The following is an 89,312-nucleotide window of genomic DNA, read 5'->3' on the forward strand; positions in this document are numbered from 1 at the left end:
TTTCTTTTGTAGTAGTTGACTACGTTGAAGCTACAGTTGATGGTGCTTCTGAAGTTGCTGATGAAGTTGAATCTACTGTTGATGGTGCTTCTGAAGTTGCTGATGAAGTTGAATCTACGGTTGATGGTGCTTCTGAGCTTGCTGATGAAGTTGAATCTACAGTTGAAGTTGTTGGAGCTTCAGAATCTGTGCTTGAAGCCTTAACAAGTACCCACTTACCATTTGAATAATAGTAATAATCGCCATTATCTTTCAAATAATAGTGAGTACCATTTTCATAACGGTAGTGAGGGTCATTTCTCAAAACCTCATAACCTGTCGTTGGTGTATTGTTAGAACCACTATTGTTGTTATTATAGTCACCACCACGAACCCAACGACCGTTATAGTTAACATAGTAGCTACCATCACTCAAGATGTAGTACAAATACCCATTGCTATAGCGGTAAGTACCTGATTCGTTGTAGTTGTTGTAACCAGGATTATAGTTGTTATAGTCATAATTATAGCCATAGTTATAGTTTGGATAGTAATTATTGTAACCGTAGTTATAGCCATAATTGTAATTATAGCCTGGATAATAACCATTGTATCCGTAGTTATAACCATAGTTTGGATAATAGTTGTTATACCATGGATTATAAGAATAGTTATTATAGTAACCTCGGCCATAATAACTATCGGCCTGTGCATGATCATTACCAACTATCGTTGGTGCTAATATTGCTGCCCCTAAAACAGCGCACGAAAATAGACGTAAACTTTTTCTCATTGTCTTCATCCCCTTTTTTAAAAACAAATATACCTTTTATAAGCAAGCGCTTACGCTTCTGTTTACACTTTAATTGTAGGAGATAATACTTCTATTGTCAAATTATTTTAATAATAGAAGTTTCTAAGAACAGACCAATAAAAAACTAACAATGAATGACTTTACTTTTACTTGTAAAAAATAATTGATCAGCTTTCTTTTACACTCTAAAGACAGGTGTTTAACAAAATAAAAAAGCCCTTAACATAAGGACTTTTAGCTTGACATTAACGATTATCAATATTTTCTGGGTAAAGATCGTGATTAAAGAGACGTTGCTCTGCCATCTTTTCATACTTAGTTTCTGGACGACCGTAATTATAATAAGGGTCAATCGAGATACCACCACGAGGTGTAAATTTACCCCAAACTTCCAAGTAACGAGGGTTCAAAAGCTCCACCAAATCTTTACCAATGGTATTAATACAGTTTTCATGGAAGTCTCCGTGATTACGGTAACTAAATAGGTAAAGCTTTAGAGATTTCGACTCAACGCAGAGCTGGTCTGGAATATAAGAAATATAAATATTTGCAAAATCAGGTTGCCCAGTAATAGGACAAAGTGATGTAAATTCTGGACAGTTGAATTTGATAAAGTAATCATTATCAGTATGACGATTATCAAAAGACTCCAAGACTTGTGGAGAGTATTCAAAAATATAAGGTGTCTCCTTATTACCAAGGAGAGTGAGGTTTTTCATTTCTTCTTGTTGTGACATTTTTCTTCCTTTATTGTTAATTTTTCTAGACCTTTATATGGTCAATTTTTAATCTAAATTTCTAATGTTAATCATTAAAAAAGTAAAAAAACTATCAATTCTAAGTTTATAGAATGTGAAGATTAGACTCCGCGCTCATTATCATAGAGTAGAGTATGAAGCTGAGGGAGAACACGCACATTGCCCCATGAGTCATCAGCAGCTACTGTCTCCCAAAGCTCTTTGAGGCGACCTAATTGATGTTGGACAATATTACCTTCTGCTTTCGGTTCAGGATTACCAGCCGAAAGAAACATGACATCTGGCTGATAACGTTCCTGAATCATTTTAGCAAAGGCTAAATCATCATCGTCAAAAACAGGAACTTTGAAGGTAACTTTATCAGGATCAAGTTGTGAAACAATAAAGTCAAGGGTTTCCATATTGACTTCCATCTTGGATGATGGTGGTTTAGGACTTAAGGTTACTTGATCAATATCCTTGAGCCACTCCTGCCAGCGAGAACCCTGAGTTTCAACGGCCAAAGTCACTCCTCTAGCCTTGAGTTTTGAAACGAGTTCAGCCATATTTGCCGCTAAAAGAGCTGGGTTTCCTCCAGACAGAGTAACATAGTCATAAGTTCCTAGCGCATCTAAAGCCTCAATAACTTCATCAGCTGTCATACGTGTTGGCTTCTCTGACCCATCCCAAGTAAAGGCAGAGTCACACCAATCACAATGGTAATCACATCCTGCTGTCCTTACAAACATGGTCTTTTGACCGATAGCTCGACCTTCCCCTTGAAAGGTCGGTCCAAAAACTTCAAGCACTGGTAGTTTGAGTACACGTTCTCTAGTCATCCAACCACTCCCGTCTAAACTCTGCAAAGGCTGTTGGTGTTTCATAAAGACGCACATATTCCAAACGAAGTCCTCTCTCCTCAGGCAGATGTTGACTCGTCGTCTGGAAAATCCAGAAAACCATATTTTCCGCAGTTGTATTCATATAAGGCAAAGTCTCATTGAGATAACGGTGATCTAACTGTGGTTCCAAATGGTCCTTATAAATGCTCTTTAGATCACCAAAATCGAAGGTCATGCCACGCTCATCCAAGTATCCACTTACTGCAATCTGAAGATGGTAGGTATGACCATGAAGTGATTTGCATTTGCCTTCATAATTAAAGAGATGGTGGGCAGCATCAAAAGTAAACTCTTTAGAAACCATTGTACGGTGAGGATTGTAAACCAAAGACTCACCTGTTTCTTTTTTGATTTCTTTCGGTGCAAAGAACATTAAGCTTCTCCTCTTTCTGCTAGATATTTTTCAAGGCCTTTTTGACGCAAGTGACAGGCTGGGCATTCTCCACAACCAGTTCCAATAATACCGTTATAGCAAGTTAGCGTTTTTTCACGAACATAGTCAAAAGCTCCTAGTTGGTCAGCCAAAGCCCAAGTCTCAGCCTTATCCAACCACATGAGTGGGGTTTGGATAACAAAATCATAGGCCATGGCAAGATTAAGTGTGACATTAAGCGATTTGACAAAAACATCACGACAGTCTGGATAACCAGAAAAGTCTGTCTCACATACACCCGTAACAATGTCAGTAATACCACGTTGCTTAGCTAGAACAGCTGCAAAAGAAAGGAAAAGATGATTACGCCCGTCCACAAAGGTATTAGGAACTTCACCTTCTTCTGCCTCAATCTCAATATCAGATGTTAAGGCATTTTCAGTGATTTGACCAAGCAAAGACATGTCCAAAACATGGTGTTTAAGCCTTTGTTCTTGCGCAATCTCTTTAGCTACTTCAATTTCCAGGCTATGACGTTGGCCATATGCAAAAGTAACTAATTCAACTGTTTCATAATGTTTTAGAGCCCAAAATAGGCAAGTAGTAGAATCTTGACCGCCACTAAAGACGACCAAAGCTGATTGACGTTTCATAATATTCCTCTTTATTCGTGATGTCTGAGACACATAAAAAGGCCCCTTGGGGGAGCCAAAAAAACGCCAGTAATGGTTTTTTTTAGCGATGGTGTCTCCCAAACATCGAAAATGATTTATCTTTAATAGTCTATCATAGTTGAGAAAAAAAGAAAAGAGCCAAGGCTCTCTTCATTAATCAATCTCAGCGATAACTTCGATTTCAATTTTAACATCTTTTGGCAAACGTGCCACTTCTACCGCAGAACGTGCTGGGAAATCAGATGTAAAGGCAGTTGCATACACTTCGTTAAATGGAACGAAATCGTTAATGTCACTTAGGAAGCAAGTTGTTTTGACAACGTGATCAAAGTCTGTACCTGCTTCCGCCAAAATAGCACCAACATTTTTAAGAACTTGTTCTGTTTGTTCTTGAATTGTTTCACCAATGATTTCACCTGTTTCTGGTGACAATGGTACTTGACCAGAAGCGAACAAAAGGTTGCCTACAATTTTACCTTGGACATAAGGTCCGATTGCTGCTGGTGCTTTATCAGTATGAATAGTTTTTGCCATGATAGTTCTCCTTTGACTAATATGTTGCTATTATAACAAAATATTCTGAAAATTGAAACATATAATTCCCAAAAGAAAAGAATCAGCGCTAGGCTAATCCTTCTCCTACTATTTCAGATACTTTTTAACATAGCTATAGTAGTCTGGTTTATCTTTTTTATTAAGTGCAAAGAGCATTTGACCCTTATGGGGCTCTTTCTCATCATTTGGTTCTAGAAAGAGAGCAACCTCTTTGGATTGAGTTGGGAAAAATACCGTATAAGTCGTCTCTTTCCCCTGATCTTTTACTTTAAGCGAATAATAGGTAAAGTCATCTTTAGACTTGGGACCATCCACTGTATAGTTATAATCCTGCTCACCAATCTTGACCTTATCTTTCTTGAAGACAATCGTATAATCCTTCTTTAAGGCATCTTGTGCATGCCATTCACCCTCTAGTGAGGGAGCAGACTTGCTGCAAGCTACTATTGAAACCATACAAAGTAAGGCCAAAAGACCAAGTAACCATCTTTTCATACTTTTGCACTCCTAAAGAATTTTACTTATGGTTTGATACGGTGCAACATACGTGGGAATGGAATAGCTTCACGGATGTGTTTTGTTCCAGCTACGAAAGTAACCATACGTTCAATACCGATACCAAAACCACCGTGTGGTACTGAACCATATTTACGTAGGTCAAGGTAGAATTCGTATTCTGAACGGTCCATTCCGAGTTCATCCATTTTAGCTACAAGAGCATCGTAGTCATCTTCACGCATTGAACCACCGATGATTTCACCATAACCTTCTGGAGCCAAAAGGTCTGCACAAAGAACGCGCTCAGGATTACCAGGAACTGGTTTCATGTAGAAGGCCTTGAAGCTTGCTGGATAATTAACAACGAATGTTGGAACACCAAAATAGTTAGAAATCCAAGTTTCGTGTGGTGAACCGAAGTCATCCCCATGTTCAAGGTGCTCGTAATCAGTATCTTCATCATTTTCATGTGCTTGAAGAAGATCGATAGCTTCATCATATGACACGCGCTTGAATGGCTCAGCAATGTATTTCTTAAGAAGATCTACATCACGTTCAAGGATTTCAAGAGCTTGTGGCGCACGATCAATAACACCTTGAATAAGAGCTTTAACATAAGCTTCTTGCAAATCAAGTGACTCATCATGTGACAAGAATGAATACTCAGCATCCATCATCCAGAACTCAGTCAAGTGACGACGTGTTTTTGATTTTTCGGCACGGAAAACAGGACCAAAGTCAAATACACGACCAAGAGCCATGGCACCAGCTTCAAGGTAAAGCTGACCAGATTGGCTTAGGTAAGCAGGTGTACCAAAGTAATCCGTTTCAAACAATTCCGTTGAATCTTCAGCTGCATTTCCTGACAAAATTGGACTATCAAATTTGATGAAACCATTTTTATCAAAGAATTCGTAAGTTGCGTAAATAATCGCATTACGAATTTGTTGGACAGCCATTTGTTTACGTGAACGCAACCAAAGGTGACGATTATCCATCAAGAAGTCAGTTCCGTGTTCTTTTGGTGTGATTGGGTAATCATGTGATTCACCGATGACTTCTACTGCTGTCACATCCAACTCGTAACCAAATTTTGAACGTTCGTCTTCTTTAACCACACCAGTCACATAAACTGATGTTTCTTGGCTAAGGCGTTTAACAGTATCAAATTTTTCAGTACCTTCTTCTTCACCGTATTTTTCGATGAAGTTAGGTTTGAAAGCTACCGCTTGGAAGAAGGCAGTTCCATCACGCAATTGAAGAAAGGCTAATTTTCCTTTACCTGATTTGTTAGCTACCCATGCACCGATAGTGATTTCTTCGCCCACGTATTTAGGCACATCAATAATTGAAACTAATTGTTTAGACATGTAATTACTTCTCTTTTCTTTTGATCTATATTAATTCTATTTTTCCATAAAGGCTTTGATTCGGCGGACTGCTTCTTTCAAAGTATCTAAGTCTGTTGCATAGCTAAGACGAATATTTTCAGGTGCGCCGAATCCTGCACCTGTTACCAAAGCGACTTCAGCCTCTTCAAGAATAGCGTTTGTAAAATCATTAACATTTGTGTAGCCCTTGACTTCCATCGCTTTTTTAACATTAGGGAAGAGGTAAAAGGCACCTTGAGGTTTGATGACTTCAAAACCAGGCACTTCAGCTAGGAGTGGATAAATCGTATTCAAACGTTCCTCAAAAGCTTGACGCATTTCTTCGATAGAAGACTGATCACCTGTTAAGGCTTCAATAGCAGCATATTGAGAAACTGCTGTAAGATTTGATGTCGTTTGACTGATAATCTTAGCCATACCTGAAATAATTTCTGGATCTCCGACAGCAAAACCAACACGCCAACCTGTCATAGCATAGGTCTTGGAAACACCATTAATCACGATTGTTTGCTTACGAATGGCATCTGAAAGACTTGAAATTGGAGTAAAGGTGTTGCCATTATAGACCAAACGGCCATAGATATCATCTGCTAAAATCAAGATATCGTGCTCAACCGCCCAGTCACCAATTGCTTGCAATTCTTCCTTACTATAAATCATTCCTGTTGGATTTGATGGAGAATTAAGCAAGACAACTTTAGTTTTTTCAGTACGGGCCGCTTCAAGTTGTTCAACCGTTGCTTTAAAGTGATTAGCTTCAGTCGTTTGGAAAGTGACCGGAACACCCTCAACCATTTTAACTTGGTCTACATAAGAAACCCAGCAAGGTGTTGGAATAATGACTTCATCACCAGGATTGATGACCGTAGCAAAGAAAGCATATAAGATAAACTTCGCACCAGTGCCGACAACAACCTCATTTGGTTTTACAGCATAGCCATAGAAGTTTTCCATGTAAGTGCTAATCGCATCCTTAAGTTCTGGAAGTCCAGAAGCTACGGTATAGAAACTTGCCTTACCATTTTCAATAGAGGCAATGGCAGCATCTTGAATATTCTTAGGTGTTACAAAATCTGGTTCACCAAGTGTCAAACTCAAGATATCACGTCCTTGAGCTTTAAGAGCTTTAGCACGCGCACTGGCAGCTAAAGTAACACTTTCTTCCATTTGTAATACACGATTTGATAATTTTGTCATTTCATTATAGTCCTTCCACTTTAATAACCTGACCTGAGATAAAATCAACCAGATAATACTGGGTTCCTGACTTCACTTCCCAAATAGGAGTTTTGCCATATTTTCCTAGGTGGACATAGGATATATCCTTAGCACCATAGGCCTTAGCAGCTTTCTTGGCCACTGACTTACTTATACCATCAGATTGCTTGTAAATATCAACCTCACCTGAATCATGACTCACGATAACAGCTAGTTTCTCACCTTGACCAGACTTTCCAAGAAGTCCGTAGTAGGTTGCCTCACCATGGTAGATATCAAATTCAGTAACAGTCTTAATATCTGCTTTGCTCTCTGCTATGGCAATAACCTTCTTTTCAGCGTCTACATAAGGCTTAGTCGCTACAATAAGAATAGCAGTCAAAGAGGCAATTAAGGTCACAACGATTACAATTATTCCAAAAATGAACTGTTGCTTTTTGGTCCAGGGTGAACGTTGTTTACGCATAATGCCTCCTAAAAAAGTTTCTGAATTTATTATATCAGAAAATGATAAATCTTTACATAGCAATATAGCTAGTATTGAGCAATTAAGTCTATCTTTTTTATAAGTCAGTAAAATTTATGAAACCTAAGTAATCTTAGAAAAGGTTGGTTTTAAAAAGTTAACTTTCTTGTTCTAAGAAATCCTGAATATCCTCTTTGACTTCCTCGAACTTAGCGTGCTTAAGCGCAACTTCTTGTGTCACTTCTTTTAGAAATAGTTTTCCATAACTCTTAACGAGCGGGCGATTATCCATAAGAAGAATAGCCGAGCGCTGTTCTGGACGTCTCTGAGCACGCCCAATAGCTTGTTTAAAACGTAAAACCGTCATGGGAAGACTGTAACTATCAAATGTGCTCTTTCCTTGCTTAGAAAACCAAGATTCAATCTTTTGATAGAATGGATCCTTAGGATTGTCAAACGGCAGACGTGCAATAACCTCAATTACCCTATCTTGTTGGGCAAAGTCCACACCTTCCCAGAACGCCCCCATACCCAGAAGGAGATTGGTCTCACCTCTATCAAAACGTTTTTTGACATTAAAAGCAGTCCCATTTTTCTCTTGAGTTAGGTGACGAACTTCCCTATGATCCAATAAATCTGAAACAGCCATCATACTCTTTCGAGACGTGAATAGTACTAAAATTGGATATTCCATTTCAGATAGCTTCTGGAGACGCTTTGCAAGAGCAACTTCATACTCTTCCTCAGAAGCAATACCAATCATAGGCATACTTTGATCAATCCAAATAGCTTGATTGGGTAAAGTGTCCATTGGGAGGCTAACCTTGCGTACCTGTTTTAAGCCCAACAAATCAGCCACATCAACATCAGGTCCTACATCAATAGTTGCTGAAACAATTATCACTTTTTGAGCACTTGGTAGATAAGCTGAAAGCTCTAAGAGCTCTTGACGTGACGCCTTTAAATAGGTCACCCGATGTTCCTGATAATAGTCTGTTTCAAGCCAGAAATGACTGTAAAGAGGTGTCTTAAGTGGAGACAACATCTCCATCAAATCACTTTCACCTTCCAGTTCAGAAATGGTTTGTAGCAAACGTTCTAATTGCTGGCGATTATACTGCTTCTGAGGAAATTGTTGATGTTCTTGGATTAGATGGCTAACTTCAAACTGCAAATTTTCGAGCAAGCGTTGTTGAAGCAGGGTTTGACTACCACTATCAAGAATTCGATGAATATGTTGCAAAAGGACCGTAAGATTGACTTGATGACGTGAAAATTGTTCCAAAGCCAGAACCATCTTTTGTCCCTCATCAATCACAAGAGTCTTTCCTCGAACAAAATCATGATCATCTTCCATACGTCTCAAAAGATAAGCATGATTGGTCACAACTACCCTTGCTTCTTGGGCTTTTTGATAGGACTGTTGCCAGAAATCATATTCAGTAAAAAGACTGTCAGCTTTTAGCTTACCATCGTGCTTAATCTCATCGAAATAAGCCATATAGCGCTGCTTTTGTCTGATTTCGTCAAGATCCCCTGTCTCTGTTTCAGTCAACCAAACCAAGAGTTGCATTTTGTAACGATTAATCAAACGGTTACTATCCTGACGAAGTAAGGTCTGGTAGAATGCATCTAATTTGATATAATTCTGAGGTCCTTTGAGACTATGAAAGTTAATATTAAAGACATCCGATAAGGCTTTAGCTTCCTGATTCATAATCTGATTTTGAAGGAGCTTGGTCGGAACAGCCACCACCACTTTATCTACATCAGACTGTGCCAACAAGGGAAGCAAATAGCCATAGGTTTTCCCGATTCCAGTCTGAGCCTGAATCATGGAAATATCAGTATTATCAAGCTCCCTTCTTACTGCCTCAGCAAACTCTCTTTGTTTAGGTCTTGATTCCAAATCCAAGAGAGCAATATTGGTAGCAAAATCTTGAGACAGTTTTCGTTCTGCCTTATTAGTCAAAGGTCTACGAAGAACAATTCCAGATTCTTCAAGCATGACATATTCTTTTGATAGACCTAAATTTTGACCTCTTATAGCATCACGAATAACCAACTCAGTTTCAAAAAGAAGATTATCTGAAAAGGTCAAAAGCATCTCAATGGTCTGTCTAGGTAAGCTAGCAATCTTATCCATCAAATGAAACAAAAGCTGTCCGGTCGCTCTCGCATCTTCAATAGCTGTATGGGCCTGAGCTAGGTCAAGATTAAGAACCTTGGATAAATGAGATAGCTTATATTGTTCTAACGTCGGATAAAAGACCTGAGCCAATTCGACAGTATCCACACGAGGAGTCCTTAGTTCGAAGCCCTCCATGAAAAGAGCCTCTGCAAGCAAATTGGCATCAAATTTAACATTATGGGCAACAAAAATACAGTCCTCAATCAGTTCAAAAATGGTTCTAGCAATTTCTGAGAAATCTGGGGCTTGAGCCAACTGCTGATCGGTAATCCCTGTTAAATGAATAATGTGATCATCTAGTTCTTGGTGTGGGTTAACATCACTCGCAAATTCGTCAATCACCTGACCATTTTGCATGACGACAATTCCCACCTGTATAATACTAGCCGTTGACGAAGCGGAGGTTGCTTCCAAGTCAACAATGGCATATTTATTCGTGTTTTTTTCACTCATAGTGACCTTATTATAGCATATCCAAAGCCCCAAAAAAAGACAAAGCCATCATTCTGATATTGGAAAAAGCCTGAAATTCGTGCTACACTAGAGCTATGAAAATAAGACGAATTTTAAATCCTGTTGCCCAGGAAAACACCTATATTTTAGAAAACGATACAGCTTGTCTAGTCATTGATCCGGGAAGTGATACTTCTGCTATCTTAGCTGAGCTTAAAGCAAGTGATAAACCTGTTGCTGCTATCCTCTTGACACATACACACTACGATCACATTATGAGTGTTGAGGCAGTCCGTCAAGCTTATAATTACCCTCCTGTTTATGTTGCAGAGGCTGAAAAAGACTGGTTGATGAATCCTATTGATAATTTATCGGGACTTCCACGTCATGACGATATGGAAGACGTTATTGTCAATCCAGCAGAATACTACTTCGATTTCACTCAGGACTATAAAATCGAGGATTTCCAGTTTAAAGTTGTTCCAACCCCAGGACATTCTATCGGAGGCATTTCTTTAATTTTCGATGAAGAAGAAATCGTCTTTTCTGGTGATGCCCTCTTTAAAGAAACAATTGGACGCTGGGACCTCCCAACAGGAAACCACGATCAGTTACTCACTAGTATTCGAGAGCAACTCTTCACCCTTCCTAACCACTACAAGGTATTCCCCGGACACGGTTGGGACACTACTATAGGCCACGAAAAAAACTTTAACCCACATTTTTCATAAGAATAAAAGCTCAGCAAACTATAAAGCTGGGCTTTTTACATGCATAAAAAAGAAGGTCTAAAGACCTTCTTACTTGAAATACTAGATTGTATTTATTTAGATTTGATATAGTTAACACCATCAGCTTTTGGTGCTACTGCTTTACCAAAGAATGCAGCCAAGACAATAATTGTCAAGACATATGGTGCAATTTGCAAGTAGACATTTGGTACATGTGAAATAAGCGGAAGTTGTTTCCCGATAATTGCCAATGATTGTGACAAACCGAAGAATAAACTTGAGAGCATAGCTCCAACTGGATTCCAACGACCAAAAATCATAGCAGCCAAGGCGATGAAACCAGGACCTGCAATTGTTGTAACAGCAAAGTTGTTAGAGATGGATTGAGCATAAACTGCACCACCAACACCACCAAGGAATCCTGAAATCATGACACCATAGTAGCGCATACGGTAAACATTAATACCAAGTGTATCCGCTGCCTGTGGGTGCTCACCTACTGAGCGAAGACGCAAACCAAAGCGAGTCTTGAAGATAACCCACCAAGACACAACTGAAACCAAAATCGCTACATATGCAATCAAGGAAACGTTCGTAAAGAAGACTTTACCCAAGACTGGAATGTGGCTCAAAATTGGAAATGATACAGTTTTAAAGTTATGGCTAATAGCTGGTGTTTGGCCGGCACCAAAGATAACACGTGTCAGAAAGACTGCTAAAGATGGAGCAATCAAGTTCAATACCGTACCAGAGACAACATGATCCGCACGGAAATTAATGGTCGCAACCGCGTGGAGCAATGAGTAAACAAGACCAATAAGACCTGCTACAATTGCGGCAATCCAAGGAGTTGCATCACCAAAACTATCTGCAAAATTCAAGTTAAAGAGAACACCTGCGAAGGCTCCAATAACCATGATTCCCTCAAGACCGACATTTACGATACCGCCTCGTTCAGAGAAAGTACCACCGATACTTGTGAAAATCAATGGTGCTGAGTATTTCAGCATAGAGGCAACAATCAAGGCTAAAATTGTAATGAAGTCCATATTAGTTTTGTCCTCCTTTAGCTTTCACTGACTTTTGACGAGGGCGAACCCAATATCTAATAATATAGTTAGCACCGACAAAGAAGATAATCAAAGCAGATACAACGTCGATAACTTCAGGAGGCACACCAATCATACCACTCTTACCTACAGACAAGACACCATAAAGAAGGGCAGCAAACGGAATACCAATAGGTGAATTAGTAGCCAAAAGAGCAACCGCCATACCGTTCCAACCAATTGCCAATGAAGAGTTTTGAACAAAGGCATTTTGGAAGGTACCAAGTCCTTCTACTGTTCCTCCAAGTCCACAAAGGGCACCTGAAATAATCATAGACATGATAATAACACGTTTTGATGACATCCCTGCATATTCAGATGCATGAGGGTTAAGACCTACAGATGTAATTTCAAAACCAGTTGTTGTTTTCTTGAGCATGAACCAAACAAGGAAAACTGCTGCAAGAGCAAGGAAGAAACCAATATTAAAACGTGAGCCACCGGTTAGAGAGGATAAGAATTCTGTTTGATAGCTTGCAGAGGCTGCGACCTTATTAGATGCTTCTGATGAACGTAACATGTCGGCTGTAAAACCAAATCGAACAATATTGTTTGCTACATACAAAATGATGTAGTTCATCATGATGGTAACAATGACCTCACTAGTTCCCAAGTAAGCACGAAGAATACCCGGAATTGCACCAGCGATACCACCAGCTACTAGACCGATGATTACTGTACAGAAAACTGAAACTACTTTTGGTAATTCTGGAAATGATAATGCAAACCATACAGCCGAAGTCCAACCTGCTAAAGCCTGACCAGGCAAACCAACGTTAAAGAAACCAGCTTTAGATGCTACAGAAAATCCGAGTGCGATAAGAATCAAGGGACTCATGGCACGAAGAATTTCACCAATATTTTTCAAAGAACCGAAGGCTGTACTGAAGAGATCATAGTAAGCCCAGAATGGATCGTAACCAAAGATTAACATCAATACGGCCCCGATCAACATTCCCAAGAGGACAGCAATCAAAGGAACTGCCCAATTTTGTGTTTTCTTAGACATTTGCTTCCTCCTTATTCAATTGTCCACCAGCCATTAGGATACCAAGATCTTGCTTATTCGTTTCAGCAGGATCTAAGATACCTTGAATTGCACCATCATAGATAACTGCAATTCTGTCTGACATATCAAGAATTTCATCCAATTCAAAGCTGACAACAATAACAGCCTTACCTTTATCACGTTCAGCGATAATACGTTTACGGATGTATTCAATGGCACCTACGTCAAGACCACGAGTTGGTTGACTGACAATAAGAAGCTCTGGGTCACGGTCAATTTCACGGGCGATAACAGCTTTTTGTTGGTTACCACCAGACAGGTCACCACCAGCAATCAACTCTCCAGCACCACGAACGTCAAATTCTTCCATCAATTCTCGAGCTTTAGCATTGATAACATTATAGTTCAAGATACCATTTTTCGAATTTGGCTCCTTGTAGTAGGTTTGAAGGGCAATATTTTCAGCTACTGTCATTTCAAGAACCATACCGTCACGGTGACGGTCTTCAGGAATATGACCAACACTCATCTCTGTAATCTGACGAGTTGTCTTATGAATAATAGATTCACCCTTGATGGTAATGTCACCAGACTTAACTTTACGTAGTCCAGTAATCGCTTGAACAAGCTCTGTTTGACCGTTACCATCAATACCGGCAATACCGATGATTTCACCCGCACGAACATCTAAAGATAAGTTCTTAACGGCAGGAACACCACGGTTCTCATTAACCACCAAATCTTTAATAGAAAGAACAACTTCTTTTGGATTTGAAGGAATTTTTTCTGTTTTAAAGGAGACATGACGACCAACCATCATTTCGGCCAAGTCAGCATTTGTTGATCCTTCAATTGTCACTGTATCAATTGATTTACCACGACGGATAACTGTGACACGGTCAGAAACCGCACGAATCTCATCCAATTTATGGGTGATAAGGATAATTGACTTGCCTTCTTTGACCAAGGTTTTCATGATGTTTAGAAGTTCAGTAATTTCAGACGGAGTCAATACCGCAGTCGGTTCATCGAAAATCAAAATATCAGCACCACGATACAGAGTCTTAAGGATTTCAACACGCTGTTGAGCACCAACAGAAATATCTGCCACCTTAGCTGTTGGATCTACCGCAAGACCATATCTTTCAGAGAGCTCAGTAATTTCCTTAATAGCCTTCTTCATATCAAGGACACCACCAGCTTTGGTTACCTCACTACCCAGGATGATATTCTCAGCAACTGTAAAAGCTTCAACCAACATAAAGTGTTGGTGAACCATCCCAATCCCCAATTTCGTTGCTTTCGAAGGTGAATCAATCGTCACCTCTTGTCCATTAACCTTAATAATCCCGCTTGTTGGCTGTAAAAGACCTGCAAGCATGTTCATTAAGGTTGACTTACCAGCACCATTTTCACCGAGGAGGGCATGGATTTCTCCTGGTCTCACATCAAGATTGATATGATCATTTGCCACAAATTCACCAAATTTTTTGGTAATATCGTGCATCTCAATGACATTTGGCTTCGTCATACAATCTCCTTTCAAGAATTATTTTTATATCAGCAAAGGGAAATATAAACTGCTTCCCTTTGCTGAGACAAAAATTGTCCCAGTTTAGATATTATGGATTATTTGCTAAGACCATCAGTTGGTTTCAATTCACCATTCTTGATTTGTTCTTTAGCTTTTTCTACTGCATCCTTGATATCAGAAGGAAGCTTAGATGTTACGATGTCAACACCACCATCTTTGATACCATAAGTCTTAGTAGAACCACCTTCAAATTTATCGCCTTTAAGTTGTCCGTTAGCGATATCTTTAACAACTGTACCAACTTTTTTGATTGTTGAAGTCAAAACAAAGTTAGATTTTTTCTTGTCTGAAGATGTATAGTTACCTTCTGCATTTTGGTCACGGTCAACACCGATTACCCAAACTTTCTTATCGCTGTCAGCATCAAGTTTTTCGTTAACTTCTTTAGCTGCTGTGAAGACACCAGTACCAGTACCACCAGCTGCTTGATAGATTACGTCAACGCCTGAAGCGTACATAGTTGAAGCAATTGTTGTACCTTTAGCAGCGTCTGAGAATGATTCAGCATATTGAACTTGTACATCGATGTCTGGTTTTACAGATTTAGCACCTGCTGTGAAACCAGCTTCAAAACGTGTAATTGTATCTGATGTTTGACCACCAATGAAACCAACTTTATTTGTTTTTGATTGCATTGCTGCTGCGATACCTGCAAGGTAAGCACCTTCGTTATCAGCAAACAAAACGCTCTCAACATTCTTTTGGTCTTTGATGACATCATCAATGATTACGTAGTTAACATCTTCATGTTCCTTAGCAGCATCTGAAACAGCATCATGAAGGGCAAAACCAACACCAAAGATGAGGTTGTAACCTTGGCTTTGAGCAGCTGACATATTGTTTGCAAAGTCAGACTCTGAGTTTGATTGGAAGTAAGTAAAGCCAGAATCTTTTTTAAGTTTGTTAGCTTTACCCCACTCTTGGAGTCCTTCCCATGCTGATTGGTTAAATGATTTATCATCTACCCCACCAGTATCTGTAACGATAGCAGCTTTAACTTTAGAATCAGCTGATGATCCACCGCGTCCGCCACGAGCACATGCTGCAAGACCAAGTGCTGCTACAGCAACAAGGCCAAGACCGATAATTTTCTTGTTCAATTTCATCTTGAACACTCCTCCTATAACTTGCAAGAAAACTTGCTTAATAAAGAATAAAACAACTAGACTATTGTAAGTCCGTAAAAGAGTATGGTAACAACTCTCCGACTGTCATCTCGACTGTCGATTTATCTTCAGCGATAAGAATCACTTTAGAATCGGATTTAAAAAATTCAACCATCACTTGGCGACAAGCACCACACGGTGAGATGGGCTCTTTGGTGTCTCCGTATACTGCGAGACATTCAAAGTCACGGTGTCCTTCAGATACCGCTTTAAAAATAGCCGTTCTTTCTGCACAATTGGTCAATCCAAAAGAGGCATTTTCTATATTGCAGCCTTGAAAGATTTCTCCATTTTTTGTAATCAAAGCCGCACCAACTCTAAACTTAGAGTAGGGAACATAGGCATTTTCTGCTGCCAATCGAGCTGCTTCTATCACTTGCTCTTTTTCAATAACTGTCATGACTTTCTTGCCCTTTCATTATGGCCACTCCTGACGAAGTACCAATACGGGTTGCACCAGCTTTGATAAAGGCTTTAGCCGCCTCAAGTGTACGTGCTCCACCAGATGCCTTGACTCCCATAATAGGACCAACAGCTTCTCGCATAAGTTCAATATTTTCAATGGTAGCACCACCAGTAGAAAACCCTGTAGATGTCTTCACAAAATCTGCACCTGCCAGTTTTGCTAATTGGCAAGCTTCGACCTTTTCTTCATCAGTCAATAGACAAGTTTCAATAATAACCTTCACAAGTTTTCTTCCACTAGCTTCAACAACAGCTTTAATATCGTCTTCAACTAATTTAAGATTTCTAGATTTAAGAGCACCGATATTGATTACCATATCAATTTCATCCGCCCCATTGGCAATAGCATCCTTGGCTTCAAAAGCCTTAACTGCAGAAGTCGATGCTCCCAAAGGAAAACCGATAACCGTACAAACTTTAACAGAACTATCTTTTAGCAATTCAGCTGCCGTTTTGACCCAAGTTGGATTAACACAGACGCTGGCAAACTCATACTTCTTAGCCTCATCAATTAAGGAAAGAATCTGTTCTTTATTAGCATCAGCTTTTAGTAAGGTATGGTCAATATAGCTATTAACAGACATAGACAAACTCCTTAATTAGATTTGGATTAAGGCCTAAGAAATAATTTTTAATATTTCATTTGGCTTTTTACACACTCTACCAATAATAACATTTTTTTCGAATTCAGTCAGCATTTTTTCAGATAAAATTTCTTGGCTATAGACCTTGGCAATAAGGTCTCCTTGAGTCACAGAATCGCCAACTTTCTTTTCAAATACAATTCCTGTTTCATAATTAAGACTATCTGACTTCGTAGCTCGACCTGCTCCTAATTGCATGGCAAATTTCCCAAATGCCATAGCAGGTAACTCTTTAATGTAACCTGTTTCATGAGCATGAATATCTGTCACGACAGGAGCACTGGTATGACGATAAAGATCGGTCAAATCACCACCTTGAGCTTGAATGAGTTCTTCAAACTTAGCAAGAGCTTTTCCACCCACTAAGTGCTGACGAATCTCTTCCTGACTAGCTTCAACCTGAGCTAAATCTAATAGAATCTCAGCCAACTCACAGATAAAGTCAGTGATATCTTCACGTCCCCTACCTTGCATAATTTCAATAGCCTCTGTGATTTCTAAACGGTTACCAATAGCCTTACCTAGTGGCTGGCTCATATCTGTAATAACTGCAATCGTTTCACGATTGACCTCATGACCTAGTGCAACCATGGTTTCAGACAACTTCTCAGCGTCAGACATATTTTTCATAAAAGCGCCTTGACCAACAGTAACATCCAGTAAAATCTTATCAGCGCCTGCTGCAATCTTTTTGGACATAACAGAGCTTGCGATTAGAGGAATGGAATCTACTGTTGCAGTGACATCACGCAAGGCATAAAGAAGTTTATCAGCCTTAACTAAATGCTCAGACTGACCAATGAGGGAAATTCCAATGTCTTTAACTTGCTGAATGAACTCTTCCTTGCTACGCTCAACCTGATAGCCTTTGATAGACTCTAATTTGTCAATCGTTCCACCTGTATGTCCAAGACCACGACCACTCATCTTAGCTACTGGAACACCAAAGCTAGCTACAAGTGGCATAAGGATGATGGTTACCTTATCGCCAACACCACCGGTCGAATGTTTATCTACCTTAACACCTGGAATTTCCGACAAATCATATTGTTCACCTGAAGCAACCATATCAGTGGTCAAATCATGGATTTCACGAATAGACATTCCTTGATAATAAATTGCCATCGCCAGTGCAGCTATCTGATAGTCTGGAATTTTCCCAGACACATAGCCATTAATGAGATATGAAATTTCCTCTGTGCTTAACTCGCCTCCATCTCTTTTCTTTTCAATTAAATCAACGGTTCTCATATTTTCTCACTTCTAAGGATATAATATCCTTTATCCTTTTTAACGACTTCAGCATTACCAAACACATCCTCCATCTTAGCTTTAGCTGACGGAGCTCCTTGTTTTTTCTGAATAACAATAGTTAGGTTACCACCTTGATTGAGATAATCATATGCCTCCTCAATAACTTGATGAACCACCTTCTTGCCAGCACGGATAGGTGGATTAGAAATAATATAGTCAAAACTTCCAGTAACATTTTCATAGACATTCGATTGGAAAATAGTAGCTTCAACCTTATTTCGTTCAGCATTTTGTTTCGCTAAATCAATTGCCCTACTATTGATGTCAATCATTGTGACTTTGACTCCTTGTACCTTGGCCAAACTAATACCAAGAGGACCGTAGCCACAGCCCACATCTAATAGTGTGTTTCCAGCTTCCAAATCTAATGCACTCAAAAGCACTTGACTTCCATAATCAATCATTTTTTTAGAGAAAACCCCAGCATCCGTATAAAACTGAAAACTTTCTCCTAACAAATTTACCTTTAAATCATGAATATCGTGAGCCGCATCTGGCGTCTCAGCATAATACATTTTTGACATTATTTTTTCCTTCTAGATAGTCTTTTCCCTTTATCGTATCATAAATACCAAAGTAAGGCTAGTGATATGATAAGGCTTACATTCCGGCTTTTTTTCTGCTATAATGTTAGCTATGTTAAATGAATTTATCAATTTCGAAACGATATCACGTAAGGAGTGGCAACGCCTTCATAAAGAAGGTAATGCCCCATTGACTGCGGAAGAACTTGATTCCATTCGTAGCCTTAATGACAAGATCGATGTGCAAGAAGTTAGTGATATTTATCTTCCCCTTATCAATCTCATTCGTATCTATCAGAAAACGGCCAATGATTTAACCTTTTCTAAGAGTATCTTTTTACAAAAATCACAGACTAACCGTCCATTTATTATTGGGGTATCTGGTTCAGTTGCTGTTGGCAAATCCACTACCAGTCGTTTGCTTCAACTCTTGTTGCAGCGTACCTTTCCCCAATCTAATGTTGAACTTGTGACAACTGATGGCTTTCTCTATCCTAACCAAACCTTGAAAGAAAAAGGCATCCTTAATCGTAAGGGCTTCCCTGAGTCCTACGATATGCCACTTCTTCTCAACTTTTTAGATACTATAAAAAATGGTGGTGATGTCAATATTCCTGTTTACTCTCATGAAATTTATGATATTGTACCAGGACTTACCCAAGAAATCAGACAGCCCAATTTTCTAATTGTCGAAGGGATTAATGTTTTCCAGAACCCTATTAACCAACGACTTTACATGAGTGACTATTTTGATTTTTCTCTCTACATTGACGCTGAAGTTAATAATATCGAATCCTGGTATCTCGAACGTTTTCAAACCCTTCTTGAGCTCGCCAAAAAAGATGAAAATAACTACTACCATCGTTTCACTAAATTTAGTAAGGATGAAGCTTTATCTTTAGCACAAAAAACCTGGCGTGATATCAATTTGGTTAACCTGGAAAATTATATCGAACCTACACGAAGTCGAGCTGAACTGATTCTTCACAAGGGAGACAATCATAAAATCGACTTCATCCACTTAAAAAAATAGAAAAAGCTTGCCAAGGGGCCTAAAATAACGTATAATGACATAGTTAGATAAATTTTGGAGGTGAAAACATTGGCAAATATTAAATCAGCTATCAAACGCGCTGAACTTAACGTTAAACAAAACGAAAAAAACTCAGCTCAAAAATCAGCTTTGCGTACTGCTATTAAAGCATTCAACGCTAACCCAACTGAAGAAGCTTACCGTGCTGCATCAGCTAGCATCGATAAAGCCGCTTCTAAAGGTTTGATTCATAAAAACAAAGCAAGCCGCGATAAATCACGTCTTGCAGCTAAATTGGCTAACTAATTGAAAGCTCCATTTAGGAGTTTTTTTATTACCCAAAAAACCTGCTAGCTTATCGCCTAGCAGGTTTTCTTTATTAATTAAACTCCAGTAATCTTAACTTCAAAAATCGTTCCCTTTGGTTGATTATCTTTAACAACAATTGTTCCTTTTAGGGCTAAAACAATTTGTTGCGCTAGGGATAAGCCAAGTCCAAACCCACCTTTTTGTCTGGTTCTAGCCTTATCTACGCGATAAAAGCGATCAAAGATTTTTTTCTTATCACTATCTGATATTCCAGGACCATTATCAGCTACAGAAATATAAAGATGGCGGTCATTAGTGCGAACAGTAAAGGTAACATGTCCATCATCTTCCGTATATTTAATAGCATTATCAAATAAGATGGTCATTAACTGTTTCAATAACGTTTTATCAGTCTGGATTGGACGACCAACTTGGTTTTGAGCCGTGAAACCTTTCTCATTTTCTTCTGCAATCATGGCATAGTTGGTAAAGACTGTATCAAAGAAAGCAGGTTCTAAGGTTTCGATTTCTGGTTTAATACCATCGTCACGACGAGCCAAGTTCAAAAGATTAGTCGTCAAAAGACGCATGTTGCGTACTTCATCAAGGCTTGAAGCAATATTCTCTGAATTATCTAGAATGGTGCTCTCAGGCTTGCGGAAAAGAACTTCTAATCTGTTTTGAATCACAGCAAGCGGTGTCCGTAACTCATGGCTAGCATTCTCAACAAAAGCCTTCTGCTTCTCCAAGCTTTCCTGGATAGGACGTCTTGACCACTTAGCCAAATACATACTAGCCGCAACAGATAAAAGCCAGAAGAAACTCATCATGATGACAATTAGCTTAACATAACGTTCAGTGGCTTCTTCCAATTGAGTTGTATTAATCGCAATAACAAGGTACTTAGCATCAGGATAGAGGCTATTATCTACTTTTTCAGTAATCAGACGGTACTTTTCCGTTTGATCGAAATAATTCTGAGCACTTCCCTTGCTGATAACATCAATGTTATTTTTGTCTATTGGTAAATTGGATAAGCTTGAAAATTTATCAACGACATTGAGGACTTTTCCACTCTTATCAAGTACCAAGACACTGGTATTTGCCGCAACTGATAAATCGTGAGGAGCATCTTCTATCTTTGATTTCTTCTTAGGCTCTTTCTTAGAGTCACTCGAGTCAGATGTTTCAGCTGTCGACTCATTAGTATCATAGGCTTGGTAAATGGTTGTCGTATTATTTTGATCTACCTCAGAAGTCAGAAAAAGTTCCCGTTTTAGCATTTCCATTTCTAAATAAGAATTGGTTTTAGTGGCTGCCATTTTCAGACTAGAGTCCACATTGGAATAAACGCCGTAACTCAGAATCTGTAAAATCATGACAGTCATGATAAGGAAAATACCAGAAAAAGTGGCAAAGAAATGAATGAACGACTTAAATCCGTCTGACTTGATTCTCCTAAAGAGATAATTGAAAAATTTAGTCAGCATTCTTCAAAATATACCCCACACTTCTCAAGGTTTGGAGATTGGCAGCAAAGTCTGTTCCTTTAAGTTTCTTACGAATTTTAGAAACATAAACCTCAACAACTGATACTGTGGTATCACTATCAAATCCCCAAAGACGGTCAAAAATTTGTGACTTAGGCAAAATCACGTTTTGATTTTGTAAGAAGTAAACTAATAAATCAAACTCTTTACCAAGAAGTTCTACTTCTTTATCCCCCACAAAGATTGAATTTGTAGCAAGATTGACACGAACATCACCAAAAGAAAGTGTGTTTTGGTCAAATTTACCAGATCGTTTCAAAAGTGCTTGAATACGCATCTTCAACTCTTCTAAATAGAAAGGTTTGGTTAGATAGTCGTCTGCACCCAGTTCAAAGCCATGACCCTTATCATCTAGACTTTCCTTAGCCGTCATGATAAGTACAGGAGTTGTTACACCTTTTTCACGTAATTCTCTAAGAACCGTGAAACCATCTTTTTCAGGTAACATAAGGTCTAAAAGAATCAAATCATAGACGCCACTTTCAGCTTCGTAGAGACCTTCATCTCCATCAAAGACTTGCATCACATCAGCAAAGTCATCTAAAAAATCAAAAACTGAGTTCGACAAACTCAAATCATCTTCTACTAGTAGTATTTTAATCATAGTTATCCCCCTTGTTAGGTGTCAAAGATACAAATAACACTTTGACTAAGTTTTATCATTATATCTAAAATAGACGTAATCATCTAGTGCTTTGATCTTCTTTTATTTAGATTTAGTCTACTAAACTTTCCTTAAGTTTTTCATAACTCAAACAAAAAACAGCACCAATAGGTACTGTTTTATATCGATATTTCTTCTTAGAACAAACCAACAGCTGTTCCGTCTTCAGCTACGTCCATCTTGAGGGCTGCTGGTGCTTTTGGAAGACCAGGCATTGTCATGACGTCACCTGTAAGAGCTACGATAAATCCAGCACCTGTTTTAGGAACAAATTCACGAATAGTGATATCAAAACCTTCTGGTGCTCCAAGTAAGAATTGGTTATCTGAGAAGCTATATTGTGTTTTGGCCATACATACTGGCAATTTATCCCAACCGAATTCTGCAAATTGTTTGAGTTGGTTCTTAGCTTTTTTCTCGAAGACAACTGATTTACCACCATAGATTTCAGTAACAATCTTAGTGATTTTTTCTTCCAAGCTATCATCATCAGAATAAAGACGTTTATAGTCGGCATTACCATTTTCAACAGCATCAACTACTGCGTTGGCAAGGTCAATACCACCATCAGCACCATTAGCCCAAACGCTAGCCAATTCAACAGGAACATCGATTTCTGCACAAAGTTCTTTAAGGGCTGCAATTTCAGCTTCTGTATCAGCAACAAACTCGTTAATAGCAACGACTGCTGGAAGACCAAATTTACGAACGTTTTCTACATGACGTTTCAAGTTTGCGAAGCCATCACGAACGGCCTGAACATTTTCTTCAGAGAGGTCAGTTTTGGCTACCCCACCGTGCATTTTAAGGGCACGAAGTGTCGCAACAATAACAACAGCATCAGGAGTTGTTGGGAGGTTTGGTGTCTTGATATCAAGGAATTTTTCAGCACCAAGGTCAGCACCAAAACCTGCTTCAGTAATCGTATAATCAGCCAAACGAAGAGCTGTAGCTGTAGCTAGAACTGAGTTACATCCGTGAGCGATGTTGGCAAATGGACCACCGTGTACCAAGGCTGGTGTCCCATAAATTGTCTGTACCAAGTTAGGTTTGATGGCATCTTTAAGAATAAGGGTAAGCGCACCTTCTATTTCAAGATCACGTACATAAACTGGTGTACGGTCATAACGGTAGGCAACTACAATGTTAGCCAAACGTTCTTTAAGGTCATTAATATCAGTAGCCAAGCAAAGAATCGCCATGATTTCAGACGCAACAGTAATATCAAAACCATCTTCACGTGGAATACCATTAAGTGGTCCGCCAAGACCAACGTTTACATGACGAAGCGCACGGTCATTAAGGTCAACCACACGTTTCCAAATGATACGACGTTGGTCAATGCCGAGAGCATTTCCTTGATGAATATGGTTGTCAAGAAGGGCTGACAAAGCATTATTTGCTGTAGTAATAGCGTGCATATCCCCTGTGAAGTGGAGGTTGATATCTTCCATCGGAAGCACTTGAGCGTAGCCACCACCTGCAGCACCACCTTTGATTCCCATAACCGGACCAAGTGATGGTTCACGAAGGGCAATCATTGTTTTCTTACCAATTTTGTTAAGAGCGTCTGCAAGGCCGATTGACATGGTTGATTTACCTTCACCTGCTGGTGTTGGGTTGATGGCTGTTACCAAAATCAATTTTCCTGGCTTATTGTCTTTGACTGCATTGATTTTATCAAATGACAATTTTGCCTTATATTTTCCGTAGAGTTCCAAATCGTCAAAGCCGATTCCAACTTTTTCAACTACTTCTGTGATTGGTTTTAATTCTACACTTTGAGCAATTTCGATATCTGTTTTCATGAGACACTCCTCTATATTTTTCTAAAATCTATTATATCAGAGTTTGATAAAAAACGCATTATTTTTGGTCAATTACTTTTCAATGTTCGGTTTTTGTTTTATTATAAATCGTTATAACTTTAATTTATAAGGGTACAGCTCAAAAATTACTTACAATTATTTACTAAAGAAGCAATTTTTAGTACAATACTACTATGAAAATTTTGATTACATCGGGTGGTACCACTGAAAAGATTGATGCTGTACGTGGAATCACAAACCATTCAACAGGTTATCTAGGAAAGGAAATCGCTGAGCTTTTCTTGGCTAAGGGGCACCAAGTAACCTTAGTAACGACCAAAACAGCGGTTAAACCAGAACCGAAAGAAAATCTAAAGATTACAGAAATTACGAACGTAGATAGTCTTCTCAAAATGATGGAGCCACTCGTCAAAGAGCACGATGTTCTTATACATAGTATGGCAGTCTCTGATTATACTCCTATTTATATGATGGATTTTGCTGAACTGGAGGACACCGAAGATCTCGCTCAATTCTTGCATAAGTCTAATACTGAAAGCAAGATATCATCGGCTTCAGATTATCAGGTTCTTTTTCTTAAAAAAACACCGAAGGTCATTAGCCTTGTCAAACAATGGAATCCTGCTATTCAACTGATTGGCTTCAAACTTTTGGTTAATGTGAATAAAGAAGAACTTTTTGACGTTGCTCGTGCAAGTCTGAAACGCAATCAAGCTGATATTATTGTTGCCAACGACTTAAGTGACATTACTCCAAATCAGCATATTGCCTATCTCGTTGATGAAAATAACGAGGAGAAAGTTACGACCAAATCCGCTATTGCTCAAGCTTTATTTGAAAGGATATGCCATGACTAAACGTATCATCCTTGCTGTTTCAGGATCAATTTCTGCCTATAAAGCAGCTGATCTAACAAGCAGGTTAAAGAAAAAAAGTTATGATGTTCACGTCATTATGACTGAAGCTGCGCGAGCCTTTATCACTCCTCTAACACTTCAAGTCCTTTCGAAGAATCCTGTTCACACTGATGTCATGGAAGAAAAATTGGCTGAACGTATTAATCATATTGACTTAGGTAAAGAAGCTGACCTCTTTGTTGTAGCTCCAGCTTCAGCAAATACCATTGCAAAATTAGCACATGGTCTAGCTGATAATATGCTTACTGCCACTGCTTTAGCTTTACCTAGTACTACCCCTAAACTAATTGCCCCTGCAATGAATACGAAAATGTATGAAAATCCACTGACTAGGAAGAATTTAGATACTCTACATTACGTTGGCTATCAAGAAATTCTTCCAAAATCAGGTTTACTGGCTTGTGGAGATATAGGACGTGGTGCCTTAGCTGATATTGATGACATTATTGAATCCATTGACAATGCTTTAACAAAATAGCCTTGCAGAGAATAAAAAGGAGTTTATGATGAATAAGAAAAATAAAGCAAACCAAACGGCTCAGTTATCCCTCTTGATAGCTACAATGGTTGTAATCGAAGTACTCAGTCAAACCATCTTTGCTGCTTTTGTACTTCCAATCAAACCAACCCTAACACATATTCCAGTCATTATCGCTAGCATCGTCTACGGTCCTAAAATTGGAGCTTATTTAGGTGGCTTCATGGGAATCATGAGTATTATTCGCAACACTGTTATCTATACGGTTAGTAGCTATCTCTTTAGTCCTTTTGTTGAAGGAGGAACTTGGGCATCTGCAGTCATTGCCATCGTCCCTCGTATCCTAATCGGTATTTTCCCATACTTTGTCTATAAGTTACTTCAAAATCGTCTAGGTCTGGCTCTATCTGGGGTTTTAGGTGCTTTCACAAATACATTTTTTGTACTTCTTGGCATCTACTTCCTAATCCCTAACTTCTACACAGCAGGTGGCAAAACACTAATGGCAACCATTTTCACAACAAATTCGATTGCTGAAATGATTATCGCTGGCCTGTTAACTCTAAGTATCACACCTGTGTTATTAAGATTGAAAAAATAAAGAAAAAACATGGTGATTACCATGTTTTTTTCCTTTAATTATGGTATAATGTAAGCGTTTAAAAATATAAAGGAGATTGCTATGTCTTACACTGAAAATTATCAAAAATGGCTCGACTTCGCTGAATTGCCTGCTTACCTTCGTGATGAGTTGGTCGCAATGGATGAAAAAACGAAAGAAGATGCCTTCTATACCAACCTTGAATTCGGTACAGCTGGTATGCGTGGATTGATTGGTGCTGGTACTAACCGCATTAACATTTACGTTGTTCGCCAAGCAACTGAAGGTTTGGCCCAATTGATTGACTCAAAAGGGGAAGAAGCTAAAAAACGTGGTGTTGCTATCGCTTACGATAGCCGTCACTTCTCTCCAGAGTTTGCTTTTGAATCTGCTCAAGTTTTGGCTGCTCACGGTATCAAATCTTATGTATTTGAAAGCCTACGTCCAACACCTGAATTGTCATTTGCTGTTCGTCATCTCCACACATTTGCTGGTATCATGGTAACAGCTAGCCACAACCCTGCTCCATTTAATGGATACAAGGTTTATGGTGAAGACGGTGGACAAATGCCACCTGCAGATGCTGATGCTTTGACAGATTACATCCGTGCTATCGAAAATCCTTTCACTGTGCAATTGGCTGACCTTGAAGAAAGCAAAGCTAGCGGCTTGATTGAAGTTATCGGTGAAAACGTCGACGCTGAATACTTGAAAGAAGTGAAAGGCGTTAACATTAACCAAGACTTGATCAATGAATACGGTCGTGACATGAAGATTGTCTACACTCCACTTCATGGTACTGGTGAAATGTTGGCTCGTCGTGCTCTTGCACAAGCTGGATTTGAAGCTGTTCAAGTTGTTGAAGCTCAAGCTGTTCCAGATGCTGACTTCTCAACTGTTAAATCTCCAAACCCTGAAAACCAAGCTGCCTTTGCTCTTGCTGAAGAACTTGGTCGCAAAGTAGACGCTGATGTATTGGTTGCAACTGACCCAGATGCTGACCGCCTTGGTGTTGAAATCCGCCAACCAGATGGATCTTACCTCAACCTTTCTGGTAACCAAATCGGAGCTATCATTGCTAAATATATTCTTGAAGCTCACAAAACAGCTGGTACACTTCCTGCAAATGCTGCCCTCTGTAAATCAATCGTATCAACTGAGTTGGTGACTAAGATTGCAGAAAGCTACGGCGCAACTATGTTTAACGTCTTGACTGGTTTCAAATTTATCGGTGAGAAAATCCATGAATTTGAAACACAACACAACCACACTTACATGCTTGGTTTCGAAGAAAGCTTCGGTTACCTCATCAAACCATTCGTACGTGACAAAGACGCTATCCAAGCTGTTCTTATCGTTGCTGAAATCGCAGCTTACTACCGCTCACGTGGCATGACTTTGGCAGATGGTATCGAAGAAATCTACAAACAATACGGCTACTTCGCAGAAAAAACAATCTCTGTTACCCTCTCAGGTGTTGACGGAGCTGCTGAAATCAAGAAAATCATGGATAAATTCCGTGGTAATGCTCCTAAACAATTCAACAACACAGACATTGCTAAGACAGAAGACTTCTTGGAACAAACAGCTACTACTGCTGACGGCGTTGAAAAATTGACAACTCCTCCAAGTAACGTGCTTAAATACATCTTGGCTGATGATTCATGGTTTGCCGTTCGTCCTTCAGGTACAGAACCAAAAATCAAATTCTACATCGCTACAGTTGGTGAATCTGAAGCAGATGCTAAAGAAAAAATTGCTAATATCGAAGCAGAAATCAATGCTTTCGTAGGCGAATAATATTTAAGACTTAGAGCTAAGCTCTAAGTCTTTTTTATACACGACAATACTAGGATTGTAAGCAAGTCACCCATTTTACTACTCGAAACAAGCAACCACCTATAGACTAATCTATAGGTGGTAGTTTTATGATTTAATTATAGAGCGCTAACTTGTGAATGATGCTTAAACAAGGAATGAGTAGCTCCATGAATATGACGAGCGGTCTCTGCATTATTCATGGTGTAGAGGTGAACGCCTGCAACATCTTGCGTAACAAGATCGACAATCTGGTCAATAGCATAGGCAAGACCTGCCGCTCTAAGTGACTCAGGATCATGCTCATACTTATCCAAAATGGCACGGAACTTACGTGGTAAATGGATATTCTCACAAGTCTTAAGCAAACGTAGGGCTTGGTTACGATTCAAAATAGGCATAATACCCGCATGAATTGGTACATCAATTCCAGCCAAGGTACATTTATCTTGAAAATCATAGAAACGTTCATTGTCAAAGAAGAGTTGAGTTACAAGGCTAGAACAACCTGCATCAACCTTTTTCTTAAGGTTTTGGATATCAGAGATTTGATTTGGCGAATCTGGATGCCCTTCAGGATAGCAGGCACCGATGATATCAAATTGAGGAGCTTCTTCCTTAATAAACTCAATCAAATCAGTGGCATATCTAAAGTCTTTAAGAGGTTCCACACCAGGAATGATATCACCACGTAGGGCTAAGATACGGTGTACACCAACAGCATCCAAGTCACGTAAGGTATCAGCAACCTTTTCTTTACTCAAATAGATAGCCGGAAGGTGGGCAATCGTTGGGATGGCTAGGTCATTTTGAATATGATCTGCCAAAGGAACCGTCGTCTCTTTGATATTATATTTGTTATTACTAGCTGTCACACTGATAAAGTGTGGAGCCAATCCTTGCATATCCTCAAGGGCACGTAGAATTTTTTCGTTACCTACTGCAGGGTTAGGTGGAAAGACTTCAAAAGAGAGTGATGGTGTTTGGCTTGTCATATTTTATACCTTCTTCTTTTTAGATTTTTGTTAAGACAAAAGCTGTTTTAAGTGCCTATTGACTTCATAAGTACAGTTAAACACGTGTTAATCATAGCCTGCTTGCAAAAATCTTTAGAAAATTATTTGCTATTGAAAACCTTCTACACTTAAGGAAGAAGGTCTTCAACGTATGATAACTTCTGCTTACAAGTTTTCGCGAGCTGCTTTTGCAGCTTCTACAAGCTTGATCAAGCTTTCTTTAGTTTCTTTGATTCCGCGAGTCTTCAAACCACAGTCAGGGTTGATCCATACTTTACCGCTTGGTACTTTAGCCAAGATTGCTTCGATAGTGTGGTCAATTTCACCGTCTTGTGGGACACGTGGTGAGTGGATATCGTAAACCCCAGGTCCAACTTCTGTTTGGAAGTTTTGAGCTTTAAGTTCATCCAAGATTTCAAGATTTGAACGGCTAGCTTCAAATGAGATAACGTCAGCATCTAAGTTATCGATAGCTGGGATGATATCTGTAAATTCTGAGTAACACATGTGAGTGTGGATTTGTGTGTCTGGTGCTACAGTTGAGTGTACCAAACGGAAGGCTGGAATTGCCCAGTCGAGGTAGTCTTCATACCAGTCACTACGACGGAGCGGCAATTTTTCGCGAAGAGCAGCTTCGTCAATTTGGATAATTTTCACGCCTGCAGCTTCAAGGTCAAGAACTTCATCTTTGATTGCAAGAGCAATTTGAAGAGTTGAATCCTTGATAGAGATATCTTCACGTGGGAATGACCAGTTAAGGATAGTAACAGGTCCAGTCAACATACCTTTAACAGGTTTGTCTGTACGGCTTTGTGCGTAGCTAGACCATTTCACAGTGATTGGGTTAAGACGAGTCACATCACCCCAGATGATTGGTGGTTTAACCCCACGCATACCGTATGATTGAACCCAACCATTTTTAGAGAAGAGGTAACCTGACAAGTTTTGACCAAAGTATTCAACCATGTCGTTACGTTCGAATTCACCGTGTACAAGCACATCAAATCCAACTTCTTCTTGCCATTTAATCCATTCATCAGTGATTTCAGCAAGGAAAGCATCGTATTCTTCTTGTGACAATTCATTCTTACGGAAAGCCAAACGTTTCGCACGAACTTCCTTAGTTTGAGGGAATGAACCGATAGTTGTTGTTGGAAGCAATGGAAGTTTGAAAGCATCTTTTTGAATCGCTTCACGTTCTGCAAATGCTGGCAAACGAGTATAATCAGCTTCAGTCAACCCTGCAATACGAGCACGAAGTTCAGCATTTTCACCAACACGCTCAGTCGCAAAGAGTTCTTTGTTAGCAGCAAGGGCTTCTTCACCTTGACCATTGCGGATAGCATCCAAATCACGCAATTCGTCCAATTTTTCAACTGCAAAAGCAAAGTGGTTCAAAATAGCTGGTTCAAATTCTTCATTAGCAGTTGTAAATGGCACATGAAGAAGTGAGCAAGATGTTGTCAAAACAACATTTTCAGCTGGCACTTGTTCAAGAATTGCAAGACTCTTCTCGTAGTTGTTACGCCAGATGTTTTTACCATTGACGATACCGGCATAGAGAGTCTTATCAGCTGGGAAACCACCTTTAACCAATTCAAGTGTTTTCTTACCTTCAACAAAGTCAAGACCAATACCATCAACTGGCAAGTTCACAAGATCATTGTAGACATCACGAACATCACCAAAGTAAGTTTGGATCAAGACTTCAAGACCTTTTTTATCAGCCAAGAGTTTGTTGTAGAGATTCAAGAAGAGAGCTTTTTCTTCAGCTGTCAAATCTTTAACAAGGGCTGGCTCATCGAGTTGGATACGAGTCGCACCAAGCTCTGCCAATTTTGCAAAGACTTCTTGGTAAGCTGCCACAAAGCTGTCTACAAAGTCTTCTGCTTTCACACCGTCCTCAAAGTCAGATAATTGAAGGAAAGTGAATGGTCCAACGACAACTGGACGTGTGTTAAGTCCCAATTCTTTAGCTTCTTGGTACTCATCAAAAATCTTGTGACCAGCAAGTTTAACTTCTGTTGTTTTTTCAAATTTAGGAACGATGTAATGGTAGTTAGTGTTAAACCATTTTTTCATAGGAAGGGCACGTACATCCCCTTTTTCACCTTGGTAACCACGCGCCAAAGCAAAGTAACGTTCAAGATCTGTCAAATTCAAGTTCTGAACAGATTCAGGTACGACGTTGAAAAGGAAAGCTGCATCAAGGAAGTTATCGTAATGTGAAAAATCATTTGAAGGAATTTCAGTGATACCCTTCTCTTTAACAATATTCCAGTGTTTTGCACGCAAGTCTTTGGCTGCTGCTAAAAGTTCATCTGCAGTAATTTCATTTCTAAAGTATTTTTCTGTTGTAAATTTTAATTCGCGGAATTCACCCAAACGTGGGAAACCAATGATAGTAGTTGACATCTTGTGTCCTCCTCTTTGTTGTTGAACTTATCTTACCAAAGAAATGGGTAGCTGTATAATTGCTATTAGTTTTCTCTATATATAGTTTTAGACTATACCCTATAAAATAAAGGGTTATCGACTTCTGTTATCTCCTTTTACTTAGATATCGTTATAGCTAATAACTATATATTGACTTACTAAATCCCTTTTTATATCAAAAAATCCCTAGACTTTTGTCTAGAGACTCTATTATTTACTAGGATCAGAACACTAAGCTCTATAAGTGCTCAGTACCCTCTCTTGAAGCCAAGATGATGTATAAGACATATTCTCACTATTGTAACTATTCCAAATAAAATAACCAAAAATTGCCAATACTAATAAGAAACAAATTCCCAAGACGGCTAACCATATGATTTGTTTCTTTAAGCTATCATACTCACTCATATAGCCATTATGAAGTTTAATGAGTTCATTTCTTTTTTTGTTACTTGACTCTTTAGCAATAGCTATTTCTAGCTCGTACATCTGGTGCTTCCATGAATTCTTAGAAGTGCCTTTTTTCATTTTATTGTTTGAAAGGCTGCTGTTGCCTTTCTCAAAGTTATTTTTTTCAGTCATATTTCCCTCTAAAATCTTCTTTTAGTCCCTATCATTATAACATATGTAAAACTATCTGAAAAGTTCATTTTTGGTTAAAATTTTGAGAAAGATAATTAAAACATGAAAAAGAACCAGAGGGAAACTTCTTATGTTATACTCTAAGTATGCATAAGAAAACTGTTATTGATTTTAAAGAACTTGGTGTCAGACAAATCTTTACAGACGCCATTAAAGAACTAAAAACAAAGGACATTAAGGAAGTCAAACCCCTTTTAGATGAACTCGAAGCCTATCAAAATGAAGGTTATTATGCAGTAGGTTATGTTTCCTATGAAGCAGCCCCTGCCTTCGAGACAAAATTTCAGGTTATTGATGGTCCATTAATGTCTGAGTATCTCCTCTACTTCACTGTTCATGAAACTGTTCAAACAGAGCCTATTCCACTTACTTATGACCCTATTACCTTACCAAAATCTTGGCAAGAGCTAACTTCTGCTGAGGAATACAAGGCTGCTATTGAGCATATACACCACCATATTCGACAAGGTGATACTTATCAGGTCAATTATACTGTTCAACTTCAACAGAACCTGACAGCTGATCCCTTTGTCATCTACAATCGATTGGTTGTTGAGCAAAATGCCCATTACAATGCCTTTATTCAGCACGATGATGTTTCTATCATTTCTATAAGTCCAGAACTCTTCTTTAAAAAAGATGGAGATAAGTTGACTACTCGTCCTATGAAAGGTACTACCAATCGAGGTTTAACAACTGAAACTGACCTTGCACAAGCAAGATGGCTAGCTCAGGACCAAAAAAATCGCTCTGAAAATATGATGATTGTTGATCTTCTTAGAAATGACATGAATCGTATTTCTAAAATAGGAAGTGAAGATGTTAAGAGCCTTTGCCAAGTTGAACAATACTCTACAGTTTGGCAAATGACTTCGACAATTGAAACGCAACTCCTGACAAATAGAAGTTTATGCGATGTCTTCCAAGCCCTTTTTCCATGCGGATCGATTACAGGTGCCCCAAAAATAGCAACCATGGAGATTATTAAGAAGGTTGAAAAACAGCCTCGAGGTGTTTATTGTGGAGCTATTGGAATCTTGGTGCCACAGGGACCTAGTATTTTCAACGTAGCCATTCGGACACTACAAATGGAAGAAACCAAGGCTATCTATGGTGTCGGAGGGGGGATTACCTGGGACAGTAACTGGGAATCCGAATACGAAGAAACCAAGCAAAAAGCTGCTGTTCTATACCGTCAGAACCCAAAATTTGATCTCATTTCTACCGGTCGTATTCATCAAGGAAAACTCCTCTTTCTGGAGGAGCATATAAAACGTTTACAAGAGAGTAGCCGATACTTTGACTATCCTTTCAATGCAGAAAAAGCGCACAATCAAGCCACAGCTCTGTGCCAATCACTAGACCTTAACACAGACTACCGTCTTAAATTGTCCCTTAAAAAAGATGGTGAACTGAAGTTTGAACATAGCCAATTAACAAACTTATCTGATGACTTTTGCCAAGCAAGATTAGTTGAGCAAAGACATCCGTTGGATAGCCCCTATACCTTCTTTAAAACAAGTTACCGTCCTCACCTTAGTATCGAACCTCACGAACAAATCTATTATAATCACGAGGGACAACTCCTAGAAACCTCTATCGGTAACATCGTTCTTAAAATCGAAGACCAACTCTACACACCACCAGTTCACCTCGGCCTCTTAAATGGCATCTACAGACAAAGTCTTATAGCTGAGAATAAGCTGAAAGAAAAAGTCCTGACTGTAAAAGATCTGAAACAGGCTCAGGCCATCTACGGATGTAATGCGGTAAGAGGGTTGTATGAATTGAAGGTGGAGGGAGATAATTATATCTAAACAAAAAAAGCGAGTTCTTTGTTCTCTCCTACTCTTACTAAAGAAACTTCAATATTCTATTGGTAAAAAAATCAACCATTTAGTAGTAAAATAAAGTATAATACTTACTGATAGTTATTCCAGTTATCTTGACTGAAATGACGAACTATTTGGCTTTAAATTTATTAGACTTAAAACTGAGTAACAATTTAGAAAGGATACAAACCTTAAATGAAAAAATTTAAAGGCTTGACTTCTGCTGAAGTTCAAGCAAGTAAAAACGCTCATGGCGATAATAGGCTCTCTAGTAAAGAGGCTAACTCGCTCCTCTCAATCTTTATCGAAGCCTTCCAAGATCAATGGATTCTTATCCTCTTGGCTGCCTTAGGATTAAAAATCATTTTCAACTTTGTTGGAATGATTTTCCCTGCTATTGGTGAAGCTAATTGGTATGAGGCTATCTCACTAATTTTCGCCATTTTGATGTCTACTGGATTCTCAGCAGTCTCACAATACCGCAATGAGCAAAAGTTCAACACTCTTCAAGAAGAGGCTTCGAAAACTAATGCTAAAGTTTATCGTGATGGTAAACTTAAAGAGGTTCTCGTTGATGATATTGTAAAAGGTGATCAGATTCTCCTTCAATCAGGGGACAAGATTCCAGTTGATGGTATCATCTTGGAAGGTGAGTTAAAAGTCAACCAAGCTGTCCTTAATGGTGAAAGTGAAGATGCTAAAAAACTTCCTCTTGGTGATCAAAAAGAGCCAGACTCTTCGGATCTCTTTACAGAGCTCAAAGTCTTCCGTGGTACAGTTGTTACTTCGGGTGAAGCTGTTATGGAAGCTACACAAATTGGTGATAACACCGTTCTTGGAAGCATCAATACTTCTCTTCAAGAAGATAGTAAAGATTCACCATCTAAAGAGAAACTTAACAAGCTTGCTGGTAATATCGGTGTCCTCGGTTATAGTGCAGGTGCTGCATACTCAGTAATCAACCTTGTATTAGGCTTTATTGCCCTTAATAAGGCTAATAACCTCAATGGTGGTTCAATCTTCCTCCTTATCATTGAAACAATTCTCTTTGCGGTTACAATCATCATCATGGCCGTTCCAGAAGGTCTGCCAATGATGTTGGCACTCGTTTCCTCAATGAACTCAGGACGACTTTTAGCTCAAAATATCTTAGTTCGCCATCCTGATACCATTGAAACAGCCGGATACATGAATATCCTCTTCAGTGATAAGACTGGTACCATCACAGAAGGTAAACTATCTGTAGTTGACTTCTTCCTTGCTGATGGAACACTTTATGCGGCTACTGGTGAAACTGATGCTCCTGATTTTGACACAATGTCAGATAGCCTTAAAGCTGAAATGATTAATGGTATCGGTCTTAACAACGATGCCATGGTAGCTGATGGCAGTGCTGTTGGTAGTAATGCCACTGACCGTGCACTTCTTGATTTCCTTATTGGCCGTTCTCAACTTGATTTCGATACGAACACAATTACTGAGAAGCAACAATTCAACTCAGCAACAAAATTCGCAAGTGTAACAACTAAGGACGGAAAAACTTACATCAAAGGTGCCCCAGAATTCATCCTAAATGACTGCTACTACTATCTTGATAAAGATGGTAATAAACAAAACTTTACAGATGATATTAAAGCTCGTTTCCAAGAATTGTCATTGGAACAAGCTAACCGTTCAATGCGTTTGCTTGCTATCCTAAATACAGATGGTAATGATAAAGTCTTGATTGGTATCGTATGTATCCGTGATAACGTTCGTTCTTCAATTAAACAAACTGTTGAAACAATGAACCGTGCGGGTGTTCAAGTAGTTATGGTAACTGGTGACCGTAAAGAAACCGCTGTTGCTATCGCTAAAGAAGCCGGTATCGTCACTGGAGAAAATGACCTTGTCCTTACTCACGATGAACTCTCTGCCCTCTCAGATCAAGAACTTAAACAACAATTGCCTCACTTAAAAGTGGTAAGTCGTGCCCTTCCAATGGATAAAAAACGTCTTATTGAGGCAGCTCAAGACCTTGAAATGGTCGCTGGTATGACAGGTGATGGGGTCAATGACTCACCTGCCTTAAAATCAGCTGATGTCGGTTTCTCAATGGGTGATGGTACTGAAGTTGCACGTGAAGCTTCAGATATCGTTATCTTGAATAACTCATTGACTTCGATTGAAAAAGCCGTCCTCTATGGACGTACTATGAGTAAGTCAGTAAGTAAATTTATCATCTTCCAATTAACTGTTAACGTAACGACTATTGCCATGTCACTTCTATCACCACTTTTGGGTCTCAAAGAGCCATTTACAATCATCCAAATTCTTTGGATTAACCTTATCATGGACACACTTGCTGCCCTTGCCTTTGGTGAAGAGCCTACGCTAGATCGTTATATGAACGAAAAACCAGTTGCTAAGAAAGCAAATATTCTTACTGGTTATATGAAATCCGCTATCGGAGTTGCAAGTGTCTTCATTACTGTCGTATGTTTAGCCATTCTTAAAAATGTTGGTGGTATTCAAGACTTTATCACAAATGGAACTGGTAACTTTGAAATGGTCACAACATTCACATTTACAGTATTTATCTATGCTGTCATCTTCAACTCACTTAACACACGTAGTAATGGATTTAATGTTTTTGAACATATCAGCGAAAACAAGAAATTCTCAATTGTAATGATTTCTATTGCTGTCGTTCAAACCTTGATTATTCAATTCGGTGGTAAAGTATTTAGTACCGTTCCAATGGATGTTGAACACTATATCGTTGCTCTTCTTATCGCGGTTTTGATTATCCCTGCAGATTTAATTCGAAAAGCTCTAACTAAAAACAAATAAGATCTGTTTAAGGCAATACAAAACTTCAAAGTGACAAAAAGGATTGGGTTAATCCCCAATCCTTTTTAATAAATTCTGAAGGTACCTATAAAAAATAATAAGAGCAATATTATTCTCCTATTACTCTATAACAAAAAGGCTTATTAAAGCCTATTTGTTATATCCTGATTTATTAAGTAACACTACTTAAACTGACTAGGAGCCCCTGTATAACCTGCCCAATCCTTACTATAAAAGCGGTCGTTCAAGTTATAGCTAGGTGCAGGTGTTGGATTACTTACAAATGGATCAACAGCCTTGTCAAAGGCTACCCATCCTTTCCATCCCATATGAATGGTGTCTTGCATAAAGTAAGGTTGATCTCCATCTTTTGAGAAGTCTGCAATATTGGTAAAGCCTTGACTTTCCAATTGATAACGGATTTTAGAAACCGTAGCATCATACATTTCTTGACTAAGTCCCGTATAAGCCATCCACTTGCTATTAACAGGTGGGATGACAAAAATGACATTAGTATTTGACTTAGCAAATTGATTTAGCACCAACTGTAGGTCACCGTATTCTTGTGAAACTTCATAAGAAAGATTTTTCTGGAAACCTTTAAGTTTACCAATCTTCTTAGACAAACGTTTCTTATAGAAACGGTCATCGATACCAAAGTCGTTTGACTTAGTATGGGCTTCTGCATCTCTTACAGCAACCTGATCAAGTGCCTCATAAGAGAGCTTGTCTGGCAACTCTTTAAGATAAGGAAGAACTTTCTTCTCGTAATTAGCGTTATTTGATGCTGCTAAAGGACTAAACAAGGCATCTTCTCGCTTATTAAGCTCTGCCATAAATTGAATATAAGTCTTATCAAGTGAATTTAACTCTTGCCCCTTAGCCACTTTAGAAAGTTGAGATTTCATAGTAATCTCAGGCTTCATCTCTAAGATACGTTGAGCTGCATACTGAGAATTTGCATCCGTCTGAATTTCACTTAAGAAACTACTAAGTTGGTCGTTATTGTAGAACTGCTGAAAAGCTGCAGAATTATACCCCTTTTTAGTAAACCATTGTGGAGACAAGACGTACACAGCTGTACCGTTTTGTAATTCTGGAAGCATTTGTTGCATTCCCAAATATTGGTTTAGAGATGCAGCACCACGTTGTCCAATAAAGTATGGGCGATAGTTACGGTCGTACTTTTCAGCCAAAACAGCTGGATGAAGAGCATCAAAACGCAACCACTCACTTGACCCAAAGAAAGGGACAAATCGATGCTTCTTATCTGAAAGAGCTGTAGTTTTGTTCATCCGACTCTTAAAGTTTTCATTTGTCAGTGTTACTGCACTACGTTTTTCAGCCACATAACTATGTTTTCTGCCTTGTGGGTAGGCATATATAACTACCACTACCAATACCAAGGCACAAATTACTGGACCAAAAATCTGCCATAAACGCTTAAGCATTGCGAAGCTCCGTTACCCCTTCAACAATCTTATTAGCTGTGTTCCAGTCATCACGACCAAATTCTGAAACTGGTACACGAATATCGAAACGTGATTCCAATTCAACGATAAGCTCAACTGTTCCCATTGAATCGAGAACACCAGCATCGAAAAGGTCTTCGTCCATCATGTCAGAAACATCTTCCATGAAAAGTTCATCAATAATTTCAATAACTTCTGATTTTACATCCATTTTTATAATTCCTTTACTTATTTTTTAGTGAACCAGAGGTCATTCAAGAATCCAGAGAAAATCAAGAATGACAACATAACAGTGTTAAATGTAATAAAGATTCCCAAAGCCTTCGTCCATCTATTTTCAGGAAGTGGCTCAAGACCAGCTTTCTTACGTTCTTTATTAATGGTCTTCTTCTTGCGCAACCAGGCATCATTAAGTCCTAGACCAATACCATGGAAAATACCGTAAGCAATGTAGTACCAAGTAACCCCATGCCAGAATCCCATAACCATCATATTAATGACATAGGCCACATTTGACGTCGTGTTACGATTTTTGAAAACTTTATTTCGCATCAAAACCATAACCAAACGCATAAAGACAAAGTCACGGAACCAGAAAGACAAGCTCATATGCCAACGATTCCAAAATTCTTTCAAGTCTCGTGAGATGAAAGGTTTGTCAAAGTTGATTGGGCTCTTTATCCCCATAAGGTTTGATGCTGCCAAGGCAAACATCGAGTAACCCGCAAAGTCAAAGAAGAGATCAAAACCGAAAACATACATGACACCAAGTGTTGGTAAATTAAAGATACCACCTTGAGCTAAAGCTTGTGTTTTCAGTGAAGGTAAAAGCATACTTCCAAAAATTTGAGCCAAGACAAATTTATAGAGAAAACCGAGCATAATATACTTGACAGCTTGCTCCAACATATTCATCAACTCATCTCTCTCAGGAATCGCTTGGTAATCTTCGTTAAAGCGTTTGAAGCGATCAATAGGACCACTCGTAAAGGTTGGCATAAAGAGCATGAATCGGAGGAATTCTCCAAGTGTAAACTCTTTTAAGACACCATCCCGCATCTCGATAATCATACCAACTGATCGGAAGGTCAAGTAAGAAATACCAAGAAAGTTTAAGAGTGACTGAGTACCATTTATCGCAGGCTCTACCTTAACAAAAATCAAGGGAAGGACTACTAGAAATGAGTGTAAATAGAAAACCCATTTATTGTCCTTTTTACTGCGGTAATGTTTGTAGGAATAAACCCAGATGATTTGCCAAACGATATAGAAAAGTAAGGCTAGTAATTGGCTAGCATGTGTTCCTGTCAGAGCGAGAACAATAAAGGCTAGACTGACCAAACATTCATAAATCGCAAAACGCTTTTTATAGAAGAGACCCACAAAGATTGGCAATAGAGCTAATCCAAGATAGATAAAATAGAAGGGGTTACCGTAGGCTTCTAAATGGGGGAGCTGTTTCAAGAAGTCAATCATCGGTTGTTAACCTCACTGATAAGACCCTTGATATCAATTTTCCCATTTGGTGTTAAAGGCAAGCTCTCACGATAGAGGAATTTAGTAGGCATCATATAAGACATCATGATATCTTCTAAGTCAGCCTTAATCGCCTTGGTGATATCAATTTCACGTTCAAACTGCTCACGAACACCATCCTTAAGAATCACATAAGCCAAGAGATTCTGAACCTTATGGTCTTTATTGTAACGTGGCACAGCCACTGCTGAATCAATATACTTAGACTTATTAAGGTTTTGTGAAACATCCTCTAACTCAATACGGAAACCATTAAATTTAATCTGGAAGTCCATACGACCGCCGTAAAGAAGGAGACCTTCATCAGTCATCGTTCCTACATCACCAGTATGGTAAGCAGGAAGGCCATTAAACTCGAAGAAGGCTTCCGCAGTCTTTTCAGGATTGTTCATATATCCTTTTGAAACTGCTGGTCCTGATACGATGATTTCACCCTGTTGACCATTTGGAAGGATATTGCCATCCTCATCGATAATATAAGTCGGTGAATCTTCCTTGGTATAACCAATCGGCAAACGCTTAAGGTTAGCCAGCATCTCATCAGTTACTGCTACTGCTGATAAGGCGACAGTTGCTTCAGTTGGTCCGTAAGCATTGATAATACGTGCTTCTGGGAAACGTTGGCGAAGCTTTTGAGCAGTCTTGACAGTCAACTCTTCTCCATCAAAATAGAAATGCGTAATTTCTGGCATCTTCTCTGCATTGAAGTCTTCAGACAACATTGCCATATCTGCAAAAGATGGTGTTGATGTCCAAATAGCAATTGGAAGTGAGAAGATCGTTTCAAAGAGCTTCTTGAAGTCCTGTGTAATAGCTGAAGGAAGCGCATAGAGTGTTCCTCCAAGTGCCAATGTTGGTGCCCAGTACATTACCGATAGGTCAAATGAATAAGGTGGTTGAGCCAGCATTTGAGGACGTTTTGGAGTCGCAAATTCCTTGTCCGTAATCATCCAGTTAGTGAAACTAAGGAGATTATTGTGTGAAATTTGTACCCCTTTAGGCTTACCTGTAGTTCCTGATGTGAAGATGATGTAATAAGTATCATCCCCCTTAACAGGATGAGTCACTTCGTAGCTAGTCTTGCTTTCAAAAGCTGTTGTCACTTGATCCAATGTTAGGATTGGAGCTTGGACATCCTCAAGTGGGAAGTCATTAATAGCAATAATCAGACTAGGCTCTGCTACTTCAACGATAGCCGTCACGCGCTCAAGAGCTGAGTGACTGTCAATTGGAATATAAGCGTGACCAGATTTAGTCAAAGCGACAAAAGTTGCCAACATTTCATACTCTTGACCGCCATAAACCACAACAGGTGATTTTTCTGGAATATCAAGACTATCAATCTTAGCTGCCAAGCTATCTGAGTCAGCCTTCAAGTCGCCGTAAGTGTGAACTTCCCCTAAAATATTGTAAACAGGAAAGTCAGGTTGTGATTGAGCAAACTGCTCAATCGTTTCAATCATATCTTTAATTTTTGTATTCGTCATTATTCTTCCTAAAATTCGTTATAGATAAAATTACCTTGACCTTGTCCTAGGTAATTGTAGAGATAAATTAGGGCCATAAAAATGGCGAAATAAAGCAAGGTTTGTCCTAAAAATACCAGGACGTTTTTATGTTTTAACATTCTAATTTTCGATACCTTTTTTTATATAATATCCTCTTTAGTTTACCATCTTATCAGTATTTTTTCCAATAAAAAAGAAAAAATAACTAAATTTCATTTCTTTTTCATTAATAAGTTTCCGTGATACATGATTGGCTAAAATCAAAAAAACAGAGCTTAAAAGCTCTGTCGGATTTAACTATTTTGTGTCTTTTGGGCCGTCTGCATACGATAGTACATTCCCTTAGCTTGCATCAGTTGTTCATGGGTTCCGTGTTCAACGATATCCCCATTATTCATGACCAAAATAAGGTCCGCATTCTCTATGGTAGATAATCGATGGGCAATGATGAAACTTGTTCGACATTTCATTAATTTAGCGAAGGCCTCTTGAATGAGAAGCTCTGTACGAGTATCGATACTAGAAGTGGCTTCATCCAAAATTAAGATTTTAGGCACATTGACAAATATGCGAGCAATGGTCAAAAGCTGACGTTGTCCCTGAGAAAGGGATTGCCCCGCATCATTCAAGTAGGTGTCGTAGCCTTGAGGCAACTGCTGAATAAAGAAATCAGCATTGGCAGCCTTGGCCGCTGCTATGACTTCTTCACGACTGGCTTCTGGATTTCCATAGGCAATATTATCATGAATAGTGCCGACCTCAAGCCAAGTTTCCTGCAAAACCATCCCAATCTGTTTCCGAAGACTCTCACGAGTATAATCTGTAATAGGTCTACCGTCCAGTAGAATGTTCCCCTTATCCAAATCATAGAAACGCATAAGTAGGTTAATCAAGGTAGATTTCCCCGCTCCTGTTGGACCAACAATGGCAACAGTACTTGCGGCAGGGATATCAATGCTCAAATCCTTGATAAGAGGTTTATTAGGCAAATAGCCAAACTGGACATGATCAAATTGAAAACGTCCCTGCACATCTGCTTCTTCCAAGACCGCCTTACCTGTTTCTGTTATTTCCTCTTCATCCAATATCATATAAAGGCGATCAGCACAGGCCAAAGCACTTTGAAGTTCAGATAGAACAGATGAGATATCATTAAAAGGTTTCGTATACTGAGTCACATAATTTAGGAAGGTAGTCAATTGTCCCACTGTGAAAGCACCACCCGACATGATTCGATAGGCACCAACACCTGCAATAAGAGCATAAATCAGACTATTGACAAAACGTGTAGCTGGGTTAACCGCTGACGAATAAAAGATAGCACCCTGTGAATAATCAGCATACTTACCATTGACGTCTTTAAAACTCCTAACCATCTGGTCTTGAGCATTTAGACTCTGTACTAAAGCTTCTTGAGTCAGACTTTCCTCAATCAACTGAGTCTGCATACCTCGCCATTTAGTTTGATTGCGATAGAGTTGATAGCTCTTCTTTGCGATAAAACGTGCCACAAGCATTGACAGAGGCGTCATCACTAGAACTAAGAGCATCATGAACCAGTCTAAGCGAGCCATGGTAATGATTATGACAAAGATAGTCAAAAGCCCAACGAAAAATTGGTTAAAGACCATGAGAAGTCCGTTGTTTAACTGATCGCTATCTGTAGTCACACGGCTAACCATGTCTCCAGTTCCTTGACGATCAAGGTAACTAAGTGGCATAGCATGAATTTTCATCATGACTCGTTCACGTAAACTTTCGCTATATGAATAAATCAATCGATTATAAATCAGAGGGTTAAGCCACTGGATTGCACTATTAGCTAAGATAACTACAAGCATCTGCCAAATTAAACGTGACATCAATAGAACGGCGTTCATCTTAAGAACAGCGTCCACTGCATCACCAATTAAGATAGGTAAGTAAACCGTTAAGGCAACTTGAATAATGGTCCCAACAGTTGCTAAGGCAAAAAGGTAACGCTGACTTAAGATATCTCTACTTAAACGTTTAAGCGTTGATTTATTATTTCTAGCCTTCATCAGCGACCTCCTTTTGATGTTGAGAATAATGAATGTCTTGATAGAGTTTATTTGTGGCAAGCAATTCTTCATGATTACCCAAGCCAACTTGATGTCCCTTATCAAGCACCAAAATTTGATCAACAGCTTTTAGACTATTTGTTCTTTGCGAAATAATAATCAAACTCGTTGATTTAAGATTGTCTCTGATAGCCGCTAGTAGGCGACTTTCAGTCAAATAATCTAGGGCTGAGGTGGAGTCATCCAAAATCAAGAATGGTGCTGGTCTCATCAACGCACGCGCAATAGTCAAACGTTGACGTTGCCCTCCCGAAAAATTACGGCCAAATGACTCAACTGGCTCATCTAAACCAAGGTCCTTATCCCTTACAAAATCAGCAGCCTGAGCCATGTCAAGAGCATGCCAGAGTTCTTGCTCACTTGGTTCGTGGTCAAGTCCTAATGACAAGTTTGAACGAATGGTTCCCCTAAATAACTCAGCTTTTTGCGGGACATAGGCAACCCAAGAACGCCACTCTTTAAGGTTTTTTGGTGATTTTTGATCTTTGAAAATAGCTAATGAACCAATCTGAGGCTGATATAAGTTCATGATTAAGTTTACCAAAGTCGATTTACCTGAACCTGTACCACCAATAATACCTAGTGACTGACCTTGAGTAAGACTGACATGAATCTCTTGGAGTGATGGCGAACTAGCTGTAGGATAGGTAAAGGTCATCTGATCAATAGCTAGCACTGTGGAAGCCTGACTAGAAGTGCGGACTTCTAAAGGTGCCTCAATATCCTCATCTTGAAGTTCAAAAATCGCTTGTACCCGTTTTGCTGAAATAAAGCTTTGATTCAGATTGGTCAACATCATGGCCAATTTAAGGAGCTCCGTCAAAATTTGCAAGAGATAATTGACTAGAGCAATCAGCATACCTTGGGACAAGAGACCAGCTTGAATTTGCAGATTTCCTTGCCAAAGGATAGCAATCAAGGTCATATTAACAACCAAGAAAGTCAAAGGACTAATGAGACTTGCTATTACTCCTGTTTTGAGCTGCCACTTCTTCAAGTCTTTATTGACAGTAGTAAAGTTATCTAATTCACCCTCACTCTGATCAAAAGCCCGAATAACCCTCATACCTTCAAGTTGTTGACGTGTATTGGTAACAATTGACTCATTAATTACTCGAATCTTGGCGTATAAAGGATTGACGATGCGACTAGCTAGTACAATAATAAGGGTCAATACCAAGACCATGCCAAGAAACCAAAGGGTCAAGCGTGGACTGATTCGGAATGCCATAATAATGGCTCCCGTCACGATAATCGGTGCCCTCAAAAAGAGCCTCAAAAATTGATTGATGCCCGTTTGGATTTGAAAGGTATCACCAGTCAAACGTGTCACCAAACTTGACGTTCCAATCTCATCCCGCTTTTCCTTTGATAAACGCATGATCTTCTCATACAAATCATTGGTTAAACCTCGGGCATAGCCAACTGCTGCTCTGGATGAAAAATACTGTGCTGAAATAGCAACAACAACCCCAATAACGGCAAGTCCGAACAAGAGAAAAATCATCATAAACAGATGATTTTGGTCTTTATTTGGAATAGTTGTGTCGACAATTCCAGCAATCACTAGAGGGACCAAGAGTTCGAAACTGGCTTCGATTAATTTAAAAACGGGTCCCAGGATACTGTCTTTGACATATCCTTTGAAATAAACTAATAATGCTTTCATTTGTCTTTCCTTAAGAATGAAGCGTATCCTCTTAGAGACGAGAGAACATACGCATCAAAAAGAGGTTAAACTGCACTTCTTTGGCGTAATAAATATTTCCGCCATTTGTATAAAGTTTTCCGCCACCATAGTACATGGCAACCGGTTGGTAATAGGTGTAAGTTTCTCCACTGATATTTCCTAGACTCGGAGCAACGACATTTTTTGAATAAGCTTTTGCTAATTCGACGGTGTTAACTCCACCATTATCAGCCACATAATCGATATAGGCCTTACCAAAATTATAAGCTTGTACTGCTGTCCAAGGATCCACCTTATGATGGGCAGCTTCTTCCAGATTTTCTGACAGCACCGTCACCCCTTGACGAATACTTTCTTTTCGATCTGTGATGGAGTTAGTAACCCCTGTAGAACTTTCACTGGACTGCATCACGTCATCTGTCTTCCCCTTGGTTTCTGTGTAGATCATAGCCAACACCAAATCGACATTGGTTGTATTATCAATGTCGTCTTCAGCCAAAACCTCCTTAACCATGGATTCATAGGTTAAGACATGTTGAATATTGGCATGGATTCGATAACATTGGATACCTAAGATGAGGACTACGACAAAAACTGCCAGACGTCTTATCCATTTAAACATATTATTTATTGATGATATCCTCGATATTTTTGATGAGAATAGAGTAGGTGCCATCAGGATTTTGAATAAATTCAACACTATCGGCATCCTGATAAACATTATTAGGCACGATTAACTCAATTCCGTTCGATAACGATAATTTTTGATTCTCCAATTTCTTAATTTGACGTGAATGGTCAATATCTGAAACCGAAATGGGTTCAGGAATAACCTCTTTAAGCTCATCAACGAAGGTCAAACGAGCTGTCAAATTATTATCAAAGAGCTGATCTGCCAATTTTTCAGGTGATAACTCTTGGTCTTCTTCCAGGTTATTAAAAATAGCTGATTTCATTTTTCCTTGGAAATTAAAGTCATCCTGATTAAAATTCTCGGCAATCTTCTGAGCAGTATCTTCGACCATCTTAATCGATTTCTTGACAGATTGTTCAGGCTGGACCTGCAAGAGATTCTCAGAGAAATAATTGGCAAAGCTTCCATTATGCTTGATTCGCTTTTCAATCAAATAATACTGCTTACTACTACGATTGATTACCAAAGCTTCATCAGGTGTCTGAGCCGCAGATGGCAAATTATTTTGTGACAATTGAATAGGATGTTGGCCATCTCCCAAAGAATGAATCAAACTGTCCTTGAGAGCAATACGCAAGAAAGCAAAATATTCTTGCCCTTCTTTATCAAACTGAATAAAGACCAAATCATTGGTCTTTTGATCTTCAGAAATGACAAATTCTTCCTTCCAAAGTTGGGAAATTTTAACAGAACTTTCCATCAAATCATCTCCTAGATGACTGATAAAAACATTTTCCGCATCGAAATAGCCCCGTTTAGCCTCATCTGAGAAAACTTTAGAGAGTTTCTTTCGAAAATACTCATCTAAGCGAGGCGTTATTTCAAGAGGTCCTTCAGCTAAAACCAGCTCCGTATCATTTGGCGAAAACTGGTGAATGATAATGCGTTTAATATATAAATCTAACATAGTTTTTAATAGAGTGGGAAGGCATCTGTAAGAGCTTTAACTTCTCCACGAATGTGTTCCAAAACTTCAGGTTTATCATGATTTTCCAAAGCTTGTACCATTAATTCAGCAATTTTACGGCTCTCAGCTTCACCCATACCACGACTCGTAATGGCTGGACTACCAACACGGATACCAGATGTTTTGAATGGAGACAACTGCTCATAAGGAATACCATTCTTGTTCAAAGTAATATTAACTTCTTCAAGAACGTTTTGCGCAACCTTACCATTTTCAACAACCTTAGTCACATCAACCAAGAAGAGGTGATTGTTAGTGCCACCTGAGATAACACGGAAATCTGGATGTTGATTGAAAACATCAGCCATAGCAGCTGCGTTTTTGATAACATTTTCACCGTATTCCTTAAAGGCAGGGTCAAGTGCTTCTTTAAGAGCAACAGCCTTAGCAGCAATAACGTGTTCCAAAGGGCCACCTTGCAAACCAGGGAAGACTGCAGAATTCAATTTCTTAGCGATAGCTTCATCATCAGTCAAAATCAAACCACCGCGAGGACCACGGAGCGTCTTGTGAGTTGTTGTAGTTGTCACATGTGCATGAGGAACTGGACTTGGGTGATGACCAGACGCCACAAGACCTGCAATGTGAGCCATATCTACCATGAGATAAGCACCTACAGCATCGGCAATTTCACGGAATTTAGCAAAATCAATGATACGAGAGTAAGCTGAAGCACCAGCCACGATGAGTTTTGGTTGCACTTCTTTAGCCTGCGCAAGAATGGCATCATAATCAAGGAGTTCAGTATCCTTATCCACATTGTAAGCGACGAAGTTATAGGTCTTACCAGAGAAGCTAACTGGTGCACCGTGTGTCAAGTGACCACCCGCTGACAAATCCATTCCCATAACCGTATCACCTGGTTGGATTAATGACATGTAAACAGCAGCATTGGCTTGGCTACCTGAGTGAGGTTGCACGTTGGCAAATTTTGCTCCAAAAAGTTCTTTGGCACGCTCAATAGCAAGAGACTCAACCACATCAATCACGTCTGTACCACCATAGTAACGTTTACCTGGATAGCCTTCTGCGTACTTGTTAGTCAAGAGAGTTCCTTGAGCAGCCATAACAGCTTTAGATACCACGTTCTCAGAGGCAATCAACTCAATATTGTTTTGTTGGCGTTCAGCCTCAGCATCGATGGCGTTCCATAGTTCAGGGTCAAATGCTTTGTAATCTTCTTTATCAAAAATCATAGAGGTCTCCTTTGAGGTCTAAGGGGGTTTCAATCAACTCACCCACATATAGTTGGAAGTTATCTCACACTTCCATAGGTCTCTGTTAGTCATTTATTCTATGGTCAACTCTGGTAGAGCCGCCAATAGGTCTTCTTTTGTAATTTTCCCTTGTCTGAGAATCCTAGCAGGTGAAACAGACAAATCCAAAATCGTCGAATCTACACCTAACAAGGCATCATCATCTTGATAGCCAGTCACCTGAAAATCAAATTGTACTCTAATATCGTCGAAATAACGACCACTAGCCTTCCCAGACTTATTAGCAGATGGACCAATCAAAGGCCCTTCCGCTTGAATCAGCTCTCTAGTGACAGGATGGTCTGGCAAACGGAAGCCAACTGTCGCCAATCCTGAATTAATCCACTTAGGGACTTGATCATTAGCCTTTAAAATGATAGTCAAAGGTCCAGGCAAAAAAGCATCATACAATTGTTTCAAATACTTGGGTTGATCTTTTGAATAGGACAAGATATCTTCATAAGAAGCGACATTCAAATTCATGGCTTTATCTCTGGGACGATTTTTTAGCTCATAAACATGGTCAACAGCTTGCTCATCTAAAGCCTTAGCAAATAGACCATAAACAGTCTCTGTAGGAAGGACAACTGCTCCACCGTCAGCCAAGATTTCTCTTAACACTTTATTACTTTTCATCATCCATCACGACCATTCTATCTTGCCCAAATTGGTCCTTAAGAACACGCACACGCTTATCAGGAAAATGTAGAGACAAGAGTTTCTTCAAATCACGGCCCTGCTTATAGCCAATTTCAAAGTAGAGCTTTCCTTTTGGAGTTAAATACTTGTCTGCGTCCTCAATAATCTGTCTATAAATAGCAAGTCCCTCTTCATCAGCAAACAGAGCCATTTTGGGCTCGCTAGCCAAAACATTAGTACCAACTTCGTTCTTATCATTTTCAGAAATATAGGGAGGATTTGACACAATGATATCAAAACTACCAGAAGTATTTTCGAAAACATCCGATTGCACAAAGCTAATGTCTACCTGATTTAGTATAGCATTCTCTTTAGCAAGTACTAAGGCGTCAGCTGACAAGTCACTAGCTGTTACTTGCCAAAAGGGGCAACTCTTTTTCAGAGATACCGAAATAGCACCACTCCCAGTTCCGATATCAAGAATCTTGAGCTCTGAGCTAGGGTTTTCCGCTAAAATCAAATCCACTAGTTCCTCAGTTTCAGGACGTGGAATCAAGACACGCTCATCAACCTGAAAACGCAAGCCATGAAAGTCTTCATAGCCCAAAATATACTGAGCAGGCTTGTGATTCATTAGTTGGCTGAATACATAAGCTAACAACTCTGCATCTTCATCTGAAACTTCTTGACGCAATTGAAGAACAAAATGAGTCAAGTCCCATTGCTTCAAACCACGATAAACGAAGGAAAGGGCCTCTGGCTCTTCACCAACAGCATCAAGCTGCTTCTCATAGTCATCCAGGACATCCGCTAAAATCATTTGTTAAGCTCTTCCAATTTTTGAGTTTGATCATAAAGAACCAAGGCATCCACAACTTCATCTAATTTACCAGCTAGAATTGTATCAAGCTTTTGAAGGGTCAAACCAATACGGTGATCAGTTACACGGTTTTGCGGGAAGTTGTAAGTACGGATACGCTCTGAACGATCCCCTGTACCAACAGTCGATTTACGCTCAGCATCTTGTTCATCTTGAGCGATTTGTGCAAAGTGGTCCGCAACACGCGCACGGATAATCTTCATAGCTTTATCACGGTTCTTCTGTTGTGTACGTTCTTCTTGCATCTCTACTTTGATTCCAGTAGGAATGTGAACCATACGAACCGCAGTCGCAACCTTATTGACGTTCTGACCACCGGCACCAGAAGCGTGATAGATATCGACACGAAGGTCCTTAGGGTCAATTTCGTACTCTACTTCTTCAACTTCTGGCATAACCAAAACAGTTGCTGTAGAGGTATGAACACGACCTTGACTTTCAGTCACAGGCACACGTTGCACACGGTGTGCTCCTGATTCATATTTGAGTTTAGAATACACGGATTGCCCTGAAACCATGGCAACCACTTCTTTGATACCACCGACACCATTATAAGAGGCTTCCATAACCTCAAAGCGCCAACCTTGTGTTTCTGCGTATTTTTGGTACATAGCTAGAAGGTCACCCGCAAACAAGGCAGCTTCATCACCACCTGCAGCCCCACGGATTTCAAGGATAATATTCTTGTCATCATTAGGGTCTTTTGGCAAAAGAAGAATTTTCAAACGTTCTTCGTACTCTTCCTTAGCGGCTTTGGATTCTTTGAGTTCTTCCTTAGCCATTTCTTCCAAGTCAGGATCACCGCTTGCTTCCTTAATCATCTCTTCAGCATCTGAGATACTTTGGATGACTTGCTTGTACTCACGGTAAGCTGTCACAGTTTCACGAGTATTTGCTTCTTCACGTGACAACTCCATGAACCGTTTAGTGTCTGAAACTACTTCAGGGTCACTAAGCAATTCACCCAATTCCTCATAGCGGTCTTCAACCGCTTGTAACTGATCATAAATATTCATCTGTTATCTTTTCTCCTTATTATAACTAATAGTCATTTTTAGTCCTTATTCAAAGGGATTATGTTTTCGTGAGGTGGATTAAACCAGTGCTTTCGGCAAACAGAGATATAACTCTCGTGTCCTCCAATTTGAACTTGTGCTCCCTCATAAACTGGCTTCCCATCTTCCATACGAAGAACCATGGTTGCCTTTCTCGAGCAATAATGACAAATGGTCTTGATCTCATCAATCTTATCAGACAAAAGCAAAAGGTATTTAGAACCTTCAAAGAGATTGTTCTGAAAATCATTTTTGAGACCAAAAGCCATCACTGGGATATCTAACTCATCAACAATTCGTGCCAAATCATAGACATTCGCACGGGTCAAAAACTGAGCCTCATCAACTAAAACACAGTAAGGTCGTGGATCCATATTAGCAATGTAACCAAAAATATCCGTATCATCACCAATAGGATATGCCTTCCGTTTCATGCCAATACGACTAGAGATATAGCCGACCCCATCTCGATTATCCAAACGACTGGTCAACAATACTACTGGTTTTCCTTGTTCTTCGTAATTATAGGCAACCTTAAGAATTTCAATGGATTTCCCAGAATTCATAGTGCCATAGCGAAAATAAAGTTGTGCCAAACCAGTCTCCTCTAAAATATGTATTGTACTTATTTTATCATAATTCTAAGCGTAAAAGGGAGGGAGACTGAACAATTTTTGAAAAAAGTTCGCCTCACTCCCTTATTTTTATAATAGGTTTGACTTGTGTTTCAAATGGTTCAATCTTATCACCCTGATAACGTTTCACCAGTCTAATAGCTTCTTATGAATAGGCTTTAGCCAATTTTTCAAGAAGTTCTTCTTTCTCCTCGTCACTAGCAAATGAAGCTTCGATTGCCGTCTTATTATGAGCATAAAAGTCTTGCACTGAGCTATCAAAATGCTTGTGATAGAGTTCGTATTCCTTGGTTAAGTTTGTATCAGAAACGGTACGATTGTCCGTATTAATGGTAATATTCGCACCTGCTGCTTTCATTTTTAGATAAGGAAAATCAGCAACTGTAACGGCTGCTTTAGTCTGCAGATTACTTGTTAAACATAACTCTCCTGTGACACCATTTTTGACAAACTCTTCCAGAAGCTCAGGCTCTTGAGCCAGGATCGTTGCATGACCATTACGCTTAATTCCCATAGCAATTGACTCAGCCAAAAAGGCTGGGCAACCACACTCACCAGCATGAAAAGTCATCGGACGGTTGTAACTTTGGACTTGTTCAATTAGAGGTTTAATCGCTTTAGGTCCATAATGATGCTCATCTCCAGCAAAATCAAAACCAACAAAGTCACTATCTTCAACTTCATTTGCTTCATCAAGAATACGAGCCGTTAATTCTTGATCTGATTGGCGCATGCCACAAACTAGGGCCTTGGCTACAATACCGAATTCTTCTTGAGCTTGACGTAAGCCTTGACAAACAGCATCAATGGTTTCAGCGACAGTCAATCCCTTATCCATTGACAATTCTGGAGCAAAACGCACTTCAATATAGATAACATTTTCAAGAGCAGCCTGTTTAGCAACATCATAAGCCGCAACGGTCAAGGCTTCCTTTGTTTGAAGCAAAGGACGAATATAATCAAAAGCCTCAAGATAATCTAAGAGACTCTCACAGGTAGCAGGTGCTGTCACATGGTGTTTGAGCTCCGCATCGTCCTCAGGTAACTCAATCTGTGCCAAGTCAGCTAGGTGGCGAATGGTTTCCAATGATAGAGAACCATCCAAATGACAGTGTAGTTCTGTTTTAGCCAACTTATGAAAATCAATAGCAGTCATTCTTTTCTTCCTCTCTAAACAATATGTTTTTTATCAGATAAAAATTAATTTTTACTATCTTATCATTCTTATAGAAAAAGTCAAGGTATCGCGCCTAATAGGACGTAGTAGATTCTTGAAATGCCATTAGCATTTTGTTAGGATGTAACTATCAAGAATACAAGGAGAAACTTTATGTCTGACTATATTTTACCAGAAGTTTGGGAAAACCCAACCTCTATGGGAGGTGCCTGGGGTGGCCTCAATCAACCTACAGCTGGTGCACGTTTTGAACAAACTCTACCTAAAGGTGACCAACCTTTCCAACTCTATACTCTTCCGACACCAAATGGTATCAAGGCAACTATCATGCTGGAAGAATTGAAAGAACTTGGTGTGACTCAAGCGGGTTATGACGCTTATCGTATTAAGATTGGTGATGGTGACCAATTCGGCTCAGATTTTGTTTCAATCAATCCAAACTCAAAGATTCCAGCCATGATGGATTACTCTGAAGACCAACCAGTTCGTGTCTTCGAATCAGCTAACATCCTCCTTTACTTGGCTGAAAAATTCGGCAAACTCATTCCAACTGATCACGCAAAACATACAGAAGTTCTCAACTGGCTCTTTTGGCAAACAGGTGCTGCTCCTTTTCTAGGTGGTGGCTTTGGGCACTTCTTCCACTATGCACCTGAAAAAATCGAATATGCCATCAACCGTTTTGCCATGGAAGCCAAACGCCAACTTGACTTGCTTGATAAAGAATTAGCAACCAAACCTTATATTGCTGGTGATGAGTATACTATCGCTGATATCGCTATCTGGTCTTGGTATGGTCGTCTTGCTCAAGATAAGATCTGGGACAAGGCTGGTATTTTCCTTGATGTTAAAGAATACAAGCACCTTCAAGCTTGGACTGAAAAAATTGCTGACCGTCCAGCGGTTAAACGGGGACTTGAAGTCGACTATAAAGAGATCTAATTTTTATAACGGTTTGCCTAGGCTAACCGTTTTTCTATTGTTTCATGATATAATAGAAAGAAAATCACAAGGAGACATTCATGACTGTATTTCAAGCTATTTTAGAAAAAATTAAAGCCTATGACACTATTATTATTCACCGCCACCAAAGACCTGACCCTGATGCCATTGGTAGTCAGGTAGGACTGAAGGAAATTTTAAAAACAAACTTTCCAGATAAAAAGGTTCTTGCGACAGGTGTCAATGAACCTACCTTGTCTTGGATTGCTGAAATGGATAAGGTAACTGACCAAGACTATGAAGGAGCGCTTGTTATTGTTACCGATACAGCCAACACTCCTCGTATCGACGACGACCGTTTTGATAAGGGGGACTTTCTTATCAAAATTGACCATCATCCTAACGACGATGCCTACGGAGACCTCCTCTTAGTTGATACGACTGCTTCAAGTGCCAGCGAAATTGTGACTGACTGGGCTCTCACTCTTGGCCTTTCCTTGTCAGATGCCGCTGCTCGTGTTCTTTACAATGGTATTGTTGGCGATACAGGTCGCTTCCTCTTTCCGTCTACGACACCTAAAACACTTCAAATTGCGGCTAAACTTCGTGAATACGACTTTGATTTTGCAGCAATGGCTCGTCGTATGGATAGTTTCCCATTCAAAATTGCTAAATTACAAGGTTATGTTTTCGATAATCTAGAAGTCGATGAAAATGGTGCAGCTCGAGTTGTCTTGACACGAAAGGTTTTGGATGAATTCAATGTCACTGATGCTGAAAGTTCTGCAATTGTTGGCACTCCAGGTCGTATTGATTGCGTCGAATCTTGGGCTATTTTCGTAGAGCTGCCTGAAGGGCATTACCGTGTACGTCTGCGCAGTAAAAGCATTGTCATCAACGAGATTGCTAAACGTCATGACGGTGGAGGCCACCCACTTGCTAGTGGTGCCAATTCCTACAGCTTAGACGAAAACGAACAAATCTATCAAGAAATCAAGGATACCGTTGCCCATGCAACTCACTAATCGTCGTGTACGTCTCATGGGGACTGTGATTGACGTCTCTATCTATCATGAAGAACCAGAACCCCTGCTAGACCAGGTTGAAGCACTCCTACATACCTACAATAAGCGTTTCTCAGCCAATGATGACAGTTCCGAACTCATGAAAATTAACAAGGCAGCAGGCTTACATTCGGTGACGGTTCACCCAGAGCTTTTTGAACTTATTGCTCTTGGAAAATGGCATAGCTGCCAACCTGAAAGTCACCTTAACATTGCCATAGGACCTCTCATTCAGACTTGGCGCATTGGTTTTTCGGATGCCAAGCTGCCTCTGCCTGAAGAAATTCCTCCGCTCCTACAAATTATCAATCCCAATGCCATTGTTCTATCCGAGGAAAATCAAAGCGTTTTTCTCAAAGAAAAAGGGATGAAAATTGATCTTGGTGCCCTGGCAAAGGGATATATTGCAGATCGTATTGCAGATTTTCTTAAAGCAGAAAAAGTGACCAGTGCCCTAATCAATCTTGGAGGTAATGTTCTAACCTTTGGACCAGCTCTCCATAATCCTGATAAAAAATGGCGGATTGGTATTCAAAATCCCAAGGAGACTAGAAACACAAATCTTATGGTGCTTGCTATAAGAGACCAATCTATTGTCACTTCAGGAATCTATGAACGCACTTTTGAAATAAATGGCAAAACCTATCATCATATTTTCGATAGTCAAACTGGCTACCCTGTCTCTAGTGATCTAGCTAGTCTTACCATCATTTCATCCCTCTCAGTCGATGGTGAAATTTGGACGACACGTTTATTTGGCTCAAGTCTAGAACGCATTTTCCAGGAAGTTAGTTCACAACCAAATCTTGAAGCTATCATCGTTGATAAAGATAATCGATGCTTTCAGACAAGTGGCATTTACAAAATGCGAATTTCCTAAAAAATAGTAAAAAAGACTTGTCAAGAAGACCACCTTTTGATAAACTAAAATAGTTAAAAAACTATGGTGCGGAAAGTACCATGGCAGAAAGGAAATATTTTAACATGAAAAAAGATATCCATCCAGATTACCGTCAAGTAGTATTCATGGACACAACTACTGGTTACCAATTCCTTAGCGGTTCAACTAAACACTCAAACGAAACAGTTGAATTCGAAGGTGAAACTTATCCACTTATCCGTGTAGAAATTTCATCAGATTCACACCCATTCTACACTGGCCGTCAAAAATTCACTCAAGCAGACGGACGCGTGGATCGTTTCAACAAAAAATACGGTCTCAAATAAGCAACATCTTGTTGTTAAGCCATTCCAATTGGAATGGTTTTTTTGTATTCTCTTGGCTATAATCTCTCCTCCCCCGCTCCTTTAAAATAAAAAAACAGCTTCCATATGGAAACCGTTTAATCCTATTAACCTGCTTTACCAATAGCCAAAGCCCAGATAAAGAAGAGGGCAAATCCGAATAAGAAAATCAAACCTGCAATAGCAAGTCCTTTCAACCAAGTTGGAAGGTCTCTCTTTGCTTTTGTAACAAGTACATAATTCAAAAGCGCAAAGAAAGGTGTTGTAAGGAATGAACCAATCATGGCAAAACGAAGCATTGTTGCTACTTGACCTTGGAAGAAGAAAATAATGATGAGACCAAGAATAGCTGTCAATGTCATCCAAACATTCAATGGTGTTTGATTTTTTTCCTTTTGGTTAAACAAAAGACGAAGAGAAATTTCGTTAACACGTGAATAACCATCGATAACAGTAATCACAGTACCAAAGATACATAAGAAAGCGATAAAGGTAATCAAATAGCGTGACCACTCACCAAGCACTGAGGCATACATACCAACAAACTGAGCAATATACTTAGCTGATGCTGCTTCTACTGGTTTACCAGTTGGATACTGGATAAGAGCACCGAGTGCTACAAAGAATACTGCAAGAATAGCTGTTCCGATGAAACCAACGTTAAAGTCAAAGAGGGCATCGTCAGTGTTAAAGTCAACAGTTTTCTTTTTCTCAGCTGACCAAAGTGAGTTAATGGCTGAAATTTCAATTGGAGCTGGCATCCATCCAAGAAGTGAAACGATAAATGGAAGGGCTGCTAACTGCCATGGTGTTTTTTCAACGAAGTCAGCACTTTACTCTGGGTGTTTGATTGCTGCAATAATAACTGCTGCTACTGTTGCGATAGTCAAGGCTGACATGATCCATTTAGCCATGCCATCAAGAAGTTTGTAACCACCAAAGAGTAACATACCCCAAATGATTGCAACCAAAATGATTGACCATGTTGTAATACTCAAACCAAGCATTGGAAAGGCACTAGCAATGATAGCTGAACAAAGAATAGAAACACCTGCAGTATTAACCAAGGCTGAAAAGACATTCAAAATGAAGAATACCCAAAGATAGAACTTACCTTTCTCAGCATAACCTTCAACAAGGGTTTTACCCGTATCTGCGGTATACTCAGCACCAAAACGGAAGAATGGGTATTTAAAGAGGTTAGCTAGAATAACCAAGCCTAGCAAGGCCCATCCATAAGAACCACCCGCTTGAGTTGATGAAACGATGTGGGAACCACCTACGGCCGCTGAAGCCATTAGGATACCAGGTCCCATTGCTTTTATTTTACTACGCCAGGTAGACTGACTAGATATACTTGTTTCTGACATAAGAGAATCTCCTAAAATAAATTTTCAGAATAATCTGAATTGATGTTTACCTTTTACACAATTGTTGGAATAATTTCAATAGAATTTCACATATTTTCTGAAAAATAGAAAAAAGCCATCCAAATGGATAGCTCTTTTACTATTTAGAAAGTACTGTAAAGAAATCTACGATAGCTTGCCAGATTTGTGCAAAAATATTTTTGCTGTTCTCAACCGCTTTGTTGGCATTAAAGTTTAGGTTGATTCCAGAGAAAGTATTACCAGCTTTCGAAACGATAGAATCTTTAAGTGAACTCAAGGTTGACTTAAAGCTAGCACTATCAATGATTGAAGACTTAGATAAATTCATAGCAAAATTCACCAGAAGGTTAATTTGCGTATCAGAAAGATTCAAGTTGTAATTATTAATTGTTTGCTGAACAATCGTTTTAGCTTGGTCTTCAGTCAACTTATCCCCTTTATCAGCAACTGCTGACTTAATATCAGTCATAGCTACATTAAGCTTGTCCGCATCATAGTCACTCTTGCCTGAATTTTCCTCATTAATTTGAGAAAGGGTTTTGAGTTCCTCTTGCGCAAGCTCTTTGCTTTCATCTGAAACTTTAGCCCCATTTTGCTCAAGGGAATAGTAAATACCAGCCAAGGCACTTTCTCCAGTAACTGCGATTGGTGCTGCTACCGTAATCTTAGCATGTTCGATACCAAGTGTCGTGGCAGCATTACGGTACATATCTGGAGTGATTTTCGTGATATTTTGCGGTGTCACAATCTCTACACTCAAGGTTTCCTTAGCACCCAGCTTAGCAATCTTAACCGAAGAATATAGCTGAAGACTAGAATCGTCAGCCACATTCATGATATTGGCGTAAGCAGATGTCGTCAAGGTCTTGACATTAGTATCCTTACTACTATCATACCCTAATAAATTCAAGGTTTCATTTCGTTGCTCTTCCGACAATGAATACCCCATCACATAGTCTGGTTGAACATAAGATTCATCAATAACCTTTTGGACTTGTGATGATGTTGCTGCTTGAGCAACCGAAGTAAAGGCTGTTACTGAAGCCAATATAGCCATCCCAGTAACAAGAAGTTTTTTCAATTTCATGTGTGTTTCCTTTCGAAAATAGAATAGTATTCCATAATCTCCTAAAGGACGACTGACTCTAGGCCCAGCCGCTCACCTATTATACCATGACTTAAAAAATTAAGGTTAAAAAAACTACTCGTGCAACTCCAAAGGAAGACCATCTGGATCAGCAAAGAAAGTCATCTTTTCACCGGTAAAAGTGTCCTTGCGAATAGGTTGGCAGGAGATACCCTTTTGTTCTAACTCTTTGACGACCTCTTCAATATTAGTCACTCTGAAAGCTAAATGACGTAAGCCACATGCCTCAGGATAAGACGGACGTTTTGGGGGTTCCACATAGTTCGGATCACTGGTCTTATTGCCGAAGATTTCAAGTTCTATACCTCCACAGCGTAGGTCTAACTTATAATCATGACGTTCCGGACGGTGATTTTCCCGAATAATCTCAAAACCAAGTTTATTGACATAAAAATCTCGAGACAAGTCATAATCAGAAACAATAATAGCAACATGGTGCACTGTATTTAAAAACATATTTTCCTCCATTGAAAAAGGCCCGAAGGCCCTTTTTTAACTTTGAAATTGATTGTATGACTTATTAAAGGCTTCAATAATATCTGAACTTGCCTTGTCAAAATCTACCTGTGATTTCAATTCACCTTTGACGATTGTACGCTGAGTTGCTTCGGCATCCGTACAAGTTACAAGGGTAACTTCAGACTTGCCAGGTGTATCATCAACTACTGCTACTTCAGTTGGTTGAACAACCTTCACCTCACTAATAACATAAGTATAGACTTTATTTTTATCCGTAAGATAAATCTTCATACCTTCCTTAGCCTTATCTAGCGGTGAAAATAGCATATCAGATGCACCGGCAATACCAAAGACGTGGTGGCTAGCTAGTGAATAGTTGTTTTCACCACCCATGACTTGATCTTCTTTCATCGTTCCTGCACCGTAAGTCAACTCTGTATTGCCGAGTCCTTTGAAAATAGGGAGATTGATACCTACCTCTGGAATAGCAATACCACCAACGACAGGAAGCTCTTGAGCATCCATCTGTGCCTGCAAGACAGACTCTGTACTAATTGATTTAACGGTATCAAAGTCAAAGCTAGTCTTAGCTTCCTTGTTTTTCTCAATAGTCTTTTTAGAAACCTTGCTCACTTGATACTTATTTGTATTCCAAGCAATCACTGTGTTTCGAATAGACTTATTGAAAATCAAGGCTAAACCAACAACCAAGAGAACAATAATCAACACCCAGCGAAGAATATCAAGCCACTTACGGCGTTTTTTTGTTACGTTATTTTTCTTATCTTTGCTCATTAGTTGTCACCACTTTCTTGATCTTCGGAAGCTTGTTCAACTTCTTCTGGCTCAACTAAAGCAAAGGTAACAATACGAGCAGAGTCATCCAAACGCATGACCTTAACCCCTTGAGTGGCACGACCAGTTTGTGAAATATTAGCAACGGCAGTACGGATGATAACACCTGTATCGGTGATGACCATGATATCCTCATCACCAGACACTGTTACAATACCTGCTAGGTTACCATTCTTCTCTGTGATATTGGCAGTCTTGATACCTTTACCACCACGACCCTTCGTTGGGTATTCAGTAGCTGAGGTACGCTTACCGTAACCCTTTTCAGTGATAATCAAGACTTCTTGGTCTTCTGTAATGGCAGCTGCACCAACAACTTGGTCACCATCACGAAGAGTTACCCCTTTAACACCGGCAGCCATACGACTCATGCTTCGAATAGTGTCCTCTTTGAAGCGTACACTGTAACCAAATTTAGTACCAATGACAATTTCTTCATTACCAGTAGTCAAGAAGACATTGATTAGCTCATCACCTTCTCTAAGTTTCAAGGCAATCAACCCATTTTGACGAATGTTCTTAAATTCCGTTTCTTTTGTACGTTTAACTAGACCTTGGCGAGTTACAAAGACAAGGTGATTATTTTCAGAAGCTTGATCACTCTTGGCATTAATGACTGTTTGAATAGTCTCACCTTCGTCCAACTTCAAGAGATTGACGATAGGTAAGCCTTTGGCTGTACGACCGTATTCTGGGATTTCATACCCCTTAAGACGGTATACACGCCCCTTATTAGTCATGAAGTAAAGGTGATCATGAGTGCTTGTTGAGACAATATCACGAACAAAGTCATCATCGTTAACACCAGTACCTTGGACACCGCGACCACCACGTTTTTGTGAACGGAACTCGTCTTGGGCTAAACGTTTAATATACCCTTTATTTGAGAGAGTGATAACAACATCTTCTTCCTCGATGAGGTCCTCATCTTCAAGAGAAATGACCTCTCCAACCATAAGCTCTGTGCGGCGAGCATCTGCAAATTTACGCTTGCTTTCGTCCAATTCTTCCTTGATGATAGCAATGACACGTTCTGGTTTTGCCAAAATATCAGCTAAATCAGCAATCAGAGCCAAGAGATCATTGTACTCATTTTGAATCTTATCACGTTCCAAACCTGTCAAACGACGCAAACGCATATCAAGAATAGCTTGACTTTGACGTTCCGTGAGTTCGAAGCGAGCCATCAACTCAGCTTGAGCCTCAGCATCAGTTTGACTGTTACGGATAATCGTAATCACTTCATCCAAATGATCAAGGGCAATCAACAAACCTTCTAAAATATGGGCACGTGCCTCAGCCTTATCCTTGTCAAACTGTGTACGACGAACCACAACTTCTTGTTGGTGAGCAATATAGTCAGCCAAGATTTGACGCAAAGAAAGGATTTTAGGAACACCCTTTTCAATGGCCAACATGTTGAAGCTGAAGTTAGTCTGAAGTTGCGTTAATTTGAACAAATTGTTCAAGATAACATTGGCAGAAGCATCACGACGCACTTCGATGACAAAGCGTACGCCTTCACGAGAAGACTCGTCACGGACTGCTGTAATCCCCTCAATACGCTTTTCTTGAGCTAAACGAACGATATGTTCATGAACCTTGGTCTTATTGACCATGTAAGGAAACTCAGTGACAACAATACGCTCACGACCTGATTTAGTTGTTTCAATTTCAGTACGCGAACGAAGAACAATAGAACCCTTACCAGTTTCATATGCACGGTGAATACCAGATTTCCCCATGACCAAGCCACCAGTTGGAAAGTCTGGACCAGGAAGAACTTCCATCAGTTCAAGTGTTGTGACTTCAGGATTATCCATCATCAATTTGACAGCATCAATCGTTTCAGCCAAATTGTGTGGTGGGATGTTAGTCGCCATACCAACGGCAATCCCTGTCGCACCATTGACAAGAAGGTTTGGAATACGTGACGGAAGAACGATTGGCTCACGTTCTGATCCATCATAGTTATCTTGAAAATCAACGGTATTCTTATTGAGATCACGAAGCATTTCCAAGGCGATTTTAGACATACGCGCCTCAGTATAACGCTGAGCGGCAGCCCCATCACCATCCATAGAACCAAAGTTCCCGTGACCGTCAACCAACATGTAACGGTAGCTCCACCATTGCGCCATACGAACCATGGCTTCATAGATAGATGAGTCTCCGTGTGGGTGATATTTACCCATGACATCCCCGGTAATACGGGCAGATTTTTTATGTGGCTTATCAGGTGTCACCCCAAGCTCATTCATTCCATATAGAATACGACGTTGTACAGGTTTTAAACCGTCACGAACATCTGGGAGAGCACGAGACACGATAACACTCATGGCATAATCGATAAAGCTTGTCTTCATCTCAGACGTCAAATTAACGTCAATTAAATTATTATCTTGCACTCTAAAAATGCCTCTTTTCTTTCATTCAAATCATTCCAAACTCTAATAAAAGAGTATAGAAAATTTCTATAATATTATACCATAAAACGCTTTACTTTTCAGTTGTGTAAACGCTTTCATCTATTATTTCCTTATTATTTCGTGACATCCATCACTTAAAGTGGTAGAATAAGCAGTGTACGGGGTAACCCAATTAAAAAATAAGGAGATGTTTAGACCCATGACTGCAACTAAACAACACAAAAAAGTCATCCTCGTTGGTGACGGTGCCGTAGGTTCATCTTACGCTTTCGCACTTGTAAACCAAGGTATCGCTCAAGAACTTGGTATCATCGAAATTCCACAATTGTTCGAAAAAGCTGTTGGTGATGCACTTGACCTAAGCCACGCGCTTGCTTTCACTTCACCTAAAAAAATCTACGCAGCTAAATACGAAGACTGTGCGGATGCTGACCTTGTAGTTATCACTGCTGGTGCTCCACAAAAACCAGGTGAAACTCGTCTTGATCTTGTTGGTAAAAACCTTGCTATCAACAAATCTATCGTTACTCAAGTTGTTGAATCAGGCTTCAAAGGAATCTTCCTTGTAGCAGCTAACCCAGTTGACGTATTGACTTACTCAACATGGAAATTCTCAGGATTCCCTAAAGAACGCGTTATCGGTTCAGGTACTTCACTTGACTCAGCTCGTTTCCGTCAAGCACTTGCTGAAAAACTTGGCGTTGATGCTCGTTCAGTTCACGCCTACATCATGGGTGAACACGGTGACTCAGAATTTGCCGTTTGGTCACACGCTAACATCGCCGGTGTAAACCTTGAAGAATTCCTTAAAGACACTCAAAACGTTCAAGAATCTGAATTGGTTGAATTGTTCGAAGGTGTTCGTGATGCCGCTTACACAATCATCAACAAAAAAGGTGCTACTTACTATGGTATCGCCGTTGCCCTTGCTCGTATCACTAAAGCTATTCTTGACGATGAAAATGCAGTACTTCCATTGTCTGTATTCCAAGAAGGTCAATATGGTGTAAGCAACGTCTTTATCGGTCAACCTGCAATCGTAGGTGCACACGGTATCGTACGTCCAGTTAACATCCCATTGAACGATGCTGAACAACAAAAAATGAAAGCTTCTGCTGACGAATTGCAAGCTATCATTGATGAAGCATGGAAAAACCCTGAATTCCAAGAAGCTTCAAAAAACTAATCTAACATTAGTTAAATAAAAGTCTCCAGTAGGAGGCTTTTTTCGTATTAAAAAAAGAAAAAACAGCTAATTCGACTGAATTAGCTGTTGAAGATTATTTAGCTGAGATTGCTGCTTTAGCAATATAGCTAAGCGGTTGGTTAAAGTGTGGCAAGAAGAACAAATCAAGCAATTGAAGACGGTCAATAGTTACACCTTCTTGGATAGCCAATGAGAACATGTGGATTCCCATAGAGATGTCCATGCGTGATACCATTTGAGCACCAAGAACTTTGCGTGTATCTTTGTCATAGACGATTTTGATTGTAACGTCTGCATTTTCATCTTCCATAAAGGCAGCTTTTTGAAGATCTGTTGAAGATACTACTGCTGGATTGAAACCAAAGCGTTTTGCTTTTTCTTCTGTCAAACCAGTTGATACCATGTTCAAACCATAGATTGAGATACCATTTGATCCTTGAACACCGTTTGATTCAACATCGCCACCACCGGCATTATGACCACCGACAATACCTGAACGAACAGCGTTTGAAGCCAAGGCAATGTAGTTCACATCATCAAGGGCATTGTCATAAACGGTAGCACAGTCACCAACTGCATAAACATCTTTGATTGATGTTTCTTGTTTCTTGTTAACAAGGTAAGCGCCATTACGGAATGTTTCCAACTTACCAGCACCGAGAGCTGTGTTAGGACGGAAACCAACAGCAAGAACAACCATATCGACATCGTAAGCATTTTTATCTGTAACGATGCGTTCTACCTTAGTTTCACCTTCTACTGCTTTAACAGTTTCACCAAATGCCAATTTAATACCGTGGCTTTCCATATTTTTAGCCATAAGGTCAGTCAAGTCATGGTCGTAATAACCTGCCAAACATGTATCAACAACGTCGATAAGGATAACTTCTTTTCCATGACGTTGGAAAGCTTCAGCCAATTCAACACCAATGTAACCAGCACCTACAACCGCTACACGTTTGATATCTTGAGATTTGTCGTTCAACTTATCAATAACTTCTTGAGCGTTTTGGAAAAGTTTAACAAATTGAAGGTTTTCAAGCGTAGCTTCGAAAGTACGGCTACCTTCTTTAATTTCGGCACCTTCGATTGGAGGCAAGATTGGTTGAGAACCTGTAGCCAAAATCAATTTGTCATATGATTCAACATGCTCTTTACCATCTACGAGGGCTGTAACAGTTTTACCATCAAAGTCAATAGACTCAACTGGTGAGTTCATATAAACTTTAGCGCCCTTGCTTTCAAGTCCTTCTTTGTTGGCATAGAAAAGACCATCAGAACCTGAGATTTGATTACCGATCCAAAGGGCCATACCACAACCCAAGAATGAAATGTTAGAGTTTTGGTCGAAAACAACTACTTCATTTTGGTCTCCGTAATTATCGAGAATAGTATTAATACTAAAAGTACCAGCGTGGTTAGCACCAACAACTACGATTTTTGACATAAGTTTATCCAACTTTCTTTTGATAATAGTTTACTAATTTATTCTACCATAATCGGAAAACGGTTACACCTTTTATGCTCAGACTTTGTTACTTTTTGAACAAATTAAATTTGTATGCTCAAAACCCAAATAGGCCACGACAAAATCTGTAGAAAAACACTTTATGATGCTGACGACCTTCCTCTACACCATCTCCGTCTTATCAAGTCTTAGTAAGTCTACTCGTCTCTTTATCATAAAAAAAGAGTGAACAAGTCTCTCTTTAGAGAATGCCAACACTCTTTTATCTCTATACTAACTCATTAAAATCCCAAACATCTGTCCAACCTTCATAAAATTCGGGTTCGTGACATACCATGAGGATACTACCTTTAAAAGCCTGAAGGGCACGCTTCAATTCATCCTTAGCGTCAACATCCAAGTGGTTGGTCGGTTCGTCCAGAACAAGGACATTATTTTCACGATTCATAAGGAGACAGAAACGAACCTTAGCCTGTTCTCCACCTGAAAGCACCTGAATTTGACTTTCAATATGCTTAGAGGTTAATCCGCATTTGGCTAGAGCTGCACGAACCTCAGCTTGATTTAGAGCTGGGAAAGCGTCCCAAACCGCTTCAAGAGGCGTCTGACGTGAGCCTTCTGCTTCTTGTTCAAAATAACCTAGGTCAATAAAATCACCTGTTTCAACTTCTCCTTCGAGTGGTTGAATAATACCAAGCAGGCTCTTAAGCAAAGTGGTCTTACCGATACCATTGGCACCGACAATAGCTACCTTTTGATTACGTTCGAATGTAAGATTCAATGGAGCCTTGGTCAACGGACGGTCGTAACCAATAACGAGATCTTTGGTTTGGAAAATAAAGCGTCCAGGTGTACGACTTTCCTTGAAATGGAATTCTGGTTTTGGCTTCTCTGCCTGCAACTCGATAATTTCCATCTTATCCAATTTCTTCTGACGCGACATGGCCATATTTCGAGTAGCAACACGCGCCTTGTTACGGTTAACAAAATCTTGAAGGTCTGCAATTTCCTTTTGCTGACGTTCATAGGCTGCTTCCAATTGAGCTTTCTTCATTGCATAGACAGATTGGAAATTGTCATAATCACCTGCATAGCGAACCAGATCTTGATTTTCAACATGGTAGACAATGTTAATCACATCGTTTAGGAACGGAATATCGTGCGAAATGAGGACAAAGGCATTTTCATATTCTTGAAGATAGCGTTTAAGCCAGGCAATGTGTTCAGCATCCAAGTAGTTGGTTGGCTCATCAAGAAGCAAGATATCTGGTTTTTCAAGCAATAACTTAGCCAAGAGAATCTTGGTACGTTGACCACCTGAAAGGTCCGTTACATCTGTATCCATACCAAAATCCATGACACCTAGTGCACGGGCAACCTCATCAATCTTAGCATCTAGTGTATAGAAATCACGCGTTTCCAAACGATCCTGAAGTTCACCTACTTCTTCCATCAGAGCATCAACGTCGACTCCTTCGTCAGCCATAGACATGTAAATCTCGTTGATGCGTTCTTCAGTTTTAAAGAGCTCATCAAAAGCCGTACGAAGGACATCACGAACGGTCATCCCCTTTTCAAGAACAGCATGCTGATCCAAGTAACCCGCTGTAACGTACTTAGACCACTCTACCTTACCTTCATCTGGCTGCAATTTTCCAGTAACGATAGACATGAAGGTTGACTTTCCTTCACCGTTAGCACCGACAAGACCAATATGCTCACCTTTGAGCAAACGGAATGAGACATTTTCAAAAATAGCACGGTCACCAAATCCGTGACTAAGATTTTTGACTTCTAAAATAGACATAGCATATCTGGGCTAAAACAGTCTTCAGCCCTTTCCTTTCTTGACATTAACTCTACTATTTTACCATTTTTTAGTGAAAATTTGGACCTATGCTTTTGGAAAATTAAAAAGAAAAAGCAGGACCAACCTGCTAACTCTTTAGTTTCTCTGTAAAATACGTTTAAAGACAGGATATAGGAGAGGAACTGCAATAATAGTCACTACTGATGTTCCAAAGGTTCCCCCTATTTTAGTAAGAGCCAATACCATGGCAGCATTTACTGGTAAACCCGCAACGATACTATTAATAATCGTATACTTAATAAAATTCAAAATAATTTTGGTTACTGCAGCTATAACTCCAATGATTATGATATTTACCATTTTGTCATTTGATTTTAGTAGCTTTTCAAAAACAAAATAGAGCACCAGACAGACAATCAAGGATTCTAAAATAGTAATCCAGACCTCGGCAGCATAACCATTGATAATATCAAATAGCCCCAACCCTACTGTTGCGACTAGCGCACCTTTTCTGGCTCCAAAAATCAAAACAGCAATCACAACTAGGGCATTTCCCAAATGGACAAATTGAGGTCCAAAAGGAATACGAATAAACTGTACGCTCACAATAATTAAAGCTGCATACAAACTTAGGATAACTAATTCACGTGTTTTATCACTTTTCATTTTTCTCCTCCAATAGGGCATTAAAACCACTAAATAATAAACCAATATGAGGCTCATAGCATAGGCCGTATTTTAAAGGACGACCATCGGACAGTGTTGATGAAAGAACTCTATCCATGACATCCAAGGCCAAATCACAAACCTTTAGTAAATCTAGGTTATAAAAGTAACCAGCTGATAAGATTGCCGTTAGTAAATCGCCACTTCCATAAAAATGAGATTGATAACTTTTCCTCATAAGATAAGCCGTTTCATTAGTCTCTTTATCAAAATAAGCCAGCCCAATTTTGTCTGTCTCAAAAGAGATACCTGTCACAATAACTTTCCGAGTGCCAAGCTTGGCCAAATCTCTCAAAAGCTTTTCAACAGTGACTTTATCATAGGAACCTGCTTCAAGATATGGAGTATCCGTCAACAAGGCAGCTTCTGTCAGATTGGGAATGATGACATCTGCTTGTTGACAGAAATCTTTCATGGCTTCTACATAGTTTCTATCAAAACCTTGATAGAGACGGCCATTGTCAGCCATAATAGGATCAACAAATAGAGGTATCTCTTTATCGCGAGCTAATTGACCTACAAGTTTTAGTTCTTCTTCTGACTTAAAATAACCACTCACAAGGCCATCTACTTTAAAATCCAAGTGCTCCCACTGCTTACAAAACCCTTTTAGGTCATCTGTAAGGTCCCGTACATAAATATTATTAAAGTCCCCTGTATGCGAAGATAAAAGAACCGTTGGCAAGGGAAGGACTTCAGTTTGACAGGCTGACATGATAGGGAGGCTACTAGTCATAGCAACCTTACCTAGACCAACGAGGTCATTGGCAACAATTACTTTGGTCATCTATTTCCCTTCCCATGTCTTTTTAAACTGTTTAACAAAGCTTGTGTGGAAATAAATGTAATAGGCCACTCCTAAACCAAGAATAGCAGCTACAAGGTCAAATGGAATCTTCATAATAGCATAAGCTGGCGTACCATAGATAAAGGCTCTTCCTAAGCCATAACCTACTAGATCAATAATAGCCCCAAGCAAGAGACCTAAAGATGCCCTAGATTTGCTCAATTCTCCTAAACGCCCTCCAACAATGAGTGCAATAGCAAGAACTTGAAGGCTGTGTGTTACTAGAGTTACCCACATAGGAAGAGGGTAAAAAAGAAAATCTCCAATAAAGGAACCTACTCCCGCAATAATAACTGCTTCTGTAGGTGGGAAAATTAAACCAACTAGGAAAATAACAATCCCGTTAAAATAGAAATGACCTCCTGGCACAGGGATAGATAAGAGACTCGAACTCAAAATAATGACAAGTGCCATAAAAAATGCAGAAATGGTTAAACGTTTTGCTGACATACCTAAAACTCCTTAGTCAATAAATATAGTATAAGTTTATGAAAATTCTGACGATTAAACAAGATAGTATTTTTATTACTGTATGGGTACAGATTTTGAGCAATAAAAAAACCACACGAACGTGTGGTGATCAAACTTATTGAGCTTTTTTATCAAAATATTTGACAGGTGCCTTTTCAAGATTTTGTAGTGAAAGCTTGGCTGTCGCGTTTGCCTCAGTACCATAATCAGAGAAATCAATGTTAAGATCATGATCAAAATCCGCAACGGCATAGTCAACAACGATTTCTTTAACTTCCTTAGGAGCAATCTGGGTTTTATTTGCAATCTTATCTCGGTCATCATCTTTAGAAAAGACCATTGTTGCCACCTTCACTTCTTCCTTCTCTTGTTTCACATCAAGGACTACCTTCATCAAAAGAGTGTAAGCATTCATGGTTTCTTTACTTGAGTTGCTAAGTTTATAGTAAACGCGTACAGCTTTTTGACCTTCTGGTGATTCGATTTTAGTTGCAGAAAGAACTTGTACACTAGCATCTTGTCCTGTAAATAGCATTTTGTTTTTATCGTAGGTCCAAGTAGGCTCTTTCTCGGGTGTACAAGCTGACAAACCGATAATAGTCAAGCATGCAAGAGCGAGAAGTCCTAAGATTTTCTTAAAAGTCATTCTTATAATCTCCTTAAACTTATTTGGAAGGGGAATTTAGTTTTACCTTACAACCTTCTTATTATGTCAAAATCTAATAATCTTGTCAAATTTCTCTGGGCCTATTGCTCTGAGAAGGGAAGTAAGGTAAAATAAGGAAAAAACTGTAAGGGGTCAGTTATGAGTATTTATCAAGATATTGTCGAGACCATTATAAAAGATATCCAAAATGGTACTTTAAAAAAAGGGAGTAAGCTCCCCTCTATTCGTCAACTTAGCCAGACTTATGCCTGTAGTAAGGATACAGCTCAAAGAGCACTCTTGGAACTCAAATATCAAAACTATATTTACGCCGTACCCAAAAGTGGCTATTATGTTCTCGAAGGACGCAATGAAGTCGATAATAAGGTCCTTCTTAACCTTAACGATTACAATCAATTAGCCTACGAGGATTTTAAACTTTGTTTGGATGAAAGTTTGGCAGGTCATCAGGACTACCTCTTCAACTATTATCATGAACAAGCTGGACTCAAAGATTTGCTTGAAGCCTTAAAGAGTCGATTAATTGCTGACGATATTTATGTCAATTCAGATCAGATTGTCATAACCTCAGGAAGTCAACAGGCCCTCTACATCCTTTCACAGATGGATTTTGGTAATGGTGGCCACAAAATTCTTTTAGAACAACCTACCTATCATCGCATGAACCAGCTTGTCAACCGTCAAAATCTAGCTTACGAGACGATTAACCGTGGTTTTGATGGTTTGGATTTTGACCGCTTGGAAGAGTATTTTAAATCTGGACAGATTAAGTTCTTCTATACTATCAGCCGTTACTCCAATCCTCTCGGATTAAGCTATAATGCTAGCGAAAAAGAAAAGCTAGCCCAACTTGCCAATCAGTATAATGTTTATATCGTCGAGGATGACTATATGGGAGACTTTAGTGATAGTAAAAATCTCCCTATTCACTACTATGATACTCAAAATCAGACCATCTATATCAAATCCTTCTCCATGACCCTTTTTCCAGGTTTGCGACTAGGTAGCCTTGTTTTACCTCCTAATCTTAAGTCTACCTTTTTGAGCCACAAGGGACTTATTGACTATGATACCAATCTCATCATGCAAAAAGCACTTTCCGTTTATCTCGAAAATGGCATGTTCCAAAAAAACATTAAGAAACTTGGTGACCTCTTTCAACAAAACATGGCTAAAAGTCAAGCAATCATTGACAAATCTAAGGTTAGCATTCCTTATCAGATTTCCCCTAGACATGTGACCTGGCAACTTCCTAAGGAGTTTTCACTTGAAAAATTCAAAGCCCACAAGCAGATTCGTTTTTTAGAATCATCCTTTATTAGACCAACTTCTGAAACTTATCTGCAGATAGGTCATGGACAGGAACTGGAATCCTTTTTAAAAATTTTAAAAAAGACAAAGTGACAATTAGACACAACAAAAGCCATCGCTTGATGGCTTTTGTTTATTTAGTCTGCTCAAAACGTAGGTGTACAATTACTTTGTCACCATAACCGTTACGCTCCAAATCTCGTTGCAAACGGTATGAAATATAATGCTCAGCAATATTGATAAAGCCTGCTTCCATGAGACGATTTTCAACCAATGACTGAATCATGTTGATGGTTGGGCGTTCTACCTGAGCATCTTGAAGATCAAGCACTACTTTTTTCGTAACTTGAGCAAGGTTTTGGCGCCAAGTATCGTCGAGAACATACACAGTCTGTGCTGCTTTTAAGATGGCTTGGTAAATTTTATCAGGATCAAATTCAGCAACTTGACCATTACGTTTAATAATTTGCATGGCTACCCTCTTTTCATGGCTTTTTCTTTTATTATGCAGAGAATTTACATATTTGTCAAGTGCAAATCCCTGAAAGAGCTATCCAGACTGCTTATTCCCAGAATTTAGAAATGTAAACTGGTTTTCCATGTTTATCAAAGGAAAGCGTTGCAGTATAGGAATCTGACTCAGGGTGCCGCATATAATTAGCGATTCTTTTATCGCCGTTTATCAGGTGAATGTCATAAGTCTGCCCGTCAGAACTTTCAAAGTGAGCATTAATCCTAGCACTACTCGTTTTAGACCCAACATGACTAATATCTATTTGTTCAACTTTACCATCAATGGTTTTAGCTATAGGTCCTCCATAATCCTTGTAAATAGTGACGGTAGCTAAAACATCCTCAACCAAAACATAGGTCATTCCGAAAATAAACAGATAAACTATTGGGATGACAATGAAAGATAATTTACTTTGACAAAACTTTTCCTTTTGCCATGCCCAGATATCTTGAGGTGACATGATTAAAAACTTCTTAACATACTGATGAACGAGTAACCTATAGACTAACACTAAAAATGTTAATTGCCCCAAGGGATAAGCAAAACTGGGTAAGCCATCAATAAGTACATTGACTTTATCAGATTCAAAAGTGTAATGTCCCCATACCCCGTCAAAGAACTCTAAAAACAAATTATCTCCTTTATGTAATATCGTCTAATCACTTAAAAATCCATCTTCTCAGATGGATTTTCTAATGATTAACGTACTTCTGCTTCGACCTTTTCAGTGAGAGCTTTAGTAATTTTTTCCATGTATTTAGCAACTTCTTCGTCTGTAAGGTTGTCATTTGGATTTTGGAAGGTAAGGCTATAAGCCATTGATTTCATACCTGAACCAAGTTTTTCACCTGCGTAAACGTCGAAGAGTTTAACGGCAACCAAGCGTTTGACTCCTGCAGAGTAGATAGCACCCAGAACTTCTTGATGAGTTATTTCTGCCTTGAGAAGAAGGGCGATATCACGTGATACTGCAGGGAATTTTGTGATTTCAACAAATGGTTGATCTGGTTGCAAGGCAGCTTCTACAGCACTAAGGTTAATTTCAGCCACATAAGTCTCAGGAATGCCATAGTTTTTGGCAGTTTGTGGGTGAACTTGACCAAGGAATCCAATAGTTTGACCATCAAGCACAATAGCAGCTGTACGACCTGGGTGCATGCTTGCTAGGTCTTTTGTTGGTACATAGTCAACTGAAACTTCAAGTTTATCAAAGAGTGCTTCAACAATACCTTTGGCATAGAAGAAATCAACTGGCGTTGCTTTGGTTTGGAAATCTTTTTCAGCTACAAGACCAGAAATAGCGAAGGCAAAGGTATTGATTTCATTTGGCAATTCCTCTTTTGGATTACCCTTTTGTTCAAAGACCTTACCGATTTCGTAAATGGCAACGTTACTATTCTTACGGTTAACATTGTAAGCAACAGTATCAAGCATGCCAGAAACCATATTCTGACGGAGAGCTGAACGGTCAACAGTCATTGGCCACATCAACTCAGTCAAATTACTTGGTGTCGCAGCAAATTCAACGGCTTTTTCAGGTGTTGTCAAAGCATATGAGATGATTTCAGTCAATCCAGCACCTTCAGCAATGCTACGAACCTTACGGCGAAGTGCTTGTGTTTCAGTCAATTCACCGGCTGTTCCTGCTGCTTCTGGAAGTGTCGTAGGCAATTTCTCGTACCCGTAGATACGTGCAATTTCCTCAACCAGGTCTGCTTGGATACTGATATCCCAACGACGACGTGGTACAGATACTGTGAATTTATCAGCATCACCTGTCAATCCAAAACCAAGTTTCGCAAAGACTTCTTCAATATCTGCAAAAGTCAATTCTGTACCAAGGCGAACATTTACATAATCAAGACTTGTAGAAACTTGAACTGGCTCTGTATCAACTGACCCCGCTTGAACACGGCCTGCAAGCACCGTTCCATTTGCCAATTCTTGCAACATTGCTGCAGCAAAATCAAGCGCTTCAAGGACAGTATCGTTATTGATACCTTTTTCAAAACGTGATGATGATTCTGAACGAAGGTTGAGACGACTACTTGTCTTACGAATTGATTTACCATCAAATACAGCAGCTTCGAGAACAACATTTTTAGAATTGTCATCAATCTCAGTTGATGCACCACCCATAACACCTGCTAGGGCAACTGGTTTGTCAGCAACTGTAATAACAATATCTTCAGTAGTCAATTCACGTTCTTCACCATCGAGAGTCACCAATTTTTCACCCTCACGGGCATCACGGGCAACGATTCGTGAATCTTCAAATTTGTCCAAATCAAAGGCGTGCATTGGTTGTCCAAAGTAAAGAAGAACATAGTTTGTCACATCTACCACATTGTTGATTGGACGGATACCAGCATTCATAAGAAGGTTTTGTAACCATTGTGGACTTGGTTGAACAGTAACATTCTCAACCACACGGCTAGCATAAGTAGCTACTTTATCGCTTTCGATAGCTACTGAAATCTTATCAGAAGCTGGCTTGCTGTCTTCTGTGACTGTTTTTTCTGGGAAGTGAACAGATTTACCATAGATTGCAGCGACTTCATGGGCCACACCACGCATAGAAAGAGCATCAGCACGGTTAGGTGTGATTGACAATTCGATGATTTCATCATCAAGGTCGAGATATGGGAAAATGCTATCTCCAGGAACAGCATCTTCAGGCAAAATTTGGATTCCATCTGCAAATTCCTTAGGAATAATGCTATCTGGAAGTCCAAGTTCTGCCAAAGAACAGATCATACCGAGAGATTCCATGCCTCGAATCTTCCCTTTTTTAATTTTGTAATTGTCCGCAATGCGTGCACCAGGAATGGCAACAATTACCTTGATTCCAGCAGTGACATTTGGAGCTCCACAAACAATTTGACGTGGACCTTCAGCATCTCCTGTATCTACTTGACACAAGTGCAAGTGTGTTTCAGGTACATCTTCACATGACAAGACATGACCAACAACCAATTTAGACAAGCCTTCAGCAGGTGTTTCAACACCTTCCACTTCAATACCTGTCGTCGACATTTTTTCAGCGAGTTTAGCAGTGGTAACATCCACATCAACCAACTCTTTTAACCATTTATAACTAACTAGCATAATAATGATACCAAGCCCGTTAATAGCTCTCAGCAAAAATAGGAAAGGCAACGTTGGTGCATCAGCACCTAGGAGCCTTTATCTTTTTTGCCCAGAGCTTAGGGCGGGTTCAAATCCTTTCTGTATGATTAGGTACAAAACATTCAGATTCAAAAACAACTAATCTCGAACTTTGAGGTCGTATTCAAATCCTTTCTGTAATATAGGAATATGTATAGCTGATATAAGAGAAAGACGAACTGACACGTTTAATCGCCTTATAAACTCCTCTCTATCAACTTAATAATCGGTTTATAGTTTTAATTTAAGCAACCAGTCACAGTCTACTTTACCGTCACCAACCGGAAAATTGTGTTCTGCAAATTTTTCAAAGCCATATTTATCGTAAAAAATCTGTGCTTTGAAATTTCTTTCCCAAACACCCAACCAGGCCCAATCACAACCTAGATCACGGGCTTCCTGCAATGCAAATTCAAAGAGTTGCTTACCCAAACCCATGCCTTGGAAGGCCTGACTGATATAAATTCGTTGAATTTCAAATGCATTGTCCAAATGCTGCTCTGTTTGAGCAGAACCAACATTGGTCTTTAGAAAACCAGCCCTTTCACCATCAACGAGAATGAAAAAGTAGCGCGATTCTTCATGAGTGATTTCATCTAAAAGAACTTCTTCAGAAAGTGCGGTGTCGAAGTAACCTTGCAACTGGGCCTCGGTATTATCATGAGCAAAAGTCTCTCTAAAGGTATCTTCGGAGATAACTTTTAATTCTGCTACTTCTTCCGGAAGAACCTTACGAATAACTACTGACATGACAATCTCCTAAACCTTATTTAAACTGTTCTGAGAAACGAACATCCCCTTGATAGAAACCACGGATGTCGTTGATACCATAGCGAAGCATGGCAATACGTTCTTGACCAAGACCAAAGGCGAAACCTGAATATTCTTCAGAATCAACACCTGACATCTCAAGCACTTGTGGGTGAACCATACCAGCACCAAGGATCTCAATCCAACCTGTCTTTTTACATACGTTACATCCTTTACCTCCACACTTGAAGCATGACACGTCAACCTCAACGGAAGGTTCAGTGAATGGGAAGTAAGAAGGACGCAAACGGATTTGACGTTCTGCACCAAACATTTTTTGAATAATCATCTCAAGCGTTCCCTTAAGATCACCCATTGAGATGTTTTTACCAACGACCAAACCTTCGATTTGGTGGAACTGGTGGCTGTGAGTCGCATCATCGGTATCACGACGGAAAACACGTCCTGGTGAGATCATCTTAAGAGGACCCTTAGAAAAATCGTGTTTATCAAGTGTACGAGCTTGAACAGGACTTGTGTGAGTACGAAGTAAAATTTCTTCCGTAATATAGAAAGTATCTTGCATGTCACGCGCTGGATGGTCCTTAGGCAAGTTCATACGCTCAAAGTTATAGTAATCTGTTTCAACTTCAAAACCATCAACGATTTGGAAGCCCATCCCCAAGAAAATGTCTTCGATTTCCTCAGCTGTTTGGCTAAGAATATGACGGTTACCAAGTTTGACTTGGCGTCCTGGAAGAGTTACGTCAAGACTTTCAGAGTCAAGTTGTGCTTGAATTTTTGCGGCTTCGACAATTTTTGCGGCTTCGTCAAAAGCTTCAGTCAAAACGTCACGAACTTCGTTGACCATTTTACCAACTTTAGGGCGTTCTTCATTAGGAAGGTCCTTAAGTCCCTTCAAAAGGTCCGTTAAAGAGCCCTTTTTACCCAAAACTGCAACACGCAATTCTTGTAATTCTTTAGAGTGCTCACCACGCATTTCAGCCAATTTAGCCTGCGTTGATGTTTTCAACTCTTGCAATTGTGTTTGTAAATCCATGAGATTCCTTTCTGATGTAACAATTTCGAATCGCAAACAAAAAACCACATGCCAAAACTCCAACCCGGAGCGTTGACACGCGGTACCATCCGTTTTTTATCTGGTTACCCAGACCTTGATTCGTCAGTCGTCTTCATGAGTGAATTCACCAAACTTCCCTTGAGGAGGCTTCCAGTCCATGGCCCCCAATCCCTGTCAATTTCCATAAGGTTACTAGTCTCTACGACTTCTATTCAATTACCATTTATTTTACCAAAAAAGCAAAAAGCTTTCAAGAGCTGACAAAGAATCCTTTAGTTAATACCAAATTAAAATTATGTCTAAGATAATTGACATATCCATAGGAACTTGCTACAATTATGTCAGATAAAGTTGACATATTTAACTGCGACTTACAGCAACACATTAGCTTGTCTTTCAGAAGGAGGCCCATTATGAATCAGGTCAGGGAATTTAGAAAAAATATGGGGCTTTCGCAATTAGAACTCGCAAAGTCTATTGGCGTTTCCCGACAGACCATTAATATGATCGAAAATAACAAGTATAACCCAACACTGGAGCTCTGTCTAAATCTAGCTAAGGCACTAAACACAGATCTTAACAGTCTCTTTTGGGATGGAAATTGCGAATAGAGATATAAGATAGAAAGAGGTAAATCATGATTAAAGAAACTTTCACTGACAAACTCATTAAACGTTTTTACGGTATCACAGGCCCTTTAGATGAACAAAAGCGCCAACAGGTTGATCGAATGGGTAACATGGCTTTCGTTGTTCTCTTCTATATTTTAATTTTTGGTAATTGTATTGCCTTATTTCTAAGCTTTAAGTATCCCGAACTAGTGGCCCGTATTTATCCTATCTTACTTTTGACTATCATTCTGGTAGTTAGCGGTGTCCTTACTTATAAGTTTAAGATGAGTGCTGTAAACGCTATTGACGAGGAAGAACTGACTGAGAAAGAACAAAAGCAACTTAAACATGCGGGCCTTAAGTCAGGTTTATACTTTGGCGTATATATGTTCTTAGGCATGCCCCTGATTCAATTACTAGTTAATCATAAAGACTATTTGACAGAATTATTCTCAGTCCGAAATATCCTGTCAGGCATTTTTGACGCTATCCTTTTTGGGGCTATCATGCAAGGCTGGGTAAATGCTCGTATCAAACAAGCCAAATCTCAAGCTGATAAAGATGACCAATAAACTAAAACAGACAAAGAAAAAATCCAGGTTTCCCGGCCTGGATTTTTTGCTCGAAAGAAGACTTCTTAGACTTGTATACGCGAAGCCTAAATGTGTCCAGAAAATCGTATCTTAACACATACACTATAACTAACTTCAAAAAACACCATATCCCCATATGACATTTCCTTAAATATTGTAACATGTCAGTGGGAAATGACAAGTCGCCCTCTCTCTCATAAACCCTAAAATCCTAATCATAGCCTTTGTTATGCCATTTTACGCAATCGATTGCGTAATTTTGAAAGCGCAAACTTAATGTTTTTCTGAAAGTCCTTACAAAGTTTTTGAGACTATGAAAAAAGATAGTGATAAAGCTATCAACTATCTTTCATGAAAATATAATCTATTTTTAGTCTAAATCAAGGTCTTTCAGTTTGACCGAAACGATTTTCGAGACACCTGATTCCTGCATAGTTACCCCATAAATAGAGTCTGCTGCAGACATCGTTCCCTTACGATGGGTAACTACAATAAATTGACTGGACTTGTCAAAACGATTAAGGTAGTCACCGAAGCGTTTAACATTGGCTTCATCCAAAGCCGCTTCTACTTCGTCTAGGATAACAAATGGAATGGTCTTAACACGAATGATGGCAAAGAGAAGGGCCAGAGCTGACAAGGCCTTCTCACCACCAGACATAAGGTTAAGTGATTGAATTTTCTTACCTGGTGGCTGAACAGAAATTTCTACTCCAGCCTCTAGGAGATTGTCTGAGGTCAAAATCAAGTCTGCAGAACCTCCACCAAACATCTGGGTAAAGGTCTGTTTAAAGCTTTCTCGGATAGCCTCAAAGGTTGCTTTAAAGCGTGATTTCACTTCATCATCCATGTCATTAATGGTATTCAGAAGGAGACTCTTGGCTTCGAGCAAATCATCCTTTTGACCGTTCAAGAAGTCTAGACGTTGCTTAACCTCTTCAAATTGGGCAATAGCATCCACATTGACTGGACCCAAAGCTTTAATCGAACGCTCAAGACCTTGCAGATTCTGGCGGGTTTGTTCGACATTGTCAAGAGGGCTAGCCTGACCTTTGGCTGCTTCGAGCGTCATCTGATAATCTTCAGCCAACTGAGTCGCAAACTTACGAAGTGATTGACTAATCTGACTTTCACGCTCTTCCAGGCGAGTCTGTTGACGAATCAGATCCTCGTTACGATTGCCAGCTTTTGCCAAACGCTCCTCCAAATCCTCCAACTGACCTTCGTAATCTTGCACCTGAATCTTGGCACGGACAAGAGCTTGTTCCAAATCGTCTTTACGTTGAACAGCCTCTTTATGCTGTGCTTGCAGATGGGGAAGGCGGTCAGTTTGGTCTTCATCAACCTGGTTGTTAAGGAGCGCCTTAAGACTATCCGATTCTTTCATTAACTCAGATAAGTCAGATTGAAGACGATTGCTTTCTGTCTTCGCAAAACGCAATTCTGCCTGCAAGTCACGTTCCTTCAACTGAAGTTCAGATTGCTTGTCTAGGAGAACCTGTTTTTGTTGACCAAGAGCATCTTTGTCTTCCTTAATGGCCTCAATACGGTCGTTAATGGCCTCACGCTTGGATGCAATTTGCACTAACTCAGCTTTAAGTTGCTCAGCCTTATCTTGCAGATTTGCACCTTCAGTTCCCTGAGAATCCTGTTTGAAACTATCTACTAAGACTTGATTTTTCTCTAAATCTGACAAGGCTTGTTGATGTTCTAAGCCTAGTTTTTGCTCTTGCAGACGAGCATTCTCACCATCTACCTTAAGATCTTCTAGCTCTTTCTGTAGAGCCTTACGTTTAACCTTAAGGGCTTCAACTTTGGCTTCACTATCACTTAATTGAGCCTTAATCTGGTTAATTTCAGCAGTCAATGCATCTAGTTCAGGCTTGATAAAGAGACTATTATTTTGTTTGTTGGTACCACCAGCAAAGGCACCACCTGGACGAATCTCAGAGCCATCAAGAGTAACCATACGCACTTGGAAACGAACCGCTCGAGCCGCCTTATTGGCATTGTCAATGGTATCAAAGATTGCCGTAACCCCAAGGAGGTTTTGGAAAATATTAGATAAGCGGTCCTCATAGGTAACCAAATCGGAAGCCATACCTATAAAACCTGGTGCATTGGCAAGACTTTGAGCAAATTGTCCATTAAGTTGACGTGGCTTAATAGTGGTCAAAGGCAAGAAGGTCGCACGTCCCTGACGATTTCGTTTCAAGTAGTCAATCGAACGCTTAGCAGCCGCTTCATCCTCAACAATAATGTTTTGCCCGCTAGCTCCCATAGCAATCTCAAGAGCCGTCTGATAACGCGTGTCAAAAGTTAAGTGTTCACTGACTGCGCCAATAATTCCCTGAATGGATTGAGCATTTTGAAGGACAGCCTTCACCCCTGCATAGAAATTAGAATGATTTTTCTGGATAGATTCTAGACTTTGACGACGGGCATCTTTACTTTTAAGATAATCCATGAGGTCAAACATCTGCTTTTGAGCCTCTTGGTAGTCCTTATCAAGAGCTTGATAAGCCTGAGCCTTTTCTTTGTAACTAGCTAAGAGGCTTTGAAGACTCGCTTGAGCTGCTTGATAAGCTTTTTGGGCTTCGCTAACCACTTCCTGAGCGGAAAGTAAATCCGCTTGAGCTTGTTTATATTCTTCAGCTTGTGCCTCGAGCGCTTGTGTCTGACTGTCCATGTCGTGGGTGACCTGAGTCAAACTGTTGGAAACTTTGGCTTCCTCCTGCATCAGACCAACATAGTCCTCACGTAAACGTTCAATAAGTGTATCTGGATCATCAGAAAATTGCTCTAGTTCTTTTTGAATAGCAATTAGCTCTTGGGCAAGGCTAGCCAACTCAGCATTCAATTCAACTTGGCCTTGATTAACCTTATCAAGGGATGCTCTTGCCTCTGCTTTCAAATGCTCTAGCTCACTGAGACGAGCTTCTGTTTCTTCTTTTTTCTCTGAACGCTGCTGACTCTCCATGGTATAAAGATCAATTTGACGCTCAAAGTCGCTAATGAGACGTGTGACATCCACCAAGGTTTGTTGATCTGAAGAAATTTGTTCTGAAATTTGATGACGTTTTTGCTTAAGTTCTTGGTTTTCAGTCTCTAGACGATGACGTTCCTCATAATAGCTGGTTAATTTGTCCTTGACCTCTGCCAAATCCTCTTGCGTTTTGGACAAATCTTTTTTACCAACTTCAATATCGTGGACTAAAAGATTAAGCTGTGTCTGTCTACGCTCTTCATCTAATTCCAAGTAACGTTTGGCTGTGGCTGCTTGTTTTTCAAGGGGTCTAACCTGACCATCTAGCTCGTAGATGATATCTTCCAAACGATCAAGATTATCTTGGGTTTGATTAAGCTTGCTTTCCGTTTCTTTCTTACGTGTTTTATATTTGAGAACACCTGCGGCTTCTTCGAAAATAGCACGGCGCTCTTCAGGCTTGGCATTAAAAATAGCCTCAACACGACCTTGAGAAATAATGGAAAAAGAATCACGGCCGAGACCTGTATCCATGAAGAGGTCATGAATATCACGTAGACGAACCTTACGACCATCAATCAAGTAATCATTGTCACCGTTTCGATAAATATGTCGCTCCACACGAATGGTTTCACCAACACCCGCGATAAAGCCATCACTGTTATCAAGTGTGACCGCTACTTCCGCATAGTTGAGAGCCTTACGAACCTCTGTTCCTGCAAAAATAACGTCAGGCATTTTGCCCCCACGCAAGCTCTTGGCAGATGATTCACCCAGTGCCCAGCGCAGACTCTCTGTAATATTTGATTTTCCCGATCCATTTGGACCTACAACGGCTGTTACTCCCTTGTCAAAGATGACTTGCGTCTTATCCGCAAAGGATTTAAAGCCCTGCATTTCAATTGATTTCAAATACATGCTTAATTTCCTAGTTGTTCAAGGGCAGCCTTTGCCGCTGCCTGTTCAGCTAATTTCTTAGATTTTCCAAGACCTGTGCTGAGTTCCTTACCATCAACAGCTACCTGCATAGTAAATTCTTTGGCATGAGCTGGTCCAGACTCGTCGATAACAGTATAAGTAATATCAACCGTACCATTGACCTGAAGACGCTCTTGCAAGGCTGTCTTATAGTCCGTGACGCGGTCAAAGTTTCCCTTTTCAACCTGAGGAATCATGACCTGATTCAAGAATTTCTCAACAGCAGGCAAGCCTTGATCCAGATAAAGGGCACCGAGGAAGGCCTCCCAGAGGTCACCTAGGATAGTGGCACGTTCACGTCCACCGGATTTTTCTTCCCCTTTACCAAGACGAATATACTGCTCGAATCCGCAAGCCTTTGTAAAACCTGCCAAACTTTCTTCACGAACGATAGTACTACGCATCTTAGACATTTCCCCCTCTGGCTTGTTAGGGTAGCGATTGTAAAGATAAACGGAAATGACTAATTGCAGAGCCGCGTCTCCTAAAAATTCCAAACGTTCATTATGTGAAATGTTTAGGAGGCGGTGCTCATTGGCATATGAGGTATGGGTAAATGCTGTTTCTAAGAGGTCTTTTTGGCTAAAAACAATACCAAAATCCTGCTCAAGTTTTTGTTCAAGTTGATTCATGAAACTTCCTTTCTTTTTAAGCACACTAACTATAATTATATCAAAAAAAGCTGATTTTCATGATAGAAAACTGCTTTTAGAACCTAATCTGCTGATTTTGTAAGATTTAACCTATTCAACTAAAAAAGCTGAGCAATCTGAATCTGCTCAACTTCATTTTATTAATAATCTGGCCGAACAACACCTGTAACTGTCTCACGTGTTGCTTCGACATCTTCTTCAAGGACAACCTTGATGATACGTTTAGCTTCTTCTGAAGTACATGCAACCAATGGCAAACGAAGTGGTCCAACTTCGAAACCAAGATGGTTAAGAACAGCCTTGACAGGTGCAGGACTTGGTACTGAGAAGAGAGCGTTAACTTTAGGAATAAATTTACGTTGGATAGCTGCTGCTGTCTTGAGGTCACTATTTTCAATAGCTTCAAGCATGGCGTGCATCTCATCACCATTTGTATGAGAGGCTACTGAGATAACACCGTTAGCTCCAAGGTTCATAGCGTGGAAGGCATCCCCATCTTCACCGGTATAAACCAAGAAATCTTCTGGTTTATGTTCGATAAGGTAGGCCATATTAGCAAGGCTGGTACATTCTTTAACCCCGATAATATTTGGATGTTCAGCCAAACGAAGCATGGTATCAGGAGCCATTTCAACAACCACACGACCAGGGATGTTGTAGATGATAATTGGCAAATCAGAAGCATCCGCAATAGCTTTGAAGTGTTGGTACATACCTTCTTGTGATGGCTTGTTGTAGTAAGGCACGATAGCAAGACCAGCTGCAAAACCACCAAATTTGGCAACTTCTTTGGCAAACTCGATAGAGTCTCGTGTATCGTTGGTACCGACACCAGCAATTAATGGCACACGTCCATTAACGATTTTCTGAACAGCCGCAAAGAGTTCCAACTCCTCATCGTGAGTAAGTGTTGGACTTTCAGCTGTTGTCCCCGCCAAAAGAAGAGCTTCTGTATGGTGAGCCAAAAGATGCTCAATCAATTCTGGAAGCGCATCGTAATTGATAGAGCCATCTTCGTGGAAAGGTGTAATAAGGGCTGTGATCAGTTTGACATCTCTTAATTGATCAATTGACATAATATTCTCCTTCAACCGTTTTCTAATCCTTTCCATTTTACCATAATTTTGACCAGACAGACAAGTTAACAATTTTCTGAAAACGGGAGGACTGACTGTTTCAATATGATAGTCAAAACACAAAAAAAAACAGAGAGAAGTCTCTCTGCTTTATAGGATTCAACTTGATTTTAGTATTCAAATACAACACTAAATCCTTACTGATTTCTGTTTCGCTCCCTATTTCAATTCAAATTTTAATTCTGAAGTTGGGCGAACCAAACCACGTTCGTGAAGTGTTTCTGCGATTTGGACTGAGTTCCAAGCGGCACCTTTAAGGAGGTTATCTGAAACAACCCACATGTGGATACCTTTTTCAGCATCCAAATCTTTACGGATACGTCCAACGAAGGTATCACGTGAACCTACAGCGTTAACAGCTTGTGGGTAGACTTGGTTAGCAACGTCGTCTTCAAGAACTGCACCAGGGAATTCTGCAATAGCAGCTTTCACTTCGTCAATTGGTGCCACTTCTTTTGTTTCAATATAGACTGACTCTGAGTGAGCTGACAAAACTGGGATACGTACACATGTTGCTGATACAGCAATGCTGTCGTCTTCCATGATTTTCTTAGTTTCGTTTGTCATCTTCATTTCTTCGTAAGTATAGTCATTTTCAGTGAAGACGTCGATTTGAGCCAAGGCGTTGAAGGCGATTGGGAAGTGTTTTTTATCACCACCACATGGCAAGATTTCAGCTTTAACATCACGTGGGTTAACGCCGTCATTCAAAACTTCTTTCAACTCACGTTGTGTTTCAAGGATTGCTCCCATACCAGCACCTGATACAGCTTGGTAGGTTGACACGATGATACGGTCCAAGCCCCATTTTTGACGAACTGGCTCAAGGGCAACCATCATTTGGATTGTTGAACAGTTAGGACAAGCGATAATACCGTTGTGAGCATCGAGTGCATGTGCATTGACCTCAGGTACAACCAATGGCACATCTGGATTTTGACGGAAGTAAGATGTGTTATCAACGACTACTGCACCGGCTTTAACAGCGTATGGTGCATATTTAGCAGAGGTAGATCCACCAGCTGAGAAAAGTGCAATGTCTACACCTTCAAATGCGTCTTCCGTCGTTTCTTCGATGGTCACGTCTTGACCTTTAAACTGCAAGACTTTTCCTGCAGAACGAGCAGACGCAAGGTAGCGAATTTTATCGATTGGAAGTGTTGATTCTTCCAACATTTTGATCATTTGAGCACCAACGGCACCTGTAGCACCGACAACAGCAACTGTGTATCCCATAGTTAAACCTCTTTCGGAATTTTCTATCAATTTAGTTTAGTGAATCTATTATACTACGTTTAAGTCCAGTTGAAAAGGGTAAAAAAGCCAAGAATAAAGAAAAATCCCCTACCAAAGGGCAAGGGATAAGAGGCATCTTTCGATGAGAGTAGCAGGTTCACACAACTACTCAAGGTCCGCTCCTGCGTTACAATCTAATGTAGACCTCCTCAGCGCAAAAGGCTCTAAAGAGCCAATCGACTCATCGCATACTCCTATTCTAGCATAATAGATCACAGAGTCAAGCACTTGATTTCTATAAATACTTACTTGCCTCACGAATGCTAAGAGATGCCATTTGACTAGCATGTTGATCAATAAAAGCCCGAACCCAATCAGGATTTACCTTTGAGTAATTGCGCAAACTCCAACCGATAGCCTTATTAATGAAAAACTCCTTCTGCCCAAAGTTGTTACAGATAACCTCTGCTAGGAGGTCAGTATCTGTCAAATCTTTACGCATAAGCTGGTGGTCGATGGCAATACGTCTTAACCAAAAATCCTCATCAAGACTCCATTGACGCATGATATTTTTGGTTTCTGGGTAGTGAAAAGTAATCTCCCCGATGATACGGTCCAACTGATCTATACTGTCCCACCATGATTTGGTTTGAGCCAATTCCTTTAGCTTTGGAAAATCTTCAGGTCTAAGCTCCTTCTTCTTTTTATCCAGATAATCCATAGCAATATATTGAAACTCACGGTAGGGTTGCTGCCAACACTCTTCTACAAAAGTCCAATCAATTGGATCCTTTATAAAAGGCTTAAAATACTCTCTTTCGATCTTTTTGAGAATTGGTTTTTGAACGCCAAGAAAGCTAAATTTATTTTTCATATAGGCTTCCATGGGTGGTACTTTAGCTGGATCAGCTTGGTCTTCTAACTGTTTCAAAAGAATTTTTGCATCCATATGAACACTCCTATATTACATCAAAGGTCCAATCAGAGAAAAGAGATAGCCACCTAGACGATGAGCCATAGGTATTTTAGACAAACTTTCCAGAGTGACTTCCTCTGAGAGTGCCTGGGTTTTCTCAAAATCTTGTTCAATGTTAAGCACTTCCAGATTTTTATAGAGATAGACCCCATCTTCAAAATTTTGATAGAGACTCCGGTAATCAGTGTTAATGGTACCTACCACAGCTTGTTTGGCGTCAGAAACATAAACTTTAGCATGGATAAAGCCTGGGGTATAACGGAAAATACGGACGCCAGCATCCAAGAGCACTTTAAAATAGGTAGTCGCAATATCAAAGGCATACTGCTTATCTGGAATCCCTGGCATAATGATACGAACATCTACACCTCGTCTAGCCGCAAAGGTCATAGATCGAACCAATTCATCATCCAAAATCAGATAAGGTGTCATGATATAGACATAATCGGTAGATGTATTCAGAAGATGTAAATAAACATTTTCTGCAACCTTGTGGTAGGTCAAAGGTGAATTGGCATAAGGGAGAACCAAACCCTGACTCTTGCTTTTTTGAGGTTTTTCTTGTAGATAGTGCTCCATATCTGTCTTGTCTTCTACTCCAGTCACCGTCCACATGGTCAAAAAGAGAGCTTTTAGCGTTTGAACTGCTGAGCCATCTAGGCGAAGGGCTGTATCCTTCCAATGACCAAAGCGCTCTCGTTTATTGACATACTCATCAGCGATATTTACACCACCAGTATAAGCAACTTGACCATCAATCACAGTAATCTTCCGATGGTCTCGGTAATTGTAATAGGTTGATAGGATGGGCTTGACTGGTGAGAAGGCTTGAGCTTTAATACCAACCTTGTGTAGTCGCTCAATATAATCGTAGGACAAGGTGGTCATCTCATTCATCCCATCAAACATGACACGAATGTCCAGGCCTGCCTTGGCCTTTTCCTCCAAAATGGCTAAAATCTCACCCCACATGATACCTTCGTCAATGATGAAATACTCCATAAAGATATAACGCTCTGCCTTTTTCAAATCCTCCAACAAGGCTGGAAGCATGTCGTCACCAAGTGGAAAATAGGTCACCTCAGTGTCTCTGTAGATAGGAAACTGGGCTGGACTATGTTCCAGAAAATAAGCTAAACGCTGTAGTTGACGATCACCATGAGATAAATAATCAGCTACTTCTGGATCGGTGCTTAAATAGTTAGAAGCTAGCACTGTAGCATCCTCAAGTCGTTTCTTCAACCGTCTCACACCCAAATCAGCAAGTGAAAAGTAAAGCAAGGCTGTCCCAAAAATTGGGAAAAGAGCAATGATAATCAGCCAGGATAATTTGGAACGAGAATCCATGGAACGATTCAGCAAATAAAAGAAGGTAAAAACACTCAACAAGTGTTCCCATAAGATAATGGATGGAAAATGCTCTTGTAGACTGAGATATGAGAAAACGAGAAAAGTCAATTCCAGTAAGAAGAACAGGAAAATAGGTACCTTACGATTAAGAAGACTTTTAGCCCATCTGGAGGGCTTTTGGGGTAACAGTCTAGCACTGGTTACTTGAGTCATATAGGTTCCTCTCATGTATGGGGGAGCACCACAAACTTTTCGGTCTCTCCCAGTGATTTTATTAGTATCATTTTAGCATATGCAAAAGGCAGGGATAATTAGCCATTCTGATTTAAGATTGGTGGGGCATCTACTGTATCTTTCTAACAGGCCCATCCAGGATTTTTTGCATCCAGACGATATCGTGCCATTGCTCAAACTTGTAGCCAACTTTTGGAAAATGAGCAACTTGGACATAACCCCGCTTTTCATGCATAGCAACGCTAGCCTCATTAGGGACTGCAATGCAGGCTAAGAAACGCAAGAACCCTCGCTTCTCAAGTTCCTCCTCAAGGGCATCATAGAGCTGATTTCCCAAACCTCGACCACGCGCATCTTCATGAAGATAAATAGACAATTCTGTTGTCCAATCGTAGGCTGTACGAGCATAATAGGTTGAAGCATAAGCATAGCCGAGAACTCGGCCATCCTCTTCCACCACTAGATAGGGGAATTTTTCAAGCGTCTTGCTGATGCGTGCTTCAAACTCTTGAACGCTGGGAACCTCGTATTCGAAAGTAATAGCTGTCTTTTCAACATAGGGTGCATAGATGGCCTGAATAGCTGGTGCATCGGATAACTTGGCTGGACGAATAGTTAACATCATTTTCTCCTTCGACTTCATTATCTTTATTTTAAACTATAAAAAAGAGGGCTCAACCCTCTTCTAACAGAAATCGTCACTACATCAATGGCGCAACTAATCTGGTCAATAAGCCCAAGCACTTCTGGTGGAATGGTCGATTTTTAACATCAGCCATGCTGACTCGATGACACTTGGCCATTGTCGCTTGGAAATCTTCTTCAATACCAACCACTGATGACGTCCTGTAAAGATAGGTAGCACACTCAAAGTGGTGATAAAGACTACGATAATCCAAATTAATCGTTCCAACAACAGCCCTACTATTGTCACTCACAAAGACCTTTGCATGAACAAATCCAGGTGTGTACTCGTAGATTTTTACGCCGGATGCCAAAAGTGTTGGGTAGTAAGTCTTAGCTAAGTAGTAAGCTGACTTTTTATCAGGAATACCAGGCATGATAATACTGACATCTACTCCACGCTCAGCCGCGAACTTCAAAGCATGCAGTAACTCACCATCTAAAATAAGATAAGGTGTCATAATATGAACAAAATCACGCGCATGGTTTAGGATATCAATATAAACATTCTCACCTACCTTATCCTTATCAAGTGGGATATCCCCGTAAGGAACAACAAAACCAGGAGTATCGAAGGCCTCATGTTCAACCATATAGGGGGTCACATCCAGTGTTTCATGAGAGTAAGTCCACATCTGAAGGAAGAGGACTAAGAAAGTATCGACTGCTGGCCCCTCAACCATAAGTGCGGTATCTTTCCAATGGCCAAAACGCACAATTTTGTTGATGTACTCATCAGCTAGATTAACCCCACCTGTAAAGGCAACCTTACCATCAATCAGCAAGATTTTTCTATGGTCACGGTAGTTGTAATAGGTCGACAAGAAAGGCGTTACAGAGGCAAAAACACGAGATTGAATCCCAATTCTCTCCAAACGTTTCTTATAGTCGAAACTTAAGGTTGAAAATTCATTCATTCCGTCATATAGGACTCGCACTTCCACCCCTTCTTGAACCTTTTGTTTCAAGATTGCTAGGATTTCACCCCACATTTCACCTTCACCAATGATGAAATATTCCAAGAAAATGTACTTCTCCGCTTTAAGAAGTTGCTTCTTCATTTCCTCAAACTTGGCTTCACCACTTGGAAAATAGGTCGTCTTCGTGTGACGATAGACAGGAAAATGCCCATTAACATTTTCAAGATATTGGACCAAGTTGTAGTTGCTCGTGTGACGCTGCTTAAGCTCTTCGAGAGCCTGATCATCCTGTTTCAATATGCCAGAACTGCGGTCAATATTGCTCTGAATCGCACGCTTCATCCCTGTATAGCCCAAATCTAGTTTTGTATAGGCTAGGAGTAAGGTTCCGATAATAGGGAAAGGTAAGACAATCAGCAGCCACGTATTAACAGCCGTCGACTCCATATCACTTTGAAAGAGATAAATAATGGCCAGAATACGAAGGACTACTTCTGTAACTTGCAGGTGTATCCTATATTGATGCAACCAGAGGTAAGACATGGCCACAACAACAAGCTGCAGTAAGATGATTAAGAAGATAATCGTAGCACGACTAAAGATTCCACGAAGAAATCCGCGACGACTCTTATCATAAAGACGTTCAATTTTAGCTTCGTTTTTGATAGCATGACTCCTTTCCCTTTTTAATTAATCTTATTATAACAAAATTTGTAAAATTAAGCTAGACAGAAAAAGCCATCTATGTTAGGCTCAGATAAACACCACATTTATCTGAAAAGAACTAACATATAGGACGAAATGGATTACCGAAACAAATGGATTTTACGAATGTTTCTCAAAATTATGAGGCTGGGACAAAAGTCCTAGCCTCATAATTTGTCTTTGGATTGTCGAGAAAGACGCAGTGGTTGAGTGGGCTCTACTACACTGATTTCATCAGCTTTTACAGCCCTACTCAACTGTGCGGAGGTGGGACGACGAAATCGAATTCTAACGAATTACCGATTTCTGTCCCACTCTCAAGA

General features: G+C 39.7%; 80 protein-coding genes and 1 pseudogene. 18 read left to right on the top strand and 63 right to left on the bottom strand.

Annotated features, from left to right (window positions below):
• Positions 1 to 230 (top strand): alanine-zipper protein (locus tag H7U01_RS10065; protein ID WP_398578375.1); only part of this gene is annotated, 230 nt, incomplete at its 5' end.
• 808 nt (positions 231 to 1,038) lie between these two features.
• Here H7U01_RS10065 and queF read toward each other — a convergent pair.
• The 10 genes from queF to H7U01_RS03080 all read right to left on the bottom strand — a co-directional run bounded on the left by queF (position 1,039) and on the right by H7U01_RS03080 (position 10,251).
• Entirely contained in the window at positions 1,039 to 1,530 is a 492-nt protein-coding gene (gene queF / locus H7U01_RS03035) for a preQ(1) synthase (RefSeq protein ID WP_201041093.1), read from the bottom strand.
• Positions 1,531 to 1,652: 122 nt separating this feature from the next.
• Positions 1,653 to 2,369 carry a 7-carboxy-7-deazaguanine synthase QueE gene (gene queE / locus H7U01_RS03040; RefSeq protein WP_201041094.1) on the bottom strand — a complete coding sequence of 239 codons (717 nt, stop codon included), beginning with the start codon at positions 2,367 to 2,369 and terminating at the stop codon, positions 1,653 to 1,655.
• The gene (queD, locus tag H7U01_RS03045) at positions 2,362 to 2,805 is read right to left on the bottom strand and encodes a 6-carboxytetrahydropterin synthase QueD (protein ID WP_045772391.1); all 444 of its coding nucleotides are present in this window, start codon (positions 2,803 to 2,805) and stop codon (positions 2,362 to 2,364) included. The genes queE and queD overlap by 8 nt, the downstream gene beginning before the upstream one ends.
• Positions 2,805 to 3,458, bottom strand: a complete 654-nt coding sequence (gene queC / locus H7U01_RS03050) for a 7-cyano-7-deazaguanine synthase QueC (RefSeq protein WP_201041095.1) — start codon at positions 3,456 to 3,458, stop codon at positions 2,805 to 2,807. The genes queD and queC overlap by 1 nt, the downstream gene beginning before the upstream one ends.
• Before the next feature lie 174 nt (positions 3,459 to 3,632).
• Positions 3,633 to 4,013 (bottom strand): RidA family protein, encoded by a 381-nt coding sequence (locus H7U01_RS03055; RefSeq protein WP_002891112.1) that lies wholly within the window; start codon positions 4,011 to 4,013, stop codon positions 3,633 to 3,635.
• 108 nt (positions 4,014 to 4,121) lie between these two features.
• The gene (locus tag H7U01_RS03060; protein WP_070476107.1) at positions 4,122 to 4,529 is read right to left on the bottom strand and encodes a hypothetical protein; all 408 of its coding nucleotides are present in this window, start codon (positions 4,527 to 4,529) and stop codon (positions 4,122 to 4,124) included.
• A gap of 26 nt (positions 4,530 to 4,555) precedes the next feature.
• On the bottom strand, positions 4,556 to 5,902 hold the full coding sequence (gene asnS / locus H7U01_RS03065; RefSeq protein WP_201041096.1) for an asparagine--tRNA ligase: 1,347 nt from the start codon (positions 5,900 to 5,902) through the stop codon (positions 4,556 to 4,558).
• A 36-nt stretch (positions 5,903 to 5,938) separates the two neighbouring features.
• On the bottom strand, positions 5,939 to 7,120 hold the full coding sequence (locus tag H7U01_RS03070; RefSeq protein WP_201041097.1) for a pyridoxal phosphate-dependent aminotransferase: 1,182 nt from the start codon (positions 7,118 to 7,120) through the stop codon (positions 5,939 to 5,941).
• Positions 7,121 to 7,124: 4 nt separating this feature from the next.
• Positions 7,125 to 7,607: a DUF5590 domain-containing protein gene (locus H7U01_RS03075; protein ID WP_004182029.1), complete on the bottom strand. Its 483-nt coding sequence runs from the start codon at positions 7,605 to 7,607 to the stop codon at positions 7,125 to 7,127.
• A 157-nt stretch (positions 7,608 to 7,764) separates the two neighbouring features.
• A complete protein-coding gene (locus H7U01_RS03080) occupies positions 7,765 to 10,251 on the bottom strand; it encodes a bifunctional DnaQ family exonuclease/ATP-dependent helicase (RefSeq protein WP_201041098.1) in 2,487 nt (828 codons plus the stop codon).
• Between the two features lie 95 nt (positions 10,252 to 10,346).
• On the opposite strand from H7U01_RS03080, the gene H7U01_RS03085 reads away from it, so the two are divergent.
• The gene (locus H7U01_RS03085; RefSeq protein WP_148512539.1) at positions 10,347 to 10,982 is read left to right on the top strand and encodes an MBL fold metallo-hydrolase; all 636 of its coding nucleotides are present in this window, start codon (positions 10,347 to 10,349) and stop codon (positions 10,980 to 10,982) included.
• A 92-nt stretch (positions 10,983 to 11,074) separates the two neighbouring features.
• Here the strand turns inward: H7U01_RS03085 and H7U01_RS03090 are convergent, their stop codons facing one another.
• The 8 genes from H7U01_RS03090 to H7U01_RS03125 form a co-directional block, all read right to left on the bottom strand.
• Positions 11,075 to 12,031, bottom strand: coding sequence for an ABC transporter permease (locus tag H7U01_RS03090; RefSeq protein WP_175057617.1), 957 nt, complete (start codon positions 12,029 to 12,031; stop codon positions 11,075 to 11,077).
• 1 nt (position 12,032) lies between these two features.
• Positions 12,033 to 13,100 carry an ABC transporter permease gene (locus tag H7U01_RS03095; RefSeq protein ID WP_004182077.1) on the bottom strand — a complete coding sequence of 356 codons (1,068 nt, stop codon included), beginning with the start codon at positions 13,098 to 13,100 and terminating at the stop codon, positions 12,033 to 12,035.
• Positions 13,093 to 14,631, bottom strand: coding sequence for an ABC transporter ATP-binding protein (locus H7U01_RS03100; RefSeq protein WP_004182049.1), 1,539 nt, complete (start codon positions 14,629 to 14,631; stop codon positions 13,093 to 13,095). The genes H7U01_RS03095 and H7U01_RS03100 overlap by 8 nt, the downstream gene beginning before the upstream one ends.
• A 98-nt stretch (positions 14,632 to 14,729) precedes the next feature.
• The gene (locus H7U01_RS03105; RefSeq protein WP_277619134.1) at positions 14,730 to 15,794 is read right to left on the bottom strand and encodes a BMP family lipoprotein; all 1,065 of its coding nucleotides are present in this window, start codon (positions 15,792 to 15,794) and stop codon (positions 14,730 to 14,732) included.
• Positions 15,795 to 15,861: 67 nt separating this feature from the next.
• Positions 15,862 to 16,260: a cytidine deaminase gene (locus H7U01_RS03110; RefSeq protein WP_070438321.1), complete on the bottom strand. Its 399-nt coding sequence runs from the start codon at positions 16,258 to 16,260 to the stop codon at positions 15,862 to 15,864.
• Positions 16,247 to 16,909: a deoxyribose-phosphate aldolase gene (deoC, locus tag H7U01_RS03115; RefSeq protein WP_201041099.1), complete on the bottom strand. Its 663-nt coding sequence runs from the start codon at positions 16,907 to 16,909 to the stop codon at positions 16,247 to 16,249. Before deoC ends, H7U01_RS03110 begins: the two co-directional genes overlap by 14 nt.
• Positions 16,910 to 16,942: 33 nt before the next feature.
• Positions 16,943 to 18,220, bottom strand: coding sequence for a pyrimidine-nucleoside phosphorylase (locus H7U01_RS03120; RefSeq protein ID WP_110981456.1), 1,278 nt, complete (start codon positions 18,218 to 18,220; stop codon positions 16,943 to 16,945).
• Entirely contained in the window at positions 18,217 to 18,807 is a 591-nt protein-coding gene (locus H7U01_RS03125; RefSeq protein WP_110981457.1) for a class I SAM-dependent methyltransferase, read from the bottom strand. The genes H7U01_RS03120 and H7U01_RS03125 overlap by 4 nt, the downstream gene beginning before the upstream one ends.
• Before the next feature lie 112 nt (positions 18,808 to 18,919).
• On the opposite strand from H7U01_RS03125, the gene coaA reads away from it, so the two are divergent.
• A complete protein-coding gene (coaA, locus tag H7U01_RS03130; protein WP_201041100.1) occupies positions 18,920 to 19,840 on the top strand; it encodes a type I pantothenate kinase in 921 nt (306 codons plus the stop codon).
• A 69-nt stretch (positions 19,841 to 19,909) separates the two neighbouring features.
• Positions 19,910 to 20,146, top strand: a complete 237-nt coding sequence (rpsT, locus tag H7U01_RS03135; RefSeq protein WP_004182129.1) for a 30S ribosomal protein S20 — start codon at positions 19,910 to 19,912, stop codon at positions 20,144 to 20,146.
• Between the two features lie 77 nt (positions 20,147 to 20,223).
• Here rpsT and H7U01_RS03140 read toward each other — a convergent pair whose 3' ends face one another.
• The 3 genes from H7U01_RS03140 to H7U01_RS03150 all read right to left on the bottom strand — a co-directional run bounded on the left by H7U01_RS03140 (position 20,224) and on the right by H7U01_RS03150 (position 24,171).
• Entirely contained in the window at positions 20,224 to 21,639 is a 1,416-nt protein-coding gene (locus tag H7U01_RS03140; RefSeq protein WP_037620265.1) for a sensor histidine kinase, read from the bottom strand.
• Positions 21,629 to 22,303: a response regulator transcription factor gene (locus tag H7U01_RS03145; RefSeq protein ID WP_021144033.1), complete on the bottom strand. Its 675-nt coding sequence runs from the start codon at positions 22,301 to 22,303 to the stop codon at positions 21,629 to 21,631. The genes H7U01_RS03140 and H7U01_RS03145 overlap by 11 nt, the downstream gene beginning before the upstream one ends.
• 197 nt (positions 22,304 to 22,500) lie before the next feature.
• Complete coding sequence (locus H7U01_RS03150; protein WP_004182072.1) at positions 22,501 to 24,171, bottom strand: formate--tetrahydrofolate ligase; 1,671 nt, start codon at positions 24,169 to 24,171, stop codon at positions 22,501 to 22,503.
• A 194-nt stretch (positions 24,172 to 24,365) separates the two neighbouring features.
• Between H7U01_RS03150 and H7U01_RS03155 the strand changes: the two genes are divergently transcribed.
• The 4 genes from H7U01_RS03155 (at position 24,366) to H7U01_RS03170 (ending at position 27,988) form a co-directional block, all read left to right on the top strand.
• A complete protein-coding gene (locus tag H7U01_RS03155; protein WP_201041101.1) occupies positions 24,366 to 25,049 on the top strand; it encodes a phosphopantothenate--cysteine ligase in 684 nt (227 codons plus the stop codon).
• Positions 25,042 to 25,587 carry a phosphopantothenoylcysteine decarboxylase gene (gene coaC, locus H7U01_RS03160; RefSeq protein WP_201041102.1) on the top strand — a complete coding sequence of 182 codons (546 nt, stop codon included), beginning with the start codon at positions 25,042 to 25,044 and terminating at the stop codon, positions 25,585 to 25,587. The genes H7U01_RS03155 and coaC overlap by 8 nt, the downstream gene beginning before the upstream one ends.
• 28 nt (positions 25,588 to 25,615) lie before the next feature.
• Positions 25,616 to 26,188, top strand: coding sequence for an ECF transporter S component (locus tag H7U01_RS03165; RefSeq protein WP_021144028.1), 573 nt, complete (start codon positions 25,616 to 25,618; stop codon positions 26,186 to 26,188).
• Positions 26,189 to 26,269: 81 nt separating this feature from the next.
• Positions 26,270 to 27,988, top strand: coding sequence for a phospho-sugar mutase (locus tag H7U01_RS03170; RefSeq protein WP_037600760.1), 1,719 nt, complete (start codon positions 26,270 to 26,272; stop codon positions 27,986 to 27,988).
• Between the two features lie 137 nt (positions 27,989 to 28,125).
• Here H7U01_RS03170 and metF read toward each other — a convergent pair whose 3' ends face one another.
• The 3 genes from metF to H7U01_RS03185 all read right to left on the bottom strand — a co-directional run bounded on the left by metF (position 28,126) and on the right by H7U01_RS03185 (position 32,040).
• Entirely contained in the window at positions 28,126 to 29,001 is an 876-nt protein-coding gene (metF, locus tag H7U01_RS03175) for a methylenetetrahydrofolate reductase [NAD(P)H] (protein WP_013990458.1), read from the bottom strand.
• Positions 29,002 to 29,187: 186 nt separating this feature from the next.
• The gene (metE, locus tag H7U01_RS03180) at positions 29,188 to 31,437 is read right to left on the bottom strand and encodes a 5-methyltetrahydropteroyltriglutamate--homocysteine S-methyltransferase (protein WP_201041103.1); all 2,250 of its coding nucleotides are present in this window, start codon (positions 31,435 to 31,437) and stop codon (positions 29,188 to 29,190) included.
• 252 nt (positions 31,438 to 31,689) lie between these two features.
• Positions 31,690 to 32,040, bottom strand: coding sequence for a hypothetical protein (locus tag H7U01_RS03185; RefSeq protein ID WP_037600767.1), 351 nt, complete (start codon positions 32,038 to 32,040; stop codon positions 31,690 to 31,692).
• A 146-nt stretch (positions 32,041 to 32,186) separates the two neighbouring features.
• On the opposite strand from H7U01_RS03185, the gene pabB reads away from it, so the two are divergent.
• Positions 32,187 to 33,917: an aminodeoxychorismate synthase component I gene (gene pabB, locus H7U01_RS03190; RefSeq protein WP_037600770.1), complete on the top strand. Its 1,731-nt coding sequence runs from the start codon at positions 32,187 to 32,189 to the stop codon at positions 33,915 to 33,917.
• 210 nt (positions 33,918 to 34,127) lie between these two features.
• Positions 34,128 to 36,764, top strand: a complete 2,637-nt coding sequence (locus H7U01_RS03195) for a calcium-translocating P-type ATPase, PMCA-type (RefSeq protein ID WP_201041104.1) — start codon at positions 34,128 to 34,130, stop codon at positions 36,762 to 36,764.
• A gap of 182 nt (positions 36,765 to 36,946) precedes the next feature.
• Here H7U01_RS03195 and dltD read toward each other — a convergent pair whose 3' ends face one another.
• From dltD to add, 15 genes are all read right to left on the bottom strand, one after another.
• Complete coding sequence (gene dltD, locus H7U01_RS03200; RefSeq protein ID WP_195435298.1) at positions 36,947 to 38,215, bottom strand: D-alanyl-lipoteichoic acid biosynthesis protein DltD; 1,269 nt, start codon at positions 38,213 to 38,215, stop codon at positions 36,947 to 36,949.
• Positions 38,208 to 38,447: a D-alanine--poly(phosphoribitol) ligase subunit DltC gene (gene dltC, locus H7U01_RS03205; RefSeq protein WP_002891149.1), complete on the bottom strand. Its 240-nt coding sequence runs from the start codon at positions 38,445 to 38,447 to the stop codon at positions 38,208 to 38,210. Before dltC ends, dltD begins: the two co-directional genes overlap by 8 nt.
• A gap of 17 nt (positions 38,448 to 38,464) precedes the next feature.
• Positions 38,465 to 39,712, bottom strand: coding sequence for a D-alanyl-lipoteichoic acid biosynthesis protein DltB (dltB, locus tag H7U01_RS03210; RefSeq protein ID WP_073689331.1), 1,248 nt, complete (start codon positions 39,710 to 39,712; stop codon positions 38,465 to 38,467).
• Positions 39,709 to 41,259, bottom strand: coding sequence for a D-alanine--poly(phosphoribitol) ligase subunit DltA (gene dltA / locus H7U01_RS03215; RefSeq protein ID WP_004182015.1), 1,551 nt, complete (start codon positions 41,257 to 41,259; stop codon positions 39,709 to 39,711). The genes dltB and dltA overlap by 4 nt, the downstream gene beginning before the upstream one ends.
• Before the next feature lie 8 nt (positions 41,260 to 41,267).
• Positions 41,268 to 41,399, bottom strand: a complete 132-nt coding sequence (locus H7U01_RS03220; protein ID WP_002885174.1) for a teichoic acid D-Ala incorporation-associated protein DltX — start codon at positions 41,397 to 41,399, stop codon at positions 41,268 to 41,270.
• A 174-nt stretch (positions 41,400 to 41,573) separates the two neighbouring features.
• Positions 41,574 to 43,322 carry an ABC transporter ATP-binding protein gene (locus H7U01_RS03225; protein ID WP_037597896.1) on the bottom strand — a complete coding sequence of 583 codons (1,749 nt, stop codon included), beginning with the start codon at positions 43,320 to 43,322 and terminating at the stop codon, positions 41,574 to 41,576.
• Positions 43,312 to 45,051 (bottom strand): ABC transporter ATP-binding protein, encoded by a 1,740-nt coding sequence (locus H7U01_RS03230; protein WP_073689823.1) that lies wholly within the window; start codon positions 45,049 to 45,051, stop codon positions 43,312 to 43,314. The genes H7U01_RS03225 and H7U01_RS03230 overlap by 11 nt, the downstream gene beginning before the upstream one ends.
• A gap of 31 nt (positions 45,052 to 45,082) precedes the next feature.
• The gene (locus H7U01_RS03235) at positions 45,083 to 45,694 is read right to left on the bottom strand and encodes a lysozyme family protein (protein ID WP_073689822.1); all 612 of its coding nucleotides are present in this window, start codon (positions 45,692 to 45,694) and stop codon (positions 45,083 to 45,085) included.
• A gap of 1 nt (position 45,695) precedes the next feature.
• Positions 45,696 to 46,673 (bottom strand): nucleoid-associated protein, encoded by a 978-nt coding sequence (locus H7U01_RS03240; RefSeq protein ID WP_073689821.1) that lies wholly within the window; start codon positions 46,671 to 46,673, stop codon positions 45,696 to 45,698.
• A 5-nt stretch (positions 46,674 to 46,678) separates the two neighbouring features.
• Complete coding sequence (gene glyA, locus H7U01_RS03245; protein ID WP_073689820.1) at positions 46,679 to 47,929, bottom strand: serine hydroxymethyltransferase; 1,251 nt, start codon at positions 47,927 to 47,929, stop codon at positions 46,679 to 46,681.
• Between the two features lie 93 nt (positions 47,930 to 48,022).
• Positions 48,023 to 48,628, bottom strand: coding sequence for an L-threonylcarbamoyladenylate synthase (locus H7U01_RS03250; RefSeq protein WP_060972471.1), 606 nt, complete (start codon positions 48,626 to 48,628; stop codon positions 48,023 to 48,025).
• Positions 48,615 to 49,448, bottom strand: coding sequence for a peptide chain release factor N(5)-glutamine methyltransferase (gene prmC / locus H7U01_RS03255; protein WP_073689819.1), 834 nt, complete (start codon positions 49,446 to 49,448; stop codon positions 48,615 to 48,617). Before prmC ends, H7U01_RS03250 begins: the two co-directional genes overlap by 14 nt.
• Positions 49,445 to 50,524 (bottom strand): peptide chain release factor 1, encoded by a 1,080-nt coding sequence (prfA, locus tag H7U01_RS03260; RefSeq protein WP_002891161.1) that lies wholly within the window; start codon positions 50,522 to 50,524, stop codon positions 49,445 to 49,447. Before prfA ends, prmC begins: the two co-directional genes overlap by 4 nt.
• A 38-nt stretch (positions 50,525 to 50,562) precedes the next feature.
• The gene (locus tag H7U01_RS03265; RefSeq protein WP_073689818.1) at positions 50,563 to 51,159 is read right to left on the bottom strand and encodes a thymidine kinase; all 597 of its coding nucleotides are present in this window, start codon (positions 51,157 to 51,159) and stop codon (positions 50,563 to 50,565) included.
• 184 nt (positions 51,160 to 51,343) lie between these two features.
• On the bottom strand, positions 51,344 to 52,354 hold the full coding sequence (gene add / locus H7U01_RS03270; RefSeq protein ID WP_073689817.1) for an adenosine deaminase: 1,011 nt from the start codon (positions 52,352 to 52,354) through the stop codon (positions 51,344 to 51,346).
• Positions 52,355 to 52,528: 174 nt separating this feature from the next.
• Here add and yghU point away from each other — a divergent pair, with 174 nt between their 5' ends.
• The 4 genes from yghU to H7U01_RS03290 all read left to right on the top strand — a co-directional run bounded on the left by yghU (position 52,529) and on the right by H7U01_RS03290 (position 55,608).
• The gene (yghU, locus tag H7U01_RS03275; RefSeq protein WP_037600817.1) at positions 52,529 to 53,317 is read left to right on the top strand and encodes a glutathione-dependent disulfide-bond oxidoreductase; all 789 of its coding nucleotides are present in this window, start codon (positions 52,529 to 52,531) and stop codon (positions 53,315 to 53,317) included.
• Positions 53,318 to 53,397: 80 nt separating this feature from the next.
• A complete protein-coding gene (locus H7U01_RS03280; protein WP_073689816.1) occupies positions 53,398 to 54,342 on the top strand; it encodes a DHH family phosphoesterase in 945 nt (314 codons plus the stop codon).
• On the top strand, positions 54,329 to 55,261 hold the full coding sequence (locus H7U01_RS03285; RefSeq protein ID WP_073689815.1) for an FAD:protein FMN transferase: 933 nt from the start codon (positions 54,329 to 54,331) through the stop codon (positions 55,259 to 55,261). Before H7U01_RS03280 ends, H7U01_RS03285 begins: the two co-directional genes overlap by 14 nt.
• A gap of 104 nt (positions 55,262 to 55,365) precedes the next feature.
• On the top strand, positions 55,366 to 55,608 hold the full coding sequence (locus H7U01_RS03290; protein ID WP_003093591.1) for a type B 50S ribosomal protein L31: 243 nt from the start codon (positions 55,366 to 55,368) through the stop codon (positions 55,606 to 55,608).
• A 125-nt stretch (positions 55,609 to 55,733) separates the two neighbouring features.
• On the opposite strand, the pseudogene H7U01_RS03295 reads toward H7U01_RS03290, so the two are convergent.
• The 5 genes and pseudogenes from H7U01_RS03295 to gyrA all read right to left on the bottom strand — a co-directional run bounded on the left by H7U01_RS03295 (position 55,734) and on the right by gyrA (position 61,886).
• Positions 55,734 to 56,996: pseudogene (locus H7U01_RS03295) on the bottom strand (NRAMP family divalent metal transporter).
• Between the two features lie 139 nt (positions 56,997 to 57,135).
• Entirely contained in the window at positions 57,136 to 58,104 is a 969-nt protein-coding gene (locus H7U01_RS03300) for a DUF1002 domain-containing protein (RefSeq protein ID WP_073689814.1), read from the bottom strand.
• 114 nt (positions 58,105 to 58,218) lie between these two features.
• The gene (locus tag H7U01_RS03305) at positions 58,219 to 58,620 is read right to left on the bottom strand and encodes a VOC family protein (RefSeq protein WP_037597911.1); all 402 of its coding nucleotides are present in this window, start codon (positions 58,618 to 58,620) and stop codon (positions 58,219 to 58,221) included.
• A gap of 36 nt (positions 58,621 to 58,656) precedes the next feature.
• Positions 58,657 to 59,418: a class A sortase gene (locus H7U01_RS03310; protein ID WP_060972462.1), complete on the bottom strand. Its 762-nt coding sequence runs from the start codon at positions 59,416 to 59,418 to the stop codon at positions 58,657 to 58,659.
• Positions 59,418 to 61,886, bottom strand: coding sequence for a DNA gyrase subunit A (gyrA, locus tag H7U01_RS03315; protein WP_073689812.1), 2,469 nt, complete (start codon positions 61,884 to 61,886; stop codon positions 59,418 to 59,420). Before gyrA ends, H7U01_RS03310 begins: the two co-directional genes overlap by 1 nt.
• A 220-nt stretch (positions 61,887 to 62,106) precedes the next feature.
• Between gyrA and H7U01_RS03320 the strand changes: the two genes are divergently transcribed.
• Entirely contained in the window at positions 62,107 to 63,093 is a 987-nt protein-coding gene (locus H7U01_RS03320; protein ID WP_073689811.1) for an L-lactate dehydrogenase, read from the top strand.
• Positions 63,094 to 63,187: 94 nt separating this feature from the next.
• On the opposite strand, the gene nox is transcribed toward H7U01_RS03320, so the two are convergent.
• The 6 genes from nox to H7U01_RS03350 form a co-directional block, all read right to left on the bottom strand.
• Positions 63,188 to 64,561: a H2O-forming NADH oxidase gene (nox, locus tag H7U01_RS03325; protein WP_048675487.1), complete on the bottom strand. Its 1,374-nt coding sequence runs from the start codon at positions 64,559 to 64,561 to the stop codon at positions 63,188 to 63,190.
• 289 nt (positions 64,562 to 64,850) lie between these two features.
• Positions 64,851 to 66,389 carry an ABC-F family ATP-binding cassette domain-containing protein gene (locus H7U01_RS03330; protein WP_073689810.1) on the bottom strand — a complete coding sequence of 513 codons (1,539 nt, stop codon included), beginning with the start codon at positions 66,387 to 66,389 and terminating at the stop codon, positions 64,851 to 64,853.
• Positions 66,390 to 66,527: 138 nt separating this feature from the next.
• Entirely contained in the window at positions 66,528 to 67,058 is a 531-nt protein-coding gene (locus tag H7U01_RS03335) for an ECF transporter S component (protein WP_073689809.1), read from the bottom strand.
• Positions 67,048 to 67,905 carry a pyridoxamine kinase gene (locus H7U01_RS03340; protein WP_073689808.1) on the bottom strand — a complete coding sequence of 286 codons (858 nt, stop codon included), beginning with the start codon at positions 67,903 to 67,905 and terminating at the stop codon, positions 67,048 to 67,050. The genes H7U01_RS03335 and H7U01_RS03340 overlap by 11 nt, the downstream gene beginning before the upstream one ends.
• Positions 67,906 to 68,415, bottom strand: a complete 510-nt coding sequence (locus H7U01_RS03345; RefSeq protein ID WP_048675476.1) for an ECF transporter S component — start codon at positions 68,413 to 68,415, stop codon at positions 67,906 to 67,908.
• Between the two features lie 136 nt (positions 68,416 to 68,551).
• Positions 68,552 to 69,082: a DUF5067 domain-containing protein gene (locus tag H7U01_RS03350; RefSeq protein ID WP_073689807.1), complete on the bottom strand. Its 531-nt coding sequence runs from the start codon at positions 69,080 to 69,082 to the stop codon at positions 68,552 to 68,554.
• Positions 69,083 to 69,241: 159 nt separating this feature from the next.
• Between H7U01_RS03350 and H7U01_RS03355 the strand changes: the two genes are divergently transcribed.
• On the top strand, positions 69,242 to 70,507 hold the full coding sequence (locus H7U01_RS03355) for a PLP-dependent aminotransferase family protein (RefSeq protein ID WP_073689806.1): 1,266 nt from the start codon (positions 69,242 to 69,244) through the stop codon (positions 70,505 to 70,507).
• Between the two features lie 40 nt (positions 70,508 to 70,547).
• Here H7U01_RS03355 and H7U01_RS03360 read toward each other — a convergent pair whose 3' ends face one another.
• The 5 genes from H7U01_RS03360 to pheS form a co-directional block, all read right to left on the bottom strand.
• Entirely contained in the window at positions 70,548 to 70,886 is a 339-nt protein-coding gene (locus H7U01_RS03360) for an ATP cone domain-containing protein (RefSeq protein WP_002891184.1), read from the bottom strand.
• A 91-nt stretch (positions 70,887 to 70,977) separates the two neighbouring features.
• Positions 70,978 to 71,559 (bottom strand): hypothetical protein, encoded by a 582-nt coding sequence (locus tag H7U01_RS03365; protein WP_049545159.1) that lies wholly within the window; start codon positions 71,557 to 71,559, stop codon positions 70,978 to 70,980.
• A gap of 68 nt (positions 71,560 to 71,627) precedes the next feature.
• Positions 71,628 to 74,036: a phenylalanine--tRNA ligase subunit beta gene (gene pheT, locus H7U01_RS03370; RefSeq protein ID WP_201041105.1), complete on the bottom strand. Its 2,409-nt coding sequence runs from the start codon at positions 74,034 to 74,036 to the stop codon at positions 71,628 to 71,630.
• Positions 74,037 to 74,327: 291 nt separating this feature from the next.
• Positions 74,328 to 74,846 (bottom strand): GNAT family N-acetyltransferase, encoded by a 519-nt coding sequence (locus H7U01_RS03375; RefSeq protein WP_175063739.1) that lies wholly within the window; start codon positions 74,844 to 74,846, stop codon positions 74,328 to 74,330.
• 16 nt (positions 74,847 to 74,862) lie between these two features.
• Entirely contained in the window at positions 74,863 to 75,906 is a 1,044-nt protein-coding gene (pheS, locus tag H7U01_RS03380) for a phenylalanine--tRNA ligase subunit alpha (protein WP_014633009.1), read from the bottom strand.
• A gap of 434 nt (positions 75,907 to 76,340) precedes the next feature.
• On the opposite strand from pheS, the gene H7U01_RS03385 reads away from it, so the two are divergent.
• Positions 76,341 to 76,538 (top strand): helix-turn-helix transcriptional regulator, encoded by a 198-nt coding sequence (locus tag H7U01_RS03385; RefSeq protein WP_201041106.1) that lies wholly within the window; start codon positions 76,341 to 76,343, stop codon positions 76,536 to 76,538.
• 26 nt (positions 76,539 to 76,564) lie between these two features.
• The gene (locus H7U01_RS03390; RefSeq protein ID WP_201041107.1) at positions 76,565 to 77,110 is read left to right on the top strand and encodes a DUF3278 domain-containing protein; all 546 of its coding nucleotides are present in this window, start codon (positions 76,565 to 76,567) and stop codon (positions 77,108 to 77,110) included.
• Between the two features lie 391 nt (positions 77,111 to 77,501).
• Here the strand turns inward: H7U01_RS03390 and smc are convergent, their stop codons facing one another.
• The 8 genes from smc to cls (H7U01_RS03430) form a co-directional block, all read right to left on the bottom strand.
• Entirely contained in the window at positions 77,502 to 81,035 is a 3,534-nt protein-coding gene (gene smc, locus H7U01_RS03395) for a chromosome segregation protein SMC (RefSeq protein WP_201041108.1), read from the bottom strand.
• Positions 81,036 to 81,037: 2 nt separating this feature from the next.
• Positions 81,038 to 81,727 (bottom strand): ribonuclease III, encoded by a 690-nt coding sequence (gene rnc / locus H7U01_RS03400; RefSeq protein WP_004182345.1) that lies wholly within the window; start codon positions 81,725 to 81,727, stop codon positions 81,038 to 81,040.
• Positions 81,728 to 81,888: 161 nt separating this feature from the next.
• On the bottom strand, positions 81,889 to 82,824 hold the full coding sequence (dapA, locus tag H7U01_RS03405) for a 4-hydroxy-tetrahydrodipicolinate synthase (protein WP_013990425.1): 936 nt from the start codon (positions 82,822 to 82,824) through the stop codon (positions 81,889 to 81,891).
• A gap of 219 nt (positions 82,825 to 83,043) precedes the next feature.
• Complete coding sequence (locus H7U01_RS03410; protein ID WP_003096845.1) at positions 83,044 to 84,120, bottom strand: aspartate-semialdehyde dehydrogenase; 1,077 nt, start codon at positions 84,118 to 84,120, stop codon at positions 83,044 to 83,046.
• 295 nt (positions 84,121 to 84,415) lie between these two features.
• A complete protein-coding gene (locus H7U01_RS03415) occupies positions 84,416 to 85,069 on the bottom strand; it encodes a DNA alkylation repair protein (protein WP_201041109.1) in 654 nt (217 codons plus the stop codon).
• Between the two features lie 15 nt (positions 85,070 to 85,084).
• Positions 85,085 to 86,659, bottom strand: coding sequence for a cardiolipin synthase (gene cls / locus H7U01_RS03420; RefSeq protein WP_201041110.1), 1,575 nt, complete (start codon positions 86,657 to 86,659; stop codon positions 85,085 to 85,087).
• A 130-nt stretch (positions 86,660 to 86,789) separates the two neighbouring features.
• A complete protein-coding gene (locus tag H7U01_RS03425; protein ID WP_080610607.1) occupies positions 86,790 to 87,302 on the bottom strand; it encodes a GNAT family N-acetyltransferase in 513 nt (170 codons plus the stop codon).
• Between the two features lie 79 nt (positions 87,303 to 87,381).
• On the bottom strand, positions 87,382 to 88,932 hold the full coding sequence (gene cls / locus H7U01_RS03430; RefSeq protein ID WP_201041159.1) for a cardiolipin synthase: 1,551 nt from the start codon (positions 88,930 to 88,932) through the stop codon (positions 87,382 to 87,384).
• Positions 88,933 to 89,312 lie beyond the last annotated feature (380 nt).

This window comes from Streptococcus sp. 21.1 (assembly GCF_016648635.1).
In the GTDB taxonomy this organism is placed as follows: Bacteria; Bacillota; Bacilli; order Lactobacillales; family Streptococcaceae; genus Streptococcus.

Coding starts and splice junctions, on each gene's coding strand:
- H7U01_RS03280 (WP_073689816.1), top strand. CDS start 53,398: ATGACTGTATTTCAAGCTATTTTAGAAAAAATTAAAGCCTATGACACT.
- H7U01_RS03225 (WP_037597896.1), bottom strand. CDS start 43,322: ATGAAGGCTAGAAATAATAAATCAACGCTTAAACGTTTAAGTAGAGAT.
- dapA (WP_013990425.1), bottom strand. CDS start 82,824: ATGTCAATTGATCAATTAAGAGATGTCAAACTGATCACAGCCCTTATT.
- H7U01_RS03240 (WP_073689821.1), bottom strand. CDS start 46,673: ATGTTAGATTTATATATTAAACGCATTATCATTCACCAGTTTTCGCCA.
- pheT (WP_201041105.1), bottom strand. CDS start 74,036: ATGCTAGTTAGTTATAAATGGTTAAAAGAGTTGGTTGATGTGGATGTT.
- H7U01_RS03125 (WP_110981457.1), bottom strand. CDS start 18,807: ATGTCAAAAATGTATTATGCTGAGACGCCAGATGCGGCTCACGATATT.
- H7U01_RS03230 (WP_073689823.1), bottom strand. CDS start 45,051: ATGAAAGCATTATTAGTTTATTTCAAAGGATATGTCAAAGACAGTATC.
- coaA (WP_201041100.1), top strand. CDS start 18,920: ATGTTAAATGAATTTATCAATTTCGAAACGATATCACGTAAGGAGTGG.
- H7U01_RS03140 (WP_037620265.1), bottom strand. CDS start 21,639: ATGCTGACTAAATTTTTCAATTATCTCTTTAGGAGAATCAAGTCAGAC.
- H7U01_RS03355 (WP_073689806.1), top strand. CDS start 69,242: ATGAGTATTTATCAAGATATTGTCGAGACCATTATAAAAGATATCCAA.
- H7U01_RS03300 (WP_073689814.1), bottom strand. CDS start 58,104: ATGAAATTGAAAAAACTTCTTGTTACTGGGATGGCTATATTGGCTTCA.
- prmC (WP_073689819.1), bottom strand. CDS start 49,448: ATGATTTTAGCGGATGTCCTGGATGACTATGAGAAGCAGCTTGATGCT.
- H7U01_RS03120 (WP_110981456.1), bottom strand. CDS start 18,220: ATGAGAACCGTTGATTTAATTGAAAAGAAAAGAGATGGAGGCGAGTTA.
- nox (WP_048675487.1), bottom strand. CDS start 64,561: ATGTCAAAAATCGTAGTTGTTGGTGCTAACCACGCTGGTACTTTTAGT.
- yghU (WP_037600817.1), top strand. CDS start 52,529: ATGTCTGACTATATTTTACCAGAAGTTTGGGAAAACCCAACCTCTATG.
- H7U01_RS03360 (WP_002891184.1), bottom strand. CDS start 70,886: ATGCAAATTATTAAACGTAATGGTCAAGTTGCTGAATTTGATCCTGAT.
- H7U01_RS03320 (WP_073689811.1), top strand. CDS start 62,107: ATGACTGCAACTAAACAACACAAAAAAGTCATCCTCGTTGGTGACGGT.
- H7U01_RS03185 (WP_037600767.1), bottom strand. CDS start 32,040: ATGACTGAAAAAAATAACTTTGAGAAAGGCAACAGCAGCCTTTCAAAC.
- cls (WP_201041110.1), bottom strand. CDS start 86,659: ATGACTCAAGTAACCAGTGCTAGACTGTTACCCCAAAAGCCCTCCAGA.
- H7U01_RS03080 (WP_201041098.1), bottom strand. CDS start 10,251: ATGAGTGAAAAAAACACGAATAAATATGCCATTGTTGACTTGGAAGCA.
- dltA (WP_004182015.1), bottom strand. CDS start 41,259: ATGACGAATACAAAAATTAAAGATATGATTGAAACGATTGAGCAGTTT.
- H7U01_RS03070 (WP_201041097.1), bottom strand. CDS start 7,120: ATGACAAAATTATCAAATCGTGTATTACAAATGGAAGAAAGTGTTACT.
- H7U01_RS03345 (WP_048675476.1), bottom strand. CDS start 68,415: ATGTCAGCAAAACGTTTAACCATTTCTGCATTTTTTATGGCACTTGTC.
- H7U01_RS03095 (WP_004182077.1), bottom strand. CDS start 13,100: ATGTCTAAGAAAACACAAAATTGGGCAGTTCCTTTGATTGCTGTCCTC.
- H7U01_RS03350 (WP_073689807.1), bottom strand. CDS start 69,082: ATGACTTTTAAGAAAATCTTAGGACTTCTCGCTCTTGCATGCTTGACT.
- queE (WP_201041094.1), bottom strand. CDS start 2,369: ATGACTAGAGAACGTGTACTCAAACTACCAGTGCTTGAAGTTTTTGGA.
- H7U01_RS03235 (WP_073689822.1), bottom strand. CDS start 45,694: ATGTTTAAATGGATAAGACGTCTGGCAGTTTTTGTCGTAGTCCTCATC.
- queF (WP_201041093.1), bottom strand. CDS start 1,530: ATGTCACAACAAGAAGAAATGAAAAACCTCACTCTCCTTGGTAATAAG.
- H7U01_RS03055 (WP_002891112.1), bottom strand. CDS start 4,013: ATGGCAAAAACTATTCATACTGATAAAGCACCAGCAGCAATCGGACCT.
- H7U01_RS03425 (WP_080610607.1), bottom strand. CDS start 87,302: ATGTTAACTATTCGTCCAGCCAAGTTATCCGATGCACCAGCTATTCAG.
- H7U01_RS03100 (WP_004182049.1), bottom strand. CDS start 14,631: ATGACGAAGCCAAATGTCATTGAGATGCACGATATTACCAAAAAATTT.
- H7U01_RS03085 (WP_148512539.1), top strand. CDS start 10,347: ATGAAAATAAGACGAATTTTAAATCCTGTTGCCCAGGAAAACACCTAT.
- add (WP_073689817.1), bottom strand. CDS start 52,354: ATGACTGCTATTGATTTTCATAAGTTGGCTAAAACAGAACTACACTGT.
- H7U01_RS03415 (WP_201041109.1), bottom strand. CDS start 85,069: ATGGATGCAAAAATTCTTTTGAAACAGTTAGAAGACCAAGCTGATCCA.
- H7U01_RS03335 (WP_073689809.1), bottom strand. CDS start 67,058: ATGAAAAGTGATAAAACACGTGAATTAGTTATCCTAAGTTTGTATGCA.
- pheS (WP_014633009.1), bottom strand. CDS start 75,906: ATGGATTTACAAACACAATTGCAAGAGTTGAAAACATCAACGCAGGCT.
- H7U01_RS03090 (WP_175057617.1), bottom strand. CDS start 12,031: ATGGACTTCATTACAATTTTAGCCTTGATTGTTGCCTCTATGCTGAAA.
- dltB (WP_073689331.1), bottom strand. CDS start 39,712: ATGATTGACTTCTTGAAACAGCTCCCCCATTTAGAAGCCTACGGTAAC.
- H7U01_RS03150 (WP_004182072.1), bottom strand. CDS start 24,171: ATGAAAACAGATATCGAAATTGCTCAAAGTGTAGAATTAAAACCAATC.
- H7U01_RS03220 (WP_002885174.1), bottom strand. CDS start 41,399: ATGTTAAAACATAAAAACGTCCTGGTATTTTTAGGACAAACCTTGCTT.
- queD (WP_045772391.1), bottom strand. CDS start 2,805: ATGTTCTTTGCACCGAAAGAAATCAAAAAAGAAACAGGTGAGTCTTTG.
- H7U01_RS03060 (WP_070476107.1), bottom strand. CDS start 4,529: ATGAAAAGATGGTTACTTGGTCTTTTGGCCTTACTTTGTATGGTTTCA.
- H7U01_RS03290 (WP_003093591.1), top strand. CDS start 55,366: ATGAAAAAAGATATCCATCCAGATTACCGTCAAGTAGTATTCATGGAC.
- queC (WP_201041095.1), bottom strand. CDS start 3,458: ATGAAACGTCAATCAGCTTTGGTCGTCTTTAGTGGCGGTCAAGATTCT.
- H7U01_RS03330 (WP_073689810.1), bottom strand. CDS start 66,389: ATGTCTATTTTAGAAGTCAAAAATCTTAGTCACGGATTTGGTGACCGT.
- H7U01_RS03170 (WP_037600760.1), top strand. CDS start 26,270: ATGTCTTACACTGAAAATTATCAAAAATGGCTCGACTTCGCTGAATTG.
- H7U01_RS03340 (WP_073689808.1), bottom strand. CDS start 67,905: ATGACCAAAGTAATTGTTGCCAATGACCTCGTTGGTCTAGGTAAGGTT.
- H7U01_RS03195 (WP_201041104.1), top strand. CDS start 34,128: ATGAAAAAATTTAAAGGCTTGACTTCTGCTGAAGTTCAAGCAAGTAAA.
- asnS (WP_201041096.1), bottom strand. CDS start 5,902: ATGTCTAAACAATTAGTTTCAATTATTGATGTGCCTAAATACGTGGGC.
- H7U01_RS03385 (WP_201041106.1), top strand. CDS start 76,341: ATGAATCAGGTCAGGGAATTTAGAAAAAATATGGGGCTTTCGCAATTA.
- H7U01_RS03410 (WP_003096845.1), bottom strand. CDS start 84,120: ATGGGATACACAGTTGCTGTTGTCGGTGCTACAGGTGCCGTTGGTGCT.
- smc (WP_201041108.1), bottom strand. CDS start 81,035: ATGTATTTGAAATCAATTGAAATGCAGGGCTTTAAATCCTTTGCGGAT.
- metE (WP_201041103.1), bottom strand. CDS start 31,437: ATGTCAACTACTATCATTGGTTTCCCACGTTTGGGTGAATTCCGCGAA.
- deoC (WP_201041099.1), bottom strand. CDS start 16,909: ATGTCTGTTAATAGCTATATTGACCATACCTTACTAAAAGCTGATGCT.
- H7U01_RS03110 (WP_070438321.1), bottom strand. CDS start 16,260: ATGACAGTTATTGAAAAAGAGCAAGTGATAGAAGCAGCTCGATTGGCA.
- H7U01_RS03285 (WP_073689815.1), top strand. CDS start 54,329: ATGCAACTCACTAATCGTCGTGTACGTCTCATGGGGACTGTGATTGAC.
- H7U01_RS03145 (WP_021144033.1), bottom strand. CDS start 22,303: ATGATTAAAATACTACTAGTAGAAGATGATTTGAGTTTGTCGAACTCA.
- dltD (WP_195435298.1), bottom strand. CDS start 38,215: ATGCTTAAGCGTTTATGGCAGATTTTTGGTCCAGTAATTTGTGCCTTG.
- dltC (WP_002891149.1), bottom strand. CDS start 38,447: ATGGATGTAAAATCAGAAGTTATTGAAATTATTGATGAACTTTTCATG.
- pabB (WP_037600770.1), top strand. CDS start 32,187: ATGCATAAGAAAACTGTTATTGATTTTAAAGAACTTGGTGTCAGACAA.
- H7U01_RS03165 (WP_021144028.1), top strand. CDS start 25,616: ATGAATAAGAAAAATAAAGCAAACCAAACGGCTCAGTTATCCCTCTTG.
- H7U01_RS03155 (WP_201041101.1), top strand. CDS start 24,366: ATGAAAATTTTGATTACATCGGGTGGTACCACTGAAAAGATTGATGCT.
- H7U01_RS03375 (WP_175063739.1), bottom strand. CDS start 74,846: ATGTCAGTAGTTATTCGTAAGGTTCTTCCGGAAGAAGTAGCAGAATTA.
- H7U01_RS03075 (WP_004182029.1), bottom strand. CDS start 7,607: ATGCGTAAACAACGTTCACCCTGGACCAAAAAGCAACAGTTCATTTTT.
- rnc (WP_004182345.1), bottom strand. CDS start 81,727: ATGAATCAACTTGAACAAAAACTTGAGCAGGATTTTGGTATTGTTTTT.
- metF (WP_013990458.1), bottom strand. CDS start 29,001: ATGACAAGCCAAACACCATCACTCTCTTTTGAAGTCTTTCCACCTAAC.
- H7U01_RS03305 (WP_037597911.1), bottom strand. CDS start 58,620: ATGTTTTTAAATACAGTGCACCATGTTGCTATTATTGTTTCTGATTAT.
- prfA (WP_002891161.1), bottom strand. CDS start 50,524: ATGAATATTTATGATCAGTTACAAGCGGTTGAAGACCGCTATGAGGAA.
- H7U01_RS03310 (WP_060972462.1), bottom strand. CDS start 59,418: ATGAGCAAAGATAAGAAAAATAACGTAACAAAAAAACGCCGTAAGTGG.
- coaC (WP_201041102.1), top strand. CDS start 25,042: ATGACTAAACGTATCATCCTTGCTGTTTCAGGATCAATTTCTGCCTAT.
- H7U01_RS03250 (WP_060972471.1), bottom strand. CDS start 48,628: ATGATGAAAAGTAATAAAGTGTTAAGAGAAATCTTGGCTGACGGTGGA.
- glyA (WP_073689820.1), bottom strand. CDS start 47,929: ATGATTTTTGATAAAGAAGATTACAAAGCATTTGACCCTGAACTATGG.
- H7U01_RS03390 (WP_201041107.1), top strand. CDS start 76,565: ATGATTAAAGAAACTTTCACTGACAAACTCATTAAACGTTTTTACGGT.